Here is a 114,707-nt window from a genome sequence, read left to right as displayed (position 1 = left end):
GGCCGGATCAACGCGGCCGAGGCGCTGCTCGGTACGGCGCTGTCGGTCAAGCCGATCCTGCACATGCCCGACGGTGGCATCGTGCTGCGGGACAAGGTGCGTACCGCCAGTCGAGGGGTGGCGCGGCTGGTCGATCTCGCTGTCGAGGCGGCCGGCGACGCGCAGGTGGAGATCGCCGTACACCATCTCGCCGCACCGCAACGCGCGGAGCACCTGCTCGCGGCGCTGGCGGCCCGGCTCGGCGATCGGCTGCACGACACGTACGTCACCGAGGCCGGTGCGGCGGTGGCCGCCCATGCCGGTCCCGGCCTCGCCTGCGTCGTGATCCACCGCCGGCCCGAGGCGTGAGGACAACGGATTTCGGACGTGGGGGTGACGGGTGTCCTGTGTGGTGACCGGGGGCGGACGGGGGATCGGGCGGGCGATCGTGGCGCAGTTGCTCGCCGCTGGTGAGGCCGTCGTGGTGATCGAGCGGGACGCGGACGCGGTGTCCTGGGCGCCGGGGCATCCGCACGCGGACCGGTTGGTGTCGGTGGTCGGTGACGCGGCCGACGAGGCGGTCGCCGCCCACGCCGCCGACCGGGCGGAACGGCACCAGCCGCTCACCGGCTGGGTGAACAACGCCGCGGTGTTCCAGGACGCCTCCGTGCACGACACCCCGGCGGGCGAGGTGGTCGATCTGATCACGCGCAACCTACGCCCCGCCGTGGTCGGGGCGGCCACCGCCGTACGCCGCTTCCTTGCCGCCGGAACCGCCGGCGCCATCGTGAACATCTCGTCCCACCAGGCGAGCCGTCCGGTGCCCGGTTGCCTGCCGTACGCCACCGCGAAGGCCGCCGTCGAGGGGCTGACCCGGGCGCTCGCCGTGGAGTACGGCCGGCACGGCATCCGGACCAACGCGGTCGCGCTCGGCTCGGTGACGACCGAGCGGCACGAGGCGTTCCTGGCCAGCCAGGCGCCCGGCGAGGTGCGGCGGATCGAGGCGGAGCTGGCCCGGCTGCACCCGCTGGGCCGGATCGGTCGGCCGCAGGACGTGGCGGAGGCGGTGGCGTACCTGCTGTCGCCGGCGGCCGGCTTCGTCAACGGGGTGACTCTGCCGGTCGACGGCGGGCGCTCCGTACTCGGCCTCGACCCGGAATCGGCCTAGCACATCAGGGCATGATCAGGGCGTTTTCCACAGGACGCCGGGCTGTCCACAGCGGAGCCCGCGGAACCCGCGGGAGTCGTCCTCGTCGTCCTAGCCTCGCGCGGTGTCCAACGACGAGGAAACCGCGGTACGGGAGCGGCTGTGGCGACTGATGCCCGACGCGGCCGAGCGGGGCACGGACCCCGCGCCGATGGCGGTGCCCGGCGTACCGCTGGTCGAGCCCGGCTCCGAGGTCTGGGGCAGGTTCCCGGCGCCGATACGTGGCCTCGACCCGGTGCCCCCGGTCGCACCGGTGCCGGCAACCTCGCTGGATTGGCCGACCGTGCCCCTGCCCGTCCACCCCGTCGATGCCGGCCGGGAACCACCCGCGCCGATCGCGGCCGGGCCGACCGCAGCCGGGTCCACCTCGGCGGCGTCGATCCGGATGGCCGGGCCGGAGCCGGCCGATCCTGGGCCGCAGCCCGAGCCGGAGCGTGCCGCAGACGAGACCGGGTCGGTGTCCCGGTTGCCGGGGCCGGGGGCCTTCGACCCGGGTCGGCGGGGTGTCCGGGCACTGGCGGTCGTCGCGGTCCTGGTGGTGCTCGGTGCCGCCGGCTGGACGTGGCGGTCCCGGCCGCAGGTCGAGCCGGTCGCCGCCGTGACCGGTGCGCCGACGCCGGATCCGTCGGGCGCCACGGGAGACGACCCAGCCGACGCGCCGACCGGTGAGCTGGTCGTCGCCGTGGCGGGCAAGGTCCGCCGTCCGGGGTTGGTGCGACTGCCGGCCGGTGCGCGCGTCGCCGACGCCATCGAGGCGGCCGGCGGGGCGTTGCCCGGCGTGGACGTGGCACTGCTCAACCTGGCCCGCAAGGTCACCGACGGTGAGTTGGTCCTGGTCGGCATGGCGGCAGCCGCCTCGGGGGCGGTGCCGGGCGGGGGCCCGGCGGCGGGTGCCGACCCCGGCGCGGGCGGCCGGGTCAACCTCAACACGGCGAGCCAGAGCCAGCTCGAAACGCTGCCCGGGGTGGGGCCGGTGCTGGCCCGACGCATCATCGAACACCGCGACGAGCGTGGCGGCTTCCGGTCCGTGAGCGACCTGCGCCAGGTCAACGGCATCGGCGACGCCCGGTACGAGCAGCTCAAAGACCTGGTGACGGTGTGACGGCGGACGCCACAGCCTCGTCCCGGCCCACCCCGACACCGGGCGGGCACCTCGCCATCGCCGGACTGGGCGGTGGGGAGGTGCCCGACCTTCGGCTGGCCGGGCTGGCCGTGGCGGCCTGGCTCACCGCGTTGGCCGGGTTGCACCTCGACGTCCGGCGGACGCTGCTGGTGGCCGCCGTCGCGGCCGGCCTGGCCGTGCTGGCGGCACTGCACCTGCTCGGGGTCGTCGGCCGTCCCGGCAGGGCCGCACGCCGCCTCGGCTGGATCGTGGTGGCGGTGCTGATCGGGGTGGTCTGTGGCGGTGCCGCGACCTCGTCCCGGCTGGCCGTACGCGACGCCGAGCCGCTACGCGCGTTGGTCGAGGAGCGGGCCCAGGTCACCGCCGAGTTGGTCGTTCGGGACGACCCTCGGCCGGTACGCGGCGGCATCGTGGGACGCCCGCCCACCCTGCTGGTACGGGCCAAGCTGGTGACCGTCACCGGCCCGGCGGGGCAGCGGGTCACCGCACCGGCCCGTGTGTTGGTGCTCGCCGACGACCCGGCCTGGCAGGGGCTGCTGCCCGGGCAACGGCTCACCGCCGAGGGCCGGCTGACCGCACCGCGTGGCGGCGACCTCACCGGTGCCGTGCTCCTCGCCGCCGGCCCGCCCGACCGGCACGGAGGGCCCTCGGCTCTGCAACAGGCCGCCGGCCGGCTCCGTGCGGGCCTGCAACAGGCCTGTGCACCCCTGCCCGACGAGCCGGGTGGCCTGCTGCCCGGGTTGGTGGTCGGCGACACCAGCCAACTGCCGGACGCGGTGGAGGAGGACTTCCGCGCGACAGGGATGACGCACCTCAACGCGGTGTCCGGGTCCAACGTCGCGATCATCGTCGGGGCGGTGCTCCTGGTGGCCCGCTGGGCGCGGGCCGGTCCGGCCCTGGCCGCCGTCCTCTGCGGGCTGGCGTTGGTGGGCTTCGTCATCCTGGTCCGGCCCTCGCCGAGCGTGGTCCGGGCGGCCACCATGGGCGCGATCGGGCTCGCCGCCCTGGCCGCCGGCCGACCCCGAGCGGCGGTGCCGGCGCTGGCCGCCGCCGTGGCGGTGCTGGTACTGGTCGACCCTGACCTGGCTGGCGACGCCGGCTTCGCGCTGTCGGTGCTGGCCACCGGTGGCCTCCTGCTGCTCGCCCCGAGCTGGCGGGACGGGTTGCGGCGGCGGGGCGTACCACCGGGCGCGGCCGAGGCACTGGCGGTGCCGGCCGCCGCGCAGTTGGCCTGCTCGCCGGTGATCGCCGGGCTGTCGGGCACCATCAGTTTGGTCGCGGTGCCGGCCAACCTCCTCGTGGTGCCGGCGATCGCTCCGGCCACCGTGCTCGGTGTGGTGGCCGCCATGGTGTCACCGATCTGGCCGTTCGGTGCCGAGGTCGCCGCTTGGCTGGCGCACTGGCCGGCGTGGTGGCTGGTGTTGGTCGCCCGGTACGGCGCCGACGTGCCGCTGGGCAACCTGCCCTGGCCGGGCGGGGTGACCGGGGCGCTGCTGCTGGCGGGACTGACCGTGGCGCTGTTGGTCGCCGCCCGGCGGCCCGTGGTGCGTCGGCTGGTCGCGGTGTGCACCGTCGCGGTGATGCTCGGCACGGTGCCGGTGCGGGTGATCGCGCCGGGATGGCCGCCGAAGGGCTGGGTGATCGCGGCCTGCGCGGTCGGGCAGGGCGACACCGTGGTGTTGCCGGTCGCGCCCGGGCGGGCGGTCGTGGTCGACGCCGGCCCGGATCCGGCGGCGGTGGACGCCTGCCTACGCCGGCTCGACGTCCGGCGGGTACCGCTGCTCGTGATCAGCCACTTCCACGTGGACCACACCGGCGGTGTGGCGGGAGTGTTCCGAGGACGGCGGGTGGACCTGGTGGTGACCCCGCAGTGGCCGGAGCCGGCGCTCGGGCGGGAGCAGGTGCACGCTACCGCCACGGTCAACGGAACCGGGCTGGTGGCCGCCCCGGCGGGGTGGCGGTATCAGGCCGGCGCGGTCGACCTTGTCGTACTCGGACCTCCCTACCCGATGCGGGGGACCCGGTCGGACCCGAACAACAACTCGTTGGTGCTGCTGGCCACGGTGGCCGGGGTGCGGATCATGCTCACCGGTGACGCCGAAACCGAGGAGCAGCAGGCGCTACGGGAACATCTGCCGCCGCACCGGCTGCGGGCCGACGTGCTGAAGGTCGCCCACCACGGCAGCGCGTACCAGGATCCGGCCTTTCTGGACGCGATCCGCCCGGCGGTCGCGCTGGTGCCGGTGGGTGCGGGCAACACCTACGGGCATCCGAACGACGCGCTGCTGGCCCGTTTGGCCCGAGGCGGTGCGCGGGTGCTGCGTACCGACCTCGACGGGGACGTGGCGGTGGTGCGCGGTCCGGCCGGGCTGGCGGTGGTGTCCGGCGGCGTCGACCTGAGCCGGACGAATCCGTGAATCCAGGGGCGAAGCCGGCTCACCGTCGGCCGGGCAGAGCCGCAAATCGACACCGATTCATGGAGATAGGCGGCTAATTGGACATATGTCTGGATTTGCGCTGTGTGCGGGGTCCGCCCGTGCAGTGCGGTCGACCAGACTGGACCGGGCCGGCGAGCGTGCGAATATGGGCGGCGTGACCGCCGCCAGTGCCGCTCCTATTGTGCTCGTCCTCGGCGACGAGGAGCTGCTCGCCACGCGTGCGGTGGCCGAAACCATCGCCACCGCCCGGGCCGCCGAGCCGGACGTGGACGTACGCGAGTACCAGGCGGGCCAGCTCACCGTCGGCGAGATCGACGAGATGCTCAGCCCGTCGCTGTTCGGTGGCCGCCGGGTGCTCGTGCTGCGGTCCGGTCAGGACGCCCGCAAGGACCTGGTCGGTGCCCTGCTGGCGTACGCCAAGAACCCCGACCCGGACGTGCAACTCATCGTGCAGCACCTCGGCGCGGCCAAGGGCAAGGCGTTCGCCGACGGGCTGAAGGCGGCGGGCGCCCAGATCCTGCCGGCCGCCAAGCTGAAGGGACACCGTGACCGGGCGGCCTTCGTCCGTGACGAGTTCCGCCGGGCCGGTGGACGGTGCACCGACGACGCCGCCGAGGCGCTGATCGCCGCGGTCGGTAACGACCTGCGGGAACTCGCCGCCGCCTGCGCCCAGCTGATCGCCGACACCGACGGTCGGATCGGCGCCGACACGGTCGCCCGCTACTACCGGGGTCGAGTGGAGGTGAGCGGCTTCACCGTGGCCGACGCCACGATGGTCGGCGACCTGCCGGCTGCGCTGGAGGCGCTGCGCTGGGCGCTGCACGTGGGGGTGGACCCGGTGCCGATCGCCGACGCGCTCGCCGACGGGATCCGTACCGTCGCCCGGGTCGCCTCCGCTGGTAGGGGCAGCCCTTACCAGTTGGCGAGCAGCCTGGGCATGCCGCCGTGGAAGGTCGAACGGGCCCAGCGGCAGGCGCGCGGCTGGACGCCCGACGGGCTGGTCCAGGCGATGCAGGCGGCGGCCGAGTGCAACGCGGCGGTCAAGGGCGGATCGGACGATCGGGCGTACGCGCTGGAGAAAGCTGTCTTCTCGGTGGCCGCCGCGCGGCGGGGCGGCGCCAGGTGAGCGGAGCCCCCCGTGGCTCATGGGCCACCATCCCGGCCGACGAAGAGCGGTACCGTCCGCTCTACGCCCGAGTGCTCGGGCTGCGCTTCGTCAATCCGGGTGGGGTGCTCTGCTTCGTGTTCTTCGAGGGGGCGATCGCGCTGGCGGCCCTGCTCGTCCTCGCCGAGTTGGTCAAATGGTGGGCGGTACTGGTGCTTCCGGTGGCGGTGGCCGTCATGGTCAAGCTCAACGACCTGGTGGCCGCGTCGGTGGTCCGCTCGGCGGCAGCCGTACCGGATCAGGAGCGCGACCGGTTCCGGCGGCAGATGGAGCCGGTCGTCGGGCGGGCCCGGGTCGACTGGCTGCCGCACACCGTGCCCGGCGTGGTGGTCCGTGCGGGACCGGCGGACGACGAGCCCACCGACGACGCCCCGCGTGGTCCGGACCGCACCCGCGATGCGGCCAGCACCCGAGTAGCCGGGGCCGCCGCGGCCGACCGGGATGTGGGCAGCGCCGGGCGGGTGGCCCGCCGGGCGGGCGTCGCCGGGCGGGCCGGACGTCGTGCGGGCAGCGCCGGGGCGGTCCACCGTAGTGGCGGCACGGATGAGCCGGCCGGTGGAGGCGCGGGTACCGCCGAACCCGGTTCGTGATCAGGTCGCGGCGGGACCCAGATCGACCGAGCCGCGCCACCCTGTCGGGCTGGTGGACGTGCCACCCGGCCGGTCTTCGGTGGCCGGTGGACATGCGGAAGCCCCGGAGCGATGCCCCGGGGCTTCCGTCGAGATCGACTCAGGCGGCGAGCGACGCGACGCGCTTGGCGATCGCCGACTTGCGGTTCGCGGCCTGGTTGGAGTGGATGACGCCCTTGCTGGCCGCCTTGTCCAGCTTGCGGGAGGCGTCCTGCATGAGGGCGGCGGCCTTCTCGACATCGCCAGCCTCAGCGGCCTCGTGGAACTTGCGGATGGCGGTCTTCAGCGACGACTTGACCGACTTGTTACGCAGCCGGCGCTTCTCGTTCTGCCGGTTGCGCTTGATCTGGGACTTGATGTTCGCCACGCGACAGCCTCGTCTTGATAGCTCGGGTTGGTCAGCTTGTGCGCGCGACGAGCATGCGTCATCGCTGCGCGAAGGGCCAGGTTACCAGGTCGGTCCGGACGGGCCAAAACGGCACCCGGTGACCCTCGGGCCACCAGCGAATCCACCGGCTCCCCGCCGAACGCCGGGTTCCTCATGATCGCCCGTCCGGCGCGGTCCATCCCTGGCGGCGGGCCAGCCAGCTCAGGGCCTGCTCGCCGGTCCACCGCTGGTGTGCCGGTAGCTGGGTCGAGGCGGTCGGCGGTACCGACGCGGCAGCGGTGAGGTGGTACCCGGCCAGGGCGGCCAGCGTCACGTCCACCGCGTCGGCAGGCGCGTCGGCGGCGACCGGATGGGCGGCGAACCGGGCGTCCACGTCCAGTCCGCTGGCGTACCCGGTGATCAGGAGGCCGACCAGGTCGAACCAGGCAGGTCCGTGACACAGCCAGGTCCAGTCGCAGAACCAGGCCCGCCGGGCGGGGTCGATCAGAACGTTGTCCACCCGCAGGTCACCGTGGGTCAGGCCGGTCGCCCCGGCGGCGTACCGGGGCAGGCGCGACTCCAGGGCGACCAACTCGGTCAGGCGGCCCGCCGCCGGGGCGGGCAGTGGCGGCAGCGGCTCCCGGCCGGCGGCCACCTCACCCCACCAGAGGATGTCGTCGCGGGCCAGGTCGGCGAGGTGGGGTAGCCCGAGATCGGCGAGTTCGGCGGGCGGGTCGGAGAGCGCGGCGGCGACGTCGGCGTAGCCGGCGAGGGTGGCGTCCAACTCCGCCGGGTGCCACGGCAGCCGGGGTGTGTGCCCGTCGACCGGATCCAGGCAGAGCGCGTACCAGCCGGCCTCCCAGAGGGTCCAGCGCAGCCCTGGCACCGGCAGCCCGGCGGGTAGCCGGGCGAGGATCGCGGCCTCCCGGGCGTACCAGTTGACCAGGTGTGGCTGCTCGGCGCGGGCCGCAGCCTTGACGAACGCGTCGCCGCCGTCGGCGGTGCGCAGCACTGCGGCGAAGCCCCGGGTGAAGCCGGCGGTGGCCACGCGGGCCTCGACCACCGGGGCACCGAGACGCGCCGACAACGCGGCCCGGACCGCCGCCGGCAGGGCGTCCCACCCGGGCCGCTGGGCGGTGGCGTGGTACGGCACGGGCGGCGGGGACAGGTTGCTCACCAGACCATGCTGCCCGGACGGCGGCGACACCGTGCCAAACAGCCCGGTGGCCGGGCGGCGCGCGATCAGCCTGGCGGCCGGCGACGCCCGCGCCGTGCTTGCTGGTGGTCGGGTGGTGGCGCCCGCGCCGTGCTTGCCTGGTGGTCGGGTGGTGACGCTCGCGCGCCGTGCGTTGCACTCGGCGAGGTCTGCCAGACTGCCAGGCCATGAGGACCGACGACTTCTGGCAGTTGATCGACCGCGCCCGGTCCGGCGGGGGAGAGCCCGACGCCATCGCCGCCCGGGCCGTCGCGTTGCTCGCCGCCCGCGACCCGGAGGAGATCGTCGGGTACGCCCGCCACCAGCAGCGCGTCCTCACCGCCTCCTACCGGGTCGACCTGTGGGGCGCGGCGTACCTGATCAACGGCGGTGCCTCCGACGACGGCTTCGAATACTTCCGGGGCTGGCTGATTACCCAGGGCCGGGAGGTCTTCGCCGGGGCGGTGGCCGATCCGGACTCGCTGGCCGACCTGCCCCGGGTCCGGGCCGCCTCGCTCAGCGGCGAGGAGTTCGAGTGCGAGGACATGCTCGCCGTGCCGTGGGACGCGTACCGCAAGGCGACCGCGTCCGATCTGCCGGCTGAGCGCGAGGCGGCGCGGACGCCGGACCTGAACGACTTCTGGGACTTCGACGACCCCGACGAGGCCCGCCGCCGGTTGCCCCGGCTCGCCGCCCTCTTCGTCGAGCCGCCGCAGGAGTGACGGACGCCCGGCCGACGCTCGCCGGGGACGTGGGAGCATAGAGTCAGGCCGGCATGTGTCGGCCTGCTCACGTCAGCCGATCAGAACGGACCGCTGTGCCACCGACGCTCGATTCCGGCGCGAACGCTCCTGGTGCCACCGACCCGGCGCGGATCAGGAACTTCTGCATCATCGCCCACATCGACCACGGGAAGTCGACCCTGGCCGACCGGATGTTGCAGCTCACCGGTGTGGTCGACCCTCGGCAGATGCGCGCCCAGTACCTCGACCGGATGGACATCGAGCGCGAGCGCGGCATCACCATCAAGAGCCAGGCGGTGCGGATGCCGTGGACCATCCGCGATGGTGAGCGCGCCGGTGAGCAGGCCGTGCTCAACATGATCGACACCCCGGGGCACGTCGACTTCACCTACGAGGTGTCGCGTTCCCTGGCCGCCTGCGAAGGCGCCGTCCTGCTGGTCGACGCCGCCCAGGGCATCGAGGCGCAGACGCTCGCCAACCTGTATCTGGCGCTCGAGAACGACCTGCACATCATCCCGGTGCTCAACAAGATCGACCTGCCGGCCGCCCAGCCGGAGAAGTACGCCGAGGAGTTGGCCCACCTGATCGGCGGCGACCCGGCCGACTGCATAAAGGTCTCCGGCAAGACCGGTGAGGGCGTGCCGTACCTGCTCGACGAGATCGTCCGGCAGTTCGTCCCCCCGGTCGGTGACGCCGAGGCCCCGGCCCGCGCGATGATCTTCGACTCGGTGTACGACGTCTACCGGGGCGTGGTCACCTACGTCCGGGTGATCGACGGACGGATCAGCGCCCGGGACCGGATCAAGATGATGTCCACCGGTGCCGTCCACGAGCTGCTGGAGATCGGCGTCATCTCGCCGGAGATGGTGAAGTCCGAAGCGCTCGGGGTCGGCGAGGTCGGCTACCTGATCACCGGCGTGAAGGACGTGCGCCAGTCCCGGGTCGGTGACACGGTCACCATCAACGGCCGGCCGGCGGCCGAGCCGCTCGGCGGCTACAAGGATCCGAAGCCGATGGTCTACTCGGGGCTCTACCCGATCGACGGGTCGGACTACCCGGCGTTGCGGGACGCGCTGGACAAGCTCAAGCTCAACGACGCCGCGCTCACCTACGAGCCGGAGACCTCCGGCGCGCTCGGCTTCGGGTTCCGCTGCGGCTTCCTCGGTCTGCTGCACCTGGAGATCATCGGGGAGCGGTTGGAGCGGGAGTTCAACCTGGACCTGATCTCGACCGCGCCGAACGTGGTCTACCGGGCCATCCAGGAGGACGGCCAGGAGATCGTGGTGACCAACCCCAGCGAGTACCCCACCGGCAAGATCGCCGAGGTGTACGAGCCGACGGTGCGGGCCAGCGTGCTGACCCCGAACGACTACGTCGGTGCGGTGATGGAGCTCTGCCAGGGCCGCCGGGGCAACCTGCTCGGCATGGAGTACCTCTCCGCCGACCGGGTGGAGCTGCGGTACACGCTGCCGCTGGCCGAGATCATCTTCGACTTCTTCGACCAGCTCAAGAGCCGTACCAAGGGCTACGCCTCGCTGGACTACGAGCCCACCGACGAGCAGGCGTCCGACCTGGTGAAGGTCGACATCCTGCTGCACGGTGAGCCGGTGGACGCGTTCAGCGCCATCGTGCACAAGGACAAGGCGTACGCCTACGGCACGACCATCGCGGCGAAGCTGCGCAACCTGATCCCGCGCCAGCAGTTCGAGGTGCCGATCCAGGCCGCCATCGGCAGCCGGGTGATCGCCCGGGAGACCATCCGGGCGATCCGCAAGGACGTCCTCGCCAAGTGCTACGGCGGTGACATCAGCCGTAAGCGCAAGCTGCTGGAGAAGCAGAAGGAAGGCAAGAAGCGGATGAAGATGGTGGGCCGGGTGGAGGTGCCACAGGAGGCCTTCATCGCCGCACTCTCCTCCGATTCCGGCGACGGTAAGTCCGCCGGGAAGAAGTGACCGCCCGACCCTCGACGGTCGGCGTACGCGGTGGTGAGGAAGGCCAATCCATAAGGCATCGACGGTCGGCAGGACCGTCGATGCCTTATCGACTCTCCGGGCCGCTCCGGCCGGTTTGGAAATTCGGCGTACCGGGAACCTGATCCGTACGACGGGACTGCCGCCGAATGACATCCTCGGGTTTAAGGAGTGCGACCATGGAGTTCACCGTCTGGGGCATCATCACCGCGCTGATCGTTGGTCTGATCATCGGCGCGTTGGGCCGGCTGGTGGTGCCGGGCCGGCAAGACATGCCGATCTGGTTGCACATGCTCATCGGCGTCGGCGCGGCGTTGCTCGGTACCGTGCTCGCCCGGGCCGCGGGCATCGCCACGGTGACCGCTGGTGTGGACTGGGCCGAGCTGGCCGTGCAGGTGGCGCTGGCCGCGATCGCGGTGGCGCTGGTCGCCGGCGTCGGTAGTCGCCGACGCGGCATCACCCACCGCTAGGTTCGGTCTCGCGGATCTTGTTGGTCGGGTACGGCGGGTAGGCCGATCGAAGTTCGACGAGTCGAGCAAGGCGTGGAAGTGCGCACCCGGCATGTCGTACCTGGCCTCCTGGTCGCGCCAGTGCCCGTGAGGTTGAAGCCGCGTTCGACCTGGCCGCGTTGCTCGTCCACGGCGCGGTCCAACATCCCTGGCCGGCCTCCTGAACCTAGAGCGACCGGCAATAGGCCGACACGTCCTGATAGCCAGCCCGCCACCCAGGGCGGGGAAGATCTTGGTACGAATCTGCCCCTTGAGGGGCGCACTCGTACCAAGATCTCGGATGCCTTGGCGGGGCAGCGAGCCTGCCAGATGGTTGCCTGGGGTCAGTGACGGGCCCCTGGGCATGTGCCGCGTCCGCCTCCGGCCGCTCGACCTCCCGCTGCGTCACCACCACCAATTGCCGGCCGCTCCTAGCCGCGGATCTTGGTACGGAACGGCCCCCATGGGGGCCGTTCCGTACCAAGATCGCGAGACAGAACCTAAACGACACCCGCCTCACGGGCGCCCGGCCGACGGCCGGGCGCCCGTCGGCGTTTCCGGCGCCTGAGTGGACGGTCGGCTGGGCGCCGCCGACGGTCGGCACCGCGTCCGTGGTCTTCACGCCCGCCTGCGGCGTGTGGGGACGGCCTGCGGCGTGGGGAACGGGTTGCGGCGTGTGGGGACGGCCTGGGGCGTTGGGGAACGGGCTGCGGCGTGCGGGAAACGGCCTGCGGCGTGGGGGAACGGATTGGGGCGTGCGGGGACGGGTTGCGGCGTGTGGGGACGGCCTGCGGAGTGCGGGGACGGGCTGCGGCGTGTGGGAAGACGGCCTGCGGCGTGGGGGATCGGTCTGCTGGCGGCTCGGGATGCGGCAAACGGCGCGGCCTGGTTCGGACCCGGAGATCTGGTGTGCGGCGGGGTGTAAAGGAGGAAAAGATCGGTTTGAGATCTTCGTGGGTCGGGCATTAGGCGGGCACGACAGAAAGCCACGAACGTGGATCGTCTTTGTGAAGGAGCGCGACCATGGAGTTCACCGTCTGGGGCATCATCACCGCGCTGATCGTTGGTCTGATCATCGGCGCGCTGGGTCGCCTGGTGGTGCCGGGCCGTCAGCCCATGCCGATCTGGTTGCACATGCTCATCGGTGTCGGGGCGGCACTGCTCGGCACCGTTATCGCCCGCGCCTCCGGCTTCGCCGAGACCGCCGGAATCGACTGGCGGGAGCTGATGCTCCAGGTCCTGCTGGCCGCCGTCGCGGTCGCCCTGGTTTCCGGTGTCGGCCGCAGTCGTCGCGGGGTAACCCACCGGTAGAACTGATTCTCGAAAAGGCGCCCGACGACGAGGTCGGGCGCCTTTCGATGTCTGCCCCCGGTTGCGCCACCGCCGCAGGCCGGCTCCCGGGCCCCGCCTGCGGCACCGTCCGTCCTGTTCCCTGGCCGTCTGGCCGTCTGGCCGGCCAGTCCGTGCGGGGTCCGGCGACGGATACGGGACCTGCGGCTTGATCGACACCGGTCCGGCGGTATGGCGCGTTCCAGCGAGACGGATTACCCCCGTTCCGCCGGAACGGTGCCGATCACCCGGCAGCCGGCCAGTCAGCCGCCCGGCCAGTCAGCCGCCCGGCCAGTCAGCCGCCCGGCCAGCCAGCCGGGCGGCCAGCCAGCCGGGCGGCCGGCCAGCCAGCCAGCCGGCCAGCCAGCCGGGCGGCCAGCCGGGCGGCCAGCCAGCCGGGCGGCCAGCCAGCCGGGCGGCCACGCGGCCGGTGCCATACGGGGCAGCCCGGCTAGGCGGACAGGCGCAGTCGCAGGCCCAGCCTGACAGGCAGGCCAGGCGCGGTAACGGAGCCAGCTTGGACAGACGGCCTGTGTCCGCGTGCCCTTGATCGACACCGTTCCGGCGGAATGGCGCGATCCAAGCCGGTGGATTACCCCCGTTCCGCCCGCCCTCTGTCGTAAAGGAAACCTTCGTACTAGGGTGCGACGCAGAAGGTTAGTGCCGCGCGGCGGGAGGAGAGCGGCGTGAACAGGTGGAGGCGACTGGCTCCGGTCACCGCCGTCGTGGCCACGACCGCGATGATGCTGGCCGGCTGTGGCGGCTCCGGCGAGGACGCGGCCGACCCGAGCCGACTCACGGTCTGGATGATGGGCGAGGGTAGCGAGGCGCAAACCGCGTTCCTCGATGCCGTGGAGGCCGAGTTCCGGGTCAAGCACCCCGACACCGACGTGGTCGTGCAGTACGTCCCCTGGCTCGAAGCGCCCACGAAGTTCCAGGCGGCGCTCGCCGGCGGCGAAGGACCGGACGTCACCGAGTTGGGCAACACCGAAACCCAGGGCTGGGCGGCACAGGAAGCCCTGGCGGACATCACCGACCGGATGAACGGCTGGGCCGACGGTAAGGACATCCTGCCCGACCTGGTGCGTAACGCACAGCTCGACGGCCGCCAGTACGGCGTCCCGTGGTACGCCGATGTGCGGGGCATCTACTACCGCACCGACTGGTTCGCCGAGGCCGGCGTACAACCGCCGAAGAACTGGGACGAGCTGGTCTCGGTGGCCAAGGCGGTGCAGGCCAGCAAGCCCGGGACGTACGGCATCGCCGTACCCGGCAACTCCGAACTGCCCTTCTACTCCTTCCTCTGGGGCGCCGGAGCGGAGGTGGCCACCCGGGAGGCGGATGCCTGGAGGTCGGGCCTCACCTCACCGCAGGCGCGGCAGGCCGTCAGGTTCTGGACCGACCTGGTGACCGTGCACAAGGTCGCTCCGCCCGCCGCGGCCGGCTGGAACGAGATCGACGCGCGTACCCAGTTCGCCACCGGCAAGGCGGCGATGGCCTTCGCCGGCAGTTGGCAGCAGGGCGCGATCGCCAAGGACAACCCGGAGATCGAGAAGGTCTGGGGAACCTTCCCCATCCCCGGCCCCGACGGCCAACCCGCGCCCGCCTTCGCCGGCGGCTCCGATGTCGCGATCTGGCGGGACAGCCGGCGCCAGGATCTCGCCTGGGACTACCTGACCGTGCTGCTGCGCAAGCAGAACGCCCAGGAGTTCGCCGGCAGCCTCGGCTTCTTTCCGGTCTACTCTGACCTGGTCAGCGGCGACGCGTACGCCAATGACAAGATCATGGCGGCGTTCGCCACCACCATGCGCAACACCCGGCTCACGCCGCTCACTCCGAAGTGGGTGGAGGTCAGCCGGACCAAGACGGTGACCCAGGCGATGAACAGCTCGGTCATGAAGGGTCAGAAGACGGTCGAACAGGCGACCGCCGACGCGGCCGCGGAGATGGAAAGCATCCTCAACGCCAAGTGACCGCGCTGACCGAGGGACCTCAGGCGGGCGTTGCGCAGCAGACCCTCGCGCGACGGCGGCGCCGGGCGGACCGCCTGCCGTACCTGCTGCTCCTTCCCTGCCTGGTGACCATCGGGGTGCTGCTGCTCTGGCCGCTGGGCCAGGTGGTGGTGATGTCCTTCCACCGTCTGGACAACGTCCGTCAGCTGCGCGGTGACCGGGAGTGGCCGTGGGTCGGGCTGGACAACTACGCCCAGATCCTCGGCGATCCCTTCTTCTGGACGGTGCTGCGCAACACGGTGCTCTTCGCCGTGGCCAACGTGGCGCTGACGATGATCCTGGGCACCCTGGTCGGGCTGCTGCTCGACCGGCTCGGTCGCCGGATGGCGGCGTTCGTGGCCAGTTGCGTGATGCTCGCCTGGGCCACGCCCGCGCTCACCGGCACCATCGTCTGGAAATGGATCTTCGACGACACCAGCGGGCTGGTCACCTGGGCGTTCAACGCCCTGCCCGACGGGCTCTCGGTGGCGTTGTTCGGGCGCAGCGACTGGACCGGCTACGGGTGGTTCAACTCGCCGCTGCTGTTCTTCGCCATCCTCACCCTGGTGGTGGTCTGGCACTCGTTCCCGTTCGTGGCGGTCAGCGTGCTGGCCGGGCTCAAGAGCGTGCCGAGTGAACTGCACGAGGCGGCCCGGGTCGACGGCGCCGGTCCGTGGCGGGTGTTCTGGCGGGTCACCGTCCCGCTGCTGCGGCCGGTCTTCGGCATCCTCGTCGTACTCTCGACCATCTGGGATTTCAAGGTCTTCACCCAGTACTACGCGCTCGCCGGTGGCACCCAGGACCGGCCCACCTTCATGCTCTCCGTCTACGCGTACGCCGAGGCGTTCTCACCCCCGCCGAAGTACGGCCTCGGCGCGGCGATAGCGGTGGTCCTCACCCTGATCCTGCTGGTCGTCACCGGGATGTACGTGCGCCTGGTGCTGCGGCAGGAGGGGGAGGCGTGAGCGTCGGTCGGGCGCCGATCCGGGGTGGTGCCGGTCGGGCGCCGACCCGGGCTGGTGGTCGAGGGCGCCGGCAGGCCCGGCGGCTCGCGCTCAACGGCGCCGGCCTGCTGGTGGCGCTCTTCGCGGCCTTCCCCGTCTACTGGATGATCACCACCTCGCTGAAGCCGAGCGGGGAGATCTTCGCCAGTACCCCGCGCCCGCTGCCGGCCGAGCCGACGTTGGCGCACTACCGGCAGATCCTCACCGGAAACCTGATCCCGGGCGTGACCTTCGCCGACTTCTTCCTCAACAGCGTGCTGGTGGCGGTGACCACGGTGCTGCTCAGCGGGCTGGTGGCGCTGCTGGCGGCCACCGCCGTGGCCCGGTTCCGCTTCAAACTCCGGACCAGCTTCCTGATCATGCTGCTGGTGGTCCAGATGATCCCGTTGGAGGCGCTGGTCATCCCGCTGTTCCTGATGATCCAGCGGCTTGGCCTCTACAACACCCTGCCCAGCCTGATCCTCACGTACCTGGGTTTCTCGCTGCCGTTCGCGATCTGGATGCTGCGCGGCTTCGTCGCGGCGGTGCCCAGGGAGTTGGAGGAGGCCGCCGCCATCGACGGTGCCAGTCGGGCGCAGATCTTCCGCCGGATCCTGTTCCCGCTGGTGGCGCCGGGGCTCGTGGCGACCAGCATCTTCTCCTTCATCATCGCCTGGAACGAGCTGATCTTCGCGCTGACCTTCATCAACCGCCAGGACCGCTACACCCTGCCGGTGGCGATGACCTTCTTCTTCGGGCGGGACGACACCGCGTGGGGGCCGGTGATGGCGGCGTCCACCCTGTTCACCCTGCCGGTGATCGTCTTCTTCCTGCTGGTGCAGCGCCGGATGGTCGCCGGCCTTGTCGCGGGTGCGGTGAAGGGCTGAGCGTGCCCCGGCCGGTGGGTGTTAAAAAGGGCCCCCTGTACCGCGCTAGGCGTTAACAGGGGGCCCTTCCTTACCGGATCAGCGGAGCCAGGGGATGTTGCGGTTGAGCTGGCCGCGCTCCTTGAGCTCCTTGCGCAGCGGGATCTCGTCGTCGATGTAGCCGTCCCAGTTGATGCCCCAGTAGTTCGCGGTGTGGGTGCCCTCACCGCAGAGCTGGCGCTGCACCGGCGTGCGGTTGGCCCACCACTCGCCGTCGGGGTCGATGTGCAGCTCGTCCAGCGGGCGGATCCACCGGTAGGTGTAGCCGACGAAGAGCATCTTGCGGGTGATCGTCGACAGGTTCGTCGACCGCGAGTGCCACTGGCGGCGGTCGAAGATGAACGCGTCGCCCGGGTTGGCGGTGATCTCGACGGTGCCCTCCGGGTCCGGGTTGTGCACCGTGGTGTCCTCGGGCCGAGGCAGCGAGTTCCACAGGTGGCTGCCCGGGATCACCTTGGTCGCGCCACGGCCGTTCTCCGACAGGTCGGAGAGCACGTAGGCGACCTTCAGCGAGAACATCGGCCGGGGCAGGTTCGGGTCCATCGTCTCCGGGTCGGAGTTCTGCCGGTACCCGTCCTGGTGCCAACCCCAGTACGGCTTCTCCGGCTCCAGGGCCGGCGGGGTGACGTCCAGGTGGTTGTGGTGGCTGTAGATGCTCCACCCGGCCAGACCCCACATGTAGGGGAAGGCGATCGGGTGGGTGAGCAGCTCGCCGAAAAGCTCGTCGCGCTCAAGGAAGCCCAGCAGGTGCAGGGTGCCGTCCTTGGTGGTGTTGCCCTTCGCCTTCTCCTCGTCGTACACCCGGTCGACCGCGGCTTCGAGGGCGGCCCGGTGGTCCTCGGTCAGGACGTTGCGCAGCAGGAGAAAGCCCTGCTCATGGAACTCCTTGCGGTCGACGTCGCTGATCGGTTCGTAGCCGGTCCGGTCGCCGTAGTCGAATGCCACGTCGTACCCCTCCCCAAGAGGTGAAACCATTTCTGGCACAGGCCGCCGATCGTAACGCGCCTTCACATCGACCGGAGTGCGACCCGGATCGATCCCGCCGGATCCGGCGACGGAGGGCATCGATGCGACTACTGGTAGTCACTCAGCGTGGAGATGCTGGGGTGTTTATGGCCGAATGCCGGTTTTTGCGGTCACTGCGGGTAAGGAGATCGGGGTCCGTTATGCGTCCGCGAAGACCTCGGCGACGACCTCGGCAGGTTGCCCCGAACCGTTGCCGACCCGGCTCCACGAGCCGCCCCGGTTGGTCCACTCCAGGTCGCCGAAGCGCACCCGCTTGACCCCGTGGTCGTTGGCGTGCGCGACCAGCCAGTGCGCGTACCGCCAGCCCTCACGCTGGTTGGCCGCCGCGACCGTGAGCCCGGTCAGGCTCGCCGTGGTCGCCGAGGCGGTCAGCCCCCAGTCGAGGTTGAGCCCCTGGGTCAGCGCGGTGGCGGCGGCCTCGCCGCGCATCGCCGGGTCGCCGCCGAAGGTGCAGACCACCGCGCCGGTGGCATGGCCGAGCAGCGCCCGGGTGAGCACCTCCGACTCGTCGGCCCACTTCTCGTACGCCTCGGGGAACGCCGACCGCTGCACCTTCTGCGCCGCGTCGGTGACCCGCATGTCCTGCCAGCCGCGCACCTTCTTCAACGCGGCGTAGAACCTGTCGGCCGCGTACCGGGGGTCACGGATCTCCTCGGGGGTGCCCCAGCCCTGGCTCGGCCGTTGCTGGAACAGGCCGACCGAGTCCCGGTCGCCGCCGGCCAGGTTGCGCAGCCCGGATTCCTGGTACGCGGTGGCCAGCGCCACCACCACCGCCCGGTCCGGCAGCTCGTGCTGGATGCCGATGGCCGCGATGGTCGCCGCGTTGGCCATCTGGTGCGCGTCCAGGGTCACCTTCCCGTCGGCCTGCACCGTGCAGGTCCGGCTGGCCAGCGGCAGCCGCAGCCGCTCGCCCACCTGCCGCATGCCGAGCACGATGCCGATCAGAGCGACCAGCACGATGACCACGAAACCCGCCACGACTGCCCGAGTCCGCACCCACACCTCCCGTACGACGTCCGCCGAAAGCGTACGTCCCTCATCGGCCGGTCCGGGTCGTCCGACCGGTTCCACCCAGTGCGCGTGCTCCGCGCCGGGACGGAGGTTTCCCCGTCCCGGCCGGTCCTCACCTGTCGAGTTCGGCCACCCACCTCGGCGGACGCTTCTCGCGGAACGCGGTTACCCCCTCGACCCCGTCGGATGACAGGAAGTACCGGGTGGAGAGGGTGGCCAGCTCCGTCAGCTCGTCGACCAGGTCGGCGGCGGGCGGGCGGCCCAGCAGTTGCTTCGCGCCGGCCAGCGCCGACGGGGCAGCACGGACCAGCGAGTCGAGGTAGCCCCGCACCGCGGCGTCCAGCTCGTCGGCCGGCACCGCGGCGGTGACCAACCCGATCTCCGCGGCCCGCCGGCCGTCGAAGGTGTCACCGGTCAGGTACAGCTCGGCCGCCGCCCGGGGATGCAGCCGGGGCAGCACGGTCGCCGAGATCACCGCCGGGATCACCCCGATGCGTACCTCGGTGAAGGCGAACGTGGCCTCGCTGGCGCAGATCGCCAGGTCGGCCGCCGCGATCAGGCCCAGCCCGCCGGCCCGCGCCGGGCCGGCCACCCGGGCCAGCACCGGCTTCGGGCACTGCCAGACCGCCGCGAGCACGTCACCCAGCATCCCGGCGGGCACCGTCCCGCTGGCGTACGCCGCCGCCGTCTCCTTCAGGTCCGCCCCGGAACAGAAGACCGGGCCGGTGTGGTCCAGCACGATCACCCGGACCGTGTCGTCGGCGACCGCGGCGTCCAGCCCGGCCAGCAGCTCGGTCATCAACGGGGTGGAGAGCGCATTGCGGTTGTGCGGGCTGTCCAGGGTGAGGGTGGTCACCCCACGGGCCGTGGTGACCCGCACCAGCGCGTCGGGAGAGGTCATGTACGGGCACACTAGTGGCCATGCCCGGCGTCCTTCCAGCAGGCGAACCCGTCCCGACCGACGGGGCGCTGCCCGCATCCGCCCGCGCCACCGTCGGTGACCGTGGCTTCGGGGTGTACGTGCACGTGCCCTTCTGCGCCAGCCGCTGCGGCTACTGCGACTTCAACACGTACACCGCCGACGAGTTGGGCGGCGGCGCCAGCCGGGACGGCTACGCCGACACCGTGCTGGCCGAGTTGGCGCTCGCCGCGCGGGTGCTGGGCGACCACCCGCCCCGCCGGGTGGAGACCGTCTTCGTCGGCGGTGGCACGCCCACCCTGCTGCCCGCCGACGACCTGGCCCGGATTCTCGACGCCATCGACCGGACCTGGGGGCTGGCAACCGACGTCGAGGTGACCACCGAGGCGAACCCGGAGTCGGTCACCCCCGCCTCGTTGAAGGAACTTCGGGCGGCCGGCTACACCCGGATCTCGCTGGGCATGCAGTCGGCGGCACCGGGGGTGCTCGCCGTGCTCGACCGCCGGCACCGCGCCGGCCGGGCCACCGACGCCGCGCTGGAGGCCCGCGACGCCGGGTTCGACCACGTCAACCTTGACCTGATCTACGGTACGCCGGGGGAGCGGGCCGAGGACTTCGCCGCCTCGCTGGACCAGGTGGTGGCCGCCGGGGTGGACCACGTCAGCGCGTACGCCCTGATCGTCGAGGACGGCACCCGGCTGGCCGCCCGGATGCGTCGGGGTGAGCTGCCGTACCCCGACGACGACGTGGCCGCGGACCGGTACCTGGCCGCCGAGGCGACCCTCGACGCGGCCGGATTCTCCTGGTACGAGGTGTCCAACTGGGCCCGTACGCCGGCCGCCCGCTGCCGACACAACCTGCTCTACTGGACCGGCGGCGACTGGTGGGGCCTCGGTCCGGGGGCGCACAGCCACGTCGGCGGGGTCCGCTGGTGGAACGTCAAGCACCCCACCGCGTACGCCCAACGCCTGGCCGCCGGACGGTCGCCCGGCCTGGCCCGCGAGGTGCTCAGCACCGACGAGGCCCGGATGGAGGAGGTCATGCTCCGGCTGCGGCTCGCCGCCGGCCTGCCGCTGGACGTGCTCGACGATGCCGGCCGCACGGCGGCGGCGCGGGCGGTGACCGACGGCCTGCTGGCCGCCCCCGCCCACGCGGCCGGCCGCGCGGTGTTGACCCTGCGCGGCCGGCTGCTCGCCGACGCCGTGGTGCGTGACCTGCTGCCCTGATCAGCTCTTCACGAAGGAGTAGCTCATCGGGTAGCGGTAGAGGGTGCCGTCGTTGGCCTTGACCCCGCCGATGATGCCGAAGATCACCGGTACGACCCAGACCAGCATCGGGACGAAGAAGAGAATGCCGCAGGTGATCGCGGTGAGCACCCAGCTCAGCAGCCCGACGATCGCCCAGGTCAACTGGAAGTTGAGGGCCGCGACGGCGTGCGCCCGGACGACCGGGGACTGCTGCCCACGGGTCATGTTCGCGATCAGCGGCGCGACCCAGCCGAGCAGGCCGCCACCGACGAACACGCCGAGCGGGCCGCCGAAGTGGGCGATCAGCGCCCACGTCTTGTCCTCGTTGGTGCCGTAGCCGCCGCCCGGCGCGCCGTAGCCGCCGGTCGGGTAGCCGACACCGGGTGGCGGGTAGCCGCCGGGCGGCGGGTAACCGGCCGGTGGCGGCTGGTCGCCGGAGGGCGGCGGATAGCCGCCGGGCGGGGGATAGCCGGCCTGGCCAGGTGACCCGGACAGTGGAGTCGTGGGGTCGTCGCCGGGCTCTGGGGGACGAGGTGGTTCAGTCATGGAGGTCACGGTAGGTGCCATCGGCAATGGCGCACCATAGCGACACCGGCAGGTGTCAACCCTCCGATCGGCCCTCGGACACCTCCGGGGTCTTGATCATCGCGCTGCCGGGGGCCCCGACGTAGACTGGCACTCGCTACAGTCGAGTGCCAGAGCGATCCGCTGGCGGCCGTGGCGCCTGGGACTGACCTGCGACAGGAGGTGGGAGATGGGTCTCGACGACCGCAAGCTCGCCGTACTGCGGGCAATTGTCGAGGACTATGTCGCCACCCAGGAACCGGTCGGCAGCAAGGCGCTGGTTGAGCGGCACCAGCTCGGCGTGTCGCCGGCCACCGTCCGCAACGACATGGCGGTGCTGGAGGAGGAGGGCTACATCCGGCAGCCGCACACCAGCGCCGGTCGGGTGCCCACCGATCGTGGCTACCGACTCTTCGTCGACCGGCTCAGCCGGGTCAAGCCGCTCAGCCCCGCCGAACGCCGGGCGATCGAGCGCTTTCTGGCCGGCGCGGTCGACCTCGACGACGTGGTGCACCGCACCGTCCGGCTGCTGGCGCAGCTGACCCGGCAGGTCGCCGTGGTGCAGTACCCGAGCCTGGCCCGGTCCCGCGTACGGCACCTGGAACTGGTGCCGATCTCGACCACCCGGCTGATGCTGGTCGTGATCGCCGACACCGGCCGGGTCGAGCAGCGGCTGGTCGAACTGCCCGCCCCGGTCCACGCCGACGACGTGATAGACCTGCGCCGGACGGTCAACGAGAAGCTCGTCGGCATCCAACTCTCCGAGACCCCGCCGCTGGTGCAGGCCCTCATCGACGAGTGTGCGACGCACCTGCGCGGGGCGATGACGACGCTGTCCACCGTGCTGCTGGAGACGCTCGTCGAGCGGCACGAGGAGCGGATCGCGCTGGCCGGCACCGCCAACCTCGCCCGTGGCGGTCTGCTGGACTTCCAGGGCTCCCTACGACCGATTCTCGAAGCGCTCGAGGAGGAGGTCGTCCTGCTCAAACTCATCGGCGAGGTTGAGCCGAGCACGCTGAGGGTGCGCATCGGCGACGAGAACGAAATCGACAACCTGCGGGCGGCCTCCGTGGTCAGCACCGGGTACGGCCCGGGCGCGGTCATCGTCGGGGGGATGGGCGTGCTGGGGCCGACCCGGATGGACTACCCCGGGACCATCGCCACGGTGAGGGCCGTGGCACGCTACGTGGGCGAGCTGCTGGCCCAGAACTGACCAGTCAGGGCCGACGGCAGGCTGCCGCCGCCGACCGGCGTAACGCGAGACGAACACGAGGACACGGAACGCAGTGGCCAGGGACTACTACGGCATTCTCGGTGTGAGCCGGGGAGCCTCCGACGACGAGATCAAGCGCGCTTACCGCAAGCTGGCGCGGCAATTCCACCCGGATGTCAATCCGGACCCGGAGGCACAGGAGAAGTTCAAGGACATCAACGCCGCGTACGAGGTCCTGTCGGACGATCGGAAACGGCAGATCGTCGACCTCGGCGGCGACCCGCTCGCCCCGGGGGGCGGCGGTGCCGGCGGCCCGGGTGGGCCCGGCGGCGCCGGTCCGTTCGTCGGCTTCCAGGACATCATGGACGCGTTCTTCGGTGGCGCCACCGGCGCCGGCCGGGGACCGCGACCGCGTACCCGGCCCGGGGCCGACGCGATCCTGCGGCTCGAACTCGACCTCCAGGAGACCGCCTTCGGGGTCGAGGCGCCGATCACGGTGGACACCGCCGTGCTCTGCACCACCTGCTCCGGGGCGGGCACCGCCGCCGGCACCCACCTGGCCACCTGCGAGGCGTGCGGTGGCCGGGGCGAGGTGCAGTCGGTGCAGCGCACCTTCCTCGGCCAGGTGGTCTCCGCCCGGCCGTGCACGGTCTGCCAGGGCTACGGCACCACCATCCCGCATCCCTGCCCGACCTGTGCCGGTGACGGCCGCGTGCGGACCCGCCGGTCGCTGACCGTGAAGATCCCCGCCGGGGTGGAGGACGGCATGCGGATCCGGCTCGCCCAGCAGGGTGAGGTCGGTCCGGGCGGTGGCACCGCCGGCGACCTCTACGTGGAGATCCACGAGCGTCCCCACGACGTCTTCTCCCGCAAGGGCGACGACCTGCACTGCCGGGTCACCGTGCCGATGACCGCCGCCGCGCTCGGCACCCGGCTGACCATCAAGACGCTCGACAGCGACGAGCCGGTCGACGTCAAGCCCGGCACCCAGCCGGGCAGCACGTTGCGGCTGCGCGCCCGGGGCGTACCCCACCTGCGCGGCACCGGTCGCGGTGACCTCTACGTCCACCTCGACGTGCGTACGCCGACCAAGCTCGACGCCGACCAGGAGCGGATGCTCCGCGACTTCGCCAAGACGCGCGGCGAGGAGGTGGCCGAACTCACCAAGCAGGGCGGCTTCTTCTCTCGGATGCGCGACGCCTTCAACGGCCACGGCTGAGCCGGTCCACGCCGAGGCCGCCGGAGATGTCCGCCCCGCTGTTCCTGGTCGAGTCGCTGCCCACCGCCGACTCGATGGTGCTCGACGGCCCTGAGGGGCACCACGCCGCCACCGTGCAACGGCTGCGGGTGGGCGAGGAACTGCTGCTCGGTGACGGCCGGGGCGGCACGGCCACCGCGGTCGTCACCGCCGTCGGCCGGGGCACCCTCGACATCGAGGTCACCAGCCGGGGGTACGTCGACGCGCCAAGTCCCCGGCTGGTGGTGGTCCAGGGCATCGCCAAGGGCGACCGGGGTGAGCTGGCCGTACAGGCGATGACCGAGGTCGGGGTGGACGAGATCGTCCCCTGGGCCGCCGGCCGCTCGGTGGTGCAGTGGCGCGGTGACCGGGGCGTCCGTGCCCGGGGCAAGTGGGTGGCCACCGCCCGGGAGGCGGCGAAGCAGGCCCGCCGGGCGTGGCTGCCGGTGGTGGCGGGCGCGCCGGACGAGGCCACCCAGTCGGTGGCCCGACGAATCGCCGGGGCCGCCGCCGGGTACGTCCTGCACGAGGAGGCGACCGACCGGCTGACCACCGTCGAGTTGCCCGACCACGGTGAGATCGTGCTGGTGGTCGGCCCCGAAGGCGGCATCACCCCGGCCGAGCTGTCAGCCTTTGAGTCCGCCGGCGCCCACCCGGTCCGCCTCGGCCCTTCGGTGCTGCGTACCTCCACCGCCGGCGTTGCCGCCCTGGCCGTCCTGGCGACCCGCCTCCTGCACTGGTAGACCCCCCCCCGCCGGGGCTGCGCGCCCCGGGTGCTGCTGCCCGCCCAGGGTGACTGTCACGCTCCCTTTGCTCTGCTTCACCGGACGCAACGGTTTCGGCAGCTCGCTGTTGCGTGGGTTGAAGCAGAGCAAAGCGAGCGCAGGAGGCGGCCGGGGTGGGGAGGAGGAGGCCGCCGGGTGTCGGGGAGGCGCGGTTCGCCAATCGGTGTGCGCTGCCGTCAGGTGCGGAGGTAGGAGGCGCCGTTGAGGTCGACAATGGTGCCGGAAGCCCACTCCGCCTCGGGGCTGGCCAACCAGTGCACGGCCGCCGCGATCTCCTCGGGCCGGGCCACCCGGTCGAACGGGCTCTGCGCCCGGATCGCGTCACCGCGTGGGGCCTTGAGGTGCTCGTTGGTCATGTCCGTCTCGACGAAGCCGGGCGCGACCGTGGCCACCGCGATGCCGTACGGCGCCAGGGCCACCGCCAGCGACTGGGCCATCGCGTTGAGACCGGCCTTGCTGGCGCCGTACGCCGGATTGGCCGGCTCGCCACGGAACGCGCCGCGCGAGGAGACGTTGACGATCCGCCCGCCTCGCGTACGCATGTGCTGGGCGGCGCACCAGGCGGCGTTGGCCGCGCCGAACAGGTTCGTGTCGCAGACCTCGCGCCAGCGTTGCCGCCACTGCTCGTAGCTGCTGTCGAAGACGGGGTGCGGCGGGTCGGCCGGCCCGAACACGCCGGCGTTGTTGACCAGCACGTCGAGTCCGCCGAGCCGGTCGGCGGCCTCGTCCACCATCGTCCGTACCGCGTCGGGGTCAGCGAGGTCGGCGCGGACCACCAGATGGCCCGTGTTCGGCAGTTCGGCCCGCAGCTGCTCGGCCAGCTGGTCGGAGCTGCGGTGGTGGATGGCCACCCGGTCGCCGGAGGCGGCGAAAGCCTGGACCACCGCCCGCCCGATGCCCCGTGATCCGCCTGTGACCAGCACCGCCCGTCCCGCCATGCGGGACATCCTGCCGCACCCGTCTCGCGGTGTTAACAAGGGGCCCTTCCTATACCTGAGACGTTAATAAGGTGCCCTTCCTTACACTGCCCCGGTGAGTACTCCTGACTGTTTGTTCTGCCGGATCGTTGCCGGGGAGATCCCGGCCACGGTGGTCCGCGAGACCCCCACCACGCTCGCCTTCCGCGACATCGATCCGAAGGCGCCGGTGCACGTGCTGGTCGTTACGAAGGAGCACTACGCCGACGTGGCCACCCTCGGCCAGGGCGACCCGGCGTTGGCCGGTGAGCTGCTGGCCACCGCCGCCGCGGTGGCCGGGGACGAGGGGCTGCTCGGTGACGGGTTCCGGCTGATGTTCAACACCGGTGGCTACGGCGGCCAGGAGGTGTTCCACGTGCACGCGCACCTGCTGGGCGGTGCCCCGCTCGGCCCGATGCTGGCCCGGAGCATGGCGTGAGTTCGGCCGCCGGCCGTACCGCAGCCGCCGGTCGTCTGGAACGGCTGGTGCGGCAGGTCCAGGCGCAGGCCCGGGTGCCGGCCGTCTCGGCTGCCGTGCACCGGGCCGACCGGACGCTGTGGACGTGCACGGTCGGCGGCACCGGCAACGACACCGCCCTGGACGAGCAGACCCGGTTCCGGATCGGCTCGGTGACCAAGACGTTCACCGCCGTACTGGTCATGCAGTGCCGCGACGACGGCCTGCTCGACCTCGACGATCCGCTGGACCGGCACCTCGACCTGCCGGCGCACGGCGAGCTGACCGTACGCCGGCTGCTGTCGCACACCGCCGGCCTGCAACGCGAGCCGTACGGCGACGTCTGGGACACGCTGCGGGTGCCGGACGCCGACCGGCTGGTCGCGGAGCTGACCCGGGCCGAGCGGGTGCTGCCACCCGGCCGGCGGTTCCACTACTCCAACCTCGGCATGGCGTTGCTCGGCCGGCTGGTCGGGCAGGTGCGCGGCGGCACCTGGGCCGAGGTGCTGACCGAGAAGGTGTTGACCCCGCTCGGGCTGACCGACACCACGGTCTCCCCGGGTCGTCGGGCGGCCACTGGCTACCTCGTCGACGCGTACTCCGACGAGGCGCATCCGGAGCCGCCGACCGACTTCGGTGCCGTCGGTCCCGCCGCGCAACTGTGGAGCACCGCCGCCGACATGGCCCGCTGGGCGGCCTTCCTGGCCGATCCGGCGGCGCTGGACGCGACCGGCCGGGTGCTCACCCCGGCCACCCTCGAGGAGATGCGCTGGCCGCTGACGGTCACCGACGAGACCGTGTGGAATGCCGGTTTCGGCCTTGGCCTGATCCTGGTGCCGCAGGGTGAGCGGGTGGTGCACGTCGGGCACGACGGCGCGATGCCCGGCTTCCTCGCCGGGGTGTACGGCCGCCGTGGAGGCGAGGGCACGCCGGCCGCGTTCGGCGCCGCCGTGCTGGGCTCCTCGGGCACCTCGGCCGAGGTGCTGGAGCTGCCGCACCGGCTGCTCGCCGCCGCCGCCGAGCACGACCCGGCCGAGGTCACCCCGTGGCGACCCGGCGAGCCGGCTCCCGCGCACCTGCGTGGGCTGCTCGGCCCCTGGTGGGGCGAGGGCTCCGAGTACGTGTTCAGCTGGCGGGACGCGACCCTGCGGGCCCGGGGTGTGGACGATCCGCCGGGCAAGCCGCCGGCGGTCTTCGCGCCGCTGCCGGACCGGCCGGACGTGTTCCGTACGGTCGCCGGGCGGGAGGTCGGCGAGTTGCTCCGGCTGACCCGCGACAGCGCGGGCACGGTGGTCCGGATGCACTGGGCGACCTACCGGTTCACCCGACGGCAGGAGACCTTCGACGGGTACGACTTCCGGGCCTGAATCGATCCCGGCTCTCCGGCATCGTTCATCCGTTTTGTCCACTGTTGCGCGCCTGTGGCGCCCACGGAATTGGGCAGCGTGTCCGTGCCGTCGACCCGATACGATGGGGGTAACGTCAGCACGCCGTGGCGCCAGGCCCGGCACCGAGATCGAGAGCAGGTGGCGCAGGGCCCCTCGGCCCGACCTATGACCGGCACCCCACCTCCCACCCCGCCCCGGGTGCAGACCAGGATCACGGTCCCCGACTCGAAGATCATGGTCAACCTGCTCGGCGCGGGTGACGAGATCCTGCGACTGGTCGAGCGCTCGGTCAACAGTGACGTGCACGTGCGGGGCAACGAGATCACCATCACCGGTGCGCCCGCCGACAACGCCCTCGCCGAGCGGATCTTCAGCGAACTGCTCGAACTCATCGAGAAAGGCGAGACCCTGACCACAGACGCCGTCCGGCGTACCGTCGGCATGCTCGAGCAGGGTGGCGCGGAGCGGCCCGCCGAGGTGCTCACCCTCAACATCCTCTCCCGGCGCGGGCGCACCATCCGGCCCAAGACGCTCGGGCAGAAGCGTTACGTCGACGCGATCGACGCGAACACCATCGTCTTCGGCATCGGCCCGGCCGGTACCGGCAAGACCTACCTCGCCATGGCCAAGGCGGTCCAGGCGTTGCAGGCCAAGCAGATCAACCGGATCATCCTGACCCGGCCGGCGGTCGAGGCGGGGGAGCGGCTCGGCTTCCTGCCCGGCACGCTCAACGAGAAGATCGACCCCTACCTGCGCCCGCTCTACGACGCGCTGCACGACATGCTGGACCCGGAGACGATCCCGAAGCTGATGGCGGCGGGCACGATCGAGGTCGCCCCGCTGGCGTACATGCGGGGCCGAGCGCAGCCGTACGACGCCCGGGTCCTCACGCCGGAGGGCTTCAAGCGGTTCGGCTCGCTTCAGGTCGGCGACCTCGTCATCGGTTCGGACGGCACGCCGACCCCGGTGATCGGCATCTACCCGCAGGGGCGCAAGCAGGTCTATCGGGTCACCACGCAGGACGGGGCGTCCACGCTGTGCTGCGGTGAACACCTCTGGACCGTGGCGACAGCGGAGGACAAGCGGCGCGGACGTCAGCGCACGCTCGAAACGCAGGAGATGATCGGCCAGGAATGGCGAGGCCATACCCGCCGCTACGAGTTGCCGGTCGTGGCGCCCGTGCAGATGGAGCCGAGGGAGGTTCCGCTCGACCCGTACGCGCTCGGTCTGCTGCTCGGTGACGGTTCCATCTCGTCGCGATCGACGCCAGGATTCAGCACGGCGGATCCGGAACTCGCGTGCGGGATCCAGGAGGCGCTCGGCGACAGCGAACTCGTCCGCAAGAGCGAGTACGACTACGTGCTGCGGCACGTCAACGGGCGCCGGGGCGGGGTGATCGTCGCCAACCCGGTGACGGTTGCGCTCCGCGAGTTGGGTCTGGCCGGGACCAAGTCGGGCACCATGTTCGTGCCGGATGTCTACCTGCGCAACAGTGTCGACGTCCGGCTGGCCGTTCTGCAGGGGCTACTGGACACCGACGGCGGCCCGGTGGTACGGGCCGGACGGAGCTGTCGTGTGCAGTACTCCACCACGTCCGCCCGACTGCGCGACGATGTCATCTATCTGGTCCAGTCGCTGGGCGGGGTGGCCACCTGGCGCGGGCGCGCGGCGCAGGGGCGTACGCCCGGTCGGGCGAAGGGCCGCCCGGTCGACTACCGGGCCGACGCCTTCGTCGTGGAGATCCGCCTGCCCGAGGGCGTCGCGCCGTTCCGCCTGTCCCGCAAGCGCCAGCGGTACGAGGAGTGCGGCGGCGGCCGGCCGATGCGGTTCATCGACTCGATCATTCCCGCCGGGGTGCAGGAGACGATGTGTATCCAGGTGGCGGCGGCGGACTCGCTGTATGTCACCGACCACTTCCTGGTGACGCACAACACGTTGAACGACGCGTTCATCATTCTGGACGAGGCGCAGAACACCACGCCCGAGCAGATGAAGATGTTCCTCACCCGGCTCGGCTTCGGCTCCAAGATCGTGGTCACCGGCGACGTCACCCAGGTGGACCTGCCCGGCGGGACGACCAGCGGTCTGCGTATCGTCCGGGAGATCCTGGCCGGCGTCGAGGACGTGCACTTCGCGCAGCTGTCCAGCGCCGACGTGGTACGCCACCGGCTGGTCGGTGAGATCGTCGACGCGTACGCCCGCTGGGACGCCGAGCGGGAGAATCAGCAGGCGCAGGGCGTGCACGCGGTGCCGGGGCGTAGTGCCCAGGGCAACCGCGCCGGCCGGCGCCGCTAAACCTAGGGAAGAAAGTTGTCCATCGAGATCGCCAACGAGTCGGGTGTCGTCGTCGACACCGACGCTGTGCTCGCCGTCGCCCGGCACGCACTCGACGAGATGGGAGTCAACCCCCTCGCCGAGCTGTCCGTGCTGCTGGTCGACGTCGACTACATGACCGAGCTGAACCACCGCTGGATGGGGGGCGACGGTCCGACCGACGTGCTCGCGTTCCCCATGGACGAGGGCAGCATCGACCACGGGCCGGGCGAGAACGCCGCCGCCGGCGGCGAGCCGGCCCTGCTCGGTGACATCGTGCTCTGTCCGGAGGTGGCGGCGAAGCAGGCGGCCACCGCAGGTCACAGCGCCGCCGACGAGCTGCATCTGCTCACCGTGCACGGCGTGCTGCACCTGCTCGGCTACGACCACGCGGAGCCGGAGGAGGAGCGGGAGATGTTCGAGCTCCAGGCCAGATTGCTGGCGAGCTGGCGGTCGACCCGCACCCGGTGATGGACACTTCGCTGGCCGCGGCCGCCACCGGCCTACCCGACCTGCAACTCGTCGTCTTCGCCGCCGGGCTGGTGGTGCTCGGCGGACTCATCGCGATGACCGAGGCCGCCCTGGCCGCGGTCTCCCCGGCCCGGGCCGCCGAACTCGCCCGCGAGGGTGCCCGGGGCGCCGCCACTCTTCAGGTGGTCGCCGCTGACGTGGTGCGCCACCTCAACCTGCTGTTGCTCCTGCGCCTGCTCGCCGAGCTGACCGCCACCACGCTGGTGGCACTGGTCGCGGTGGACACCTTCGGGGCGGGCTGGCGTGCGGCGCTGGTCACCGCCGGGGCGATGACCGTGGTCAGCTTCGTCGTGGTCGGCGTGGGTCCGCGTACCCTCGGCCGGCAGCACGCGTACGCCGTGGCTCGGGGCGCCGCGCCGCTGGTCCGCTGGCTCGGCCGGGTGCTCAACCCGCTGGCCTCGCTGCTGATCCTGATCGGCAACGCGGTCACCCCGGGCCGTGGCTTCCGGGAAGGGCCCTTCGCCACCCAGGTCGAGCTGCGTGAGCTGGTCGACCTGGCCGAGCAGCGGGGTGTGGTCGAGCACGGCGAGCGGCAGATGATCCATTCGGTGTTCGCCCTCGGTGACACCATCGCCCGTGAGGTGATGGTGCCGCGTACCGAGATGGTGTGGATCGAGTCGCGCAAGACGCTCGGGCAGGCGCTGGCGCTCTTCCTGCGCTCGGGCTTCTCCCGCATCCCGGTGATCGGCGAGAGCGTCGACGACGTGCTCGGTGTGCTCTATCTCAAGGATCTCGTCCGGCACACCCAGGGTGGTGCTGCCGAGGACCGCCAACTCCCGGTGGCCGAGCTGATGCGGCCGGCGACCTTCGTGCCGGAGTCCAAGCCCGTCGACGATCTGCTGTCGGAGATGCAGGCCGCCCGCAACCACCTGGTGATCGTCGTGGACGAGTACGGCGGCACCGGCGGGTTGGTCACCATCGAGGACATCCTGGAGGAGATCGTCGGGGAGATCACCGACGAGTACGACGTCGAGCGCCCGCCGATCGAGCAGTTGCCCGACGGTGCGGTGCGGGTCACCGCCCGGTTGCCGGTGGAGGATCTCGGCGAGTTGTTCGACACCGAGCTGCCGCACGACGAGGTGGAGACCGTGGGCGGCCTGCTCGCCCAGTGCCTCGGCCGGGTCCCGATCCCGGGCGCGGAGGTCGAGGTGGCCGGGCTCCGGCTGCTCGCCGAGGGCACCACCGGCCGGCGCAACCGGATCGACACGGTGCTGGTGCGCCGGGTCGAGCCGACCGACAGCAAGGACAGCCCGGGCGGTGGGCCGACCGCCTCCCGGGGCGACACCGATCGATCAGAGGAGAGGCAGCCCGCCGATGCCTGAGTCACCCGCCGTACCGGCCGCCGTCCCCACCGGCTCCGAGCTCAGCGCCGAGGACGGCAAGCTGGTCATCCTCGCCCGGGGGGCCCGGGGTCGGGTGGGCGCCGTGGAAGGCGCCGCGGTGCGGGACCAGGACGGTCGTACGTATGCGGCGGCCAGCGTGTCGCTGCCCTCGCTGACGATCACCGCGCTCCAGTTGGCGGTCGCCTCGGCGGCGGCAGCCGGCGCCACCCGGTTGGAGGCCGCCGTGGTGGTCACCGAGGCGTCCACTCTCGATGGTGCGGGTCACGCGGCCGTGCGCGACCTGTCCGCCGACGCGCCGGTGCACGTGGCCGCGCCGGACGGCACGCTGCTCGGCACGGTGACCGAATGAGCGCCGAGCCGACGTCGCGTCCCTACCGGGCGGGCTTCACCTGTTTCGTGGGCCGACCCAATGCCGGCAAGTCGACGCTGACCAACGCGATCGTCGGGCAGAAGATCGCCATCACCTCGAACAAGCCGCAGACCACCCGGCACGTCATCCGCGCGGTGCTGCACCGGCCGGACTCGCAGCTGGTGCTGGTGGACACGCCGGGTCTGCACCGGCCGCGAACGCTGCTCGGCGAGCGGCTCAACGACCTGGTCCGGCAGACCTGGAGCGAGGTCGACGTGATCGGCCTGTGCATCCCCGCCGACGAGCCGATCGGCCGTGGCGACCGGTTCATCACCGGTGAGCTGGCCGAGCTGAAGGCGACCGTGCTGGCGGTGGTCACCAAGACCGACCTGGTCGACCGTAAGCGGCTGGCCGAGCAGTTGCTGGCCGTCAGCGAGCTGGGCGAGTTCGCCGAGGTGGTGCCGGTCAGCGCGGTCGCCGGGCACCAGGTGGACACGCTGGTCGAGGTGATGACGCGGTATCTGCCCGAGTCTCCGCAGCTGTATCCGGACGACATGCTCACCGACGATCCGGAGCAGGTGCTGGTCGCGGAGCTGATCCGGGAGGCCGCCCTGGAGGGCGTACGGGACGAGTTGCCGCACTCCATCGCGGTGGTGGTGGAGGAGATGATCCCCGAGGGTCAGCTCATGAGGATCTACGCCGACGTGTACGTGGAGCGGCCCAGCCAGAAGGCGATCGTCATCGGGCATCGCGGCAGCCGGCTCAAGGGGGTGGGCACCGCCGCCCGGCGGCAGATCGAGGAACTGTTGGGCACCCGCGTCTACCTCGATCTACACGTCCGGGTGGCCAAGGACTGGCAGCGCGACCCGAAGCAACTGCGCAAGCTCGGCTTCTAGCCCGCACCGGCCGGGCGAGGACCCGGTGGATCGGAACTTCCGGCGCTACGCCGGCTGATCCGTACCGGTCAGGCATATGGGAAGTTTCACTATCGCGGTGGGTTGCTGGCCGTTTCGCCCGCCGGCCCCGGAGGGTAGGAAGACGTACCTATGCCCCCGGATATAGATGCAGGCTGATGCGAAACCGATACCTGGACCTGCTGCGCTTCCTGGCCATCGTGCGAGTCGTCGTCTACCACGTCACCGGTTGGGCGTCGCTGACCTTGCTGTTCCCGGCGATGTCGGTGATGTTCGCCCTCGCCGGGTCGCTGATGGCGGCCTCACTGCACCGGTCCGGCCCGACGGCGGTCGGCCGCCGGCTCCGCCGGCTGCTGCCGTCGCTGTGGGTGGTGGCCGCGGTCTTCGTGCCGGCGATGCTGCTCACCGGGTTGCCGCTGACGCCGAAGGTGCTGCTCTGGCTCTTCCCGGTGTCCGACCCACCGGCGAACTACTGGGGTGCGCTGGCGCTGAGCCCGATCTGGTACCTGCGTGACTACCTCTGGTTCGTGCTCGCCTCCCCGATCGCGCTCTGGCTGTTCCGGCGCTACCCGCTGCCCACCCTGGTCGCCCCGTACTGCCTGCTGCTGGCGATCGAGTTCGGCGTCTACCCGAACGCGCCGGGTGTGCTGCGTGAGTTCGGGCTCTACTTCGGTGCCTGGCTGCTGGGCTTCGCCCACCAGGCGGGGATGCTGCGGCGCCTGGCCAACCGGGTGCTGGTGCCGACCGTGCTCGTCCTCGCGGCGGCCGGCGGCGCCTGGATCCTGGCGCACCCGGGTCCGCGTGGGTACGACCTGAACGACAACCCACTCGGCAACGCCCTCTGGTCGGCCGCGTTCATCCTGGTGGCGCTGGGACGGGCCCCGTCGAGCGCGGAGTGGGTCGACCGCAGCGAGGTGTTCGGCCGGGTGGTGACGGTGCTGAACCGCCGGGCGTTGACCGTCTACCTGTGGCACATGGCGTTCGTGGTGGCGCTCACCCCGCTGGTCGACGTGGTCGGCTGGTCGCACCAGGACCCGGTGGGCCTGGCGATCCGGGTGGCGCTGGTCTTCCTGCTGGTGGGTGTGGTCACCGCGCTGGTCGGCTGGGTCGAGGACGTCGCGGCGCAGCGCCCGCCCGAGTTGATCCCCGGTGGGCGTCGCCCGCCGGTGCCGGCCACCCGCTGGCATGCGGAGTCCCGCCGGGGTGCGGACCCTGATCGGGCCGCCGCCGCCCCGGCGACCGAGCCACCCGGCGACGGCGTACCGGCTCAGCGTGGCCGGGGTGGGGACGTCACCACGGGATGACGGTGATGTCCCCGCTGCCCGTCCGCACGTCGAGCACCAGGGCGGCGGACGGGTCGTTCGGCACGCTCAGGTCGACGCCGCCGGAACCGGCCTGGGACCGCACCTGGTAGGCGCCGTCCGGCACCCGCAGTTCGACGTTGCCGCTCGACGCGTGTGCCCGGGCCGAGGCGGGGCGCTCCAACTCGACGGTGACGTTGCCGGACGTGGCCTGCGCGTCCACCTCGCCGCCGAGCCGAGTGGCGCTGATGTTCCCCGAGCCGGCCCGGAGCACCACGGGGGAGGCCACGTCGTACACCTCGATCTCGCCCGAGCCGGTCTCCACCCGCACCGTGCCGGCGGCGCCGGCCACCCGGACGTCGCCCGAGCCGACCCGCACCTCGACCTGACCCACCCGGGTCAGGTCGACGTTGCCCGAGCGGGTCTCGCCCTGCACCCGGACCCCCTCGCCGGTGGTGACCTCGTACGAGACGCTGCACCGATGCCCGCACGAGGTGTCCAGCACCAGTTCGGTGCCCTTGATCTCGTAGGTGACCCCTGGCTGGTCACCCTGGTAACGCACCACCCGCTTGATGCGGACCCGGTCCGGGCCACCCTCGGCGCGGACCACCACGTCGCCGGCGCCGGGCAGCAGCCGGATGGCGGTGATCCGGACCTCCTCGGTGGTGTCGAAGTCGAGCCGCCGGAACGAAAGGTTGTCACACCCGGCCAGGACGATCAGGGCAGCCGCAGCGGCGAGCGCCGTGCTGGCCCGGCGAGCATTGGCACGCCGGGCGACAGCGGCGAGCCGGGTGGCGGGAGTGGTCCGGTGCGAAGCCATGCCGAGCACGCTACGACCGGTGCCGGGGGACGCACATCCGGGTTCGCCGGCACCGCTACCCGGAGCGGACCCTGAAATCCGACCCGGGGTGCCGGTGGCCGCCCGACCGGGAGGGACAATGGCGCGATGGCCGGATACCGCCGACAGCTCTACCGCGACGACGCGGTGGTGCTGCGTGTGCAGAAGCTCGGCGAGTCCGACCGGATCATCACCCTGCTCACCCGGCGACACGGCCGGCTGCGCGCGGTCGCCCGGGGGGTACGCCGGATCACCTCCAAGTTCGGTGCCCGGCTGGAGCCGTTCGGCCACGTCGACCTGCAACTGGCTGGCGACCCCAAGGGGGAACTGGGCAGTTCGCTGCACAGCGTCAGCCAGGTCGAGGGGATCGACCTGTACGGCAAGCGGTTCCTCGGCGACTACCCCCGCTACACCGCGGCCAGCGCGATCGCCGAGACCGCCGAACGGCTCACCCCGGTGGAGCGGGAGCCGTCGCTGCGACTGTTCCAGCTCACCCTGGGCGCGCTGCGGGCCCTCGCCGACGGTGAGCACGCCACCACCCTGGTGCTCGACGCGTACCTGCTGCGGGGGATGGCCCTGGCCGGCTGGGCGCCGGCGTTGACCGACTGCGCGGTCTGCGGCACCCCCGGTCGGCACCGGGCGTTCTCCGTACCGGCCGGCGGGGCGGTCTGCCCGGACTGCCGGCCACCCGGCGCCGCCCACCCGGCACCGGCCACCATCGACCTGATGTCCGCGCTGGTCGGCGGAGACTGGCGGGTCGCCGACGCCACCGACACCGGGGTACGCCGGGAGTGCAGCGGACTGGTCGCGGCGCACCTGCAATGGCATCTGGAGCGCACGCTACGCTCGCTGCCGCTGGTCGACCGGGGCGCTTCGGCGCCCGGCGCGGTCCCGCCAGCCGGCGGCACGCCCGGCGCGGTCCGGTCACCCGGCGGTGGCGCGGTGCCGCCGACCGGCGGTGGTCTGACCGGTACGGTCCCGCCGTCACGCGGCGCGGCCGGCGAGGGCTGACGCCGAACCGGCGTCGCAGGACGTGAGCAGGGAGAGCCGAGTGATCCGATCCACCAGGGCCGGCCGGGAGCCGGTGCCGCCGACTCCGCACCCGTCGGGTGCCCGGCCGCCAGCGCTGCCGCCGGCGGCGGTGCCCCAGCACGTCGCCGTGGTCATGGACGGCAACGGCCGGTGGGCCAAGGATCGCGGGCTGCCCCGCACCAAGGGGCACGAGGCGGGCGAGTTCTCCCTCTTCGACACCGTCGAGGGCGCCATCGAGCTGGGCATCCCCTACCTGTCCGCGTACGCCTTCTCCACCGAGAACTGGCGGCGGTCGCCCGACGAGGTCCGGTTCCTGATGGGCTTCAACCGGGACGTCATCCGCCGCCGCCGGGACCAGCTCGTCGACCTCGGGGTACGGGTGGTGTGGTCGGGTCGGGCCGGGCGGCTGTGGAAGAGCGTCATCTCGGAGTTGCAGACCGCCGAGGAGATGTCCCGGGGCAATTCGACGCTGACCCTCCAGTTCTGCGTCAACTACGGCGGGCAGGCGGAGATCGCCGATGCCGCCGCCGCGATCGCCCGGGACGTGGCCGCCGGCCGGCTCGACCCGTCGAAGGTCACCGAGAAGACCATCGGCCGTTACCTGTACCACCCCGAGGTGCCCGAGGTGGACCTGTTCCTGCGGCCCTCCGGCGAGCAGCGCACCTCGAACTTCCTGCTCTGGCAGAGTGCGTACGCCGAACTGGTCTTCCTGGACACGCTCTGGCCCGATTTCGACCGCCGGCACCTGTGGTACGCCTGCGAGCTGTACGCCCAGCGGGACCGCCGCTTCGGTGGCGCGTTGCCCAACCCGGTGGCGCCGACCACCTGACGCTTAGCGTCCGGCCGGGCTGGGTATCACCCTCCGCAGCAGCCACTGACGGAGGTGAACCCACATGATGCGCAAGCGCGTTGCCCAGTGGGCGGTGATGGCCGTGGCGGTTCCGTTGGCGGCAGCCGGTGCCCGCCGGCTCAGCCACTCGCTGGAGTCCCGGCGCGGCCCGTCCCGGGCCAGTCGGATGCTCACCCAGGGAGCCGACCTGCTCCGCCCCCAGAAGGCCCGGCGTCGCCGCTTCTTCTGACCCACCTGATGCGCCCTGCCTCCGCGAACGCGGAGGCAGGGCGCATCATCACATCGCCGGGCGCGCTGGCCGTCGTACCGGGCTGAGCCGGTGGATCAGGCCTCGACCTCGGCCCGGTCGGGGGTGGCCCAGAGGGTGTGGAACGAACCGTCGCGGTCGGTGCGACGGTAGGTGTGCGCACCGAAGTTGTCGCGTAGACCCTGGATGAGGGCGGCGGGCAGACGCTCGGCGCGCAGCGCGTCGAAGTACGCCAGGGACGAGGCGAAGGCGGGCGCCGGAACGCCGGCCCGGGCCGCCTCGGCCACCACCCGCCGCCAGCTCGGCACGCCGTCGCGCACGGTGTCGGCGAACCACGGCGCCACCAGCAGGGTGGGCAGTTCCGGCTGCTCGTCGTACGCCTGCTTGATCCGGTCCAGGAAGCGGGCCCGGATGATGCAGCCGCCCCGCCAGATGGTCGCCGTGCCGCCCAGGTCGATGTTCCAGTCGTACTCGGCGCTGCCGGCGCGGATCTGGTCGAAGCCCTGGGCGTACGCCACGATCTTCGAGGCCAGCAGCGCCCGGCGTACGTCCTCGATGAACGTCTCGCGGTCGTTGACCTGCCACTTCTCCCCGGAGTCCGGGAACGCCCGCACCGCGGCCTCGCGCTGCCCGACGTGCCCGGACAGCGACCGGGCGAAGGTCGCCTCGGCGATGCCGGTGATCGGGATGCCCAGGTCGAGCGCGATCTGGACGGTCCACCGGCCGGTGCCCTTCTGCTCGGCCCGGTCCTGCACGATGTCGACGAACGCCTCGCCGCTGGCGGCGTCGGTGTGCGCCAGCACGTCGGCGGTGATCTCGATCAGGAACGACTCCAGCTCGCCGGTGTTCCACTCCCGGAAGATCTCCGCCAGCTCCGACGGGGTCGCGCCCAGCCCGGCCCGCAGCAGGTCGTACGCCTCGGCGATGAGCTGCATGTCGGCGTACTCGATGCCGTTGTGGACCATCTTGACGAAGTGCCCGGCGCCGTCCGGCCCGACGTGCCGGCAGCACGGCTCACCGTCGACCTGCGCGGCGATCTTCTCGAAGATCGGCCCGAGCTTGCGGTACGACTCGGCCGAGCCACCCGGCATGATGCTCGGCCCCCACAGTGCACCCTCCTCACCACCGGAGACGCCGGTGCCGACGAAGTGCAGGCCCTTGGCGCGCAGTGCCTCCTCCCGACGGCGGGTGTCGGCGAAGTGCGCGTTGCCGCAGTCGATGATGATGTCGCCGGCTTCCAGCAGCGGCACCAACTCGTCGATCACCGCATCGGTGGGACCGCCCGCCTTGACCATGATGATCACCGCGCGGGGGCGTTCCAGCGCGGCGACGAAGTCCGCCAGGGACTCCGTCGGGACGAAGGTGCCCTCGTCGCCGTGCTCCGCCACCAGCGACCGGGTCCGCTCCGGCGATCGATTGTGCAACGCCACGGTGAACCCGTTACGGGCCAGGTTGCGGGCCAGATTCCGGCCCATCACCGCCAGTCCGGTCACACCGATCTGCGCCGTAGCCCCATCCGCCATCCTCGTCGCCACCTTCCGCATCTGCCTGTAGTGCTGCGACGGTATCGCGGTCCGGTTCAGCCGTGCGCCGTCCCCCCACGGCTGGTCATCAGGTGGTCGCACAGCGCTCGCCGACGGTGGCGCCTGTCGCCGGCTTGTCACGGGCGCACCTGTCGCCGGTCCGTCCCGGCGCACCTGTTGCCGGCTTGTCGCGGGTGCACCTGTCGCCGGCTTGTCCTGGGCGCACCTGTTGCCGGCTTGTCGCGGGTGCACCCTGTCGCCGGCGCGTCCTGGGCGCAGCGTCGCTGGTCTGCCGCAGCCGCGCCGGGGGGTGCCGTCGCCGGCCCGTCGTAATTGGGGTGCGCGACTCCCGCGGGCGGGCTAGCGTGCGGGCATGCGCTACTGACACCCGCTCCGCCGAGCCGGTCCGCCGCCCCCGTTGCCGCGGACCAGTCGCTACCGGGTGTCCGCGCGTCCTCCTCGTCGCCGTTGCCGCGACGTCCTCCGTGGCCGCTCCGGAGCGACCTTCCGCTGATCCCGCCGACCGCCGCCGTGGCGGTCACGACCGACGGCGGTGGCGTGGCGTACGCGCCGACACCGCCGAGCGAGGAGGCTCCCATGCCTGCCAGCCGTAAACCGAAGAAATCACGCCGTGCCGACCGGGTGCCGGAGCTGACGCCGGCCGACTTCGACGCCTTGGCCGACCGGGCCACACCGCCGATCGGACTCGCCGCTCCGGCGCGACCGCTCATCGGACTCACGCCTGCCGCGTCGCCGGCGGGGCCGGGGCTCACCGCCCCGCCGGAACCGGTCCCGCCGCTCGACGCGACGCCGCTCGACGCGACGCCGCTCGACGCGACGCCGCTCGACGCGGTGCCGGGCGAACCGTCCGGGTCGGACCGCGTCGACCGGGAACCGCCGAGCGCAGCGCTCGCGCCGACCGCCGGTCCGACGGCCTCCGGCCGGGGCAAGGGGTTCAGCTCCGGCCGAACACCGCGTGCCGGAGCGGCCCGGCAGTACGCCTTCCGGCGGAGGTGAGCGGTCGGTCCACGCGCAGTGGGTACATCTGTTGTCGTTCCAGCGACAACAGATGTACCCACCACGTCACGCGGCTCAGCCGATCAGCGGGCGGAAGGTGCCGAGCGCGACGCTGACGCCCAAGGCGGCGACGGCCAGCGCCGTCGCGGCGACGACCAGCAGCCAGTCGGCCGCACCGAAGTGCTGCCGGCGGGCGACGGTACGCGGTACCCCGGCGTCGAAGCCGCGCGCGTCCATCGCGACCGCCAGCCGGGTGCCCCGGCGGATCGCGCCGACCAGCAGCGTGAACGCGGTGGACACGAAGAGCCGTAGCTTCGCCACCGGGTTGCGTCCCGCCTCCACGCCGCGTGCCCGGCGGGCCATGACGATCGTCTGCCATTCCTGCCCGAGCAGCGGCAGCAGCCGGAACGCCGCCAGCGCGCCGATCGCGAACCGGGCCGGTGCGCGGGCGTTCTGCACCAGCGCGTCGGCCAGGTCGGTCGGATCGGTGGTGGCGAAGACGATCACGCCGGGCAGCGCCACCGCGAACAGGCGCAGCACCAGCCCGAGGGCGGTGAGCAGCACCGTCGAGGTGACCACGACCGGTCCGGCGTCGAGCAGCACCCGGCCCGACCGGTCCGCGGCGAAGAGCACCAGGGTGACCAGGACGCCACCGGCGGCGGCCAGCAACGGCCAGGCCCTCCGGAACAGCACCCGGTAGCGCACGCCGAACAGCGGCAGGACCGCCAACTCGATCGCGATCGCGATCGCCGGTGCGACCGGGTCCAGCGTCGCCAGCAGCGGGACCGCGAACAGCAGCGCCGCCGCCAGCTTGGCCACCGGATTGCGCCGGGCCAGCGGCGCGTCCGGCCGCGCGACCGGTTCGAGGTCGATCATCGGTATCCCGCCGGAGGAAACGCCGGTGGCGGCAGGGTCTCCGGGGACCCTGCGGCCTCGGGCTGTGCGGCCGAGGGCCAGGCGTCGGTGGGCTGCCCGGCGGTGGACCCTGCGGCCGGAGTCGTCGACGGCGGGGGTTCGGGGGCCGGGTGGCGCGTCAGCGTCAGGGTCTGGTCGGCCAGCGCGGCGACGAACTCGGCGTCGTGGGTGACCGCCACCAAGGCGTGGCCGGCGTCGCGCAGCTCCGCGAAGAGGTCCACCAGTTCCCGCCAGGTGCGCCGGTCCTGGCCGAAGGTGGGCTCGTCGCAGATCAGTAGCCGGGGCGCGGTGGCCAGGGCGGTCGCCACGCTCAGCCGCCGCGCCTCGCCACCGGAGAGGGTGTACGGGTTCGCCCCGGCCAGCCGGTCCAACCGCAGCCGGTGCAGCAGCTCGTCGACCCGCCGGCGGACCGCCGGCTCGGTGGCACCGGTACGCCGGGGGCCGAGCGCCAGCTCGTCGTAGACCGTGCCGGTGACGAACTGGTGCTCCGGATCCTGGAACACCGAGCCGATCCGGCGGGCCAGCGCGGGTGCCCGCCACCGGTGCGGTGGTGTGCGGGCGTCGGCCCCGGCCAGGTCGGCGCTTGCCACCAGTCGCCCGGTGCCCGGCTTGAGCAGGCCGCCGAGCAGCACGGCGAGGGTGGACTTGCCGGCGCCGTTGGGGCCGAGCACGGCCAGTGCCGCACCGGCGCGTACCGCGAGGTCGGTGGCGGCCAGCCGGGGCGGTTGGCCGAGCCGGTCGGCGGTGAGCAACACCTCGCCGGGTCCGGTGGTGGCCCGGCGGGGCGGGATCTGGCGACCGGGCACCCAGACGCCGTCGGCGGCGAGGGCGTCGCCGTGGGCGGCGAAGACGGCCTCCGGCGGGCCGTCGACGCGGACGCCGCCACCGGCGTCGAGCACCACCACCCGGTCGACCAGCGCCAGGGCGTCGGCCACCCGGTGCTCGACCAGGATCAGGGTGGTGTCGCCGTCGACCGCGCGGGAGATGGCGGCGCGGACCAGGTCGGCCCCGGCCGGGTCGAGGTTGGCGGTGGGCTCGTCGAGCAGCAGCAGGTCGGGGCGGAGGGCGAGCACTCCGGCCAGGGCGAGCCGCTGCTGTTCGCCGCCGGAGAGCGCCGCGGTGGGGCGGTCCCGGTGGTACGGGAAGCCGACCCGGTGCAGTGCCTCGTCCACCCGGGGCCAGATCTGTGCGGCGGGTACGCCCCGGTTCTCCAGCCCGAACGCCACGTCGTCGCCGCTGCGGGCCATGACGAGCTGCGACTGCGGATCCTGGAAGACGATGCCGACCCGCTCGCGGGTCTCGGCCGGTGGCCGGCCGTCGATCTCGATGGTGCCCTCCTGCTCACCGGAGTCCTCCGGCAGCAGCCCGGCCAACGCGGCGAGCAGGGTGCTCTTGCCGGCGCCGGAGGGCCCGAGCAGCAGCACCCGCTCGCCGCGTCGTACCCGCAGGTCCACGCCGCGTACCGCCCAGGCGCGTCGCCCGGCGTGGCGCCAGCCGAAGCCGCGCAGCCGCACCTCGCCCACCTGCCACCCCCGCTTCTCGTCCCCACATCTGTCCGTGGTGGCCCGGTGGAGCCGGCCGGACCGGCTCCACCGGGCGATCTCAGACCAGGTTCCGCTCGCGGCCGGCGGGGAAGCGGTCCAGTACGCCGGTGCCGGCGAGCGCCTTGGTGAGCGCGTGGGCGCCGGCACCGGCGACCACGGTGGCACTGAGCACGGTCAGCAGCGCGTACGGGATGCGGTAGGTGCCCAGCTCGTACGCGGCGTTCCAGGCGAAGAAGTCGAACAACGCGGCGCCGAGGCCGGTCAGCGCACCGGCGAGCAGCGCGGTGGGCAGCCGGAACGAGCGGTACCGGAAGGCGGCGAAGGCCAGTTCCGCGCCGAGGCCCTGGATCAGGCCCTGCACGATGGTGATGCCGCCCCACTCGGAGCCCAGCAGCGCGGAGACGGTCGCCGCGACCGCCTCGCAGAACAGCGCGGCACCCGGCTTGCGGATGATCAACCCGCCGAGCACCGCCGGCACCAGCCAGACGCCGTACATGACGGCCTGGCTGGCCGGGAAGAAGGCGAAGGCCGGGTCGACCGCCCGCCAGAGCAGGCCCCAGGCCCAGAAGATGACGCCGAAGCCGACGGCGATCACCGCGGCCACGACGATGTCGACGGTGCGCCACCGGGTGGTGGTCGGTTGACTCATGATTGCTCCCAGTCCAGATTCGAACCAGGTAAGACGCACGCCCCGTCCGGCGACGCCGGACATTGGCGGGCTGGAGGTGGACCGAACTCCCTGCGCTGGCATTACCCAGATCAGGTACGGAGGGTCTGCGGGCGAACCCGCACTCTCAGCGCTGTGCGCTCCCCTGTCGGAGGTGAAGTTGTCTCGCCGACGCTAACACCTTTGAAGATCAGCGGACAGTGTGATCTTCGCAGGTCACGGGTGATCCTCGCGTTTCGCCCGGTGTCGCACCGTCGACTCGCCCACCACAGTGACATTCATGGACGTCAGCTGACCCGGGCGGTAATCTCGGCCCGCCGATCCGCACGGGCCCGAAAGGCGATAGGTGACCGCAGACCCTGATCGGGCCATGCCGACCGATGAGCCTGAGGATCGATCCGCCGGGGCGGTGGGCCTGGCCACCCCGGCTGCCCCCACGTCCCGGCCCGCCGGCGACCCCGCCCGCACGCCGCAGCCGGCCGGCGACCCGGGATCCCGGCGGTGGCTCGGCGACCGGATCGGGTCGGTGGAGGTCCTGGCCGGGCTGCTGATCCTCCTGGTCGTCTTTCGGGACCCGCTGGCCGGGGCGCTGGACGACCCGCGCCTACAGACCTGGACCACCGTGTTCGTCTCGATCATGGTGCAGGCGGTCCCGTTCCTGGTCTTCGGGGTGCTGCTCTCGGCCGTGATCGCGGTCTTCGTACCCCGGTCGTTCTGGGCCCGGGCGCTGCCCCGGCATCCGGCCCTGGCGGTGCCGGCGGCGAGCGCGGCCGGGGTGGTGCTGCCGGGCTGCGAGTGCGGTGCGGTGCCGATCGCGGGTTCGCTGATCCGCCGTGGTGTCACGCCGGCCGCCGCGCTGGCCTTCCTGCTCGCCGCACCGGCGGTCAACCCGATCGTGCTGACCGCCACCGCCGTCGCCTTTCCCAACAACCCCGAGATGGTGCTCGCCCGTGGCGTCGCCAGCCTGGTGGTGGCCATGGTGATGGGCTGGCTGTGGCTGCGGCTCGGGCGTACCGAGTGGATCAGGATGCCGCGCCGGCCGGAACTGGACGATCCGTCCAAGGGGCGAGCCTTCTGGGGGGCCGTCCGGCACGACGTGACCCACGCCGGTGGCTTCCTGGTGCTCGGCGCGATGGCCGCGGCCAGCATCAACGTGCTGGTGCCGGAGCGGTGGTTGCAGACCCTCGCCGACAACGCCTGGCTGTCGATCCTGGCGTTGGCGCTGCTCGCCGTCCTGCTGTCGCTCTGCTCGGAGGCGGACGCCTTCGTCGCCGCCTCGCTGTCGCAGTTCTCGCTCACGTCCCGACTGGTTTTCCTGGTGGTGGGGCCGATGGTCGACCTCAAGCTGATCTCGATGCAGGCCGGCGTCTTCGGTCGCCGGTTCGCGTTCCGGTTCGCCCCGACCACGTTCGTGGTGGCCCTGCTGGTCGCCGTCGGCGTCGGGGCGGTGCTGCTGTGAACCGGCAGGCGCAGGCCGTGGTCCTGCTGCTGCTCGGCGGCGCGGTGCTGCGGGCCAGCGTCACCGACCTCTACCTGCGCTACGTCAAGGAAGGGCTGCGGCCGTTCCTGATCGCCGCCGGGTTGCTGCTGGTGGTCGCCGCCATCATGACCCTCTGGTACGAGTTGCGCCCACCCGCTCCCCGTGCGCTCGCCCCGACCGGCGAGCCCGCCACCGACCACGACGGGCACGGTCACCATGAACCGCGGGTCGGCTGGCTGCTCATCCTGCCGGTACTCGGCCTGCTGCTGGTCGCCCCACCGGCCCTCGGGTCGTACGCGGCCAGTCAGGCCGGCACCGCGCTGAACGCCCCGCAGCAGTCGGACTATCCGCCGCTGCCCGACGGAGACCCCGCGCCGGTCAGCGTCCTCGACTACGCGGCGCGGGCGCTGTTCGACCGGGGCGCCTCGATCGGCGATCGGCGGGTGCTGCTGACCGGCTTCCTCGCCACCGGCGAGGACGGTCAACCGATCCTGGCCCGGATGGTGCTGTCCTGTTGCGCGGCCGACGGACGGCCGGTGAAGCTCGGGCTCACCGGCGACGTGCCGGCTGGCCTGCCGAACGACAGTTGGGTGGAGGTGGTCGGCAGGTACAGCGACCGGATCGGCCGTGATCCGGTCAACGACGCCGAGATTCCCTACCTTCAGGTCGAGTCGTGGCGGCAGGTGCCCACCCCCAAGCGCCAGTACGAGTGACAGCCCGTCTCGGTAGGCTGCCGTGCATGCGCATCGACGCCCGAGGTCTACGGTTCGACGTCATCGCCGGTGGCCCGGAGCAGGGTGAGCCGGTGCTGCTGCTGCACGGCTTCCCGCAGCACGCGGGGGAGTGGGACGACGTCACACCGACCCTGCACGTGGCGGGCCTGCGCACCTACGCGGTGAACCAGCGTGGCTACTCGCCCGGGGCGCGGCCGGCGGCGGTCGAGGCGTACCGGTTGACGGAGTTGGTCGCCGACGCGGTCGCCGTACTGGACGCCCTCGGGGTCGACTCCGCCCACGTGGTGGGGCACGACTGGGGCGCGATCGTCGGGTGGGCGCTCGCCGCCGGTCACCCGGAACGGGTCCGTACCCTGACCGCCGTCTCCGTGCCGCATCCGGCCGCCATGGGGTACGCGCTCGCCGAGGACCCGCAGCAGAAGGCGCGCTCGGCGTACATGATGCTGTTCCGCCGGCCCGGGGTGGCCGAGAAGACGCTGCTGGCCCTGCGCGCCAGCGGGCTGCGCCGGATGCTGCGCGGGGTCGGCGACGCCGCGCGGACGGCCGCGTACGTCGAGCCGATGCGCGAGCCCGGCGCCCTGACCGCGGCGCTGAACTGGTATCGGGCGATGTCCCGCCGGGATCTGGCCGCGATCGGCCCGGTGACCGTGCCGACCAGCTTCGTCTGGAGCGACCGGGACGTGGCGATCGGACGCACCGCCGCCGAGGCGTGTGCCGCGCAGGTGCGTGGGGAGTACCAGTTCGTCGAGTTGGCCGGGGTCAGTCACTGGATTCCGGACCAGGTGCCGACGCGGCTGGCCGAGGCGATCCTGGCGCGGGTACGGTCCGCCGCCTGAGCGCGGCGGGCGAGCCCGGCGGGCGAGTCGGCAGTGCCGGCGGATGGCGAGGAAGCGGAGTGAACATGACGCTGAGTGCCGAGGAATACCTGGCCACGGTGACCGCGACGATGACCCGGGTGGCGCAGAGCCAGCGGGACCAGGTGGCCCGCGCCGCCGACCTGATCGCCGAGGCGATCAGGGCCGACGGGGTGGTGCACGCCTTCGGCACCGGTCATTCCGAGGCGCTGGCGATGGAGATCGCCGGCCGGGCCGGCGGGCTGGTGCCGACCAACCGGATCGCCCTGCGTGATCTGGTGCTGCATGGCGGGGCGCCCGCTGACGTGCTGGGGCCGAAGCTGGAACGGGACCCGTCGGTGGCCCATCGTCTCTACGAACTCGCCCCGGTCGCCCCGGCCGACGTCTTCGTGCTCGCCTCGAACTCTGGGGTGAACGGGGCGATGGTGGAGTTCGCCTCGCTGGTGCGCGAGCGGGGCCACCGGCTGGTGGCGATCACCTCGGCGGAACACTCGGCCCGGATGGAGTCCCGCCATCCGTCGGGCCGCAAGCTCGCCGACTTCGCCGACGTGGTGCTGGACAACGGCGCCCCGTACGGCGACGCGACCCTGCCGCTGCCCGGCGGTGGCGCGGTCGGCGCGGTCTCCTCGATCACCGCCGCGTTGCTGGCCCAGCAGATCGTGGTGGAGGTGGTGGCCCGGCTGCTGGCGGCCGGCGGGCACCCGCCGGTCTATCTGTCGGCCAACATCGCCGGTGGCGACGCGCACAACGACGCGCTGGAGGCCAGGTACGCGGGGCGGATCCGCCGGGGCTCCTGAGGGCCGGTGGCACGCTGGGGCGGCTTGTCCGGGCTGGCCCGCTGAACCGGTTTCGGATCGACGGCTGTGGGGCATCAGCGTTGCCGCCCGTCGGGAATCGTGCCGGCGGCGCCCGTTCTCCGGGAGGCTCGCGGTGTCGAAGGAAACCGAGAAGCAGCGGTGGCAGCGTAACTTCGCCGACCTGCTACAGGAGTTGCGGGTCGCGCAGACCGGCGTACAGATCCTCTTCGCCTTCCTGCTGACCCTGCCGTTCAGCAATGGCTTCGGCAGCACCACCCCGTTCCAACGCGACGTCTACATCGTCGCGCTGATCGCGGCGGCCGCCGCCACCGCAATGATCATTTCGCCGGTGGCGTTCCACCGGGCGCTGTTCCGCCAGGGACGCAAGCCGGAACTGGTGCGGTTCGCCCACCGGATGGCCTCCGGCGGCCTCGCCTTCATGCTGATCTCGATGGTCAGCGCGGTGCTGCTGATCACCGACTTCGTGCTCGCCCGGCCGATCGCCTTCCTGCTCAGCGCGGTGACCGGCCTCTGGTTCCTCACCTTCTGGCTGGTCCTGCCGTTCTCGCGGCGCAACTGGGGCGAGGACGACATCGACGACGACGAGGACCCCAGCGGGCTCGCCAACGACTGAGCGCAGGCGCCCTCACCTCTCGGTTCGTTGTGCGGCCATCCGGCTCGAAGGTCGCAGGCCGAGGCGGCGCAGTTCCAGTGCCGCCAGAGCTTCCATGGTGGAATCATCGCCGCGACGCCAGGCCGCCGCGACGTCCGGATGGACGCGGGCCAGCTTGCCGAGCGGCTGGGTGGCCAGCGCCCGCAACGCGAGCAGGTCCCGTCCGGCCGGGGCGACAGCCAGTTTCGCCGCCGCGCCGGCCCGACGCATCCAGCGCACCCGCAGCGGCAGCCAACCGAAGACCACCAGGGCGAGCGGGACGAACAGCACGGCCACGGTGAGCACCAGGGCGAGCTGATCCACCACTTCCTGCTGGTCCTGTCCCGCCTCGGCCAGGGAACGGGCGGCGCCGGCGGCCCGCTCGAACGGGCCGGTCAGCTCGTCGCCGACCAGTGGCACCCGGCCGACCTTGCCGCCGGCCTCGGCCAGGTTGTCGGCCAGCCCGCCGCCGGCCCCTTCCAGCTTCTGTCCGGGTACGGCAAGCTTCTGCACCAGGTCGTGCAGCCACATGGCGGCGCGGATCGTCGCGTACACCCAGGCGATGACGAGCAGGTCGGTGAGGAACTGGCGGAGCGCGGTCGGAAAACGATCAGCGTAGATCTTCACGCCGCACAGCGTCCCACGACCCGTTCCGCCTGGCATCCCGGCGTGAGCCGTGGCCCACGGTCAACGGCCGACGGCACTCGTCACCCTGCGCGACGATCCCGACCCGGTACTGGTTACCGGGATCCATGCTTTGCTCTGCTTCAACCTACGCAACGGTGTCTGAGCTGCGGCGGAGTGGGGAAGGCGGTGGTCAGGTGTGGCAGTTCCCGTCGCGGACCGTGACCGTTGCGTGGGTTGAAGCAGAGCAAAGGGGCCGGTGGGAAGGGGGCGGGTCCAACTCGGCACGACCAGCGCCGCTGAGGGCGCGGGTGGGTAGGGGGCGGGCGGAAGAGGTTGCCGCTGGTGCGATCCGACCGGTCGGCGGTTCAGTGGGGGCGGCAGTCCGGGCAGGTGCCGAAGATTTCCAGGGTGTGGCTGACGTCGGTGAAGCCGTGCTGGGCGGCCACCCGGTCGGCCCAGCTCTCCACCGTCGGGCCGGCGACCTCCACGGTCCGGCCGCAGGCGCGGCAGACCAGGTGGTGGTGGTGCCCCTCGCTGCACCTGCGGTAGAGGTGTTCGCCGCCGGGCGGGCGCATCACGTCGATCTCGCCCGCGTCGGCCAGGCCCTGCAAGGTGCGGTACACCGTGGTCAGGCCGACCCGCTCGCCGCGCTCGCGCAGCATCGCGTGCAGGTCCTGCGCGCTGTGGAAGCCCTCCATCTCGGCCAGCAGCGCGCTCACCGCCGAACGTTGGCGGGTGTTGCGGACGGCCGTGCTACCCGCACTCATGCCGGCACCCCGTCTCGCCGCGCGCCGCCGTGTGCCAGCACCGCGCCGCCGTACGCCACCACCGCGCCGCCGTACGCCACCACCGCGCCGCCGTGTGCCAGCACCGCGCCGATTCGCTCGCTCATGATCCCTCCCCGGCGTGGCTGACCGCGTCGGCCACGATGTGCGCGACATGCTCGTCGACCAGGGCGTACGCGATCTCCCGGCCGCGCCGGGACCCGCGTACCACGCCGGCGCCGCGCAGCACCCGTAGATGCTGGGACACCAGCGGCTGGGCGACGCCGAGCTTGTCGACCAACTCGTGTACACAGCGTTCGCCGCCAGCCAGTTCACTGACGATGGCCAGCCGGATCGGCGCGGAGAGGGCACGCAGAAGCTCGCTGGCACCCTCGTACGCGTCATAGCCTGATCCGCTGGTCACCCTGCAACGGTAACCAATTTCCACAGCGGGCGCGTGATCAGGATCCGCCGAGCACCACCTCGTGCGGTTCGGGCGCGGGTGCCGGCGCGGGCCGCGTCCGGCGGATCCGGCGCCAGCCGGCCACGAGCAGGGTGACCGCGACGAACGAGCCGATCGCGAGCACCACCACGGAGGCGCCGGGTGCGGTGTCGGCGACCGCCGCCATCCAGATGCCGGCGCCGGCCGCGAACAGTCCGAGCGCCATCGCCGCCGCCATGGTGGCGCGGAAGCCCCGGGTGACCTGCTGGGCGGTGGCCACCGGCACGACCATCAACGCGCTGATCAGCAGTACGCCGACCGCCCGCATGGCGATCGTCACGGTGACCGCGGTGGTGACCGCAAGCAGCAGGTTGAGGGCACGAACCGGCAGGCCGGAGACCCGGGCGTACTCCTCGTCGTGGCAGACCGCGAAGAGTGCGGGCCGCAGCCCGATCATCGCGATCAGCACCGCCGCCCCGAGCACCGCGATGGTGATCAGGTCTTCCCGGTGGGTCGTGGTGAGCGCCCCGAACAGGTACGCGTTGAGGTTCGCGCTGGTGCTGTCGGAGAGGCCCACCAGGACCACGCCGCCGGCGATGCCGCCGTAGAAGAGCAGGGCCAGCGCCAGGTCGCCGGAGGTACGGCCGCGCTCGCGGATCAGCTCGATGGCGACCGCCCCGACGACGGCCGCGATCACCGCCATGATCACTGGCGAGGTGCCGAAGAGCAGGCCGGCGCCGACGCCGGTCAGCGCCACGTGCCCGATGCCGTCGCCGATCAGCGCGAGCCGCCGCTGCACCAGGTAGATGCCGAGCGCCGGCGCGGCCAGGCCGATGATCAGCGCGCTGAGCAGGGCGTGCTGCATGTACTCGTACTGGAAGAGACTCACCTTGTGCTCCACAGCCCGGCGGGCTCCTCGGGACCGTGCGGGTGCACGTGGTCGTGGTCCGGCGCCGCGTGGTGCCCGGCCGGGTCCGGCACCGCGCCGTCGTGCGCGATGACCCCCTGGTGTACGACGACCGCGCGGCTGATCAGCGGCCGTAGCGGACCCAGTTCGTGGGCGACGAGCAGTACGGTGCCGCCACCGTCGGCGAAGGCACGCAGTGCCCCGGCGAACGCCTCCTGGCTGGCGGCGTCCACCCCGGCCGTCGGCTCGTCCAGCACCAGCAGTTCGGGCTGGCCGGCCAGCGCGCGGGCGATCAGGGTGCGCTGCTGCTGCCCGCCGGAGAGGGTGGCCACCGGGTCGTTGGCCCGGTCGGCCAGGCCGACGGCGTGCAACGCCTCGGCGACGGCGGCCCGGTCGGCGCGCCCCGGCGGGCGCAGCACGCCCCGGCGGGCCAGCCGCCCGGAGGCGACCACCTCGGCCACCGTCGCCGGTACGCCGCTGCCCGCACCGAGGCGCTGCGGGACGTACCCGATGCGGTGCCACTGGCGGAACCGGCGCGCCGGCTGGCCGAAGAGGGTGACGGTGCCGGCGGTGAGCGGGACCAGGCCGAGCACGGCGCGGATCAGCGTCGACTTGCCGGAGCCGTTGGCGCCGAGGAGCGCGACCACCTCGCCGGTGGTCACGGTCAGCGAGACGTCACGCAGCACGGGGCGGCCGTCGTAGCCGACCACCCCGTGCGTGACGGTGATGACGTCAGGTGTCACGAGCAGCTCAACGCCGTCCGCAGGGTCTGCAGGTTGGTACGCATCACCGAAAGGTAGTCCCCACCGTTGTCGGCGGACAGTCCCTCGAGTGGATCGAGCACGGCGGTCTGTGCGCCCACCTCCCGGGCGATCGTCTCGGCGACCTTCGGGCTCACCAGGGTCTCGAAGAAGATCGTGGTGGCGCCGTGCTCGCGCGCCTCCTCGGTGACCGTGGCCAGCCGCTGGGGCGACGGCTCGTCCTCCGGGGAGAGGCCGGTGATGCCGATCTGTTCCAGCTGGTAGCGCTGCGCCAGGTAACCGAACGCGGTGTGGCTGACCACGATCTCCCGGCGCTGGCAGGTCTTCAGCCCTTCGGTGAACTCGGTGTCGAGCCGCTCCAGCTCGGCCCGGAGCGCGGCGGCCCGCTGCGGGTACTCGCTGGCGCGGTCCGGGTCGGCGGCGGCGAGCCGCTCGGCCAGCTTGTCGCCGATGGTGGCCAGTCGGGTCGGGTCGAGCCAGACGTGCGGATCCTTCGCGCCGTCCGACTCCTCCTCGGCGTGGTCGTCCTCGGCACCGTGGTCGTGGTCGTGGCCACCGGCGGTGGCGTCCAGCAGCGGCTGCACGGCGGCCACGTCGAAGGCCCGGTCACCGCCGTTCTGCTCGATCGCCGCGTCCACGGCGGGCTGGAATCCGTGCAGGTAGACGATCAGCTCCGCGTCGACGATCTGGCCGACCTGGCGTGGGTTCAGCTCCAGGTCGTGTGGCTCGGCACCCGGCCGGGCCAGGTTGGTCACCGCCACGGCGTCCCCGCCGATCCGCTCGGCCAGGAACTGCAGGGGGTAGAAGCCGGCCACCACGTCGACCCGCTCCGGGTCGTTGCCGGCGGCGTCGTCGGTGGCGCAGCCGGCGGCGCCGGCCAGGGCGAGCATCGCGGCCGTGGCGGTGGCCAGGGCGCGTGGGGCGGTGCGGAAGGTCATGTCACCGACTCTCCGCGACAACGACAATGATTGTCAAAAACGCATGGTTGCATGTCCGGGCGGGGCTGTCACAGCAGCTTCACCAGGCCGGCGGTGACCAGCAGGGTCAACGCCAGCAGCCGGATCGCCCGGGTCGGTGGCGTCTGCACCGGCCAGGTCGTCACCAACAGGGCGGCCACCGCCCCGGCGAGCAGCAGGGTGAGCAGCCCGCCCAGCACCCCCGGGGTGAAGAACGCGACCAGCACCAGGAGCAGGGTGACCAGGAACACCGTCGTCGGGTTGGCCCGGGCCAGCCGCCCGACGATCCCGCGCTGCGTACGCTGCATTCCACAAACTCTACGAGGAGGAGTGCCCGGTGCTCGTGACCAACCGGTTCGTGGTCGACGACGACGGCGCGCAGGACTTCGCCGCCCGGGCGCACGCCGCCCTGGCGGCGCTCGCTGCCCGCCCCGGTTACCTGCGCGGACAGCTGGTCCGGGCGCTGGACGACCCACGGCACTGGTGCCTGGTCACCGAGTGGGAGTCGGTCGGCACCTACCGGCGGGCGCTCGGCGGCTTCGATGTCAAGGTGACCGCGATACCGCTGCTCGCGGAGAGCATCGACGAGCCGTCCGCGTACGAGGCGTTGGCCAGTGCCGCGCCCGGTGGGGACGTGGTGGTGGTCGCCAGCGATCGGGCTGCGGGTCCTTACCGCTGAGCCGTCGGGCACTACGCTGGCCCCTATGACCGATCCTGGACCGGCAGCCCCACCGCCCCACCCCTCGCTGCCCGGCCAACAGGGACCTCAGCCGCCCGGCGAACCCGGTGTCGTGCCGCCGCCCGGTGGGATCGAGCCAGGTGTGCCGGTACCGCCGACCGGGCCCGGCGTCGCGCCGCCGTTCGCGGCCCCGCCGACCGAAGGGGGCCGATCCCGGCTCTGGCTCGGTCTCGGCGCCGGGGCGTTGGCGCTGCTGATCTGCTGTGGTGGTGGCGGCACCGCCGTGGTCGGCCTGCTGGTCAGCGGGGTGCAGGCGATCGACGAGCAGGGCCGTACGGTCTCCGGTGACTACTACCGGGCGCTGGCCGACGGCGAGTACGGCCAGGCGTACGACCAGCTCTGCGACGACGCCAAGCGGCGCGAGTCCCGGCAGGAGTTCGAACGCCGGGCCGCCGCCGAGCCGCAGATCGTCTCCTACCGGGTCGGCGACGTGGACACCAACACGTTGACCGTGCCGGTGGACGTCACCTTCGCCGGCGGTGGCCAGGAGCGACAGCAGGTCGTGCTGGCCCAGGATCAGCAGACCGGTGGCATGGAGGTCTGCGGAGTCAACTGACCGGCCGCAGGTAATGTGCTGGGTTCGGGACGACACCAGTCGTACCGTTGTGCCGAACTGTTCCGGCCATCCCACCGCGTCCCCGCCGACCGCCAGTCGGCGTAGGAGGAAACATGCCAGCCGACCGTATCGACGCCATCGTCAGCCTCGCCAAGCGCCGAGGCTTCGTCTTTCCCTCCAGCGAGATCTACGGAGGCACCCGATCGGCGTGGGACTACGGCCCGCTCGGCGTGGAACTCAAGGAGAACGTCCGCCGGCAGTGGTGGAAGACCATGGTCCAGCAGCGTGACGACGTGGTCGGGCTGGACTCCGCGGTGATCCTGGCCCGGGACGTCTGGGCCGCCTCCGGCCACCTGGACGCCTTCGTCGACCCGCTGACCGAGTGCCAGTCCTGCCACAAGCGGTTCCGCGCCGACCACCTGGAAGAGGCGTACGAGGAGAAGCACGGCCGCCCGCTCACCTCACTGGCCGAGCTGAACTGCCCGAACTGCGGCAACAAGGGCACCTTCACCGAGCCGAAGATGTTCAACGGCCTGATGAAGACCTACCTCGGCCCGGTGGAGAGCGACGAGGGTCTGCACTACCTGCGCCCGGAGACCGCTCAGGGCATCTTCGTCAACTACAACAACGTGGCCAACGCGGCGCGCAAGAAGCCGCCGTTCGGCATCGCCCAGACCGGCAAGTCGTTCCGCAACGAGATCACCCCGGGCAACTTCATCTTCCGCACCCGCGAGTTCGAGCAGATGGAGATGGAGTTCTTCGTCGAGCCCGGCACCGACGAGCAGTGGCACGAGTACTGGCTCTCCGAGCGCTGGAACTGGTACGTCGACCTCGGCCTCTCCGCCGACAACATGCGCTTCTACGAGCACCCCAAGGAGAAGCTCTCGCACTACTCGAAGCGCACCGTCGACATCGAGTACCGGTTCCAGTTCGGCGGCTCCGAGTTCGCCGAGTTGGAGGGGATCGCCAACCGCACCGACTTCGACCTCGCCACGCACAGCAAGCACTCCGGGGTCGACCTGTCGTACTTCGACCAGACCAAGAGCGAGCGCTGGATCCCGTACGTGATCGAGCCCGCCGCCGGCCTGACCCGGGCGGTGCTGGCGTTCCTGCTCGAGGCGTACGACGTGGACCAGGCGCCGAACGCCAAGGGCAAGATGGAGGAGCGCACCGTGATGCGCTTCGACCCGCGACTGGCCCCGGTCAAGGTGGCGGTGCTGCCGCTGTCGCGCAACGAGGCGCTCTCGCCCAAGGCCAAGGACCTCGCCGCGCAGTTGCGCAAGCGCTGGGTGGTCGAGTTCGACGACTCGCAGGCCATCGGCCGCCGGTACCGCCGCCAGGACGAGATCGGCACCCCGTTCTGCGTCACCGTCGACTTCGACACCCTGGACGACAACGCCGTGACCATCCGCAACCGGGACACCATGGCCCAGGAGCGGATCGCCCTGGACCAGGTCGAGCGCTACCTGATCGACCACCTCCCCGGCTGCTGAGGTGTAAGGAAGGGCCCCTTCTTAACGCCTGGCGTAGAGGAGGGGCCCCTTTTTAACACCAAGGGCCCGCAGGCGACCAAGGCGCGCTCACACCCGGGGCGGTGCGAGCCGCACCCGGGCGGTGGCACCGAAGCCACGTCGGGATTCGTACGCCTCCGCCACGATCCGGCGTACCCGGCGCGGCTCGCGCCGGATCTGCGCCGGCGTGAAGTGCAGCACCAGGATGCCGTACCGGCTCAGCTCGTTGTGCCGGTCGAGCGTGCGCGTCCAGTCCCCGGGGCGGAAGTGGTACTCCTGCGAGTCGACCTCCAGCGCCACCGCCGCGTCGGCCAGATAGCCGTCGGGAGTCGGCAGCGCCGCGCCGTCCGCCCCGACCAGCCGAGGGTTCCAGTGGATCTCGGCCAGCACGTCGCTGTCGGCCAGACACTCCCGCAGCTCCGCCTCGGGCGCGGACCGGGTGCCCGCCGCCACCTCGGCGAACGCCCTGCGGATCAGCGCCGTCCGGCTGCGCCGGGCCCGCCTGATCTCCTCGTCGAGAGACGTCAGATCGGCGTACCCCCGTTGCACCGCCTCGGCGACGATCGCGCGCACCGGGCGGAGCTGCCGTAGGTCGCGCGCGGCGTCGACCACGGCTCGCGCCGGTGAACACACCGGGTAGAGCGGCGTGGCGCGGGCCCGACCGTCCAGGGCGAGAGCCCGCGAGATCACCGCGTAACCCGCGGACCTGCGTCGCGCGTGATGCGGCACGATCAGCTGTACGTCGTCGGTACGCGGGCTCTGCCGGAAGCCGTACCAGGTCAGTGCGGCGAGTCCGGTGAGCTGTGCCTGGTCACCGGCGTAGAGCGCCGCCGAGATCCGCCGTTGCTCATCGGTCAAAACGCCGGTGACCAGGGCGTACGTCGCGGGCAGGACCCGCTGCCACAGGGCGCGCCGAGTCTGCCGGTACAGGTACATGTCGTCGAAGCCGCTGGCCAGCAGCTGGGTACGACTGACGATCTGCTGTTGCCGTTCGGCCAACTCGGAAAACTCGGGTGGATGGGTACGCATGCCGCGCAGCATCACCGCCGTGGCTGGCGCCTGTCCCACCCGCCCAGCGCGTCTGTGGATGACCGCGCCCGCTGTGGACGACGCCCCAACGTCGGCGTGGGTGTGTTATGCGTCGCGTTAACAAGGGGCCCTTCCTATGCAGGAGACGTTAGGAGGGGGCCCTTCCTTACACTTGGGCGGTGCCGACGACCGCTTCCGTACTGCGCCCGCTGAGTATCGGGCGGCATCAGGTGTGGCCGCCGGTGGTCCTCGCCCCGATGGCCGGCATCACCAACGTCGGGTTCCGGCAGCTCTGTCGGGAGCAGGGTGGTGGCATCTACGTCTGCGAGATGATCACCACGGTCGCGCTGGTCGAGCGGAACCCGAAGACGCTGCGGATGATCGCGTTCGGGGCGGACGAGAGCCCGCGCAGCCTCCAGCTCTACGGCACCGACCCGGAGACCACCGCCGCCGCCGTGCGGATCGTGGTCGAGAAGAACCTCGCCGACCATATCGACCTCAACTTCGGCTGCCCGGTCCCGAAGGTCACCCGCCGTGGCGGCGGCGCGGCGCTGCCGTGGCGGCGCCGGCTCTTCGCCCGCCTGGTGAAGGCCGCGGTGGACGCCGCGTCACCCGCCGGGGTGCCGGTCACGGTCAAGATGCGCAAGGGCATCGACGACGACCACCTGACGTACGTCGAAGCCGGGCTCGCCGCGCAGGAGGCCGGCGTGGCCACGGTCGCCCTGCACGGGCGTACGGCCGCGCAGCGTTATTCGGGCACCGCCGACTGGGACGCCATCGCCACCCTCAAGCAGGCGCTCGACGTGCCGGTACTCGGCAACGGCGACATCTGGGAGGCCGACGACGCGCTGCGGATGGTGGCGCACACCGGCGTCGACGGGGTGGTGATCGGGCGCGGCTGCCTGGGCCGGCCGTGGCTCTTCGCCGACCTGGAGGCCGCGTTCGACGGCCGCGCCGAGCGGCGACTGCCCAGCCTCGGCGAGGTGGCGACGACCATGCGCCGGCACGCCGAACTGCTGGTCGACCAGTTCAGCGTCGGGGCGCGCAACCCGGCCCGGGGTGAGCGGGACGGCTGCACCGACTTCCGCAAGCACGTCGCCTGGTACCTCAAGGGCTTCCCCGTCGGCAGCGAGTTGCGCCGCGCCCTGGCCATGATCGACAGCCTGGCCCAGCTCGACGACCTGCTCGGCAAGCTGGACCCGACCGTGCTGTTCCCGGTCGAGACGCTCGGCCAGCCGCGTGGTCGGACCAACTCCCCGGGCAAGGTCTTCCTGCCCGACGGCTGGCTGGCCAGCCGCGACGACGACACCGTCCCCGAGGGCGCCGAACTGGACGACTCCGGCGGCTGACCCACCGCCCCGCCACCCGCCCCCCGCGCGTGCCGTCGGGCCCGCCCCCCTTCCGCGTCGATCTTGCACTTCTGGTCGGGGCGAAGGCTGTCTTTTCGGGCATTCCGGCGACCGAAAGTGCAAGATCGACGGGGCAGGGTGGGGGGCGAGGTGGGGTGGGTTGGGTTGGGGGACGAAGAAGGGCCGACCCCGGGGTGGGGGTCGGCCCTTGTTGGTGGTGTGGGTTAGCTGGTGGCGGTGTAGCCGCGGGTGGCGATCCAGTTGGCGAGGTTGGTGGTGGTGATCCAGTAGGAGGCGGTGTCGGGGTTGGCGGAGTCGGCGATTTTGACGGTGTTGCCGTTGTCGCGGTAGCCGACGACGCTGATGTAGTGGCCGCCTTCGAAGCTGTGGGTGGTGCCGTTGGTGTCGGTGGTGGTGCCGGCGATGTTGGCGACGACTGCGCGGCCGTTGTCGATGGTGGTGGTGATGTCGTCGCGGAGTTTGTCGGTCTGCTTGGGGTCGGCCTTGGGTGTGGAGATCTCTACCGACTTGTAGACGTTTTGGCCGGTTTCCTTGTTGAGGATGGGGGTGATGTCGTTGATGGAGTTGGTGCCGGCTTCGGTGGTGCCCATTTCCTTGGCCATGGCGTCCATGTCGATGTTCTTGCCTTGGACGGAGAGGGCGTTGCGGGCGGCGGCGGGGCCGCAGTAGTAGAAGTTGGGCTGGGCTTCGTAGCGGACGTCGAGTTGCCGTTCGTCGTTGGGCTTGCGGTCGGCCACGGCGGCGGTCTGCACGCCAGGTGCGGCGTGGGCGGCGATGGCGGGGCCGGCGATGCCTCCGGCGGTGGCGGCAGCGGCGGCGATGGTGAGGGCGGTCTTACGCAGCATGGTGGTACGCATGATGAGTTCACGCCTTCCGTTCGGGGGTGTGCGCGGCAATCTGCGGGGGATCGCGTGGCCGCGCAAAGGAAAGAACTGAGGTGGGCCGTAGGCCCTCTGCTCGGGCAGCGCGGGCCAAGGGGCCGCTCACGATGTCCGGGCCAGGTGTAACGCCGGATGGGGCTCGGTCATTCCGGCCCGGTCCTGGGCGGTGCCCGTCGAGGGCTCCCGGTTACCCGATGTACAACGCCCCGGGTGGGGGGACCATTCCGTCGCCGCGGTGACCCGGACCACGCGACAAACCGCCGTACACCGGAGCATATCGCCGAAACCTCACGTTACGGTACATGCCGGTCACAGCCGCGCGTCGGGCGGTCAAGCCTGGGCGGATCCGGTCGCGCTGTGGTCCGGCGGCGCGGGCCGGGGCGCGGGGAGGCTCGGCGGCGTCGACCAGGGCACCTCGGGGGCGTGGTGGAAGGCGATGCCGGCCGCCGTCCACCGGGGCCCGTGCCCGGCCAGCCGGCGCCGGAAGCTGTCCCAGTCGTGCGTGGACCGTGGTGACCAGCCCAACTCGGCGATGGCGGGCAGCCGGGGGAGCAGCATGAACTCGATCTCGGCCAGTGTGGTCACCGATTCGGTCCACAAGGGTGCCTCGACGCCGAGCACCGCGTCGGTCGGTACGCCGGTCAGGTGCGTCGCCGGGTCCCAGTCGTACGCGCGGCGTACGTCGATCAGGCCGGCCCAGTCGTGCCCGATCGGGGTGTCCGGGGCGTACTTCATGTCCAGGTAGGCGTGGTTGCCGGGGGAGAGGATCACGCTGGCGCCCCGGCGTACCGCGTCGGCGGTCACCGGGTCGTCGCCGGAGGTGCCCCACCATTGCAGGACCCGGCCGTCGGTGTGGGCGGCGGGGGCGATCTGGTGCCAGCCGACCACCGTCTTGCCGAGTCCGGCGACGATCCGTTGTGTTCGCTCGACGAAGCGGGCGTACACGTCGGCCGGCACCTTGAACGCCTCGTCGCCGCCGATGTGCAGCCACTGGCCGCCAGTCAGCGCGGCGAGTTCGCCGAGCACGTCGGCGACGAAGTCGTACGTGCGCTCGCTGGCCGGGTCGACGTAGCTGAAACCGACCTCGGTGCCGGTGTACGGCGGCGGCGCGGTCCGGTCCGGTGCCAGCTCGGGATAGGCGACCAGCGCGGCGTTGGTGTGGCCGGGCAGGTCGATCTCGGGGACGACGGTGACGTGTCGGGCGGCGGCGTACGCCACGATCCGTCGGTAGTCGGCTCGGGTGTAGTACCCGCCGGGACCGCCGCCGACCTCGCTGGCCGCGCCGACGGTGGCCAGCCGGGGCCAGGAGTCGATGGCGATCCGCCAGCCCTGGTCGTCGGTGAGGTGCAGGTGCAGCCGGTTGAGTTTGTACCGGGCCAGGTGGTCGATCACCCGCAGTACGTCGGCGACGGTGAAGAAGTGCCGGGCCACGTCGAGCATCGCGCCCCGGTGCGGGTACCGGGGCCGGTCGAGGATCGACCCACCGGGTAGCGCCCAGCGTGCACCGACCGGTGTGGCGCTCTCGATGCTCGGCGGGAACAACTGCCGCAGCGTCTGCACTCCGTGCCAGAGCCCGGCGGCGGTGCGGGCGCCGATGCGTACCCCGTCGGCCGAGACGTCCAGCCGGTAGCCCTCGGCGCCGAGGTCGGCGTCGTCGGTCAGGTGCAGGGCGATGCCGCCGGTCGGCGTGGGCCCGGCGGTGTCGGTCACCGGAAGGGGATACCCGGTGGCCGGACGGAGCAGCGCGGCGAGTTGTTCGCCGACGGCCAGCGCATCCGGGTCGGCGCTGACCCGGATCACCGCGTCGGTGGGCAGCAGGTAGTCCGCGCCGGGGTCCGGCTCGACCCGCTCCGGCGCGGGCACCACGTCGGCCAGCCGGACCGGTGCCGGCGGCGCGAGCCAGGCGGCGGCCTCCCGCTCCGCCGCCCCCGCCAGTTCTCCGGCGGTACGCCCGGCTGCCGCCACCCGCGCCCACCCGGCGACCGCAGCCCCGTCCTCAGCCCGCGCGCCGGTCCCGGCTTCCGTACCGCTCGCAGCCCGCGCGATGCCGTCGGCCGGGACGTCGGTCTCGGCAGGCGTGGGCGCGACGCCGGGGCCGGCCGGGGGGTGGCCGGTGTGGGCCGGCTCGAGCGGCTCCGGTGCGGTGCGGGGCGGCGAGGACACGTTGGCTCCGGGGGGTGTATTCGCGGCGGTTGTGGCAAAGGTGCGAGGCGTGGTGACAGTGCGTGTCGTCAAGAGTACGGGGAGGTCGGCCATTGCGTAAACGTGCTTATGGAAGCGTTCCCAGAAACCACGACGAACGCGGATAGTCGTGATTGCTGTGCCTATTGTCACCGAATGGTCCCGGGCCCCGCGTTGTTCGCTTAACCTTCGCCCACCGATCGACATAGCTCCCCGGATTGCCAGTGGGTGGTTTCGGGGTACCTAAAAACTGAACCTTCGTTAAGTGTCACTCCGGGCGCGTGGGAGGCTTTGGTGGCAGCGCAGGGAACGGTCGAGCACAAGTACGTCTACGACTTCGCCGAGGGCAACAAGGATCTCAAGGACCTGCTCGGCGGCAAGGGTGCCAACCTGGCCGAGATGACCAACCTCGGTCTGCCGGTTCCGCCCGGCTTCACGATCACCACCGAGGCGTGCAAGGCGTACCTCGCCAGCGGGGAGGAGCCCGCCGGGCTGGCCGACCAGATCGCCGCGCATCTGGCCGCGCTCGAACAGGGGATGGGCCGGCGCCTCGGCGACCCGGACGACCCGCTGCTGGTCTCGGTGCGTTCCGGGGCGAAGTTCTCCATGCCGGGGATGATGGAGACCGTTCTCAACGTGGGTCTCAACGACCGCAGTGTGGTGGGGCTGGCCGCGCAGGCCAGCGGCAACCAGAGGTTCGCCTGGGACTCCTACCGGCGACTGATCCAGATGTTCGGCAAGACCGTCTGCGAGGTGCCGGGCGAGGAGTTCGAGCACGCGCTCGACGAGGCCAAACGGGCCAGGGGCACCACCAACGACCTCGACCTGGACGCGGACGACCTGCGCGGACTGGTCGACACGTACAAGAAGATCTTCAGCAAGCACACCGGGCGGGAGTTCCCGCAGGACCCGCGCGAGCAGCTCGACCTGGCCATCCGGGCGGTCTTCGAGTCGTGGAACGCCGAGCGGGCGGTCATCTACCGCCGGCAGGAACGGATCCCGGCCGACCTCGGTACGGCGGTCAACGTGGTGGCGATGGTCTTCGGCAACCTCGGTCCGGACTCCGGCACCGGCGTCGCCTTCACCCGCGACCCGGCCAGCGGTGCCCAGGGCATCTACGGCGACTACCTGGCCAACGCGCAGGGCGAGGACGTGGTCGCCGGCATCCGCAACACCGTGCCGTTGCAGGAGCTGGAGCGGATCGACAAACCTGCCTACGACGAACTGCTCGACTACATGGCCCGGCTGGAGCGGCACTACAAGGATCTGTGCGACATCGAGTTCACCATCGAACGCGGCAAGCTGTGGATGTTGCAGACCCGGGTCGGCAAACGGACCGCCGCCGCCGCGTTCGTCATCGCCGGCCAACTCGTCGACGAAGGGCTGATCGACCTCGACGAGGCGCTGCACCGGGTCAACGGCGCGCAACTGGCCCAGCTGATGTTCCCGCGATTCCAGCTCGACCACGGGTTCGAGCCGGTCGCCACCGGCATCGGCGCCTCGCCGGGCGCGGCGGTCGGCAAGGTGGTCTTCACCTCGGCCCGCGCCGTCGAACTGGCCGGTCAGGGCGAGGACGTCATCCTGGTCCGCCGGGAGACCAACCCGGACGACCTGAACGGCATGATCTCGGCCCGGGGCATCCTCACCTCGCGTGGCGGCAAGACCAGCCACGCCGCCGTGGTGGCCCGGGGAATGGGCAAGACCTGCGTCTCCGGCGCCGACGAGCTGGACATCGACATCCCGAGGCGGCGCTTCACCGTGGCCGGGCAGACGGTCACCGAGGGCGACGTGGTCTCCATCGACGGCACCACCGGAAAGGTCTACCTGGGCGAGGTGCCGGCCACGCCGTCGGAGGTGGTGCAGTACTTCGAGGGCGAGCTCGACCCGGCCAGCATCGACGACGCGCTGGTCAAGGCCGTACACCGGATCATGTCGCACGCCGACGCCACGCGGCGGCTGGCGGTACGCACCAACGCCGACACCGCCGCGGACGCGGCCCGGGCGCGGCGCTTCGGCGCCGAGGGCATCGGGCTGTGCCGTACCGAGCACATGTTCCTCGGCGACCGACGCGAGCTGGTCGAGCGGTTGATCCTGGCCCGCGACGCCAAGGAGCGGGAGGAATCGCTCGCCGCGCTGCTGCCGTTGCAGCGGGCGGACTTCGTGGAGATCTTCCGGGCGATGGACGGGCAGCCGGTCACCGTCCGGCTGATCGACCCGCCGCTGCACGAGTTCCTGCCCCCGTTGGAGCAGCTCGCGGTCGACGTGGCGGTGGCCCAGGAACGCGGCGAGGACGTGGCCAAGGAAGAGGCGCTGCTCGCCGCCGTACGCCGGATGCACGAGGAGAACCCGATGCTGGGGCTGCGCGGCGTACGCCTCGGCCTGGTCATCCCCGGCCTGTTCGCGATGCAGGTCCGGGCGATCACCGAGGCGGCCGTGGAGTGCGTACGCCAGGGCGTGCGCTCCTGCCCGGAGATCATGGTCCCGCTGGTCGGCGCGGTGCAGGAACTGGAGACGGTACGGTCCGAGGCCGAGAAGATCATCGCGGAGGTGGTCGGCGGCAGCGACGTCGAGGTGCTGATCGGCACGATGATCGAGGTGCCCCGGGCGGCGTTGACCGCCGGGCAGATCGCCGAGGCGGCCGAGTTCTTCTCCTTCGGCACCAACGACCTGACCCAGATGGGCTGGGGTTTCTCCCGCGACGACGTGGAGGGCGCCTTCTTCTGGCGCTACCTGGAGTTGGGCATCTTCGGCATCTCGCCGTTCGAGTCGATCGACGCCGACGGGATCGGCCGGCTGGTGCGGATCGCGGCCGAGGAGGGCCGGGCGGCCCGCCCCGGTCTCAAGCTCGGCGTGTGCGGCGAGCACGGTGGCGACCCGGACTCGGTGCACTTCTTCCACGCCGTCGGACTGGACTACGTCTCCTGCTCGCCGTTCCGGGTGCCGGTGGCCCGGCTGGAGGCGGGCCGGGCGGCGGTGGTCACGGCGGGCTCGGACAGCCGCTGAACGGTACGGCGCTGCGCGTCGGGTCGGCGGACAACGTCGTCCACCGGCCCGACCCAGGCCGACGGCCGTACCTGACCTCCGGTGGTGGTCGGCTCAGATCGGTGGCCGGCGCCAGGTGATGTGCGGGTCCCGGCGGGGACGCTGGTTCGGCAGGGTGGCCATCGGGGTGCGTACGGCCAGCGGGGCGTGCGGGTCGGGCTGGTGCGGCGCCGGCACCCCTCGACGGCAGGCGGCCAGCGCCGGGCCGGCCCGGTGCACCACCCCCCGCGCCTCCTCGCGCAGCGCGGCCAGGTCGGCTCCGGGGGCGGCGACCAGGGTCAACAGGGCGTCCTGGCCGGCCGGGTAGGTGACCACGCAGCCCGCCGCGGTGTGCACCACGGATTCGTGGAACGAACCCTGCCGGACCATCGCCGCCATCCGGTTGCCGACGCCGAAGCTGGCGGCGGCCAGGGCCGCCAGATGGGTCGCGTCCGTCGGGGGCAGGTCACTGGAGATCAGCAGGCCGTCCGTGCCGGCGAGAACCGTGCCGGTGACCTCGGGTCGGCGTTGGCGCAGCCCCTGCAATTCGGTGCCCATCATCGTTTCCGCGTTCACGAGCGTGTCTCTCCCACCGGTCGTGTCTCCGCCTCAACAGGTGACGTTCCGCGATGGCGACGCTACCGGTGGGACATCCCTTCGCGCGATCCCGTGACCGTCGGCAATCGGACCACAACTCTCGTCTGATCGGAGGATGTGGACCCGCCGGCCGCTGGTCGTCGGCGCGCCGACCGGCTCGTGCCGGCGTAACCTGAGCTCGCCCGATGACCGTCGTCGCGAAGGGGTGGCCGGATGAGTGTGCGTACCGGGCTGTCAGGTCTCGCCGGTGAGCGGCCGGTGGTGTCGGCATGACCAGTGTCTGGGTGAGCCTGACCATCGATGCTCGTGATCCGGCCCGGCTGGCCCGCTGGTGGGCCGAGGCGCTCGGCTACCAGGTGGTCACCGAGCAGCCGGACGAGGTGGAGATCCGGCCGTCCGCCGACCGGCTGCCCGGCATCGTCTTCGTGCCGGTGAACGGTGCCAAGGAGGGCAAGAACCGGCTGCATCTCGACCTGCGCCCGGCCGACCGGGAGGCCGAGGTGGAACGCCTGGTCGACATGGGCGCCCGGCACGTCGACGTGGGCCAGGACGGCAGCGACTGGACGGTGCTCGCCGACCCGGAGGGCAACGAGTTCTGCGTACTCCGGCCGGGTGGGGCATGACCGTCCGGCGGCCGATCCCGACCCCGATCGGGACGCCGGGCCGGCGCCGGGGACCGGCCGGGAGCCTGAGCGCGGGACCGGCCCGGACGTCGTGAGTGGAGACGCGGCGCGCCGGGTGACCGAGCCGGCCAAGGACGCGGGGCACGGCCGGTCGCCGTACGAGCGGGACCGGGCCCGGGTGCTGCACTCGGCGGCGTTCCGCCGGCTCGCCGCGAAGACCCAGGTGCACACGGCCGGCACGGACGACTTCCTGCGTACCCGGCTGACCCACTCGCTGGAGGTGGCCCAGATCGCCCGGGAGATGGGCGCCCGGCTGGGCTGCGACCCGGACGTGGTGGACACCGCCGGGCTGGCGCACGACCTGGGACACCCGCCGTTCGGGCACAACGGCGAGGCCGCGTTGGACGCGGTCGCCGCCGCCTGTGGCGGCTTCGAGGGCAACGCGCAGACGTTGCGGGTGCTGACCCGCCTGGAGGCCAAGGTGTACGCCGCCGACGGCAGCTCCGTCGGGTTGAACCTCACCCGCGCCTGCCTCGACGCGGTCGCCAAGTACCCGTGGCCGCGCCGACCGGGCCGGCGCAAGTTCGGGGTGTACGCCGACGACCTGCCCGTCTTCGACTGGCTGCGGGAGGGGGCGCCGGCCGGGGAGCGGCGCTGCCTGGAGGCGCAGGTGATGGACTGGGCCGACGACGTGGCCTACTCGGTGCACGACGTGGAGGACGGCATCCACGGCGGATACCTGACGCTGGAGTTGCTGCTCGCCGACGCCGACGAGCGGGCCGCGCTCTGCGCCGACGTGGCCGCCATCTACTCCACCGAGTCGCCCGACTATCTGGGCCAGGTGCTGGTGGAACTGCTCGCCGATCCGGTGCTCGCGCCGCTGGCCGGCTACGACGGCAGCCATCGTGCCCAGGCCGCGCTCAAGGCCACGACCAGTGTGCTGACCGGTCGCTTCGTGTCGACCGCCGTCGCCGCGACCACGGCCCGGTTCGGCACCGGTCCGCACCGTCGCTACGCCGCCGACCTCGTCGTACCCCGGCCGTTGCGGGCCCGGTGCGCCCTGCTCAAGGGCATCGCCCTGCGGTACGTCATGCGCCGCCCCGACGCGCAGGGGCGCTATCGGCGGCAGCGGGAGATCCTCACCGACCTGGTGCGGGTGCTGACCGAACGGGCCCCGGACCCGCTGGATCCGGTGTTCGCCCCGCTGTGGCGGGCCGCCCCGGACGACGCCGGCCGGCTTCGGGTGGTGGTCGACCAGGTGGCCTCGCTCACCGATCCGGCCGCCCTCGCCTGGCACTCCCGCCTGCTCGGCTGAGACCGGCCGGCCGGGGCTGGGCGGGTGAGGTTAGCCTAACCAGATGACCGAGCGCCCGAAGACTGTCACCGCCGCCCGTGTGCTGGGCACCGAGCGGCCCACCGCGCACGTGGTCCGGCTGGTGCTCGGTGGGCCGGAGCTGGTCGGCCTTCCGGTCGGTGAGTTCACCGACCACTACATCAAGATCGTCTTTCCGGTGCCGGGAGTCGACTACCCGCGCCCGATGGATCTCGGCGCGATCCGCCGGGACCTGCCGCGCGAGCAGTGGCCCCGGCTGCGGGCGTACACCGTGCGGGCCTGGGATCCCACCGCCGGGCAGATGACCGTCGACGTGGTGCACCACGGTGACGAAGGGCTGGCCGGCCCCTGGGCCGCCGCCCTGCGGCCCGGAGACGAGGTGCTGTTCACCGGGCCCGGTGGGGCGTACGCGCCGAGCCCGGACGCGGACTGGCACCTGCTGGTCGGCGACGAGAGCGCGCTGCCGGCGATCGCCGCGTCCCTGGCCCGGCTGCCGCTGGACGCGCCCGCGCACGTCTTCGTCGAGGTCGACGGCCCGGCCGACGAGCAGCCGCTGCCCAGCCCCGGCGCGGTACGCCTGACCTGGCTGCACCGGGGCGAACGCCCGGTCGGTGCGGCTCTGGTGGCCGCCGTCCGCGAACTGGAGTTCCCGCCCGGCACCGTGCACGCCTTCGTGCACGGCGAGGCCGGCTTCGTCCGCCAACTGCGTCGGCTGCTGCGGGTCGAGCGCGGCGTGTCGCGCGAGTGGCTGTCCATCTCCGGCTACTGGCGGCTCGGCCTGGACGACGAGGGCTGGCGGGCCACCAAACCCGACTGGAACCGCCAGGTGGAAGCAGACGAGACCGCCACCCCGGTCGCCCGCTGACCCGGCGCCGGCTCAGAGGTACGCGACGCCGGTGAGCCGCGCCGCCTGCGCCCACATCCGCCGCCCGTTGCCCGGATCGCGGGCCGGTGCGCTCGCCCGCACCTCCGTGACCGGCCCCCGCACCTCCAGCACGCCGCGTGGCCCGAAGAACTGACCACCCCGTACGCCGGTCGCGGTCGCGGCGTACAGCTGTGGCCGGGCACCCGCCTCGACCCGGCTGACCGACAGTGAGGTGAGCCGGCTCAGGGCCCGCATGAACCGGTTCTGGTCGGCCATCGCCCGGGGGGTGAGATTGGTACGGGTCATTCCGGGGTGGGCGAGCACGCTGATCACCGGCGACCCGCTGGCGCGCAGGCGGCGGTCCAGCTCCAGGCCGAGGATGGTGCCGACGAGTTTCGAGATCGCGTACGCCCGGGACCCCTGGTAGGAGCGCACGGACATCAGGTCGTCCAGGTCGAGATTGCGCCACCGGTGCACGATCGACGACAGGGTGACCACGCGGGGCTCCTTTCCCACGGCCAGCCGGTCGAGCAGGAGGCCGGTCAGCGCGTACGGCCCGAGGGCGTTCGTCCCCATCTGCTGGTCGAACCCGTCCACGGTCAACGGGGGCCGCTTGCCGGTCAGGGCCACTCCGGCGTTGTTGACCAACAGGTCGACGTCGCCGGGAAGATCCGCCGCGAAGGCGTGGATCGACGCCAACGACGCCAGGTCCACCTTCCGCACCTCGACCTCGGCCCCCGGCACCGCGCGCCGGATCGCCCCGGCCGCCTCCTCGCCCGCCGCGACGTTACGTACCGCGAGCACCACCGCGGCCCCGTGCCGGGCCAACTCCAGCGCGGTGACCCGACCCACGCCCGAATTCGCCCCGGTCACCACCGCCCGCCGGCCGTGCTGGTCGGGAATCTGTTCTTCGGTCCAGTTCTGCATGTCGCGAAGGCTAGGAGCCCGCGCCGACGGCCGGAGAGACCTGACCAACCTGGGACCACGGGACCTACCCTGCGGCCGGACCGGCGCGGCACACTGGCCGGGTGACCACCACGGCGTACACCCGCGAGCTGGCGGACTTCCTGCGTAACCGCCGCTCCCGGCTGCGCCCGGAGGAGATCGGCCTGGCGCCCGGCCCACGCCGCCGGGTCGCCGGTCTGCGTCGTGAGGAGTTGGCCCTGCTCGCCGGCGTGAGCACCGACTACTACCAGCGCCTGGAACAGGGCCGCGACGTTCGCCCCTCCGACGACGTGCTGACCGGCATCGCCCGCGCCCTCGCCCTGAACGCGGAGGAGACCCGCCACCTGCGCGCCCTCGCCCGTCGCGCGCAGCGGCCACCGAAGCCGCGCCGCCGCACCCGGGAGACGGTCCCGGAGAGCACCGGCCGGCTGCTGCACAGCCTGCACACCCCGGCCGTGGTGGTCAGCCGCCACCTGGACCTGCTCGCCTGGAACAGCATGGCTGCCGCGCTCTATCCGGGCATCGGCCACCGCAACGCCCTGATCGAGATGTTCACCCACGCGGAGACGTACGGCCGGTGCACCGGCTGGCGGGAGACGGTGCTGGACTATCTGGGTTTCCTGCGCGCCGCGGTCGCCGCCGACCCGGAGCACCCGCGCGCCCAGGAGATCGTCGGCACGCTCAGCATCCGCAGCGAGGAGTTCCGCCGGCTCTGGGCCCGCCACGACGTACGCGAGTCGGTCCACGGCAGCAAGGTCTTCACCCATCCGCAGGTCGGCGAGCTGCGCCTGGACTGGGACGCCTATACGCCGCCGGGGCGTACCGGGCCGATCCTGATCGCCTACACCGCCGCACCCGGCAGCGCCGCCGCCGAGCGACTGGCACTGCTCGCCACGTACGCGGCGTAGCTGAGCCGGGCTCGTGGTTAACAAGGGGCCCTTCCTCTACCGCAGGCGTTAAGAGGGTGCCCTTCCTTACCCCCGCACCCGGGCCGAGCGCGCGGCAGGGCAGGATGTAGCCGGAGGGGGTGGCGGCATGGCGGGGCGGATCCGGGACGAGGACATCGCGCTGGTCCGGGAGCGTACGTCCATCACCGAGGTCATCTCCGACACCGTGACGCTCAAGTCGGCCGGCGCCGGCAACCTCAAGGGGCTGTGCCCCTTCCACGACGAGAAGAGCCCGTCGTTCAACGTCTCGCCGGCCCGCAACGTCTGGTACTGCTTCGGCTGCGGTGCCGGCGGCGACGCCATCAAGTTCCTGATGGACGCCGAGCATCTCAGCTTCGTCGAGGCGGTGGAGCGGCTCGCCGCCCGGGTCGGGTTGCAGCTGCGCTACCTGGAGGACGACCGGCCCGCCCCGCGCGGCAACCGGCCCCAGCAGGGGCAGCGGCAGCGACTGGTCGCCGCGCACGCCGCCGCGGTGGAGTTCTACACCGCCCAGCTGACCACGGCGGGCGCGCGTACCGCCCGGGAGTTCCTGGCCGAGCGCGGTTTCGACCGGGCCGCAGCCGAACGGTACGGCTGCGGGTTCGCCCCGGAAGGCTGGGACCCGCTCACCCGGCACCTGCGCCAACACGGGTTCAGCCACGACGAGCTGGTCACCGCCGGGCTGTCCCGCCCGGCCCGCTCGGGCAGTCTGATCGACCGGTTCCGGCGTCGGCTGCTCTGGCCGATCCGCGACCTGACCGGCGACGTGATCGGCTTCGGTGCCCGCAAACTCTTCGCCGACGACGACGGCCCGAAGTACCTCAACACCCCCGAGACGCCGATCTACAAGAAGTCGCACGTGCTCTACGGCATCGACCAGGCCAAACGGGAGATCGCCAAGCAGGGCCGGGTGGTGGTGGTCGAGGGCTACACCGACGTGATGGCCTGCCACCTGGCCGGGGTGCCGACCGCCGTGGCGACCTGCGGCACCGCGTTCGGCGGCGACCACATCGGCGTACTGCGCCGGCTGCTGCTGGACACCGACGCCGTCGCGGGCGAGATCATCTTCACCTTCGACGGGGACGCCGCCGGGCAGAAGGCCGCGCTGCGCGCCTTCGAGGACGACCAGCGCTTCGTCGGGCGTACCTTCATCGCGGTCAGCCCCGACAACATGGATCCCTGCGACCTGCGGCTGGCAAAGGGTGACCTGGCCGTCCGCGACCTGGTCGCGCGCCGCGAACCGCTCGTCGACTTCGCGCTGCGGCACGTGATCAGCCGCTACGACCTGGACACCGTCGACGGGCGGGTCGAGGCGATGCGCCGGGCCGCGCCGCTGGTGGCCAAGCTCAAGGACCAGGAAAAACGCCCGGAGTACGTCCGCAAGCTCGCCGGTGACCTCGGCATGGAGATCGAGCCGGTGCAGCGGGCGGTGCTGGCCGCCGCCTCCGGACGACCGGTGGACGGGCCGGCGCGTCCCGCCCGGACCGTACCGAGCGTGGACAGTCCCCAGTCGATGGTCGAGCGGGAAGCGCTCAAACTGGCCCTACAGGAGCCGGTGCTGGCCGGGCCGATGTTCGACGCGGTCGAGGCGTCCGACTACCGGCACCCGGTGCACGTGGTGGTCCGGACGGCGATCGCGGCGGTCGGCGGTGTCGGGGCGGCGACCGGCGGTGCGGTGTGGGTGGAGGCGGTCCGCGACGCCTGCGAAGACCTGGCGGCCCAGGCCCTGGTCGGCGAGCTGGCGGTGGAGCCACTGCGGATCGACGGGGAGCCCGACCCACGGTACGTCTCGATCACCATGGCCCAGCTGCAATGGGGTTCGGTCACCGCGCGGATTCGGGAACTCAAGTCACGGATCCAGCGGATCAACCCGGTCAACAACAAGGACGACTACTTCGCCACCTTCGGTGAGCTGCTCTCGCTGGAGCAGCACGCCCGGGCCCTGCGCGAGCAGGCGGCGGGAGGACTGTGATGCTCAAATTGTTCCGCCGTCGCCCGAAACTGCCGCCCGCCGCCCGTCCGCCGCTGGAGCGCGACGAACGGGTGCTGGCCTGGGCTGCCGTCGGTAACGGCGAGGGCGACGGGGTGGTGGTCGCCAGCAACCTCGGGCTCTGGCTGCCCGGTCGCGGTCACCGGATCGGCTGGCACGACATCGTCAAGGCGGTCTGGTCCGGCCGGGAACTCACCGTCACCCCCGGCGAACAGGTCGCCGAGCGGGACGGCTACCTGGTGGTCGCCGACCGCCCGGCGGAACGCTATCTGCTGCTCGACCCGGGTGAACTGCCCCACCAGGTACGCACCCGGGTCACCAAGTCCGTGGCGTACACCCAGCATCACGCCCTGCCCGGCGGCGCCGGCCGGATCGTCGGCCGCCGGGTGCCCGGCGTCGACGGTCTGACCTGGATGGTCCACTACGACCCCGGCACCCCCGTGGACGACGAGTCGGTGGTCGCCGAAACCGGCCGCCTGGTCGACGCGGCCCGCATCGCCACCACACCCGCAGGTCTCTGACCCCGCTCAGCGGGATCGCGCCCAGGTCAGGAAACGATCGGCCAGCCGCTCCGGCGAAAGCTGGCCGTCGAGGTCGCCGGCCGCGTCGTACATCAGCCCGCCGAGGTAGACCAGCAGGCCGGTCCGGTTCGTGCGGTACTCGCCGAGCAACGCCAACCGGGCCGGCGAGCACGGCCAGGCCGCCCCGCACACCCGACACCGCCAGGACGGCCGCGCCGCGACGTGCGGCCGGTAGCGGGCCATCAGCGCCGCCGCCCCTCCTCGTGCCCCCACGGCGCCGGCAGATGGCGGCCAGCGTCTCCCGGTCCGGCCCGGCGGATTCGCGGATCCTCCTCGTTGTTGCGTGTCGATGGCCGGTGGTGGTCAGCGTCTCCGGGTCCGGACCGGCGGATTCGTGGATCTTCCTCGTTGTTACGTGTCGCCGGCCGGTGGTGGTCAGCGTCTCCGGGTCCGGCCCGGCGGACTCTCGGAACCTGCTCGTTCCTGGGCGGCGCCGGCCGGTGGCGGCCCCCGTTCGCCCGCCACTCCTGCGCGCGGGTGAGCCACCCTGGACGCCCCGGCCCGTTGATCGGAAAGATCTCCGTCGGCGCGGTCGCCCACGCCGGTCGACCGTTCGGGTTGTCGCCCTCCGCCGAGGGCAGGCGTGTCGGCTGCTGGCCGAAGCTCTGGCCCGGCTCGATCGGGTGCGCCGAGGGCTCGTTGGAATGCCGACACGACGAGGTCGCGCATGCCGGCCGCTCGCTCGGGGTCTGCCCTGGTGGGGTGGCGTATGCCGGGCGCTGGGTCGGGGTTTGCCACGGTGGGGTGGCGTATGCCGGGCGCTGGCTCGGGGTCTGCCGCGGTGGGGTGGCGTATGCCGGGCGCTGGCTCGGGGTCTGCCGCGGTGGGGTCGCGCATTCCGGCCGCTCGCCCGGGGTCTGCCCTGGTGGAGTCGCGCATGCCGGGCGCTGGGTCGGGGTCTGCCCTGGTGGGTTCGCGCATGCCGGGCGCTGGCTCGGGGTCTGCCACGGTGGCAGTGGCTGGGCGTAGCGGGTACGCCGGGGGAGCGGCATGGGCGTGGCCGGGGGTCGACACTGCCAGAACCTGAGTCGCATGGAGCCTCCGTCGAGGTGAGAGGGGCGCCGGCTGCTCGTCGGGTGCCGGCGCCCCGGCCTGGTTCCGCCCGCCGTCCGATCCCGTGAGCGGTTCCGCTGCGTGACAGTCTGGTGAGGACGCGACTACGGTGGGAGGCTCGGCGCGGTGACGGTGAGCGCGTCCAGGCCGAACCCTCAGCGGTACGAAAATGTACGGAGGCTGTCCGTGGAACGCTCGTCCATGCTGGAGCACTTCGCGGAGGAACTGCGGCTGGCCCGGACCGCCGCCGACATGTCCCAGAACGCGCTCGCCGAAGCGCTCAGCTACTCGCCCGCCCTGGTGGCGAAGGTGGAGACCGGTGCGCGGCGACCCAGCCTGGACTTCGCCCGCCGCTGTGACACGGTGTTCGGCGCAGCCGGCCGTTACGAACGCATCCAGCGCCGAATCAGCCGCGAAACCGTGGTTCCCTGGTTCCGCGACTGGGTTGGCGTGGAGCAGGAAGCAACGGCGTTGCGTTCATTCGAGCCGCTCTGCGTGCCGGGACTGTTGCAGACGGAGGCATATGCCCGCGCGCTGCTGTCCGGTGGCGGGTTGTTCGCCTCGGATGAAATCGAGCAGCAGGTGACGAACCGGCTGGACCGTCAGGCAGCATTGATCCGTGACCGGCCGCCTCTGCTGAGCGTGGTCATCGATGAACATGTGCTGCGTCGCCGGATCGGCGGGCCGGAGGTGATGCGCGAGCAACTGCTCCAACTGGTGAAGCTCGGCAAGACGTTGCCGCGAGTCCGGATCCAGGTCGTGCCGCTGACCGCAGGTTCATACGCGGGGCTTAGCGGTCCCTTCGTGCTAGCTACCTCAGCCGCTGGTGATGACGTCATCTACCTGGAGGGACAGCGTCATGGCCAGGTGATTGATCGCCCCGAGTACGTGCAACAGATGGTCGAGGTTTGGGAGTCGATCCGGGGTGAGGCACTATCGCAGCAGCAATCCCTTGACCTGATAGCGGAAGTGGCGGAGACATGGAATTGAACGGCGCCCGGTGGCGCAAGAGCACCCGGAGCGGCCCCGACGGTGGCAACTGTGTGGAGGTTGCCGACAATCTGTCCGGTGTGGTGGGCGTACGTGATTCGAAGGACCCGGGCGGTCCCACGTTGGTGTTCTCCCCGACGTCCTGGCAGGCGTTCGTCACCCAAGTTGTCGTGGGTCGGTGAGTCGAGCAGATCTTGGTACGAACTGGCCCTCGTAGGGGCGCTTTCGTTCCAAGATCGCTGGACTGCTGGCGCTCGGCGGCGGGGGCGGGGCGGCGGGGCGGGTGGTGGACGGTAGTGGGTGGTGGACGGTAGTGGGTGGTGGACGGTGGTAGGTGAGGTGGAGGCGCGGAGGCGCGGAGACGCGGAGATCGGTGGATCTTGGTGAGGGGTGGCCCCTGGAGGGGCGTTTTCGTACCTAGGTCGCTGGGCTGGTGGTGCTCGGCTGCGGGGGCGGGTTGCGGCGGGGCGGGTGGTGGATGGTGGTAGGTGAGGCGAAGACGTGGAGCTGGGTGGATCTTGGTGAGGGGTGGCCCCTGGAGGGGCGTTTTCGTACCTAGGTCGCTGGGCTGGTGGTGCTCGGCTGCCGGGCGGGTTGCGGCGGGGCGGGTGGTGGATGGTGGTAGGTGAGGTGAAGACGTGGAGCTGGGTGGATCTTGGTGTGGGGCGGCCCTTGGAGGGGCGTTTTCGTACCTAGGTCGCTGGGCTGTTGGTGCTCGGCTGCGGGGGCGGGTTGCGGCGGGGCGTGGGGTGGACGGGTGGTGGGTGGGGTGGAGACGTGGGGTGGGTGGATCTTGGTGTGGGGCGGCCCTTGGAGGGGCGCTTTGGTACCAAGATCTTGGGGTTAGGGGCGCCAGCCGGCTGCTAGTAGGGCGGCGCGGAGTTGGGCGATGACGTCGGTGGGGTGGTGGCGGATGGCCCAGGCGGGAAAGCGGAGCACGCGGTCGCCGTTCTGCCACAGGTCGTTCTGCCGGCGCATGTCCGCCCAGGCGGTGGCCGGGTCGAGGTGCTGGCTGCCGTCGATCTCCACGTGCACCTGCCATTCTTCGAACAGGGCGTCCAGATAGCGGCGTCTGCCGGTGGCGTCGCGGCGAACGGCCTGCCGGGTCGGTTCGGGCAGCCCGGCGTGGCGGACCAGGCGGAGAAAGTCGAGTTCGGGCAGGGAATGGGAACCGCCGGCCGCGTCGGCGGCGGTCTGGCCGATCAGGCTGCGCCGCCGGGCCCGGGGGAGACGGTCGAGTACCTGCCGCACGTCGTCACCAGCGACGAGGCGCTGCTGAAAGCCGGCCGCGATTATCGATCGAGCCTGCTGGTCGCTCGGCGCCCACTGCGCCGCGTCCACCAGTGACCGGGCCGGCATCGTGCGGCGTGGCTGACCCACGGCGAGAATGTCCGACTCCGGCAGCAGAGTGGTGCGGTGCACCCGGATCCCCGGCGGCAGGGACCGTGCCCGGCAACTGGCCGGCAGCAGGATGTGTACGAGTCCGTCGTCGTACCTGCGCAAACCCCAGGCGCGGGCCGCGCTCAGCCCACCGAGCATCGCCGCCGGCCCGGCGGACAGGACGCCGATCCACGGCAGTTGCGCGGGCGCGATCGGGCCGTTGTGCGTGACGTAGACGGCGCGGTGCACCCGCCGCCAGCGACCTGAGCTGACGCGGTGGCGGATCGCCTTGGGTGACAGATGCTGGCGGGCCTGGTCGAGGCTGAGCACATGTTCCTGGTGGAACAACAACCAGGTCAGCTCGTCCGCGTCATCCCCCGGCAACTCCCGCCCGAACCGCCCCCCGCCCCCCTCCCACGCCGCCCCGCGCCCTGGCCATGCTTCCCCGCGCCTTGGCTGCTCCGCTCCGGGTCCTGCCCGCCCCGGCCCGATCGCCCCGCGCTCTGCTCGTTCCGCACCATGCCTCCGCATGCCGCTACCCTGCCCACCTCATGCTGCATCGCGCTGTCCCTGTGGATAGCCGCGAGATCTTGGTACGGAAGCGCCCTCAGAGGGGCACTTTCGTACCAAGATCGGCTCGACATCGGGGTCAGGTGCCTTGGTAGTAGCGGGCGGCGCCGGGGTGTAGGGGGATGGGGTCGGTGGTTTGGGCGGATTCGCGGTCGTAGTTGCGGGCCTCGGGGTGGGCCACGGCGAGGTCGGCTTGGTAGGTGAAGAGCAGGCGGGTCAGGTCGTACGCCAACTGCTCGGGCATGTCCGCGCTGACCAGGATCACGTTGGCCACCGTGATTGTGGGTGTGCCGGTCGGCGTGTCGTAGGTGTCGGCGGGTAGTTCGGCGGTGGTGTAGACCGAGCCGTGTGCGGCGCTGAGCGGCTCGATCAGGTCGGCGATCGGCAGCAGGGCGAACCGGTCCGGTGCGCCGCTGAGCAGGTCGGCGATGCCGGGGGTGGGTAGACCGCCGGAGAAGAACATGGCGTCGAGGGTGCCGGCGCGCATCCGGGCCACGGTTTCCGGCAGGGACAGGCGGGCTCGGCGGACATCCTTGTCCGGGTCGAGGCCGGCGGCGGTGAGCAGGCGTCCGGCGATGACGTCGGTGCCGGACTTCGGTGAACCGGTGGAGACCCGTTTGCCGCGTAGCGCCGCCAGATCGGTGATCAGCGCGTCGGCCCGCACGATGACGTGGGTGTAGTTGCTGTAGACCCGGGCCAGGGCGCGTACCGGTTGGGCTTGGCCGGCGAAGGCGCCCCGACCGGCGGTGGCGTCGGCGGCGGTGTCGGCCAGGCTGAAGGCGATCTCCATGTCGCCGTCGACCAGCCGGGTGATGTTCTCCCCGGAGGCCCCGGTCGGCTCGGCGCGGGCCTCGTAGCCGGGCAGGTGGCGGCTGATGACGTCGGCGTACCCGCCGCCCAACTGGTAGTAGACGCCGGTGGTGTTGCCGGTGGCCAGGAAGATCCGCCCGTCGTGCCACGGTGCTGGTTCCGGTGCGGGCTCGGCGCCGCAGCCGGCCGACAGTACGACCACCAGCAGTGCCGCCAGCGGCAGCCGCCGGTTCATGCGCGTACCGCCGGTTCGAGTGCCTCGGCGACCCGCTGGACCAGCGTGGCCGTCTCGTAGCCGATCTGGCCGAGGTCACAGCCGGAGGTGGCCAGCACTCCGAGCAGGGCGCGGTCCCCGACCGCCATGACCAGCAGTACCCCGCCGTCCATGTCGACGATCTGCTGGCGTACCCGGCCGGCGGACATCAGCCGGGCGGCGCCGACGGTCAGGCTGGCCAGGCCGCTGATCACGGCGGAGAGCTGGTCGGCCTGGTCGGTCGAGAGGTGGGGTGAGGCGGCCAGCCGCAGCCCGTCTCCGGAGACGGCGAGGGCGTGCGACACGTCTGGAACGTGCTCGGCGAAGTTGGTCAGAAGCCAGTCGAGTCCGGGGCTGACGGTGGGCATCATTCGGGCCTCCCGGTGGGTTTCGTCTGCTGGTTACGTCGCATCGCGTAGGCCACTCCGGCGGACAGCGCGGACAGCCGGGCGCGTACCACCTCCGGGTCGAGCAGGTCGCCGGTGGTCTGCTGTGGGGGTACGTGGTGCAGCTCGGCCTGCAAGCCGCTACCCCGGATGCGCCGGGGCAGCCCCGCCCGGGTCGCCGCCGTCGACCCCCCGTCGGCCTGCCAGGCCGGCTGGCCGTTGGTCGCCGCAGCGCCGCCGGGCTGCGAGGGCTGGCCGTTGACCGACCCGGGCTGCCAGGTCGGTTGACCGTTGGCCGGTGTCGGCGCTGACCACGACGGCTCGCCTGACCACGACGGCTCGCCCGGCCAGTTCGTGGCGGCGGTGGCGCCGACGACCGGCAGCGCCATCGTCGGGGCCCGATGCGCGCTGAGCTGAGCCGGTACGCCGGTGTCCGCCGTGGACCGGAAGGAGGGAGCCCTGAACCAGGCGTTGGCCGGTACGGGGGCCGAGCGGGCGCCGGAAACCGGGCGCCCGGTGGCCTCCTCGACCCGGGAGAGCAGCGTCTCCGGTACGTCCACATGCGCCACCGTGCCGGTGCCGGTGCTGTGCAGCCGTACCCGGATGCCGTGCCGGGCGGCGAGGTGGGCCACCACGTGCAGGCCCATGCTGCCGGCCGCAGCGCTGGACAGCATGGCCGGTGCGCCCAGCCGTTCGTTGATTTCGGCGAGCCGGCTCGCGCCGATGCCGATGCCCTGATCGTGTACGCGCAGGACGAGCCCGTCGACGGTACGCCGGCCGTCCACGTGCACCGGCGACTGTGGCGGCGAGTACGAGGTGGCGTTCTCCAACAACTCGGCCAGCAGGTGCACCAGGTTGCCCACGGCCGAGCCGTGCACCGCGACGGCGGGCACGTCGATCTCGATCCGGGCGTACTCCTCGATCTCGGAGGCGGCGCCGCGTACCACGTCGGCCAGCAGGTGTGGTCCCTCGTGCGAGCGGCCCGGTTCACCACCGGCGAGGACGAGCAGGTTCTCCCCGTTGCGGCGCATCCGGGCGGCGAGGTGGTCGAGGGCGAAGAGTCGGGCCAGCGCGTCGGGATCGGTCTCCTCCTGCTCGAACTCGTCGAGCAGACGCAACTGCCGGGTGATCAGCGTACGGATCCGGCGGGCCAACGCCTCGACCATCCGGGTCACGTCCATCCGCAGCTCGGCCTGCTCGCCGGCCAGTCGCAGGGCGGCCCGGTTGACGGTGTCGAACGCCTCGGCCACCTGGGCGATCTCGTCGCGGCCACCACTGATACCGGCGGTGAGCTGGGACGCCGGGCTCTCGGCCCGGCCACTGTCGCCGGCCGAGATCGCGGTGATCCGCTCCGGCAGTTCCCGGTGCGCCATGGTGAGCGCGGCGACCCGTAGCCGGCGCAGCCGGCGGCTGGTGCGTACCGCCAGCAGCGCGGCGGCGGCCAGTGCGGCCAGCGCCAGCGCACCGGCCGACCCGCCGGTGACCAGGGCGCGTTGCCACGCCTCGGTGGCCAGTTCGACGGCGCGGCGGTCGAGTTCGTCGGAGAGTTCCCGGCCCAGCAGGTTGAACCGGCGGATCACGCCACTCTGCGCGACGTACCAGGCGTCGCCGTCGGTGGCGAGCGCGGCCGGCTCGGTTTCGGCGTTCAACGCGCTGTCGCGCATCCGCCGGGCGGTGGACACGTCGCTGCCGGCGAGCAGACGGGTGTACCTGGCGGCGGCCCGCTCCCCGGCGATCCGGGAGAATTCCGCCTGCCGCTGTTCCTGCGCGCCGCGCAGCCGACCGAGCCGGACGAGTTCACCCCGGGCCAGTTCACCTCGGACGAACACCGTCCGCAGCAGGTCACGTTCCACCGAGGCCAGGTGTTCCTGGGCGGCCACGGCGGCCACCTCGCGGGCCCGGTTGGCCAGTTCGGGGTCGCGTAGCTGACCGGGAAGCGCGTCGGCGACGGCGAGCAGCGACTCCGCCAGAGCCAGGTAGACCCCGTCGGCGGAGTCCGCGCCCAACGCGGCGACCCGGGCCTCGTCGAGCTGGTCGAGCTGCTCGGTCACGCCGTCGAGGGGCCGGCCGAGGTCGGGAGCCGCCCGCCGGGCGTCCTGACTGGCCACCCGGTAGCGCTCGGCGGCCGCGTCCACCCGGTACCGCTGGGCGTCGACCAGCTGTCGACCGGAGGTGCCGCCCCGCTGGCGCAGCGCGGCCGTCTCGGCGAGTTCCCGCTCCAACTCGTGCACCAGGGACACGGTGGCGGTGGCGGTGCCGGCCAGGACCCGGGCGCGCTGGGCGTCGGTGGAGGAGGTCAGGGCGGTACCGGTCTGGATCGCGCCCAGCACGACCAGCCCGGTGGTGGCGACCAGGATCGGGGCGAGCAGTTGGGTACGCACCGACCGCAGCCGGCCGGTGTGACCGGACGGACGGTTGTGCCGGCGTACGCGGGCCAGGGTGGGCAGCGGCACGGGGGTCTCCCGAGTTCGGGGTGGTCGGGTCGGGCGGTGCGGGCCCGACCCGACCACCGTCGGTCAGCTCGCGCCGAGGTCCTGCAACGCCTTGGCGGCGCCACGGTGCAAACCGACCGGGTCGGTCCTGCGGGCGCTGTCCAGTGCGATGCCCTTGGCGGCGGGGTTCGCCTGGGCCAGCGCGTCCTTCTTCTCGAACACGGTCCGAGTGATCGCGCAGGCCACGTTGGCGTCGAGGTCCTTGCGGACCAGCAGCACGTTCGGGACCACGATGGTCGGGGTGTCCGTCGCCGTGGTGTAGACGTCCTTGCCGATCACGCCGGCCTGGTACGCCGGATTGAGTTCACTCAGCTTGGGCAGCAGCGGGGTGATGTCGATGAACTTCACCTTGTCGCCGGCCGTGGTGAACAGGTCGGTGACCCCGCCGGTGGGCAGGCCGCCGGACCAGAAGAAGCCGTCCACGTTGCCGTCCTTGATGCCCTCGACGGTCTTGGTGAGGTCCAGCCGTTGGGCCTGGATGTCGGCGGCCGGGTCGAGGCCGGCGGCCTCCAGCAGGCGGTTGGCGATGACCTCGGTGCCGGACTTGGGGGAGCCGGTGGAGATCTTCTTGCCCTTCATGTCGGCCACCGAGTTGATGCCGGCGTCGGCCCGGACGACCACCTGGGTGTAGTTGTCGTAGATCCGGGCCAGCGCCTCGACCGGCTGCGGTGCGGTGAAGCTGCCCTTGCCCTGTACCGCGTTGACGGCGGTGTCGAACAGCGAGAACGCCACGTCGTACTGGCCGCCGACGAGTTGTTCGATGTTCTGCACCGAGGCGCCGGTCTCGGCCGCCGTGCCGGTCAGCCGGCCGCCGGTGCTGTCCGCGAGTTGGCCGGCCAGCGCGTTGCCGACCACGTAGTACACGCCGGTGGCGTTGCCGGTGGCGATGCCCACCCGGGTGTTCTCGGCCACCTCGCAGGTGACGGCGCTCGCGGTGTCGTCCGTGGCGGCGGTGCCCTGACGGCCTCCGCAGCCAGCGGCACCGGCCGCGACGAGGGCGAGTGCGCCCACCCCCGCCGCGAACCGCACGTTGATCCGTCTCACACTGTCTCCTTCCTCAGGTCATGCCGGTGATCCGGCTCGCGTCCCGCCGGAGGGACCGGCGGATCCGCGTCGTACGAACACACCCACCGCCATGGCGCCGGCCAGCACGGCGCCGATCGCGACGGGCACGGGTTGCAGCCAGAGCAGGCTCAGCCCGGCGAGGGCGCCGAGCACGCGTTCCGGTACGCCGGCCGGGCCGACGCCGGGCAGCCAGCCGCCCGCCGCGACGGCCAGCACCGCGACGCTGAGCGCGGTGATCGTGGTGGCGACGACGATCCGTTGCGGGCCGCCGATGCCGAGCAGGCCGAGCCCGGTCGGAGTGATCACGAAGGCGAGCGGGATCAGGTAGGCCGGCAGCGCGTACCGCAGGGTGTGCCACATGGTCGGCACCACCTGGCCGCCGGTCACCGCGGCGGCGGCGACCGCGGCCAACGCGGTCGGCGGCGACACCTCGGACAGCACCGCGAAGTAGAAGACGAACATCGCCGCGGCCGGGGCGCTGACGCCGAGGTCGAGCAGGGCCGGTCCGATGATCACCCAGCCGATCACGAAGGAGGCGGTGACCGGGATGGCCAGGCCCAGCAGGCTGAGGGCGACGGCGGCGAGCAGCGCGGTGAGGGCGAGCACGACGGCCGGCTCGGAGCTGACCGCACCGGCCGCCTTGATCAGCAGCGCCGCGGCCTGCGGGCCGAGCCCGGTCTTGGTGGTGGTGGCGGTGATGATGCCGGCCGCCGCGCAGACCACGGTGACCGCGAGGACGCCGCGTACACCGCCGGACAGCGCGGTGAGCAGCCGGGCCGGGGTGAGCCGGTTACGCCGGTCCAGGAAGGACAGTGCGACGGCGAGCCCGGTGGCCAGCACCACGGCCCGGGTGGCCGACAGGCCGACGGCGAGCAGGCCGACGATGGCGAACAGCGAGGCGAAGTGGTACCCGGAGCGGGCCAGCAGCCGCCACGGCGAGCCGCCGGCCAGGGCTGCGGGCCGTACTCCGGAGCGGCGTGCGTCGATCTCCACCGAGAGCACGATGCCGAGGTAGTAGAGCACCGTCGGCACCATCGCCCAGCCGAGTACCCGCAGGTAGGACACGCCGAGGTATTCGGCGATGATGAACGCCGCCGCGCCGAGGGTCGGTGGGGACAGGATCGCACCGACACCGGCGGCGGCGAGCATCCCACCGGCCCGTTCCGCCGGGTAGCCGGCGCGCCGCAGGATCGGCCAGGTGACGGCGCCGATGCTGACGGTCGTCGCCGCCCCGGAGCCGGAGACGGTACCGAGCAGGAAGCCGGACGCGACGGCGGTACGGCCGGCGGCGGTGCGGGAGCGCCGGAACGCCGAGGCGGACAGGTCCACGAAGAAGCGACCCGCGCCGGAGAGGTCGAGCACCGCCCCGTAGATGGTGAACAGCACGATGTACGTGGCCGCCACGTCCAGCGGGGTGCCGTAGAAGCCGCTGTCGGAGTTGTAGAAGGCGTCGATCAGCTGCCCGAAGTCCAGGCCGGCGTGGGCCACCGCCCAGGTCTGCGGCAGCAGCCCGCCGTAGTAGCCGTAGCCGAGGAAGATCAGGCACACCGCCGGCAGGATCCACCCGGTGGTACGCCGGCACGCCTCCAGCAGCAGGAGCAGCAGGACGGTACCCATCGCGATGTCCAGGCCGACGAGCAGGCCCTGCCGGTCCAGGAAGGCGTCGTAACCACCGCCCGCGTTGCCCAGGCTCACCGGCAGCACCGGGTACAGGCATCCGGCCAGCGCGGCGGCGGCCAGCGCCCAGTCACCGGGGCTGGGCCCGGACCGCCCGCCGCCCGTTGCCGGCCGGTCCGTACCGCCGGCCGTTGCCGGCTGGGCCGCATCGCCGGTCGTCGCCGGCTGGGCCGCATCGCCAGTTCCGCCGGGGCGTCGTAGCCGGCGCGGTAAGCGCAGCTCGGCCGGATAGGCGAGGAAGACCAATGGGAGTACGCCGGCCAGGAAGTAGATCAGGTAGTACTTGCTGCCCTGGGCGAGCGGCCGGAAGACCTGCCAGAGCGCGAGTAGGGCGATGGCCAGTGTCACGGCGGTCAGGACGAGGGCGACCGGGCCGGACAGCCGCCGGCCGGGCTTCTCGTCCTCGAACCGGGCGGCCAGCTCCTGCGGATCCACCGGGGCGCCGGGTGGTGCACCGGGTTGCCGGGGCGGGGCGGTGGCGGTCACGCCCGTGCCCGGCTCGGTCTCCGGGTCGGCCTCCGCGACGCGAACGGAGGCGCGGTTCGACTCGGGTCCGGAATCATCGGTGAATCGGATTGCCGACACGAAGGGGGACGATACGCGAATGGTTCCTGCGTTGGGAACATTGTCGATCATCGTTTCCCTGGGTGACTTTCGATTTGTATTAATCACCTGACCGGGCTGCTATTCCGGAATCCGTTTCGCAATCGGTCTGTCTGTGCTGCGTGGTGTCGACGGGCGTGCCGCGTCGGTCGGCGGATCGCTGTCCGTTTTCTGGCATTTGCGGGTTCATTGCCGCCAGATCCACCGGCGTTAAAAGTTGTTCAATCGATCACTCTCCGTATATCTGGTCGCGGGGAGTGGTGGGCTGGCCGGGCACGGAATTGCGCGGACAGCCGTCGATGGGAAACGCCGAAGGCTCATTTCCCATCGCGGCGGCCCGGGGTGTGCCTCCCCGCGTCCCGCGCCCTTCCCCGTCGACCGCTCACCGACGCCGGGCCGACGCGGGGGTTACTCGACGCCGGTGGCCGGGCATGTCGTGGGCGGCGACAAACGAGTCGAGGGAGGGGCGATGGCCTCCGAGAATTCTTCCCGCCCGCACGGGCGTGGCCCGGGGCGGCCGGCCGGTCCCGCGTACGACGAGCAGGTCCAGCCGGGCCGCGACGAGCCGGACCGGCCGACGCACCTGCCGAGGGGGGAATGGCTGGCGGCGCTGCGCCGGACGGTACGGGAGTTCGGCGCCGACCGGCTGACCGACTGGGCGGCGGCACTCACCTACTACGCCGTGCTCTCCATCTTCCCCGGCCTGCTGGTGCTGGTCTCGGTGCTCGGTCTGCTCGGCCCGGCGGCGACCCAGGGGGTCCGGGACACCGTCGACCAGGTGGTGCCGGAGCCGAACATCCGTCAGATCATCGATGCCGCCATCGACCAGGCGCAGCACAACGGCGGGCTGGCCGGGTTCGCCGCGATCGTCGGTCTGCTGGCGGCCTTCTGGTCGGCCTCGGGCTACGTGGCGGCCTTCATGCGCGCCGCCAACGTGATCTACGACGTGCCGGAGGGGCGGCCGATCTGGAAGACCCTGCCGACCCGGGTCGCGGTGACCGCGGTGATCGGTGTGCTGCTGCTGGCCAGTGCGGTGATCGTGGTCTTCACCGGCCGCTTCGCCGAGCACGTCGGTTCGGCGCTGGGCATCGGCCGGACCGTGGTGACGGTCTGGGACGTCGCCAAGTGGCCGGTGCTGCTGGTGCTGGTCAGCCTGATGTTCGCCATCCTGTACTGGGCGTCGCCGAACGCGCGGCAGGGCGGCTTCCGCTGGGTGAGTCCGGGCGGCGTGCTGGCCGTGCTGCTCTGGCTGCTGGTCTCCGGGGCGTTCGCGCTCTACGTCGCGAACTTCGGCTCGTACAACAAGACCTACGGCGCGCTCGCCGGAGTGATCATCTTCCTGGTCTGGCTCTGGCTGAGCAACGTCGCGATCCTGCTCGGCGCGGAGTACGACGCCGAACTGGCGCGCAGCCGGGCGGTCGTCGCCGGGCTGCGTCCGGCCGACAAGGAGCCGTACGTCGAGCTGCGTGATGATCGCAAACTGCGCACGGAGGATGACTCTCCGAAGCGATCCTGACCTGCGCAAGCGCGATGAGTCGATACCGTCGGTAGCTTTTGCTAGATCCAGCAAAAGTTGGCACCGATTCGCTCTAAGGTCTGGACACCGTGCACCGAAGGCTCCTACTGTGTCGGGCACCACACGTCGATATTTCGTCGAGGTGAACGAGTCCGGTGGAGAGGTGAGCCGTGCACACCGCCGACCCCCTGCACGTCCGGTTGTTGCGGTTGCTCCGTGACGAGGGAGCGCTGTCGCGCGCCGAGCTCGCCGACCGACTGCAGATGCCCCGTCCCCGGCTCCTCACCGAGCTGGAACGGCTGGTCGCCCTCGGCTTCGTCGCGGAGGCCGGCAAGGCCGCCTCCCGGGGCGGTCGGCGCTCCACCCTGGTCGAACTCAGCCCGCACCTGCGGTTCGCCGCCGTGGACCTGGGGGCCAGCTCCATCGACGTCGAGGTGGTCAACGGCCGCCTCGAACCGGTCGCCGCGTACGCCGAGCCGGCCGACATCCGGTCTGGGCCCAAGGCGACCCTGCAACGGGTCAACGAGCTGCTGCACAAGGCCAAGGTGGACGGCGCCTACGACCGCCTCGACGCGGTCGGCATCGGGGTACCCGGCCCGGTCAGCTTCCGCGACGGCGTGCCGGTGTCCCCGCCGATCATGCCCGGCTGGGACCGCTTCCCCGTCCGCGAACTGCTCACCCGCGAGCACGGCTGCCCGGCCGTGGTCGACAACGACGTCAACATCATGGCGATCGGCGAGCGGCACGGCGGGGTGGCCCACTCGGTCGACGACTTCCTCTTCGTCAAGATCGGCACCGGCATCGGCTGCGGCATCTACCTCAGCGGCGAGGTCTACCGGGGCACCGACGGTTGCGCCGGGGACATCGGCCACATCCAGGTCGACCCACACGGCCCGGTCTGCTCGTGCGGCAACGCCGGCTGCCTGGAGGCGTTGTTCAGCGGCGCCGCACTGGCCAAGGACGCCACCGTCGCGGCGCGTACCGGCGCCTCGCCCGCGCTGGCCGAACGGCTGACCGCCAACGGCCTGGTCACCGCCCTGGACGTCGCCGCCGGGGCGGTGGAGGGCGACGTGACCTGTATCCAGCTGATCCGCGAGGGCGGCCGGCGGGTGGGCAGCGTCCTCGCCGGACTGGTCAGCTTCACCAACCCGTCGATGATCGTGATCGGCGGCGGTCTCGCGCAGCTCGGGCACGTGCTGCTCGCCGAGATCCGCAGCGTGGTCTACCGCCGCTCGCTGCCGCTGGCCACCGGCAACCTCCCGGTCGTGCTCTCCGAGCTGGGCCCGCGAGCCGGCGTCGCCGGTGCCGCCGTGCTCGCCAGCGACCTGGCGTTCGGGGAGGCGACGTGAGCGGGCGTCAGTCAACGAATCGTCAACGCGTGCAGTGGAGTGGAGGGCCGGCATGAGCGAAACCGGACGTCCCCTGGTCGAGGCACCTTCCGACGCCGTCGCCGGTGAAGTGGTGCTGCGGCTGTCCGACGTGGTGAAGACCTTCCCCGGCGTACGCGCCCTGGACGGCGTGCAGCTGGAGGTACGCGCGGGCGAGGTGCACTGCCTGCTCGGGCAGAACGGTGCCGGCAAGTCCACCCTGATCAAGGTGCTCGCCGGGGTGCACCGGCCCGACTCGGGCCTGGTCGAGTGGCGTGGCGAGCCGGTCGCCTTCGCCAACCCGCAGGCCGCCATGCGCGCCGGCATCGCCACCATCTACCAGGAACTCGACCTGGTCGAGGACCTCTCGGTGGCCGAGAACGCCTTCCTCGGCCACGAGCCGCGCAGCTTCGGCTTCATCCGCCGGGGGCACATCGCCGGCCGTACCCGGCAGATCCTCGGCCGGCTCGGGCACGCCGAGATCCCGCCCGGGCGGATGGTCCGGGCCCTGCCGGCGGCCGGCAAGCAGGTGGTCAGCATGGCCCGGGCGCTCTCCCACGAGGCCCGACTGATCATCATGGACGAACCGAGCGCGGTGCTCGCCCACGACGAGGTCGAGAACCTCTTCCGGATCATCCGCGAGCTGACCGCACAGGGCATCGCGGTCATCTACATCTCGCACCGGCTGGAGGAGATCCGCGAGATCGGCGACCGGGTGACGGTCCTCAAGGACGGCCGCACGACGGCGGCGAACCTGCCGGCCCGCGAGACCCCGACCCGTGACCTGGTCTCCCGGATGACCGGCCGCACCATCGAGTACGTCTTCCCGGAGCGTCCCACCGAGACCACCGTCGGCGAGGAACTGCTCGCCGTCGACGGGCTGACCCGGTCCGGCGAGTTCGCCGACGTCTCGCTCACCGTCGCGGCCGGCGAGATCGTGGGCATCGCCGGGTTGGTCGGCTCCGGTCGCTCCGAGGTGCTGGAGACCATCTACGGCGCCCGCCGCGCCGAGGCCGGCACCGTCCGGATGGCCGGTCGGTCGTTGCGTCCCGGCAGTGTCGGTGCGGCGGTGCGGGCCGGCATGGGCATGGCCCCGGAGGAGCGCAAGAGCCAGGCGCTGCTACTCGGTGAGCCGATCTACCGCAACGTCACGCTGGCCACGTTCGCCCGCTACGCCCGACTCGGCTTCACCGACGTCGGCAAGGAACGGGCTGAGGCGGACCGGATCGCCGAGAGCCTGGAGATGCGCCCGCGCGACGTGAGTCGGCCGGTACGCACGCTCTCCGGCGGCAACCAGCAGAAGGTGGTGGTCGGGCGTTGGCTGCTCGGCGGCACCCGGTTGCTGCTGCTGGACGAACCCACCCGGGGCGTGGACGTGGGCGCCCGGGCCGAGCTGTACCAGGTGATCCGGGAACTCGCCGCGCAGGGCGTCGGGGTGCTGCTGGTCTCCAGCGAGGTGCCCGAGGTGCTCGGCCTGGCGGACCGGGTGCTGGTGATGCGGGAGGGTCGGGTCGTGCGTACCGCCCCCGCCGACGAACTCGACGAATCCACCGTCCTCGACCTCGTGATGGCGGGGTCCCTGATGGAAGGCGCAGCGGCATGAGCGAGCGTGAGCGAGCGAATCATGGATACAGCGCGAAGGTGCCTCATGGCGGTGCGCAGCGAAGCGGAGCAGCGGCATGAGCGACAGTCCGTCCACGACGAAGCTGCCGGCGCAGTCGCCGCCGGTGGACCCGGCCGAGACCGAGGCGGCCGGGCACCGGGCGGCGCCCGCCCCGGCGGGCCGGCTCTCCTGGTGGCACGGTGACGGCGGTGAGGGTGCCCGGCGCAACCTCGCCCTGATCGGGGTGCTGCTGATCCTCTTCGTGATCGGTGCGGCGACCCGCTCCGACCTCTACTCGAACCCGGACTGGGTCTGGGCGAACATGCTCAGCATCCTCAAGCTGGCTTCGGTGGTCGGGGTGGTCACCGTCGGGATGACCTTCGTCATCATCGGCGGTGGCATCGACCTCTCGGTGGGCGCGATCGTCGCGCTGGCCGGGGTCTGGTGCACCACGGTCGCCACGCAGAGCTTCGGTGCCGCCGGCATGATCTTCACCGCGATCGTCGTCGGCGTGGCGGTGGGCCTGGTCAACGGCACGCTCATCGCGTACGGACGACTGGTGCCCTTCATCGCCACGCTGGCGATGTTGGTGGCGGCCCGGGGACTGGCCGCCGAGATCTCGCAGAAGCAGACCCAGATCTCGCAGAACAACACCATCAACGGCATCGCCAGCAACGACCTGTTCGGCATCCCGCTGCTGGTCTACATCCTGGCCGCGGTGGTACTGGCCGGCTGGGTGCTGCTCAACCGCACCACCTTCGGCCGGCGTACGGTCGCCGTCGGCGGTAACCCGGAGGCCGCCCGGCTGGCCGGCATCAACGTCAAGCGGCACACCCTGATGCTCTACGCGCTCTCCGGCCTCTGCTGCGGCATCGCCGCGATCATGCTCACCGCCCAGGCCACCTCGGCCCAGGCGGCGATGGCAAACCTCTACGAGCTGGACGCGATCGCCGCCGTGATCATCGGTGGCACGCTGCTCAGCGGCGGGCGGGGCACCATCATCGGCTCCCTGCTCGGTGTGATCATCTTCGCCACCATCACCAACCTCTTCGCCATCAACGGCCTCTCCACCGAGGCACAGAACATGGTCAAGGGCGGCATCATCGTCGCCGCCGTCCTGATCCAGCAGGTCCAGTTCGGCAGTCTCTCCCAGTTCTTCCGCCGCAACCGGCTGACCACCAGCTGAACACCGTTTCCACCAGGCCACCCGCGCGTTTCGACGGTGGCCGGGGCTCGCACACCCAAAATCCCTCTCCACCACTGATAACCAGGAGGTCGTCATGACCCAGCACAGTCGCCGCCGGCTGCTCTTCGGCGGGGCGGCCATCGGCACCGGCGTACTGCTCGCCGCCTGCACCAGCAACGAGCAGCAGACACCGACCGAGGCACAGACCAAGGCGGCCGACGGTGGCGGCAACGCCGAGCCGGGCAAGCAGGTGACCGTCGGCTTCTCCGCGCCGGCCGCCGACCACGGCTGGATCGCCGCGATCACGAACAACGCCCGGGCGCAGGCCGCCGCGTACTCCGACGTGGAGTTCAAGACGGTCGAGGCGGGTGCGGACGCGGCGGCCCAGCGGGCGGCGCTGTCCACGCTGATCTCGCAGAAGCCCGACGTCATCGTGCTGCTGCCGCACGACGGCAAGGAACTCAACTCGTTCGGCCTGGAGGCGATGCAGGCCGGCATCCCGGTGGTCAACCTGGACCGCGCCTTCCCGGACGCCAAGGCGTACCGGTTGCAGATCAAGGGCGACAACTACGGCATGGGCGTCTCCGCCGCCACCTTCATCGTCGAGCAGCTCAAGGCCAAGGGCGTGAGCAACCCGGTGATCGCCGAGATCGCCGGCATGGACGAGCTGGAGCTGACCCAGGAGCGGACGAAGGGGTTCAACGACACCCTCGCCCAGCACGGCTTCCGGGTGGCCAACCGGCGGGCGGCCCGGTTCACCGTCGACTCCGGACAGCAGGAGACGAGCCAGCTGCTGCAGGCGCTGCCGAAGATCGACGCGATCTGGAACCACGACGACGACCAGGGCATCGGCGTGCTGGCCGCGATCAGCCAGGCCAACCGCAACGAGTTCTTCATGGTCGGCGGCGCCGGCTCGAAGAAGGCGATGGAGGACATCCAGGCGGACAACACGGTGCTCAAGGCCACCGTGACCTACAGCCCGTCGATGGCCTCCTCGGCGATCTCGCTGGCTCGCCTGATCGGCCAGGGTCGGGGCATGTCCGACCTGGTCGAGCTCCAGGTGCCCAAGGAGATCATCCTCGCCTCCGAAACGATCACCAAGGAGAACGCGAGCGACTACCTCAAGCTCGGGTTCTGACACAACCGGGGGGAGACCCACCTTGTCCACGACAGACAAAGAACTGCGGGTCGGCATGGTCGGCTACGCGTTCATGGGCGCCGCGCACTCACAGGCGTGGCGCACCGTGAACCGGGTGTACGACCTGCCGGCGCGGGCCCGGATGGTGCTCGTCTGCGGCCGGGATTCCGGAAAGGTGGCCGAGGCCGCCGACCGGCTCGGCTGGGAGGAGCACACCACGGACTGGCGGGAGCTGGTGGCTCGGCCAGACATCGACGTGGTCGACATCTGCACACCGGGTGACAGCCATGCCGAGATCGCGCTGGCCGCGCTGGCCGCCGGCAAGCACGTACTGTGCGAGAAGCCGCTGGCCAACACGGTCGCCGAGGCTCGGGAGATGGCCGCCGCGGCGGCCACCGCCCAGGCCGGCGGGGCGCGGTCGATGTGCGGCTTCAACTATCGGCGGGTGCCCGCGGTGGCGCTGATGCGCCAGCTGGTCGCCGCCGGGCGGCTCGGCGAGATCCGGCACGTGCGGGCCAGCTACCTGCAGGACTGGATCGTGGACCCGCAGTTCCCGCTGGTCTGGCGGCTGCGCAAGGAGGTGTCTGGCTCCGGCGCGTTGGGTGACATCGGCGCGCACATCATCGATCTGACCCAGTACGTCACCGGCCAGCAGATCACCGGAGTCAGTGCGGTGACCGAGACGTTCGTCAAGGAACGGCCGTTGCCGAGCGAGTCGAGCGGGCTGGCGGCGCAGGCCGACGGGGGCAGCGCCGCCACCGGACCGGTCACCGTCGACGACGCGGCGGTCTTCGTGGCCCGCCTGGGCGGCGGGGCACTGGCCACGTACGAGGCGACCCGGTTCGCCACCGGCCGCAAGAACGCCCTCCGTGTGGAGATCAACGGGTCGCTGGGCACCGTCGCCTTCGACCTGGAGCGGCTCAACGAGCTGGAGTACTACGACGCGACGCGACCCGTCGCCGAGCAGGGCTTCAGCCGGATTCTGGTGACCGAGAGCGAGCACCCGTACCTGTCGGCCTGGTGGCCGCCGGGCCACATCATCGGGTACGAGCACTCCTTCACCCACCAGATGCGCGACTTCATCGAGGCGGTGGCGACCGGGGTCGACCCGAGCCCGTCCTTCGCCGAGGCGTTGCAGGTGCAACTGGTGCTGGACGCGGTGGTCCGGTCGGCCGAACTGGGGTCCTCGTGGACCGACGTGGAGCCGGCGCTGGCGACGGTCGCCGCCTGAGCCACCTCCGGTACCGACCGGCGAGGGCCGGCCGCGGTTGCGCCCCGCGGCCGGATACGGGTCGGCACCGGAGGTCGTGCCCACGGGCCGCCCGGCCCGGTGGCACGAGCAATGCGGTTCCTCCGGTGCGACCGGACCGGGATTCCCCGGCCGCACCGGAGGACCGCCGCCCGGCGATCCGTCGCCACCTGCGCCCCGGGATCCGCCCGGGGCGACATGACCACAGACGTCTGAGGCGTCGTCCGGCCGGACGCGTCGCCATGCGACCGGCCGGATGCGGGGGAGGCAGGGGCGAGACGCCGACCGCCCCTGCCTGCCAGCCCCGTCCGTCCGTACCGCTCCGGATCGCCGGTCCGGCGGTGACGCCGCCGACGTCACCGCCGGCCGGTGAAATCGCACCGGAGTGGACGGCGGACGGGGCGCAACACCCCAAAACAGTATCTTTCAGAACGATCTTCTGATATCCATGTAGTTCTATGCAGGCCGGTTTTCCCCGACCGGGAAGGAGTGCCATGCGTACGGGTGTCTGGCTGGTGGGAGCACGCGGCTCGGTCGCGACCACCAGCATCGTCGGGGCGCTCGCCCTGCGGGCCGGGCTGACCGGGTCGACCGGGTGCGTCACCGAGCTGCCCGCGGTGCGCGGCCCCGCCCTGCCGGCCTTCGCCGACCTCGTCTTCGGCGGGCACGACGTGGTCGCCACCCCGCTGGCCAAGCGCGCGGAGGCACTCGCCGCCGCCGGCGTACTGCCCGCTCGGCTGGTCGCCGCGCTGCCCGAGGAACTGGTCGCGGTCGAGCAGGAGCTGCGTCCCGCGCCGACCGGTGGCAGCCAGGCCGACCGGGCCGCCACGATGGTCCGTGACCTCACCGAGTTCCAGGCCCGGCACCGGCTGGCCCGGGTCGTCGTGGTCAACGTCGCGGCCACCGAACCGGCCCCCGACCCGCACCCCGCGCACGCCGACCCGGCCGCGCTGCACGCCGCCCTCACCGGCCCCGACGAGGTGCTGCCGCCCAGCTCGCTGTACGCGTACGCGGCGGTGACGGCGGGCTGCTCGTACGTCGACTTCACCCCGTCGACCGGGCTGCGGCTGCCGGCGTTGACCGCGCTGGCCGCCCACCACCGGGTGCCGTACGCCGGACACGACGGCAAGACCGGGGAAACCCTGCTCAAGTCGGTGCTGGCGCCGATGTTCGCGATGCGGAACCTGCACGTGCGCTCCTGGTCCGGCACCAACCTGCTCGGCGGGGGCGACGGCGCCACGCTGGCCGATCCGGCGGCCAACGCCGCCAAGGTGCGCAGCAAGCAGCGGGTGCTCGGCGAGACGCTCGGCTACCTGCCGCAGGGCGACACCCGGATCGACTACGTCGAGGATCTCGGCGACTTCAAGACCGCCTGGGATCTGATCACCTTCGCCGGCTTCCTGGGCACCGGGATGCGGCTGGAGTTCACCTGGCACGGCTGTGACTCGGCGCTGGCCGCCCCGCTGGTGCTCGACCTGGCCCGGCTCACCGCCGCCGCGCACGCCGCCGGCCGGTCCGGGCCGCTGACCGAACTCGCGTTCTTCTTCAAGGACCCGCTCGGCAGCGGCACCCACTCGCTGGCCGACCAGTGGACCCGGCTCTGCGAGTTCGCCCACCTGCTGCACCGCGGAGGCACCGATGACCCGCGTGGCTGACCTGGCCGAACTCGTCCGGGCGCCGGCCGCGCTCTCGGTGCCGGGCGACGTGGTGGCCGGCGCCGCCGCGGCGGGGGCCCTCGGCCCGCGTACGCCCGCCCTGGCCGCCGCGTCGGTCCTGCTCTACTGGGGCGGCATGGCCGCCAACGACTGGGCCGACCGGGAGTTGGACGCGGTCGAGCGCCCGGAGCGGCCGATCCCCAGCGGACGGGTCAGCCCCGGCCTCGCGGTCGGCCTCGCCGCCGGCCTCACCGTCGCGGGCGTCGGTCTCGCCGCCGTCGCCGGGGGCCGCCGGGCCGCCGCCGTCGCGGTGCCGCTGGCCGCCGCCGTCTGGGGGTACGACCTCGTCGCCAAGAACACCGCCGCCGGTCCACCCGTGATGGCCGCCTGCCGAGGGCTGGACGTGCTGCTCGGCGCCGCCGGTGGCCGCCGCCCGGCGCGAGCGTTGCCAGCCGCGCTGACCGTCGCCGCGCACACCTGGACGGTCACCGCCCTGTCCCGGCGCGAGGTCGACGGCGCCGACTCGGTGCTGCCGCTGCGTACCCTCGCCGGCACCGCCCTGGTCGCGGCGAGCGCCGCGATACCCGCCAGACCCGGCCGAGCACACCCCGCGACGGGCCGTGGCCCGGCCGGGGGCGGCTCCGGCGCGGTGCCTTCCGCCGGTGGCACCGGCCGTGCCGGTCGCCGTGCCGTCGGTACGGTCGCGGCGGCGCTGCCGGCCGTGCTCGCCGGCTGGTACGCCACCCGTTACGGCGGCGCGCAGGCCCGGGTGGTGGCCCGACCCACCGCCGACCGGGTCCGCGCGGCGGTCGGTGCCGGCATCACCGGCCTGCCCGCGTTGCAGGGCGCGCTGACCGCGCGGGCCGGTGCCGGCCTGCTCGGGCTGGCGGTGGCGGCTGCCGCGCCGCTGGGCCGGCGGTTGGCCCGGAAGGTCTCCCCGACATGACCGCCGCTGCGACTCCCGCGCCGGGCGTTGGCGGTCTGCGCTTCGGTTACGGCACCAACGGCTTCGCCAACCACCGTCTCGACGACGCGCTCGCGGTCATCGCCGACCTCGGCTACACCGGCGTCGCGCTCACCCTGGACCACGACCACCTCGACCCGTTCGCGCCGGAACTGGCCCGGCGGGTCGACGCCGTGGCCCGCCGGCTGGCGGCGCTCGACCTCGCGGTGGTGGTCGAGACCGGGGCCCGGTTCCTGCTCGACCCGTGGCACAAGCACGCCCCGACGCTGCTGCACGACGACGCCGCACTGCGGGTGGAGTTCCTCCGCCGTGCCGTGGCGATCGGCGCCGACCTCGGCGCCGAGGCGGTCTCCTGCTGGGCCGGGGTCCGGCCGGCGACCGTGCCGCCGGCCGTGGCCTGGGACCGCCTGGTGGCCGGCTGCGCCATCCTGGTCGAGGCGGCCGACTCCGCCGACGTACGGCTGGGCTTCGAACCCGAGCCGGGCATGCTGGTCGAGGACATCGCCGGCTGGCAACGGCTGTACGCGGCCCTGGGCCGACCGCCGGCCCTGGGCATCACCCTCGACATCGGACACTGTCGTTGCCTGGAGCCGTGGCCGGTGCCGCAGTGCGTCCGTGAAGTCGGCGCGCACCTGGTCAACGTGCAGATCGACGACATGCGGCGCGGGGTGCACGAACATCTGGAGTTCGGCGCGGGCGAGATCGACTTTCCGCCGGTGCTGGCCGCGCTGCGCGAGGTCGACTACCGAGGGCTGGTCGCGGTCGAGTTGCCCCGCCACTCGCATGCCGCCCCGACCGTAGCGGCCCGATCACTGGACTTCCTTCGCGCTGCCGAGGTCGGGGCCGCGGTGACAACGGGTGGCAGAGAGAAGGGGTGAGGACGGCGATGACACCGAACGAGCTGCGGGCGGCCCTGCGGGGCGTACCCGATCCGGAATGGCTGACGGCGGCCGTGCGCGGTGTCGCGGCGCAGCCGTCGGCGATCACGCGGTTCTTCCCGGCGGCCGGCCGGCGCTGCGGCCGGGCCGAGCTACCCGACCTGCCCGGCTGGACCGCCGACGAGGCGGCCCGCGCGCTGCTGCTGGCCAACCTGCCGGCCGAGCACGCCGCGCAGGCCGAGGCGCTCTACCGCACCGGCGACGCCGCCGAGAAGCGGGCCGTGCTCAAGGCGTTGCCGCTGCTGCCGATCGGTGCGGCCGCGGTGCCGCTGCTGCACGATGCGCTGCGTACCAACGACACCCGGCTGGTCGCCGCCGCCCTCGGCCCGTACGCCGGGCACCTCGACGCGCCGACCTGGCGGCAGGCCGTGCTCAAGTGCGTCTTCACCGGCGTGCCGCTGGCCGTGGTGGCGGACCTCGACGCCCGCGCCGACCGGGAACTGGCGGAGATGCTGGCCGCGCTCGCCGCCGAACGGCAGGCCGCCGGCCGGAGCATGCCCGACGACGCCACCGCGCTGCTGGACCGGCTGGCCGCCAGCAGTCAACCGCACCACAGGGAGGCGTGATGCGCATCTTCGACCCGCACATCCACATGACGTCCCGCACCACCGACGACTACGAGCGGATGGCCGCCGCGGGCGTGCAGGCGGTGGTGGAGCCGGCGTTCTGGCTGGGCCAGCCGCGCACCAGCGTCGGATCGTTCACCGACTACTTCGACTCGCTGGTCGGCTGGGAGCCGTTCCGGGCCGGACAGTTCGGGGTCCGCCACCACGCCACGGTCGCGCTCAACCCGAAGGAGGCCAACGACCCGCGCTGTCGGCCGGTGCTCGACGTGCTGCCGCGTTACCTGGAGAAGGACGGCGTGGTGGCGGTCGGCGAGATCGGGTACGACTCGATGACGCCGGAGGAGGACGCCGCCTTCGCCGCCCAGCTCGCCCTGGCCGTGGCGCACGACCTGCCGGCGTTGGTGCACACCCCGCACCGGGACAAGGCCCGGGGCGTGGAGCGCAGCCTCGCCGTGGTCGCCGAGTCCGGCATCGAGCCGGGACGGGTGGTGCTCGACCACCTCAACGAGGTGACCGTGAAGCTGGTCCGGGACACCGGCTGCTGGCTCGGCTTCTCCATCTACCCGGACACCAAGATGTCCCCGCCCCGGATGGTCGAGCTGCTCAGGACGTACGGCACCGAGCGGATGCTGGTGAACTCGGCCGCCGACTGGGGCCGATCGGACCCGCTGCTGACCCGGGCCACCGGGGAGGCGATGCTGCTCGCCGGGTTCACCGACGACGAGGTCGACCAGGTGCTCTGGCGTAACCCGGTCGAGTTCTACGGGCAGTCGGGCCGGCTCGACCTGAGCGACGACGACGCGTCGGAGCCGACCTTCGCCGGCAACTCGATCCTGCGCGGCGGCGGCTGATGCGACTACGGCACGCCGGCGGGCGCACCGTCCACCTCGGCTACTGCACCAACGTGCACCCCGCCGAGGACCTCGCCGGCATCCTCGCCCAACTCGACCGCTACGCGCTGCCGGTCCGCGCGGCACTCGGCGCCGACCTGCTCGGCCTGGGCCTGTGGCTGGCCGCACCGGTCGCCGCCGAACTGGCCGCCGACCCGCACGCCCGCCGCCGGTTGCGCACCGAGCTGACCGTACGCGGCCTGGAGGTGGTCACGCTCAACGGCTTCCCGTACGCCGCCTTCCAGGCGCCGGTGGTCAAGGGCGCGGTCTACCAGCCGGACTGGACCACGGCGTCGCGGCTGGACTACACCCTGGACCTGGCCCGGGTGCTGGCCGACCTGCTGCCCGAGGACGCCGCCCGTGGCTCGATCTCCACCCTGCCGCTGGCCTGGCGGGCACCCTGGGACCGGGCCCAGGCCGACGCCGCCCGCCACCGTCTCGACCAACTCGCCGCCGGACTGGCCACCGTCGAACGGGACACCGGGCGGGTGGTCCGGGTCGGCTTCGAACCGGAGCCCGGCTGCGTGGTGGAGAGCAGCGCGCAGGCGGTGGCGGCGCTGTCCGGCGTGGACACCGAGCGGCTCGGCGTCTGCCTGGACCTGGCCCATCTCGCCTGTGCCTGGGAGGAGCCGGCCGCCGCCCTCGACCGGCTGGCCGCAGCCGGCCTGCCGGTGGTGAAGGTGCAGGTGTCCGCCGCGCTGGAGGCGACCGACCCGGCCGGTGAGGCCGCCGCGCTGCGTCGCTGGGTCGAGCCGCGTTTCCTGCACCAGACCCGTACCGCCGGCTGCGCCGCCGCCACCCACGACCCGGCGGATCCGCGGTGGGCCGCCGACGACCTGGACCTCGCCCTCGACGCCGGGCTGCCCGGCCCGTGGCGGGTGCACTATCACGTGCCACTGCACGCCCCGCCCGAGCCGCCGCTGGGCTCGACCCTGCCGGTGCTGCGCGCCGCGTTGGCCGCGCTCTTCAGCGGCGCCGACGCCGGCTGCGACCACCTCGACGTCGAGACGTACACCTGGGGGGTGCTGCCGGCGGCGCGGCGTCCGGGCACCGACGCGGAGCTGGCCACCGGGATCGCCGCCGAGCTGGCCTTCGCCCTTGACGAACTGGTCACCCTCGGGCTGACCCCGACCGAAACGGCGGTGATCCCGTGAGCGCGAGGAGTGAGCCGGTGTTGCGAGCCCCGCAGTCGCGAGCAAAGGCGGAACTAGCATGACCCGAAAACTGCTGGTGCTGGACGTGGTGGGACTGACCCCACGGCTGCTGGGGCACATGCCCCGGCTGAGGGCGGTGGCCGACACCGGTTTCCGGGCCGAGTTGGGTACGGTGCTGCCGGCGGTGACCTGTTCGGTGCAGTCGACCTTCCTCACCGGTGCCCTCCCCGCCGAGCACGGCATCGTGGGCAACGGCTGGTACTTCCGCGACCTCGGTGAGGTGCTGCTCTGGCGGCAGCACAACGCGCTGGTCGGCGGGGAGAAGCTGTGGCAGGCGGCCCGGCGGGTCCGACCGGACTACACGGTGGCCAACGTCTGCTGGTGGTACGCGATGGGCGCGGACGTCGACTGGACGGTCACCCCACGCCCGGTCTACTACGCCGACGGCCGCAAGGAGCCGGACTGCTACACCGACCCGCCGCAGCTGCACGACGCGCTCACCGCGCGGCTGGGCACCTTTCCGCTGTTCACCTACTGGGGGCCGGGCGCGGGCCTGCCGTCGTCGAGCTGGATCTGCCGGGCCGCCGAGCAGATCCTCGCCGAGCAGTCGCCGGATCTGACCCTGGTCTACGTGCCGCACCTGGACTACGACCTGCAACGCTTCGGCGCCTCCTCGCCCCGGGCCGCCGCCGCGGCGGCCGAGCTGGACGGGGCGCTCGCCCCGCTGCTGGACGCCGCACGGGCCCGGGACACGACGGTGGTGGTGCTCTCCGAGTACGGCATCACCGACGTCTCCCGGCCGGTGGACGTCAACCGGCTGCTGCGCGCCGAGGGGCTGTTGCGGGTGCACACCCAGGCCGGCATGGAGTACCTCGACCCGTGGACCTCGCGGGCGTTCGCGGTCGCCGACCATCAGGTCGCCCACGTCTACGTACGCGACCCGGCGGACATCCCGGCGGTGGCGAAGCTCTGCGCCGGGCTGCCCGGGGTGGCCGAGGTGCTCGACGCCGACGGCAAGGCGGCGCACGGGCTGGACCATCCGCGCGCCGGTGAGCTGGTGCTGGTGGCCGAGCCGGACGCCTGGTTCACGTACTACTACTGGCTCGACGACGCCCGGGCGCCGGACTTCGCCCGGCTGGTCGAGATCCACCGCAAACCCGGCTACGATCCGGCGGAACTGCTGTTCGACCCGGCCGCCCCGGGTGCGGCGAAGCGGCGGGCCGCCGTCGCGCTGGCCCGCAAGAAGCTGGGGATGCGGTACCTGATGAGCGTGGTCGGGTTGGACGCCGGGGCACGGGCGGTCCGGGGCTCGCACGGGCGGCTGCCCGCCGACCCGGCCGACGGGCCGGTGCTGCTCTGCTCCGACCCTTCGCTGGCACGGGACCGGATAGCGGCCACGGAGGTGAAGGGGCTGCTGCTGGAGCTGGCCGGGTTGGCGGCGTCGTGACCGTTACGGTTGCGCCCACCGACGCGGGGGAACTCCGCTCCCGGTTCGACGCCGAGCTGACCGCCTTCCTCGACCGGCAGGACCCGGACTGGCCGGACGGCGCCCCGCGCGGCGTCTTCACCACGCTGCACCGGTTCGTGCTGGCCGGTGGCAAGCGGCTGCGACCGCTGTTCTGCTACTGGGGCTGGCGGGCGGCCGGCGGCCCGGACAGCACCCCGATCGTGGTCGCCGCCGCCGCGTTGGAGCTGTTCCACGCCTTCGCGCTGATCCACGACGACATCCTCGACGGCAGCGACCGCCGCCGGGGTGAGCCGTCGGTGCACCGGATCTTCGCCGACCTGCACACCCGGTCCTCGTGGCGGGGCGACCCGGAGGCGTACGGGCGCAACACCGCCCTGCTCTGCGGCGATCTCTGCGCCGCCTGGTCGGATCAGATGTTCCACGAGTGCGGGCTGGACGCCGAGGCGGTGCACCGGGGATACGCGGTCTTCTCGCTGATGCGTACCGAGGTGATCGCGGGGGAGTACCTCGACCTGGTCTCCGGTGTCGGTGGCGGCTCGGTGGCCAGCGCGCTCACCGTGATCCGGATGAAGGCGGCCCGCTACACGGTCACCCGGCCGTTGCAGATCGGCGCCACCCTGGTCGGGGCGCCGCCGGGACTGGTCGACGCGCTGGCCGACTTCGGCGATCCGCTGGGGGACGCCTTCCAGCTGCGCGACGACGTGCTCGGGGTCTTCGGCGACCCGGCGGTGACCGGCAAGTCCATCCTGGACGACCTGCGTGAGGGTAAGCCGACGGTGATGATGGCCCTGGCCCGCGATGCCGCCGACCGGGCCCAGAGTGCCCGGTTGCGGGAGCTGTTCGGCAATCCCGACCTGGACGCGGAGGGCGCCGCCGAGCTGCGAAAGATCATCGAGCAGACCGGTGCGCGTACCAAGATCGAGCAGATGATCCAGGTCCGGGCCGACGCCGCGTTGGCCGCCCTGGCGCGGACCGTGGTGACGCCGGAGAGTCGGGCCGCGCTGACCGCGTTGGCCGCCCAGGCGATCGATCGGCGGCGGTGAGCTGCGGAAGGACCGCACCCGACCGCACCAACTTCTGATCAGATCTACGAAAGTCCATGCATCTTCGTCGGAAGGTATGGACACATCGATGAATGCCATTTAGTGTCGTGCCTAGTACCGGATTGTTTCGTCGAGGTGAACCGGCGGCGCGGGAACCCTCCGACTGAACTCTTCTCCACCCACCGCGCGACCCACGCACCCGGCCAGCGGCCGTGCGGACAGGTGGGGAAGGGCTCACTGGTGACCGCCGAGCATGTGGCCCGCCGGCCATCGGCGGTCACGGCCGACCGGGCACCGCATCCGGCGGCCGACGGCATCCCCCGCTACGGCACTCGGCGCGACGGCGCGCGCCCGCCCTGGCTGTACTCGTCAGGAAGGGACAGCACTGGAATGTCCACAATGGACAGCACCCGCCACCCCGCACGGTGGTTCTCCACCGGCTCGGCGCTGCTCCTGGTCGCCACGGTCGGCATCGTCGCCATCGGCGCCGGCCCGACCGCACTCGGCGGCCCGACCCCGGCGCAGGCCCACCCCATCGTCGCCACCGACTTCCAACAGGTCACCCTCGCCAAGGGGGTCGCCGAGGTCGGCGAGCCGATGACCCTCGCGGTGCTGCCGGACCGCTCGGTCCTGCACACCGCCCGCAACGGCACGCTGCGCCGCACCGACGCGGCCGGCACCACCTCGGTGATCGGCACGATCCCGGTCTACACCCACGACGAGGAAGGGTTGCAGGGCGTCGGCGTCGACCCCAACTTCACCAGCAACCGGCACGTCTTCCTCTACTACGCGCCGCCGCTGTCCACCCCGGCCGGCGACGCCCCGGCCACCGCCAACGACTTCTCCGCCTGGCAGGGCGTCAACCGGCTCTCCCGGTTCACCCTGAACGCCGACTTCACCGTCAACCAGGCCAGCAAGGTCGACATCCTCGACGTCCCGGCCGACCGGGGCATGTGCTGTCACGTCGGCGGCGACATCGACTTCGACGCCGCCGGCAACCTCTACCTCTCCACCGGCGACGACACCAACCCCTTCGACTCCGGCGGATACGCCCCGATCGACGAACGGACCAACCGCAACCCGGCGTACGACGCGCAGCGCAGCGCGGCCAACACCAACGACCTGCGCGGCAAGATCCTGCGCATCAAGGTGAACGCGAACGGGACGTACTCGATCCCGGCCGGCAACATGTTCGCCCCCGGCACGGCGCGCACCCGCCCCGAGATCTACGCGATGGGCCTGCGCAACCCGTTCCGGATGAGCGTCGACAAGGCCACCGGCATCGTCTACGTCGGCGACTACGGACCGGACGCCGGCTCCACCAGCGCCCGTGGCCCCTCGGGGCAGGTCGAGTTCAACCGGATCACCGGGCCGGGCTTCTACGGCTGGCCGTACTGCACCGGCACCAACACCACCGCCGAGACGTACGCCGAGTGGAACTTCGCCACCGCCACCGCCGGGCCGAAGTACAACTGCACCGGCGGCGCCACCAACAACTCGTTCCGCAACACCGGCCTGACCACCCTGCCGGCGGCCAAGCCCTCCTGGATCCGGTACGCCGGAGACGCCGGCAGCCCGCCGGAGTTCGGTGGCGGCTCCGAGTCGCCGATGGGCGGCCCGGTCTACCGCTACAACGCCGCGTCGACGTCGACCACCAAGTGGCCGCAGAGCTTCGACGGGCAGTTCTTCGCCGGTGAGTTCGGTCGGGGCTGGATCAAGCCGATCCACGTCAACGCCGACGGCTCGGTGGGCGCCATCGACGCCTCCTTCCCGTGGAACGGCAAGCAGGTCATGGACATGGCCTTCGGCCCGGACGGCGCGCTGTACGTGCTCGACTACGGCACCGGCTACTTCAACGGCGACGCCAACTCCGCCCTCTACCGGTACGACTACGTCGCCGGCGGCAACCGCGCACCGACGGCGGTGGCCTCGGCGAACCGGACCTCGGGCGTCGCCCCGTTGACGGTGAACTTCTCCTCGGCCGGGTCGTCGGACCCGGAGGGTGGGGCGCTGACGTACTCATGGGCGTTCGGTGACGGGACCACGTCGACGGCGGCGAACCCGACCAAGACGTACACCGCCAACGGCAACTACACCGCCACGCTGACCGTACGCGACCCGCAGGGCGCGACCGGCACGGCGAGCGTACGGATCGGGGTCGGCAACACCGCGCCGACGGTCACCATCAACAGCCCCGGCAACGGCCAGCTGTTCAGCTTCGGCGACACCGTGCCGTTCAGCATCACCGTCACCGATCCGGAGGACGGCACCATCGACTGCACCAAGGTCAAGATGACCTACGTGCTGGGTCACGACAGCCACGGTCACCAGATCACCTCGCAGAACGGCTGCACCGGCTCGATCACCATCCCGGTCGACGGTGAGCACGACTACGCGGCGAACATCTTCGGCATCTTCGACGCCGAGTACACCGACGCGGGCGGGCTGACCACCCACACCCAGCACACCCTCCAGCCGCGCAGCCGGCAGGCCGAGCACTACAAGACCTCGGCCGGCATCGCCATCTTCGACAAGACCACGGCGGAGGGCGGCAAGACGGTCGGCAACATCAACAACGGCGACTGGATCGCCTTCGAGCCGTACCGGCTGGGCAACGTGACCTCGTTCAGCGCCCGGGTCTCCTCGGCCGGCTCCGGCGGCACCCTCCAGGTGCGGGCCGGCTCGGCCACCGGCACCGTGCTCGGCTCGGCCGCCGTCCCGGTCACCGGCTCCTGGGACACCTTCACCACCGTCACCGGCGCCATCAGCAGCCCGCCGACCGGCACCACCACGCTGTACCTAACCTTCGCCGGCACGGGCACGGGCGCGCTCTACGACCTGGACTCGTTCGCCTTCACCACCGGCAGCGGCGGAACCGGCCCGATCACCGGGTTGGCGGGTAAGTGTCTGGATGTGCGTAACGCGGCGACGGCGGATGGTACGCAGATTCAGATCTATACGTGTAATGGTAGTGCGGCGCAGACGTGGTCGGTGACGCCGAATTCGACGGTCCGGGCGTTGGGTAAGTGTCTGGATGTGAATGCGGGTGCGTCGGCGGATGGTACGAAGATCCAGTTGTGGACGTGTAATGGTTCGGGTGCGCAGAACTGGTCGGCGCAGTCGAACGGGACGTTGCGTAATCCGTTGACGGGTAAGTGTCTGGATGTGTCGAACAATAGTTCGGCTGATGGCCAGGCGGTGCACCTGTGGACCTGTCACACCGGCGCCAACCAGCGCTGGATCCTTCCGTAGGTAAGGAGGGCCCCCTGTTAACGCCTCGCGTGGTACAGGGGGCCCCTCCTAACACGACGATCGTTTGGGAGAGCGACATGCGCAGACTCCTCCGACCCGTGCTCGGCGTGGCCACCGCCGCCCTCGCCGTCCTCGCCTGCACCACCCCGGCCAGTCCGGCCAGCGCCGCCGACACCCCGTACGACGTGCTGGTCTTCTCCAAGACGGCCGGGTTCCGGCACGACTCCATCGCCGTCGGCACCCAGACCATCCGGGACCTGGGCGCGGCGAACAACTTCACCGTCACCGCCACCGAGGACGCCGCCGCCTTCACCTCCGGCAACCTCGCCCAGTACGAGGCGGTGGTCTTCCTCAACACCACCGGCGACGTGCTCAACGCCACCCAGCAGACCGCCTTCGAGTCGTACGTCAACTCCGGTGGCGGGTTCGTCGGCGTGCACGCCGCCGCCGACACCGAGTACGGCTGGTCCTACTACGGCAACCTGGTCGGCGCGTACTTCCGCTCCCACCCGGCCATCCAGCAGGCCACCGTACGGGTGGAGAACCGGGCCCACGCGGCCACCGCCCACCTGCCGCAGAACTGGGTACGCACCGACGAGTGGTACGACTTCCAGGCCAACCCCCGCGCCAACGTACGGGTGCTGGCCAATCTGAACGAGGCGACGTACTCGGGCGGTGTGATGGGCGCCGACCACCCGATCGCCTGGTGCAAGACCGTCAACGGAGGGCGGTCCTTCTACACCGGCGGCGGCCACACCCAGGCGTCGTACGCCGAACCGGCCTTCCGGGCGCACCTGCTCGGCGGCATCCGGTACGCGGCCGGCCGCACCAAGGCCGACTGCCGCCCGGAGACCGGCTACACCACGCTCTACAACGGCTCGACCACCGGCTGGTCCCAGGCCGGGCCGGGCAGCTTCACCAACTCCGACGCCACGCTGAGCTCGGTCGGCGGGATGGGCCTGTTCTGGTACAGCGCGAAGCAGTTCACCAACTACTCGCTCAAGCTGGACTGGCGGCTCGCCGGGGACGACAACTCGGGTGTGTTCATCGGCTTCCCGCCGTCGAGCGACCCGAACTCGGCGGTGAACAACGGCTACGAGGTGCAGATCGACCCCACCGACACGGCCGACCGGACCACCGGCGCGGTCTACGGCTTCAAGTCCGCCGACATCGCTGCCCGGGACGCCGCACTGAACCCGCCGGGGGAGTGGAACACCTACGAACTGCTGGTCGAGGGGGAACGCCTCCAGGTCTTCCTCAACGGCGTGAAGATCAACGACTTCACCAACACCGACCCGGTCCGCTCGCTGCCCGGCCACATCGGCATCCAGAACCACGGTACGGGCGACGACGTCTCGTTCCGCAACATCCGGATCAAGGAACTGGGTGGCACGAACCCGCCGCCGACTGGAACCGGTCGGATCACCGGCCTGGCGGGTAAGTGTCTGGATGTGCGTAACGCGGCGACGGCGGATGGTACGCAGATTCAGATCTATACGTGTAATGGTAGTGCGGCGCAGACGTGGTCGGTGACGCCGAATTCGACGGTCCGGGCGTTGGGTAAGTGTCTGGATGTGAATGCGGGTGCGTCGGCGGATGGTACGAAGATCCAGTTGTGGACGTGTAATGGTTCGGGTGCGCAGAACTGGTCGGCGCAGTCGAACGGGACGTTGCGTAATCCGTTGACGGGTAAGTGTCTGGATGTGTCGAACAATAGTTCGGCTGATGGCCAGGCGGTGCACCTGTGGACCTGTCACACCGGCGCCAACCAGCGCTGGATCCTTCCGTAGGTAAGGAAGGGCCCCCTGTTAACGCCTCGCGTGGTACAGGGGGCCCTTCTTAACACCGGCAGCCGCCCGATCACACCGTCGCCGTCGGGCCTTTTGCGCCGCGCGCCGCCGGCCTAGAGTGAAGGCGGCGACCGCGAGGTGGCCGGTGAGTCGACGGGAGGCGCAACCCGTCGGCCCCAGGCGCGACCGCGCCCACCGGCACACGTCGAGGCCGTCCGCATCCGGTCATCCCTCGCCCCGGTCACGCAGGTACGGAATCCCCATCACGACAGGGGAAAAGGACAGATGGCGCGACCGATCACGCTGTTCACCGGCCAATGGGCCGACCTTCCGTTCGACGAGGTGTGCCGGCTCGCCGCCGAGTGGGGCTACGACGGCCTGGAGATCGCCTGCTGGGGCGACCACTTCGAGGTCGACAAGGCCCTGGCCGACGACTCGTACGTCGACCGCAAGCGGGAGACGCTCGCCAAGCACAACCTCCAGGTCTTCACGATCTCCAACCACCTGGTCGGCCAGGCGGTCTGCGACCACCCCATCGACGAGCGGCACCAGGGCATCCTGCCGGCCCGGATCTGGGGCGACGGCGAACCCGAAGGGGTACGCCAGCGGGCCGCCGAGGAGATCAAGGACACCGCCCGCGCGGCGGCCAAGCTCGGCGTCAACACCGTCGTCGGCTTCACCGGCTCGTCGATCTGGCACACCCTGGCGATGTTCCCGCCGGTACCGCCGTCGATGATCGAACGCGGCTACCAGGACTTCGCCGACCGGTGGAACCCGATCCTCGACGTCTTCGACGAGGTGGGGGTGCGGTTCGCCCACGAGGTCCACCCGAGCGAGATCGCGTACGACTACTACACCACCAAGCGGACCCTGGAGGCGATCGGGCACCGGCCGGCGTTCGGCTTGAACTGGGACCCGTCGCACTTCGTCTGGCAGGAACTGGACCCGGTGAACTTCATCTTCGACTTCGCCGACCGGATCTACCACGTCGACTGCAAGGACGCCAAGGTGCGTACCGGCGACGGCCGGCGCGGCCGGCTCGCCTCCCACCTGCCCTGGGCCGACCTGCGGCGCGGCTGGGACTTCGTCTCGACCGGCCACGGCGACGTGCCGTGGGAGGACTCCTTCCGGGCGCTCAACGCGATCGGCTACGACGGGCCGATCTCGATCGAGTGGGAGGACGCCGGGATGGATCGCCTGGTCGGTGCCCCGGAGGCGCTCCAGTTCGTCCGCCGGCTCGCCTTCGACGCCCCCGCCGCCGCGTTCGACGCGGCGTTCAGCAGCAAGGACTGACGGAGCCTTCGCCGAGGCCCGGCTACCATGCCGGGTCTCGGGGGAGCACGGGGCTGGCCGCCGGCGCGACCATCGGGACCTCGCGCCGGCGCCGTCAGCCGGAGGTGAAGACGTGCTCGCTGGCCAGCCGCGCCGCGCCCACCAGAGCGGCCCGGTCGGCCAGGTCGGAGAGGACCACCGGCATGGTGCCGGTGGCCAGCGGAGCCGACCGGCGGTAGACCACGCCACGGATCTCGGAGAGCAGGATGTGCCCGAGGCCGTCCGGCGCACCGCCGATCACCACGATGCCCGGATTGAAGAAACTGACCAGGCCGACGAGGACCCGACCGACCCGCCGGGCCGCGTCGCGGACCAGCGTCTGGGCGGCCGGATCACCGGCGGTCGCCGCCGTGGCGATGTCCGCGACGGTGAGCGTGCCCGTCTCGGCCAGCCGGCTCGCCAGCGGCTCGGAACGGCCCGCGCGAGCAGCCGCCAGCGCCGCCCTGGCCAGCCCGGCGTCACCGCAGTACGCCTCCAGGCAGCCGGATTCACCGCACCCGCAGACCGGCCCGTCCTCGCCGAGAGGCAGGTGGGCGATGTCACCCGCGCTGCTCGTCGCACCCCGGTAGAGCGAGCCACTGAGCACCAGGCCACAGCCGATCGCCGTGCCGAGCTTCAGGTAGAGGAAGTCGTCGAAGGTCCGACCGATGCCGGCGTGCTGCTCGCCGAGGGCGAGTACGTTCGCGTCGTTGTCGACGAGCGCCGGGCAACCCAGCTCGGCGGCGAACGCGTCCCGGACCGGGAAACTCTGCCAGCCGGGCAGCACGGCCGGCGCGACCGAGGTGCCGCCGTCGACCGGCCCGGGCAGGGCGATGCCGACCCCGGTGAGTTCGGCGACGCCGAGTTCGGCGCGAAGCTTGTCGACCAGCTCGACGGCGCGGGCGATCACCGGTTCCGGCCCGCCGCGGGCGTCCGCCGGTTCGGCGGCCTCGGCCAACACGTTGAGCTCACCGTCGGTCAACGCCACGCTGATCCGGTCGGTGGCCACGACGACGCTGGCGAACCGTACCCCGCCCGCGAGGCGCAACAACGACGACCGGCGCCCGCCACGGGAGGCGGCCGGCCCGGCGGTCTCGACCAGCCCGCGCGCGACGAGCCGGTCCAACTCGCTGGTGAGCGTCGAGCGGGACAGCCCCAGGATGTCACCCAACTCGACCCGGGAGCGGGGACCATCGTCGCGCAACAGCCGGACCAGCCGTGCCTGCTGCGGATTCTCTGGTCGGACGAGTGTCATCACCATCACCTCCCGGGCAAAGTTTTCCATGTGGGTGTTTCAAGCCTGTGGCGAGCCGGGGGCCGCATCCGTCGCCGGATGCGGCCCCCGGGTTGGGAGAAGGTCAACGCGGTCGGTGCCGGCGCGGCGTCGCCGCCGCGCCAACCCCGTCCACCGTCTCCCACATGTCGGGTCCGTCAGCCCCGCAGACCCGACATGTGCTGGTAGCTCACCTCGGCGAACCGCAGTGAACGGCCGGGGTCGGCGACGCCGCCCGGCGCGGTGTCCTGCTCCCACATCGGGTTGTGGTAACCCTTCGCGCCCATGTTGGCGAAGAAGTTGCCGTAGTCGATGTCGCCCTCGCCCAGCGGCGTCATCTCGTAGCCGTTGGTGAGGGCCGGGTTGCGCCGGCCGTCCTTGGCGTGGAACAGCGGGAACCGCATGGTCCGCGCCGCCACCGTGGCCAGCGGGTCGAAGATGTCGGTCTGCGGCTGCCCGTCCGGGTCGGTGTAGGTGTGCCACCGGTGCTGGGCCACGTGCGCCCAGTAGATGTCCATCTCGAACCAGACGTACTTCGGGTCGGTGATGCCGAAGAAGTACTCCAGCTTCCGGACGCCGGAGGACCGGGTCGGCCGGCCCAGACCGTCCAGCGGCCCGCTGTCGAGCAGGAAGTTGTACGCCGCGTCGTGGTTGTGCGTGTACAGCTTCAGCCCGCGGGCGGCGGCCATCTCACCGAAGAAGTTCCACCGGTCCGCGGCGATGTCCCAGTCCGCCTTGTAGTTGCTGTTGGTCGGGTCGCTGCCGGTGCCGATGTGCTTCATGCCGAGGATCTCGGCGGTGTCCAGCGTCCGCTCGAAGGCGGCGATGGTGTCCGGCGTGACGGTGCCGGGAATCGAGGCGTGTGCGCCGTTGGCGCGCAGCCCGTTGTCGTCCAGAACCTTGCGGATCTCCTCGGGCGTGATCTGCCGGCCCAGGATCGCCGTGGACTGGTTGTAGCCGGCGAACTCGACCTCGCGGTAGCCGATCTCGGCGATCCGGGCGAGCACCCGCTCGAAGCCGTACGGCACCCCGCTGGTGTCCGGGGCGGCGGAGATCCGGTCCCGGACGCTGTAGAGGATGATGCCGCGCTTGGGCTTCGGCACGAGCAGGCCGTTGCCGTTGGCGGCGGCGACCGAGCCGACGCCGGTGGCGCCGACGGCCGCCGCGCCGGCGACGCCGGCGAAGGCGCCGAGTATCCGGCGACGACTCATTCCGTGCTGACTGTCGCTCATGTTCCTGACTGCCTTTCTGGGTGGTGGGGTGGGCCGGGGCCGCCCAGGCGGCCCCGGCCCGGTGGTGGCTACGGGGTGAGGCCGATGCCCTGGCCGTTGAACTGGACCCAGTTGAGGTTGCCGAACCCGCTGGCCGGGCCGCCCGCAACGGTGGTGAACACCAGGTAGAGCCGGAAGGTGTCACCGGGGTCGGTGATCGGCACGCTGGTGCTGGTGAAGGCGTTGTTGCCGGTGGTCGCGTTGACCGTGGCGGTGGTCAGCAGCGGGCCGGTCGGCGAGTCCCGGCGGAACTCGACGTTGAACCGCGGCTGCCCGGCCGTGGCCGCACTACCACCGGAGGTACGCAGGGTGACCGAATTGATGTTCCGCAGGTTCACCGTGCCGTTGATCGCGATCCAGTCACCGGGGTCGAGGCTGCCCCGCTGCTGTCCGCCGCCGATGTCGGCGCTGTTGCCGACGGTGGTTCCGGACTGGTCCCGGGCGAACTCCACCTGTTGCAACTTGTCCTGGATCACCTGCTGACCGATGGTGGTCAGGGCAGGTTGGCCGTTGGCGCCGTTGTCGGTGTACGAGGCGCTGATCACGCCGTAGATGTAGCCGCCGTGGCCGGCGTCGTCGGGATCCGTGGGCAGTACGCCGGAGCAGCCGAAGGCGTTCGCCCCGCCGTGCCCATGGTCGTCGTGACCGAGCACGAAGGTCACCTCGACCCGGCTGCAGTCGATCGGGCCATCCTCGGGGTCGGTGACCGTCACCGACCAGGGGATGTCGTCACCCCAGCTGAAGAAGCCGCCCTCCAGCGGTACGTTCACCCGTACCGTCGGCGCGGTGTTGCCGACCGTGATGGTGGTGTTCGCCGTCGCGGTCTTGCCGCTGGAGTCGGTGACCGTCAGCCGTGCGGTGTAGACGCCGTTCGTCGTGTACGTGAACGTGGGGTTCGGGTCGACGGAGTCGATGACACCGTCGCCGTTGAAGTCCCAGGCGAAGGAGATCGAGTCCGCCGGGTCCGGGTCGTGCGAGCCCTCGCTGGAGAAGGCCACGGTCAGCGGAGCGCGCCCGTTGGTCGGGGTCGCGTTCAGCACGGCCGTCGGCGCCCGCAGGCCCTTGACGTAGCTGAACTTCACCATCGCCGCGTCGGGGTTGATGTTGAAGAACCCGTCCCCGTACGTCAGCAGGTAAAAGTTGCCGTCGGGGCCCCACATCATGTCCATGGGGTTGTCGCAGAGGAACGGCCTGGCCGGTGTGACCGGGCCACCACCGCAGTTCAACAGGTCATTGATCTTCAGGATCTCGCCCTGCGAGTCGAGCCGGATCTCCCGAAGGTAGTCCCGGGTGAACTCGCCGAAGAAGATCGCGCCGTCGTAGTACGCGGGGAACTTCGTCTCCGACCTCAGCTCCGGGTCGTAGTCGTACTTCGCCGCGCCGTGCGGTCCGACGCCACCGGTACCCAGTTCTGGGAAGAGCGCCGGACAAGCCTGGGTCGGGGTGGACAGGTAGGACTCCGGACACGGGGTCGGAGCGTTGAACGAGTACCAGAGTTCGGACTTCTCCACCGGCGGCAGGTCGACCAGACCGGTGTTGTGCCGCGAGGTGTTCTTCGGCGCCGCGCAGTCGAACGGCGCGACCGGCGAGATGGGGGTGGTGGTCCAGTTCATCTCGTAGTACGGCAGGTCAGGCTGCACGCACATCGGCCAACCGTAGTTCGCCGGCTTGTCGACCACCATCATCCGGCCGGTTCCCGCCGGCCCCCGCCCGACGCCCGCGTCACGGGAGTCCGGGGAGTAGTCGGTGATGTAGGCGACGTCGTTCTTGTCGAGGGTGATCCGGAACGGGTTCCGCAGGCCCATCGCGTAGATCTCCGGCCGGGTCTTGTCCGCCGGATGATCCGCCGAGGGGAACAGGTTCCCCTCGGGGATGGTGTAGCTGCCGTCCGGCTGGACGCTGATCCGCAGGATCTTGCCCCGCAGGTCGTTGGTGTTGGCGGAGGTACGCCGGGCGTCCGCGAACGGTGCCTGGTAGACGCCGCTGGCGCTCACCGAGTCGTTGTGCGGGGAGAAGCCGCCGGCACCGCCGGCGCTGGCCGGGGTGTCGTCCCCGGTGACCAGCCAGAGGTTGTTCTCCGAGTCGAAGGCGATGTCACCGGCCACGTGGCAGCAGGCGCCCCGGTCCACCGGCACCTGCATGATCTTCTGCTCGGTGGCCAGGTCGAGCGAGGGATTCTCGCCGTCGACGAACTTGAAGCGGGAGAGCTGGAAGTAGCCGTCCCACACGTCCCAGGCGTTCGGGTCGGTGCTGGTGGTCGGCGCGGCACCGGTGGGGGTGTCCAGCAGGGGCGCGTAGAACAGGTAGACCCACTTGTTGGTGGCGAAGTCCTTGTCGATCGCCGGGCCGTACATCCCGTCCTCGCTGTGGGTGTAGACCGGGATCTGGGCCAGGATGGTGGTCTGGTTGCCGTCCGGCTCGTGCAGCCGGACGCCGCCGCGCCGGTCGGTCTGGAGGACCCGCCCGTCGGGCAGCACGTCGAAGCCGATCGGCTCGTTGACGTTGGGCTGCGCGCCGATCACCGTCATCTGGTAGTTGGCCAGTACCGTCGCGCCGCAGTCGCCGTCGGTGACACCGGCCGCCCACTGGATCGCGCCACCCAGGTGAGCGCGCAGGTCGGTGCCGCGGAAGCTCTCCGGGGTGGCACCGAGTCCGGTGTAGAACGAGCGACCGCCCTGGTAGTCCTTGCACCAGGTGATCGGGTGGTCGAAGCCCATGTTGCCGCCGCTGTACGTCTTCTCGTCCACGGTCGCCAGGACGTGGGAGAAGCCCCGGACGTTGGCCGCGAAGTTGTACCAGCGATCGGTGGTGGTCCACCGCTCGGGCAGCGTGGCCGAGGCGGGGTGTACCCGGTCGGCCACGGTCACCCGGGCCGCACTGGCCGGCGTCGCCGCGCCGACGGCACGGGTGCCGAGGACCTCGTCGAGGAAGCTCCAGCCCGGTTCCGCCTCGATCGCCGAGTGCACGCCGACGAAGCCGCCGCCGGCGCGGTAGTACTGCTCGAACGCGGCTCGCTGGGCGTTGTTGAGCACCTCGCCGGCCGTGTTCAGGAACACCACGGTGCGGAACTGCTTCAGGTGCGGCTCGCGGAACTTGCGGGCGTCGTCGGTGACGTCCACGGTGAACCGTCGGTCCTTGCCGAGCTGCCGGATGGCCTCGACACCGGCGGCGGTGGCGGGGTGCGAGCCGCCGGCCGACCGGGTGAAGACGAGAACCTTGTACTGGATGCCGTTGCTGTGCGCCGCCGGTTCGCCCGCTACCGGAGCGGCCTGCGCTGGCGGGGTCTGTTGGGTGCCGGTCGCGACAAGTGTCGCGCCGACGAGGGTGAGGAGACTCAGATAGGTAAGGGCCCTGCGGCCCAACGGTCTGCGCATCGAACCTCGCTCTGATCGGTCAGGTCCGCCCCGACGCCCGCGCGGCGCCGAGGTGGTCGGGGGTGTACCAAACGAGCCTGGCCAGGTCTAACGAGGACGATATTTGTGACCGACATCAAAGAGAAGGGGTTGACGGCAGAAGTTTCAGCGATCCATGCGGGACTTTTGCTCAATACCGGCGAAAGTCACCCCGGAGGGGTCGGCTGCCTTCCCTGACGTGCGCAGACAGCAGCCGGGCCCGACCGCCAGGTTGGCGATCGGGCCCGGCTGGACGTGGCTACAGGCTGGTGCCGTTGGTGCCCGAGCCGGACGGCTTGCTGCGGGGGGTGCTCGACGTCGAGCTCGTGGTCGACCCCGACGAACTGGAGCCGGACTTCGCGCCCGCCGTGGCCGGCGTGCCGGCGAAGGCGTCGTCGGCAGGGGTCAGGCCCTGCTTGCCGTTCTGGTTCAGCTTCTCGCCCAGCTTGGAGTGGCCGAGCTTGTCCTTGCCCTCGTGGTAGAGCCGGCTCGCCTGGGCCTGTGCGACCCCAGCCGCCTCCTGGACGGTCGGGTGGTCGAGCACCTTGCGGCCCCGGACCACCAGTTCCTCGTACTTCTCCCGGCCGGCACGGGCGCCCAGGACGAACCCTGCAGCCAGCCCGCCAAGGAACATGATCTTTCCGCGCATGGCGGCTCCTCTCGTACCTGACGCGCCGTCGACCCGCCCTCGAACGCCGGGGGCGGGGCCGACCAGTTCGCGCCTGCGTCCTGTCGTCGGCAGCTAACTACCCATCCTGCTCTTTGCTCATGCCTCCTTGTGCCGCGATGGCGATTTGTCCTGGGCAATCCCGTCGCCTCGCCCACCGCTCGCGAGGGTAACCCCCTGGACCAAGACCCCCCGGAATCCTGTACTCTTGTGCCCGGCGCGCGGCGCGGAGAGATCCGCACCGAGCGGCAACGCAGTCCCCCGTAGCTCAATTGGCAGAGCAGCCGGCTGTTAACCGGCAGGTTTTTGGTTCGAGTCCAAACGGGGGAGCCTCCGCTCCAGCACGAGATGCCCACCGCCCTGCCGGTGGGCATCTGCCGTTACTGGCCCTCGGCACGTGCGGCCCCTGAAGGCTGGTCGACGGGCAGAGCAAGGCTGGTCGACGGGCAGGGCTCCGCGCCGCCGAGCGAGGCCGTCCGTGACGCAGCCGCCCCACCAATCCGGGCAGTCGGCGGGCTCACCCTGCTGCTTCTGCCCGGAAAACCGGATGTGGGGTGTGGATCGGAGTCGGCTGCGTGCTCGCTGTTATCCTCGCGTTGCCCATCGTGCTGCCGGCACGGGGGCGACGCCGGTGAGAAGCGGCTACCGGTGCTGGCCGGTGATCGACCGGGCGGGATAAGATCCGGCCCGTGCCGGGGCGGTAGCTCAGCCGGTTAGAGCAGGGGACTCATAATCCCTCGGTCGCGGGTTCGAGTCCCGCCCGCCCCACCACAGATTTGGAAGTCAGTCTCAACGTGAGCTTCGAGCCCCGCCACGCGGCGGCCTGAGTCGATCACGGCGCTGCGCGTCGCACGTTTGAGTACGCGCTACTCAGGACGTGCCTGCGACGGTTCCTTAGGTTCGCCCTCATGATGTCCTCTCGATCCGTCCTCTACTCCGGTACGTGGTTCCGGCGCACACTGACGACCCTGACCTTCGGTGCCCTTCTGCTCCCAACGATCCTCGCCTCGTCGGCCGGCGCCGACGACGGTCGACGCAGCGATAAACTCTCCGACCTGCGGCTGTGCGACCTGTCCGCCTGCTATCTGGCGTTGGGGGTCGTGGACTCCGACGGCGACGGTGTGGCCGACGCCGACGAGATCGTCTCCGGCTACGACCCGCTCGACCCGGCCAGCACCCCGCCGCTGTCCCTTGTCCTGGACGCGACCCTCGCCGGGAAGCTGCCGACCTACGAACTCGGGTACGGCACGTGGGCCGTGTTCCCGGAGGAGTTCGTCAAGGGCCTCGAAAAGAAGTGGTACGACCTCCAGGGCCGGCCCGGGGGCGTCGGATCGAGCCTTCCGTCGCAGGTCTTCGGGATTCCCACCCGCAGGGGCAGCCTCGCCCTCGCCGGGATCGACGACGGTCTGCTCAAGGGCCTCGGCATCGAAGCGCCCTGGAAGACCGGCTTGACCTTCGGCCTGACCCTCGACAGCGCCGGTAAGAAGATGGGAATCGACCTGGGCCGATTCAACGGCAGCTGGTACGGCGCGTACGACGGCGTGACCGGGTGGTGGGCAGCCAGCCACGGCGGCGAGAAGAACTCGAGCACCGACAAGGACACGAGAGTCACGGAGTACGGCGACGGGTCCTCGTCGAGAACCTGGGACGGTACGCCGGGGTGCGACGGACTGTGCACGTCGAGCAGCCGGACCGAGTACTACGACAAGGATCTGAACACGGCGGGGTCGTCGACCGACGAGGCGTACTACGACCTGAACGGCAGGTACCACACCGACCGGACGCAGCGCGACCAGAACGGGAACGTCGTCAAGGAGACGCACACCACCCACGAGAGGAACAAGGAGGGCGGCACGACGATCACGAAGGACACCACCGAGTACGAGCGCGACGAGAACGGCAAGGTCACCGGGACGAAGAAGACCCACACCGAGCGGACGGTCGACAAGGACGGCAACGAGACCTCGTCGACCACCACGACGCAGAAGTGCGACGCCAAGGGTGAGAACTGCCACGACGGAATGACCACCGGCGAGGAGGTCACCGGCCTGGTCCTGCCCGGCACGGCCTGGCTCTCGCACCAGGAGGCGTCCGCCGCGCTCGCCAAGGTGCTCACGATGAAGGGCGCGACGGTCACCCCGGTCCAGGACGCCCCCACCGTGATCGGCGTCCTGACCGACGACGACGTCAACGCGGCCCTGCACCGCCGGGACCTGATCTCCCTGTTCTCGGGCGACGACATCGCCACCCACGTCGGGGCGATGGTCCTCGGGGGCGGCTGGAACAAAGCCAAGCCGGAGACCCGTCCCGACCTGCCCAGCCCGCTCGACGGGGCGACCGGCAGCGGGGGTCCCGGCGGAGGCTGCTCATCCGGCCCCGGTACCTGCTGAGACCGCTGTCCGACGGCGGTGCGGTTGTCGCCGCAGACGTCCGCCGTGCCGCCGTCGGAGAGCTACCGGTTTCCGATCCCGTACCGGGCAAGGTCACCCCTGGAGGTGATGCCGAGCTTCGCATAGGCACGGGACAGGTGGTTCTCCACCGTCCGCACCGACAGGACCAGCCGCTCGGCGATCTCGGCGTTCGTCGCCCCGCCCGTGGCAAGCTCGGCGACGAGGCGCTCGCGGGAGGTCAGCGGGTCGGTGGGCACGGGTGACCGGCCCAGCAGGGGAGTGGGCGGGTCACCCACCCCGTGCGCAAGCTCGTCGGCCCGTCTTCGGGCGGCAGCCGCGGCCCGACCGGAGACGCACCGGGACGCCGCCGCTGCGGCCTCTGCCGCGTACAGGGGCGAACCGACGGCCTCGAAGGCCGTCGCGGCCGCCAGCAGGGTCTCGGGGCAGGCGCGCTCCAGCCCGGTGGCCAGGGCCAGGCGCGCCGCGCCGACCGGGGATCCGAC

General features: G+C 71.8%; 101 protein-coding genes, 2 tRNA genes, 3 pseudogenes and 1 riboswitch (2 of these 107 cut by a window edge). Of the genes and pseudogenes, 69 read left to right on the top strand and 37 right to left on the bottom strand.

Going from position 1 to position 114,707, the window contains the following annotated elements; genetic code table 11:
* From E0H26_RS15870 to E0H26_RS30615, 6 genes and pseudogenes are all read left to right on the top strand, one after another.
* Window positions 1-348 carry the 3' end of a DegV family protein gene (locus E0H26_RS15870; RefSeq protein ID WP_131304412.1) on the top strand. 507 nt of this gene lie to the left of the window's left edge, so 348 of the gene's 855 nt are visible here — the last part of the coding sequence; its start codon lies off the left edge, out of view; the stop codon is at window positions 346-348.
* 43 nt (window positions 349-391) lie between these two features.
* A complete protein-coding gene (locus E0H26_RS15865; RefSeq protein ID WP_240742202.1) occupies window positions 392-1,147 on the top strand; it encodes an SDR family NAD(P)-dependent oxidoreductase in 756 nt (251 codons plus the stop codon).
* Window positions 1,148-1,250: 103 nt separating this feature from the next.
* Window positions 1,251-2,288, top strand: a complete 1,038-nt coding sequence (locus E0H26_RS15860; RefSeq protein WP_420812849.1) for a helix-hairpin-helix domain-containing protein — start codon at window positions 1,251-1,253, stop codon at window positions 2,286-2,288.
* A gap of 80 nt (window positions 2,289-2,368) precedes the next feature.
* The gene (locus E0H26_RS15855) at window positions 2,369-4,726 is read left to right on the top strand and encodes a ComEC/Rec2 family competence protein (RefSeq protein WP_131304456.1); all 2,358 of its coding nucleotides are present in this window, start codon (window positions 2,369-2,371) and stop codon (window positions 4,724-4,726) included.
* A gap of 166 nt (window positions 4,727-4,892) precedes the next feature.
* Complete coding sequence (gene holA / locus E0H26_RS15850; RefSeq protein ID WP_131304410.1) at window positions 4,893-5,873, top strand: DNA polymerase III subunit delta; 981 nt, start codon at window positions 4,893-4,895, stop codon at window positions 5,871-5,873.
* Window positions 5,870-6,256: pseudogene (locus E0H26_RS30615) on the top strand (hypothetical protein); the annotation flags it as partial. The gene holA and the pseudogene E0H26_RS30615, both read left to right, overlap by 4 nt.
* A gap of 385 nt (window positions 6,257-6,641) precedes the next feature.
* Here E0H26_RS30615 and rpsT read toward each other — a convergent pair.
* A complete protein-coding gene (gene rpsT / locus E0H26_RS15840) occupies window positions 6,642-6,908 on the bottom strand; it encodes a 30S ribosomal protein S20 (protein ID WP_131304409.1) in 267 nt (88 codons plus the stop codon).
* Window positions 6,909-7,080: 172 nt separating this feature from the next.
* Window positions 7,081-8,085 (bottom strand): phosphotransferase family protein, encoded by a 1,005-nt coding sequence (locus tag E0H26_RS15835; protein WP_240742201.1) that lies wholly within the window; start codon window positions 8,083-8,085, stop codon window positions 7,081-7,083.
* A gap of 206 nt (window positions 8,086-8,291) precedes the next feature.
* On the opposite strand from E0H26_RS15835, the gene E0H26_RS15830 reads away from it, so the two are divergent.
* The 7 genes from E0H26_RS15830 (at window position 8,292) to E0H26_RS15800 (ending at window position 16,494) form a co-directional block, all read left to right on the top strand.
* A complete protein-coding gene (locus E0H26_RS15830) occupies window positions 8,292-8,825 on the top strand; it encodes a DUF4240 domain-containing protein (protein WP_131304408.1) in 534 nt (177 codons plus the stop codon).
* A 95-nt stretch (window positions 8,826-8,920) separates the two neighbouring features.
* Window positions 8,921-10,798 (top strand): translation elongation factor 4, encoded by a 1,878-nt coding sequence (lepA, locus tag E0H26_RS15825; RefSeq protein WP_131304407.1) that lies wholly within the window; start codon window positions 8,921-8,923, stop codon window positions 10,796-10,798.
* Between the two features lie 197 nt (window positions 10,799-10,995).
* Window positions 10,996-11,286: a GlsB/YeaQ/YmgE family stress response membrane protein gene (locus E0H26_RS15820; RefSeq protein ID WP_131304406.1), complete on the top strand. Its 291-nt coding sequence runs from the start codon at window positions 10,996-10,998 to the stop codon at window positions 11,284-11,286.
* 1,041 nt (window positions 11,287-12,327) lie between these two features.
* Entirely contained in the window at window positions 12,328-12,615 is a 288-nt protein-coding gene (locus E0H26_RS15815) for a GlsB/YeaQ/YmgE family stress response membrane protein (protein WP_117229511.1), read from the top strand.
* 704 nt (window positions 12,616-13,319) lie between these two features.
* Entirely contained in the window at window positions 13,320-14,606 is a 1,287-nt protein-coding gene (locus E0H26_RS15810) for a sugar ABC transporter substrate-binding protein (RefSeq protein WP_131304405.1), read from the top strand.
* On the top strand, window positions 14,603-15,589 hold the full coding sequence (locus E0H26_RS15805) for a carbohydrate ABC transporter permease (protein WP_131304404.1): 987 nt from the start codon (window positions 14,603-14,605) through the stop codon (window positions 15,587-15,589). Before E0H26_RS15810 ends, E0H26_RS15805 begins: the two co-directional genes overlap by 4 nt.
* 17 nt (window positions 15,590-15,606) lie before the next feature.
* Window positions 15,607-16,494: a carbohydrate ABC transporter permease gene (locus E0H26_RS15800; RefSeq protein WP_131304454.1), complete on the top strand. Its 888-nt coding sequence runs from the start codon at window positions 15,607-15,609 to the stop codon at window positions 16,492-16,494.
* Between the two features lie 78 nt (window positions 16,495-16,572).
* Here E0H26_RS15800 and E0H26_RS15795 read toward each other — a convergent pair whose 3' ends face one another.
* The 3 genes from E0H26_RS15795 to E0H26_RS15785 form a co-directional block, all read right to left on the bottom strand.
* Window positions 16,573-17,478, bottom strand: coding sequence for a phytanoyl-CoA dioxygenase family protein (locus E0H26_RS15795; protein ID WP_240742200.1), 906 nt, complete (start codon window positions 17,476-17,478; stop codon window positions 16,573-16,575).
* 219 nt (window positions 17,479-17,697) lie between these two features.
* The gene (locus tag E0H26_RS15790; protein WP_206025148.1) at window positions 17,698-18,561 is read right to left on the bottom strand and encodes a hypothetical protein; all 864 of its coding nucleotides are present in this window, start codon (window positions 18,559-18,561) and stop codon (window positions 17,698-17,700) included.
* 121 nt (window positions 18,562-18,682) lie between these two features.
* Window positions 18,683-19,471, bottom strand: coding sequence for an enoyl-CoA hydratase-related protein (locus E0H26_RS15785; RefSeq protein WP_131304401.1), 789 nt, complete (start codon window positions 19,469-19,471; stop codon window positions 18,683-18,685).
* Window positions 19,472-19,491: 20 nt separating this feature from the next.
* Between E0H26_RS15785 and hemW the strand changes: the two genes are divergently transcribed.
* Entirely contained in the window at window positions 19,492-20,715 is a 1,224-nt protein-coding gene (gene hemW / locus E0H26_RS15780) for a radical SAM family heme chaperone HemW (RefSeq protein WP_131304400.1), read from the top strand.
* Here the strand turns inward: hemW and E0H26_RS15775 are convergent, their stop codons facing one another.
* Entirely contained in the window at window positions 20,716-21,282 is a 567-nt protein-coding gene (locus E0H26_RS15775) for a DUF4870 domain-containing protein (RefSeq protein WP_131304399.1), read from the bottom strand. It abuts the gene before it with no gap.
* Between the two features lie 208 nt (window positions 21,283-21,490).
* On the opposite strand from E0H26_RS15775, the gene hrcA reads away from it, so the two are divergent.
* The 3 genes from hrcA (at window position 21,491) to E0H26_RS15760 (ending at window position 24,493) form a co-directional block, all read left to right on the top strand.
* The gene (gene hrcA / locus E0H26_RS15770) at window positions 21,491-22,513 is read left to right on the top strand and encodes a heat-inducible transcriptional repressor HrcA (RefSeq protein ID WP_131304398.1); all 1,023 of its coding nucleotides are present in this window, start codon (window positions 21,491-21,493) and stop codon (window positions 22,511-22,513) included.
* A 73-nt stretch (window positions 22,514-22,586) separates the two neighbouring features.
* Window positions 22,587-23,732 carry a molecular chaperone DnaJ gene (dnaJ, locus tag E0H26_RS15765; RefSeq protein ID WP_131304397.1) on the top strand — a complete coding sequence of 382 codons (1,146 nt, stop codon included), beginning with the start codon at window positions 22,587-22,589 and terminating at the stop codon, window positions 23,730-23,732.
* 26 nt (window positions 23,733-23,758) lie between these two features.
* Complete coding sequence (locus tag E0H26_RS15760) at window positions 23,759-24,493, top strand: 16S rRNA (uracil(1498)-N(3))-methyltransferase (protein ID WP_131304396.1); 735 nt, start codon at window positions 23,759-23,761, stop codon at window positions 24,491-24,493.
* A 218-nt stretch (window positions 24,494-24,711) separates the two neighbouring features.
* Here E0H26_RS15760 and E0H26_RS15755 read toward each other — a convergent pair whose 3' ends face one another.
* On the bottom strand, window positions 24,712-25,473 hold the full coding sequence (locus E0H26_RS15755; protein WP_131304395.1) for an SDR family NAD(P)-dependent oxidoreductase: 762 nt from the start codon (window positions 25,471-25,473) through the stop codon (window positions 24,712-24,714).
* Between the two features lie 94 nt (window positions 25,474-25,567).
* Between E0H26_RS15755 and E0H26_RS15750 the strand changes: the two genes are divergently transcribed.
* The 10 genes and pseudogenes from E0H26_RS15750 to E0H26_RS15715 all read left to right on the top strand — a co-directional run bounded on the left by E0H26_RS15750 (window position 25,568) and on the right by E0H26_RS15715 (window position 34,090).
* Window positions 25,568-25,930, top strand: coding sequence for a histidine triad nucleotide-binding protein (locus E0H26_RS15750; RefSeq protein WP_131304394.1), 363 nt, complete (start codon window positions 25,568-25,570; stop codon window positions 25,928-25,930).
* A complete protein-coding gene (locus E0H26_RS15745; protein ID WP_131304393.1) occupies window positions 25,927-27,315 on the top strand; it encodes a serine hydrolase domain-containing protein in 1,389 nt (462 codons plus the stop codon). Before E0H26_RS15750 ends, E0H26_RS15745 begins: the two co-directional genes overlap by 4 nt.
* A 186-nt stretch (window positions 27,316-27,501) precedes the next feature.
* Window positions 27,502-28,243, top strand: a pseudogene (locus E0H26_RS29970) (PhoH family protein); the annotation flags it as partial.
* Window positions 28,244-28,455: 212 nt separating this feature from the next.
* A pseudogene (locus E0H26_RS30425) lies at window positions 28,456-28,989 on the top strand (LAGLIDADG family homing endonuclease); the annotation flags it as partial.
* 168 nt (window positions 28,990-29,157) lie between these two features.
* Entirely contained in the window at window positions 29,158-29,631 is a 474-nt protein-coding gene (locus E0H26_RS29960; RefSeq protein ID WP_338106215.1) for a PhoH family protein, read from the top strand.
* Between the two features lie 15 nt (window positions 29,632-29,646).
* On the top strand, window positions 29,647-30,120 hold the full coding sequence (ybeY, locus tag E0H26_RS15735; RefSeq protein ID WP_131304391.1) for an rRNA maturation RNase YbeY: 474 nt from the start codon (window positions 29,647-29,649) through the stop codon (window positions 30,118-30,120).
* Window positions 30,096-31,502: a hemolysin family protein gene (locus E0H26_RS15730; protein WP_206025158.1), complete on the top strand. Its 1,407-nt coding sequence runs from the start codon at window positions 30,096-30,098 to the stop codon at window positions 31,500-31,502. The genes ybeY and E0H26_RS15730 overlap by 25 nt, the downstream gene beginning before the upstream one ends.
* Window positions 31,495-31,872, top strand: a complete 378-nt coding sequence (locus tag E0H26_RS15725) for a cytidine deaminase (RefSeq protein ID WP_131304389.1) — start codon at window positions 31,495-31,497, stop codon at window positions 31,870-31,872. Before E0H26_RS15730 ends, E0H26_RS15725 begins: the two co-directional genes overlap by 8 nt.
* Complete coding sequence (era, locus tag E0H26_RS15720; RefSeq protein WP_131304388.1) at window positions 31,869-32,768, top strand: GTPase Era; 900 nt, start codon at window positions 31,869-31,871, stop codon at window positions 32,766-32,768. Before E0H26_RS15725 ends, era begins: the two co-directional genes overlap by 4 nt.
* A 176-nt stretch (window positions 32,769-32,944) precedes the next feature.
* Window positions 32,945-34,090 carry an acyltransferase family protein gene (locus tag E0H26_RS15715; protein ID WP_131304387.1) on the top strand — a complete coding sequence of 382 codons (1,146 nt, stop codon included), beginning with the start codon at window positions 32,945-32,947 and terminating at the stop codon, window positions 34,088-34,090.
* On the opposite strand, the gene E0H26_RS15710 is transcribed toward E0H26_RS15715, so the two are convergent.
* Entirely contained in the window at window positions 34,077-34,907 is an 831-nt protein-coding gene (locus tag E0H26_RS15710) for a DUF4097 family beta strand repeat-containing protein (protein ID WP_131304386.1), read from the bottom strand. The two genes, E0H26_RS15715 and E0H26_RS15710, sit on opposite strands and share 14 nt — an antisense overlap.
* A 126-nt stretch (window positions 34,908-35,033) precedes the next feature.
* Here E0H26_RS15710 and recO point away from each other — a divergent pair, with 126 nt between their 5' ends.
* The 3 genes from recO (at window position 35,034) to E0H26_RS15695 (ending at window position 37,036) form a co-directional block, all read left to right on the top strand.
* Window positions 35,034-35,936 carry a DNA repair protein RecO gene (gene recO / locus E0H26_RS15705; protein ID WP_240742199.1) on the top strand — a complete coding sequence of 301 codons (903 nt, stop codon included), beginning with the start codon at window positions 35,034-35,036 and terminating at the stop codon, window positions 35,934-35,936.
* A gap of 73 nt (window positions 35,937-36,009) precedes the next feature.
* Complete coding sequence (locus E0H26_RS15700; protein ID WP_206025156.1) at window positions 36,010-36,786, top strand: isoprenyl transferase; 777 nt, start codon at window positions 36,010-36,012, stop codon at window positions 36,784-36,786.
* Window positions 36,787-36,850: 64 nt separating this feature from the next.
* Entirely contained in the window at window positions 36,851-37,036 is a 186-nt protein-coding gene (locus E0H26_RS15695) for a hypothetical protein (RefSeq protein WP_131304384.1), read from the top strand.
* Window positions 37,037-37,131: 95 nt separating this feature from the next.
* Here E0H26_RS15695 and gndA read toward each other — a convergent pair whose 3' ends face one another.
* Window positions 37,132-38,577 (bottom strand): NADP-dependent phosphogluconate dehydrogenase, encoded by a 1,446-nt coding sequence (gene gndA, locus E0H26_RS15690; RefSeq protein WP_131304383.1) that lies wholly within the window; start codon window positions 38,575-38,577, stop codon window positions 37,132-37,134.
* A 597-nt stretch (window positions 38,578-39,174) separates the two neighbouring features.
* On the opposite strand from gndA, the gene E0H26_RS15685 reads away from it, so the two are divergent.
* Window positions 39,175-39,594, top strand: a complete 420-nt coding sequence (locus E0H26_RS15685) for a hypothetical protein (protein WP_131304382.1) — start codon at window positions 39,175-39,177, stop codon at window positions 39,592-39,594.
* Window positions 39,595-39,669: 75 nt separating this feature from the next.
* Here the strand turns inward: E0H26_RS15685 and E0H26_RS15680 are convergent, their stop codons facing one another.
* The 3 genes from E0H26_RS15680 to E0H26_RS15670 form a co-directional block, all read right to left on the bottom strand.
* On the bottom strand, window positions 39,670-40,470 hold the full coding sequence (locus tag E0H26_RS15680) for an energy-coupling factor transporter transmembrane component T family protein (protein ID WP_131304381.1): 801 nt from the start codon (window positions 40,468-40,470) through the stop codon (window positions 39,670-39,672).
* Complete coding sequence (locus E0H26_RS15675; RefSeq protein ID WP_240742198.1) at window positions 40,467-42,032, bottom strand: ABC transporter ATP-binding protein; 1,566 nt, start codon at window positions 42,030-42,032, stop codon at window positions 40,467-40,469. Before E0H26_RS15675 ends, E0H26_RS15680 begins: the two co-directional genes overlap by 4 nt.
* A 79-nt stretch (window positions 42,033-42,111) precedes the next feature.
* Entirely contained in the window at window positions 42,112-42,702 is a 591-nt protein-coding gene (locus tag E0H26_RS15670) for an ECF transporter S component (RefSeq protein ID WP_131304380.1), read from the bottom strand.
* 69 nt (window positions 42,703-42,771) lie between these two features.
* Window positions 42,772-42,877, bottom strand: a riboswitch (TPP riboswitch).
* A 213-nt stretch (window positions 42,878-43,090) separates the two neighbouring features.
* Here E0H26_RS15670 and E0H26_RS15665 point away from each other — a divergent pair.
* From E0H26_RS15665 to E0H26_RS15645, 5 genes are all read left to right on the top strand, one after another.
* Window positions 43,091-44,179: a permease gene (locus tag E0H26_RS15665; protein WP_240742197.1), complete on the top strand. Its 1,089-nt coding sequence runs from the start codon at window positions 43,091-43,093 to the stop codon at window positions 44,177-44,179.
* Entirely contained in the window at window positions 44,176-44,913 is a 738-nt protein-coding gene (locus E0H26_RS15660) for a TIGR03943 family putative permease subunit (RefSeq protein WP_131304378.1), read from the top strand. Before E0H26_RS15665 ends, E0H26_RS15660 begins: the two co-directional genes overlap by 4 nt.
* A 26-nt stretch (window positions 44,914-44,939) precedes the next feature.
* Entirely contained in the window at window positions 44,940-45,770 is an 831-nt protein-coding gene (locus E0H26_RS15655; protein ID WP_131304377.1) for an alpha/beta fold hydrolase, read from the top strand.
* Between the two features lie 65 nt (window positions 45,771-45,835).
* Window positions 45,836-46,585 carry a sugar isomerase domain-containing protein gene (locus tag E0H26_RS15650; RefSeq protein WP_131304376.1) on the top strand — a complete coding sequence of 250 codons (750 nt, stop codon included), beginning with the start codon at window positions 45,836-45,838 and terminating at the stop codon, window positions 46,583-46,585.
* Window positions 46,586-46,718: 133 nt separating this feature from the next.
* The gene (locus E0H26_RS15645; protein WP_131304375.1) at window positions 46,719-47,219 is read left to right on the top strand and encodes a DUF6328 family protein; all 501 of its coding nucleotides are present in this window, start codon (window positions 46,719-46,721) and stop codon (window positions 47,217-47,219) included.
* Window positions 47,220-47,231: 12 nt separating this feature from the next.
* Here E0H26_RS15645 and E0H26_RS15640 read toward each other — a convergent pair whose 3' ends face one another.
* The 8 genes from E0H26_RS15640 to E0H26_RS15610 form a co-directional block, all read right to left on the bottom strand.
* A complete protein-coding gene (locus E0H26_RS15640) occupies window positions 47,232-47,864 on the bottom strand; it encodes a hypothetical protein (RefSeq protein WP_131304374.1) in 633 nt (210 codons plus the stop codon).
* A 365-nt stretch (window positions 47,865-48,229) separates the two neighbouring features.
* A complete protein-coding gene (locus tag E0H26_RS15635; protein WP_131304373.1) occupies window positions 48,230-48,631 on the bottom strand; it encodes a Fur family transcriptional regulator in 402 nt (133 codons plus the stop codon).
* Window positions 48,628-48,756 (bottom strand): hypothetical protein, encoded by a 129-nt coding sequence (locus tag E0H26_RS30325; RefSeq protein ID WP_276320398.1) that lies wholly within the window; start codon window positions 48,754-48,756, stop codon window positions 48,628-48,630. The genes E0H26_RS15635 and E0H26_RS30325 overlap by 4 nt, the downstream gene beginning before the upstream one ends.
* The gene (locus tag E0H26_RS15630; protein WP_131304372.1) at window positions 48,753-49,052 is read right to left on the bottom strand and encodes an ArsR/SmtB family transcription factor; all 300 of its coding nucleotides are present in this window, start codon (window positions 49,050-49,052) and stop codon (window positions 48,753-48,755) included. The genes E0H26_RS30325 and E0H26_RS15630 overlap by 4 nt, the downstream gene beginning before the upstream one ends.
* Window positions 49,053-49,089: 37 nt before the next feature.
* Window positions 49,090-49,959 carry a metal ABC transporter permease gene (locus tag E0H26_RS15625; RefSeq protein WP_131304371.1) on the bottom strand — a complete coding sequence of 290 codons (870 nt, stop codon included), beginning with the start codon at window positions 49,957-49,959 and terminating at the stop codon, window positions 49,090-49,092.
* Entirely contained in the window at window positions 49,956-50,720 is a 765-nt protein-coding gene (locus E0H26_RS15620; RefSeq protein WP_131304370.1) for a metal ABC transporter ATP-binding protein, read from the bottom strand. Before E0H26_RS15620 ends, E0H26_RS15625 begins: the two co-directional genes overlap by 4 nt.
* On the bottom strand, window positions 50,717-51,676 hold the full coding sequence (locus tag E0H26_RS15615; RefSeq protein ID WP_131304369.1) for a metal ABC transporter solute-binding protein, Zn/Mn family: 960 nt from the start codon (window positions 51,674-51,676) through the stop codon (window positions 50,717-50,719). The genes E0H26_RS15620 and E0H26_RS15615 overlap by 4 nt, the downstream gene beginning before the upstream one ends.
* 68 nt (window positions 51,677-51,744) lie before the next feature.
* Window positions 51,745-52,002, bottom strand: a complete 258-nt coding sequence (locus tag E0H26_RS15610) for a hypothetical protein (RefSeq protein ID WP_131304368.1) — start codon at window positions 52,000-52,002, stop codon at window positions 51,745-51,747.
* A 29-nt stretch (window positions 52,003-52,031) separates the two neighbouring features.
* Between E0H26_RS15610 and E0H26_RS15605 the strand changes: the two genes are divergently transcribed.
* The 3 genes from E0H26_RS15605 (at window position 52,032) to E0H26_RS15595 (ending at window position 54,482) form a co-directional block, all read left to right on the top strand.
* The gene (locus E0H26_RS15605) at window positions 52,032-52,373 is read left to right on the top strand and encodes an antibiotic biosynthesis monooxygenase family protein (RefSeq protein WP_131304367.1); all 342 of its coding nucleotides are present in this window, start codon (window positions 52,032-52,034) and stop codon (window positions 52,371-52,373) included.
* 142 nt (window positions 52,374-52,515) lie between these two features.
* Window positions 52,516-52,989, top strand: a complete 474-nt coding sequence (locus E0H26_RS15600) for an Rv0361 family membrane protein (protein ID WP_131304453.1) — start codon at window positions 52,516-52,518, stop codon at window positions 52,987-52,989.
* A gap of 113 nt (window positions 52,990-53,102) precedes the next feature.
* Window positions 53,103-54,482 (top strand): glycine--tRNA ligase, encoded by a 1,380-nt coding sequence (locus tag E0H26_RS15595; protein ID WP_131304366.1) that lies wholly within the window; start codon window positions 53,103-53,105, stop codon window positions 54,480-54,482.
* 87 nt (window positions 54,483-54,569) lie between these two features.
* Here E0H26_RS15595 and E0H26_RS15590 read toward each other — a convergent pair whose 3' ends face one another.
* Entirely contained in the window at window positions 54,570-55,568 is a 999-nt protein-coding gene (locus E0H26_RS15590) for a hypothetical protein (protein ID WP_240742196.1), read from the bottom strand.
* Window positions 55,569-55,708: 140 nt separating this feature from the next.
* On the opposite strand from E0H26_RS15590, the gene dusB reads away from it, so the two are divergent.
* The gene (gene dusB, locus E0H26_RS15585; RefSeq protein ID WP_131304365.1) at window positions 55,709-56,878 is read left to right on the top strand and encodes a tRNA dihydrouridine synthase DusB; all 1,170 of its coding nucleotides are present in this window, start codon (window positions 55,709-55,711) and stop codon (window positions 56,876-56,878) included.
* 224 nt (window positions 56,879-57,102) lie between these two features.
* On the opposite strand, the gene E0H26_RS15580 is transcribed toward dusB, so the two are convergent.
* Window positions 57,103-57,756, bottom strand: coding sequence for a C39 family peptidase (locus tag E0H26_RS15580; RefSeq protein ID WP_131304364.1), 654 nt, complete (start codon window positions 57,754-57,756; stop codon window positions 57,103-57,105).
* 354 nt (window positions 57,757-58,110) lie between these two features.
* Window positions 58,111-59,745, bottom strand: coding sequence for a beta-N-acetylhexosaminidase (locus E0H26_RS15575; protein WP_240742206.1), 1,635 nt, complete (start codon window positions 59,743-59,745; stop codon window positions 58,111-58,113).
* A gap of 510 nt (window positions 59,746-60,255) precedes the next feature.
* Between E0H26_RS15575 and ppdK the strand changes: the two genes are divergently transcribed.
* Complete coding sequence (ppdK, locus tag E0H26_RS15570; RefSeq protein ID WP_131304363.1) at window positions 60,256-62,964, top strand: pyruvate, phosphate dikinase; 2,709 nt, start codon at window positions 60,256-60,258, stop codon at window positions 62,962-62,964.
* Between the two features lie 93 nt (window positions 62,965-63,057).
* On the opposite strand, the gene E0H26_RS15565 is transcribed toward ppdK, so the two are convergent.
* Entirely contained in the window at window positions 63,058-63,558 is a 501-nt protein-coding gene (locus E0H26_RS15565; RefSeq protein ID WP_131304362.1) for a roadblock/LC7 domain-containing protein, read from the bottom strand.
* A 290-nt stretch (window positions 63,559-63,848) separates the two neighbouring features.
* Between E0H26_RS15565 and E0H26_RS15560 the strand changes: the two genes are divergently transcribed.
* From E0H26_RS15560 to E0H26_RS15550, 3 genes are all read left to right on the top strand, one after another.
* Window positions 63,849-64,202, top strand: a complete 354-nt coding sequence (locus E0H26_RS15560; RefSeq protein ID WP_131304361.1) for a VOC family protein — start codon at window positions 63,849-63,851, stop codon at window positions 64,200-64,202.
* 91 nt (window positions 64,203-64,293) lie between these two features.
* The gene (locus E0H26_RS15555; RefSeq protein WP_131304360.1) at window positions 64,294-65,517 is read left to right on the top strand and encodes a deoxyguanosinetriphosphate triphosphohydrolase; all 1,224 of its coding nucleotides are present in this window, start codon (window positions 64,294-64,296) and stop codon (window positions 65,515-65,517) included.
* Window positions 65,518-65,560: 43 nt separating this feature from the next.
* On the top strand, window positions 65,561-66,400 hold the full coding sequence (locus tag E0H26_RS15550) for a siderophore-interacting protein (protein ID WP_131304359.1): 840 nt from the start codon (window positions 65,561-65,563) through the stop codon (window positions 66,398-66,400).
* A 12-nt stretch (window positions 66,401-66,412) separates the two neighbouring features.
* Here the strand turns inward: E0H26_RS15550 and E0H26_RS15545 are convergent, their stop codons facing one another.
* The gene (locus E0H26_RS15545) at window positions 66,413-67,327 is read right to left on the bottom strand and encodes an oxidoreductase (RefSeq protein ID WP_131304358.1); all 915 of its coding nucleotides are present in this window, start codon (window positions 67,325-67,327) and stop codon (window positions 66,413-66,415) included.
* Window positions 67,328-67,428: 101 nt separating this feature from the next.
* Between E0H26_RS15545 and E0H26_RS15540 the strand changes: the two genes are divergently transcribed.
* The 3 genes from E0H26_RS15540 (at window position 67,429) to E0H26_RS15530 (ending at window position 70,782) form a co-directional block, all read left to right on the top strand.
* A complete protein-coding gene (locus E0H26_RS15540) occupies window positions 67,429-68,253 on the top strand; it encodes a helix-turn-helix domain-containing protein (RefSeq protein ID WP_131304357.1) in 825 nt (274 codons plus the stop codon).
* A 127-nt stretch (window positions 68,254-68,380) separates the two neighbouring features.
* On the top strand, window positions 68,381-70,243 hold the full coding sequence (dnaG, locus tag E0H26_RS15535) for a DNA primase (RefSeq protein ID WP_131304356.1): 1,863 nt from the start codon (window positions 68,381-68,383) through the stop codon (window positions 70,241-70,243).
* The gene (locus tag E0H26_RS15530) at window positions 70,243-70,782 is read left to right on the top strand and encodes a hypothetical protein (protein ID WP_131304355.1); all 540 of its coding nucleotides are present in this window, start codon (window positions 70,243-70,245) and stop codon (window positions 70,780-70,782) included. Before dnaG ends, E0H26_RS15530 begins: the two co-directional genes overlap by 1 nt.
* A 6-nt stretch (window positions 70,783-70,788) precedes the next feature.
* On the opposite strand, the gene E0H26_RS15525 is transcribed toward E0H26_RS15530, so the two are convergent.
* Window positions 70,789-71,055 (bottom strand): flavin reductase, encoded by a 267-nt coding sequence (locus E0H26_RS15525; protein WP_338106212.1) that lies wholly within the window; start codon window positions 71,053-71,055, stop codon window positions 70,789-70,791.
* A 1,026-nt stretch (window positions 71,056-72,081) separates the two neighbouring features.
* Between E0H26_RS15525 and E0H26_RS15520 the strand changes: the two genes are divergently transcribed.
* Window positions 72,082-72,885 (top strand): helix-turn-helix domain-containing protein, encoded by an 804-nt coding sequence (locus tag E0H26_RS15520; RefSeq protein WP_165521886.1) that lies wholly within the window; start codon window positions 72,082-72,084, stop codon window positions 72,883-72,885.
* Window positions 72,876-73,067, top strand: a complete 192-nt coding sequence (locus E0H26_RS15515; protein ID WP_131304354.1) for a DUF397 domain-containing protein — start codon at window positions 72,876-72,878, stop codon at window positions 73,065-73,067. Before E0H26_RS15520 ends, E0H26_RS15515 begins: the two co-directional genes overlap by 10 nt.
* Before the next feature lie 661 nt (window positions 73,068-73,728).
* Here the strand turns inward: E0H26_RS15515 and E0H26_RS15510 are convergent.
* The 6 genes from E0H26_RS15510 to E0H26_RS15485 form a co-directional block, all read right to left on the bottom strand.
* Window positions 73,729-74,649 carry a DUF559 domain-containing protein gene (locus E0H26_RS15510; protein WP_165521885.1) on the bottom strand — a complete coding sequence of 307 codons (921 nt, stop codon included), beginning with the start codon at window positions 74,647-74,649 and terminating at the stop codon, window positions 73,729-73,731.
* Window positions 74,650-74,914: 265 nt separating this feature from the next.
* On the bottom strand, window positions 74,915-75,880 hold the full coding sequence (locus E0H26_RS15505; RefSeq protein WP_131304353.1) for a TAXI family TRAP transporter solute-binding subunit: 966 nt from the start codon (window positions 75,878-75,880) through the stop codon (window positions 74,915-74,917).
* Entirely contained in the window at window positions 75,877-76,269 is a 393-nt protein-coding gene (locus E0H26_RS15500; protein ID WP_131304352.1) for a roadblock/LC7 domain-containing protein, read from the bottom strand. The genes E0H26_RS15505 and E0H26_RS15500 overlap by 4 nt, the downstream gene beginning before the upstream one ends.
* Complete coding sequence (locus tag E0H26_RS15495; protein ID WP_131304351.1) at window positions 76,266-78,737, bottom strand: sensor histidine kinase; 2,472 nt, start codon at window positions 78,735-78,737, stop codon at window positions 76,266-76,268. Before E0H26_RS15495 ends, E0H26_RS15500 begins: the two co-directional genes overlap by 4 nt.
* Before the next feature lie 63 nt (window positions 78,738-78,800).
* Window positions 78,801-79,820, bottom strand: a complete 1,020-nt coding sequence (locus tag E0H26_RS15490; protein WP_131304350.1) for a TAXI family TRAP transporter solute-binding subunit — start codon at window positions 79,818-79,820, stop codon at window positions 78,801-78,803.
* A gap of 18 nt (window positions 79,821-79,838) precedes the next feature.
* Window positions 79,839-82,103 carry a TRAP transporter permease gene (locus tag E0H26_RS15485; protein WP_240742194.1) on the bottom strand — a complete coding sequence of 755 codons (2,265 nt, stop codon included), beginning with the start codon at window positions 82,101-82,103 and terminating at the stop codon, window positions 79,839-79,841.
* Window positions 82,104-82,590: 487 nt separating this feature from the next.
* On the opposite strand from E0H26_RS15485, the gene E0H26_RS15480 reads away from it, so the two are divergent.
* From E0H26_RS15480 to E0H26_RS15400, 17 genes are all read left to right on the top strand, one after another.
* Window positions 82,591-83,637 carry a YihY/virulence factor BrkB family protein gene (locus E0H26_RS15480; protein WP_131304349.1) on the top strand — a complete coding sequence of 349 codons (1,047 nt, stop codon included), beginning with the start codon at window positions 82,591-82,593 and terminating at the stop codon, window positions 83,635-83,637.
* Between the two features lie 170 nt (window positions 83,638-83,807).
* On the top strand, window positions 83,808-84,986 hold the full coding sequence (locus E0H26_RS15475; protein WP_131304348.1) for an ROK family transcriptional regulator: 1,179 nt from the start codon (window positions 83,808-83,810) through the stop codon (window positions 84,984-84,986).
* Window positions 84,987-85,038: 52 nt separating this feature from the next.
* Window positions 85,039-86,607, top strand: a complete 1,569-nt coding sequence (locus E0H26_RS15470) for a sugar ABC transporter ATP-binding protein (RefSeq protein ID WP_131304347.1) — start codon at window positions 85,039-85,041, stop codon at window positions 86,605-86,607.
* 76 nt (window positions 86,608-86,683) lie between these two features.
* Window positions 86,684-87,793: an ABC transporter permease gene (locus E0H26_RS15465; protein ID WP_131304346.1), complete on the top strand. Its 1,110-nt coding sequence runs from the start codon at window positions 86,684-86,686 to the stop codon at window positions 87,791-87,793.
* A 94-nt stretch (window positions 87,794-87,887) separates the two neighbouring features.
* Window positions 87,888-88,931 (top strand): substrate-binding domain-containing protein, encoded by a 1,044-nt coding sequence (locus tag E0H26_RS15460; RefSeq protein WP_131304345.1) that lies wholly within the window; start codon window positions 87,888-87,890, stop codon window positions 88,929-88,931.
* Between the two features lie 55 nt (window positions 88,932-88,986).
* Window positions 88,987-90,162 carry a Gfo/Idh/MocA family protein gene (locus E0H26_RS15455; RefSeq protein ID WP_420812852.1) on the top strand — a complete coding sequence of 392 codons (1,176 nt, stop codon included), beginning with the start codon at window positions 88,987-88,989 and terminating at the stop codon, window positions 90,160-90,162.
* A gap of 512 nt (window positions 90,163-90,674) precedes the next feature.
* Complete coding sequence (locus E0H26_RS15450; protein WP_131304343.1) at window positions 90,675-91,835, top strand: inositol-3-phosphate synthase; 1,161 nt, start codon at window positions 90,675-90,677, stop codon at window positions 91,833-91,835.
* A complete protein-coding gene (locus tag E0H26_RS15445; RefSeq protein WP_131304342.1) occupies window positions 91,819-92,781 on the top strand; it encodes an SCO3242 family prenyltransferase in 963 nt (320 codons plus the stop codon). Before E0H26_RS15450 ends, E0H26_RS15445 begins: the two co-directional genes overlap by 17 nt.
* The gene (locus tag E0H26_RS15440; protein ID WP_131304341.1) at window positions 92,778-93,677 is read left to right on the top strand and encodes a sugar phosphate isomerase/epimerase family protein; all 900 of its coding nucleotides are present in this window, start codon (window positions 92,778-92,780) and stop codon (window positions 93,675-93,677) included. Before E0H26_RS15445 ends, E0H26_RS15440 begins: the two co-directional genes overlap by 4 nt.
* Window positions 93,678-93,685: 8 nt before the next feature.
* Window positions 93,686-94,303, top strand: coding sequence for an EboA domain-containing protein (locus E0H26_RS15435; RefSeq protein WP_131304340.1), 618 nt, complete (start codon window positions 93,686-93,688; stop codon window positions 94,301-94,303).
* On the top strand, window positions 94,303-95,154 hold the full coding sequence (locus tag E0H26_RS15430; RefSeq protein WP_131304339.1) for a TatD family hydrolase: 852 nt from the start codon (window positions 94,303-94,305) through the stop codon (window positions 95,152-95,154). Before E0H26_RS15435 ends, E0H26_RS15430 begins: the two co-directional genes overlap by 1 nt.
* Entirely contained in the window at window positions 95,154-96,347 is a 1,194-nt protein-coding gene (eboE, locus tag E0H26_RS15425) for a metabolite traffic protein EboE (RefSeq protein ID WP_131304338.1), read from the top strand. The genes E0H26_RS15430 and eboE overlap by 1 nt, the downstream gene beginning before the upstream one ends.
* A 58-nt stretch (window positions 96,348-96,405) precedes the next feature.
* A complete protein-coding gene (locus E0H26_RS15420) occupies window positions 96,406-97,794 on the top strand; it encodes an alkaline phosphatase family protein (RefSeq protein ID WP_131304337.1) in 1,389 nt (462 codons plus the stop codon).
* Window positions 97,791-98,858, top strand: a complete 1,068-nt coding sequence (locus E0H26_RS15415; protein WP_131304336.1) for a polyprenyl synthetase family protein — start codon at window positions 97,791-97,793, stop codon at window positions 98,856-98,858. The genes E0H26_RS15420 and E0H26_RS15415 overlap by 4 nt, the downstream gene beginning before the upstream one ends.
* A 399-nt stretch (window positions 98,859-99,257) precedes the next feature.
* The gene (locus E0H26_RS15410) at window positions 99,258-102,110 is read left to right on the top strand and encodes a carbohydrate-binding protein (RefSeq protein WP_131304335.1); all 2,853 of its coding nucleotides are present in this window, start codon (window positions 99,258-99,260) and stop codon (window positions 102,108-102,110) included.
* Between the two features lie 77 nt (window positions 102,111-102,187).
* Window positions 102,188-103,900 carry a ThuA domain-containing protein gene (locus E0H26_RS15405; protein ID WP_131304334.1) on the top strand — a complete coding sequence of 571 codons (1,713 nt, stop codon included), beginning with the start codon at window positions 102,188-102,190 and terminating at the stop codon, window positions 103,898-103,900.
* 285 nt (window positions 103,901-104,185) lie between these two features.
* Entirely contained in the window at window positions 104,186-105,193 is a 1,008-nt protein-coding gene (locus E0H26_RS15400) for a sugar phosphate isomerase/epimerase family protein (RefSeq protein WP_131304333.1), read from the top strand.
* Window positions 105,194-105,287: 94 nt separating this feature from the next.
* Here the strand turns inward: E0H26_RS15400 and E0H26_RS15395 are convergent, their stop codons facing one another.
* From E0H26_RS15395 to E0H26_RS15380, 4 genes are all read right to left on the bottom strand, one after another.
* Window positions 105,288-106,466: an ROK family transcriptional regulator gene (locus E0H26_RS15395; protein WP_131304332.1), complete on the bottom strand. Its 1,179-nt coding sequence runs from the start codon at window positions 106,464-106,466 to the stop codon at window positions 105,288-105,290.
* Window positions 106,467-106,642: 176 nt separating this feature from the next.
* Window positions 106,643-107,716 carry a sugar phosphate isomerase/epimerase family protein gene (locus tag E0H26_RS15390; protein WP_240742193.1) on the bottom strand — a complete coding sequence of 358 codons (1,074 nt, stop codon included), beginning with the start codon at window positions 107,714-107,716 and terminating at the stop codon, window positions 106,643-106,645.
* Window positions 107,717-107,784: 68 nt separating this feature from the next.
* Window positions 107,785-111,129: a ThuA domain-containing protein gene (locus tag E0H26_RS15385; protein WP_131304331.1), complete on the bottom strand. Its 3,345-nt coding sequence runs from the start codon at window positions 111,127-111,129 to the stop codon at window positions 107,785-107,787.
* A gap of 277 nt (window positions 111,130-111,406) precedes the next feature.
* Complete coding sequence (locus E0H26_RS15380; protein WP_131304330.1) at window positions 111,407-111,796, bottom strand: hypothetical protein; 390 nt, start codon at window positions 111,794-111,796, stop codon at window positions 111,407-111,409.
* Between the two features lie 275 nt (window positions 111,797-112,071).
* On the opposite strand from E0H26_RS15380, the gene E0H26_RS15375 reads away from it, so the two are divergent.
* From E0H26_RS15375 to E0H26_RS15365, 3 genes are all read left to right on the top strand, one after another.
* A tRNA-Asn gene (locus tag E0H26_RS15375) sits at window positions 112,072-112,144 on the top strand.
* Window positions 112,145-112,508: 364 nt separating this feature from the next.
* Window positions 112,509-112,585 (top strand) — tRNA-Ile (locus E0H26_RS15370).
* A 137-nt stretch (window positions 112,586-112,722) separates the two neighbouring features.
* A complete protein-coding gene (locus E0H26_RS15365) occupies window positions 112,723-114,204 on the top strand; it encodes a hypothetical protein (RefSeq protein ID WP_131304329.1) in 1,482 nt (493 codons plus the stop codon).
* Between the two features lie 62 nt (window positions 114,205-114,266).
* On the opposite strand, the gene E0H26_RS15360 is transcribed toward E0H26_RS15365, so the two are convergent.
* Window positions 114,267-114,707, bottom strand: partial view of a helix-turn-helix transcriptional regulator gene (locus tag E0H26_RS15360; protein WP_131304328.1) — the 3' portion only. It continues 2,136 nt past the right edge of the window; 441 of the gene's 2,577 nt are visible here — the last part of the coding sequence; its start codon lies off the right edge, out of view; the stop codon is at window positions 114,267-114,269.

This window comes from Micromonospora zingiberis (genome assembly GCF_004331455.1).
In the GTDB taxonomy this organism is placed as follows: Bacteria; Actinomycetota; Actinomycetes; order Mycobacteriales; family Micromonosporaceae; genus Micromonospora; species Micromonospora zingiberis.
The sequence above is the reverse complement of the archived record's forward strand: the minus strand, read 5'-3'. Positions and strand labels throughout refer to the sequence as shown.

Coding starts and splice junctions, on each gene's coding strand:
- holA (WP_131304410.1), top strand. CDS start 4,893: ATGGGCGGCGTGACCGCCGCCAGTGCCGCTCCTATTGTGCTCGTCCTC.
- E0H26_RS15830 (WP_131304408.1), top strand. CDS start 8,292: ATGAGGACCGACGACTTCTGGCAGTTGATCGACCGCGCCCGGTCCGGC.
- E0H26_RS15820 (WP_131304406.1), top strand. CDS start 10,996: ATGGAGTTCACCGTCTGGGGCATCATCACCGCGCTGATCGTTGGTCTG.
- E0H26_RS15815 (WP_117229511.1), top strand. CDS start 12,328: ATGGAGTTCACCGTCTGGGGCATCATCACCGCGCTGATCGTTGGTCTG.
- E0H26_RS15785 (WP_131304401.1), bottom strand. CDS start 19,471: ATGACCTCTCCCGACGCGCTGGTGCGGGTCACCACGGCCCGTGGGGTG.
- hemW (WP_131304400.1), top strand. CDS start 19,492: ATGCCCGGCGTCCTTCCAGCAGGCGAACCCGTCCCGACCGACGGGGCG.
- E0H26_RS15775 (WP_131304399.1), bottom strand. CDS start 21,282: ATGACTGAACCACCTCGTCCCCCAGAGCCCGGCGACGACCCCACGACT.
- hrcA (WP_131304398.1), top strand. CDS start 21,491: ATGGGTCTCGACGACCGCAAGCTCGCCGTACTGCGGGCAATTGTCGAG.
- E0H26_RS15760 (WP_131304396.1), top strand. CDS start 23,759: ATGTCCGCCCCGCTGTTCCTGGTCGAGTCGCTGCCCACCGCCGACTCG.
- E0H26_RS15755 (WP_131304395.1), bottom strand. CDS start 25,473: ATGGCGGGACGGGCGGTGCTGGTCACAGGCGGATCACGGGGCATCGGG.
- E0H26_RS29960 (WP_338106215.1), top strand. CDS start 29,158: ATGCGGTTCATCGACTCGATCATTCCCGCCGGGGTGCAGGAGACGATG.
- E0H26_RS15725 (WP_131304389.1), top strand. CDS start 31,495: ATGCCTGAGTCACCCGCCGTACCGGCCGCCGTCCCCACCGGCTCCGAG.
- era (WP_131304388.1), top strand. CDS start 31,869: ATGAGCGCCGAGCCGACGTCGCGTCCCTACCGGGCGGGCTTCACCTGT.
- E0H26_RS15715 (WP_131304387.1), top strand. CDS start 32,945: ATGCGAAACCGATACCTGGACCTGCTGCGCTTCCTGGCCATCGTGCGA.
- E0H26_RS15710 (WP_131304386.1), bottom strand. CDS start 34,907: ATGGCTTCGCACCGGACCACTCCCGCCACCCGGCTCGCCGCTGTCGCC.
- recO (WP_240742199.1), top strand. CDS start 35,034: ATGGCCGGATACCGCCGACAGCTCTACCGCGACGACGCGGTGGTGCTG.
- E0H26_RS15695 (WP_131304384.1), top strand. CDS start 36,851: ATGATGCGCAAGCGCGTTGCCCAGTGGGCGGTGATGGCCGTGGCGGTT.
- gndA (WP_131304383.1), bottom strand. CDS start 38,577: ATGGCGGATGGGGCTACGGCGCAGATCGGTGTGACCGGACTGGCGGTG.
- E0H26_RS15685 (WP_131304382.1), top strand. CDS start 39,175: ATGCCTGCCAGCCGTAAACCGAAGAAATCACGCCGTGCCGACCGGGTG.
- E0H26_RS15680 (WP_131304381.1), bottom strand. CDS start 40,470: ATGATCGACCTCGAACCGGTCGCGCGGCCGGACGCGCCGCTGGCCCGG.
- E0H26_RS15670 (WP_131304380.1), bottom strand. CDS start 42,702: ATGAGTCAACCGACCACCACCCGGTGGCGCACCGTCGACATCGTCGTG.
- E0H26_RS15665 (WP_240742197.1), top strand. CDS start 43,091: ATGCCGACCGATGAGCCTGAGGATCGATCCGCCGGGGCGGTGGGCCTG.
- E0H26_RS15655 (WP_131304377.1), top strand. CDS start 44,940: ATGCGCATCGACGCCCGAGGTCTACGGTTCGACGTCATCGCCGGTGGC.
- E0H26_RS15650 (WP_131304376.1), top strand. CDS start 45,836: ATGACGCTGAGTGCCGAGGAATACCTGGCCACGGTGACCGCGACGATG.
- E0H26_RS15635 (WP_131304373.1), bottom strand. CDS start 48,631: ATGAGTGCGGGTAGCACGGCCGTCCGCAACACCCGCCAACGTTCGGCG.
- E0H26_RS30325 (WP_276320398.1), bottom strand. CDS start 48,756: ATGAGCGAGCGAATCGGCGCGGTGCTGGCACACGGCGGCGCGGTGGTG.
- E0H26_RS15615 (WP_131304369.1), bottom strand. CDS start 51,676: ATGACCTTCCGCACCGCCCCACGCGCCCTGGCCACCGCCACGGCCGCG.
- E0H26_RS15610 (WP_131304368.1), bottom strand. CDS start 52,002: ATGCAGCGTACGCAGCGCGGGATCGTCGGGCGGCTGGCCCGGGCCAAC.
- E0H26_RS15595 (WP_131304366.1), top strand. CDS start 53,103: ATGCCAGCCGACCGTATCGACGCCATCGTCAGCCTCGCCAAGCGCCGA.
- E0H26_RS15580 (WP_131304364.1), bottom strand. CDS start 57,756: ATGCGTACCACCATGCTGCGTAAGACCGCCCTCACCATCGCCGCCGCT.
- E0H26_RS15560 (WP_131304361.1), top strand. CDS start 63,849: ATGACCAGTGTCTGGGTGAGCCTGACCATCGATGCTCGTGATCCGGCC.
- E0H26_RS15550 (WP_131304359.1), top strand. CDS start 65,561: ATGACCGAGCGCCCGAAGACTGTCACCGCCGCCCGTGTGCTGGGCACC.
- E0H26_RS15545 (WP_131304358.1), bottom strand. CDS start 67,327: ATGCAGAACTGGACCGAAGAACAGATTCCCGACCAGCACGGCCGGCGG.
- dnaG (WP_131304356.1), top strand. CDS start 68,381: ATGGCGGGGCGGATCCGGGACGAGGACATCGCGCTGGTCCGGGAGCGT.
- E0H26_RS15530 (WP_131304355.1), top strand. CDS start 70,243: ATGCTCAAATTGTTCCGCCGTCGCCCGAAACTGCCGCCCGCCGCCCGT.
- E0H26_RS15515 (WP_131304354.1), top strand. CDS start 72,876: ATGGAATTGAACGGCGCCCGGTGGCGCAAGAGCACCCGGAGCGGCCCC.
- E0H26_RS15505 (WP_131304353.1), bottom strand. CDS start 75,880: ATGAACCGGCGGCTGCCGCTGGCGGCACTGCTGGTGGTCGTACTGTCG.
- E0H26_RS15500 (WP_131304352.1), bottom strand. CDS start 76,269: ATGATGCCCACCGTCAGCCCCGGACTCGACTGGCTTCTGACCAACTTC.
- E0H26_RS15480 (WP_131304349.1), top strand. CDS start 82,591: ATGGCCTCCGAGAATTCTTCCCGCCCGCACGGGCGTGGCCCGGGGCGG.
- E0H26_RS15470 (WP_131304347.1), top strand. CDS start 85,039: ATGAGCGAAACCGGACGTCCCCTGGTCGAGGCACCTTCCGACGCCGTC.
- E0H26_RS15465 (WP_131304346.1), top strand. CDS start 86,684: ATGAGCGACAGTCCGTCCACGACGAAGCTGCCGGCGCAGTCGCCGCCG.
- E0H26_RS15460 (WP_131304345.1), top strand. CDS start 87,888: ATGACCCAGCACAGTCGCCGCCGGCTGCTCTTCGGCGGGGCGGCCATC.
- E0H26_RS15455 (WP_420812852.1), top strand. CDS start 88,987: ATGGTCGGCTACGCGTTCATGGGCGCCGCGCACTCACAGGCGTGGCGC.
- E0H26_RS15450 (WP_131304343.1), top strand. CDS start 90,675: ATGCGTACGGGTGTCTGGCTGGTGGGAGCACGCGGCTCGGTCGCGACC.
- E0H26_RS15445 (WP_131304342.1), top strand. CDS start 91,819: ATGACCCGCGTGGCTGACCTGGCCGAACTCGTCCGGGCGCCGGCCGCG.
- E0H26_RS15440 (WP_131304341.1), top strand. CDS start 92,778: ATGACCGCCGCTGCGACTCCCGCGCCGGGCGTTGGCGGTCTGCGCTTC.
- E0H26_RS15435 (WP_131304340.1), top strand. CDS start 93,686: ATGACACCGAACGAGCTGCGGGCGGCCCTGCGGGGCGTACCCGATCCG.
- E0H26_RS15430 (WP_131304339.1), top strand. CDS start 94,303: ATGCGCATCTTCGACCCGCACATCCACATGACGTCCCGCACCACCGAC.
- eboE (WP_131304338.1), top strand. CDS start 95,154: ATGCGACTACGGCACGCCGGCGGGCGCACCGTCCACCTCGGCTACTGC.
- E0H26_RS15420 (WP_131304337.1), top strand. CDS start 96,406: ATGACCCGAAAACTGCTGGTGCTGGACGTGGTGGGACTGACCCCACGG.
- E0H26_RS15410 (WP_131304335.1), top strand. CDS start 99,258: ATGGACAGCACCCGCCACCCCGCACGGTGGTTCTCCACCGGCTCGGCG.
- E0H26_RS15405 (WP_131304334.1), top strand. CDS start 102,188: ATGCGCAGACTCCTCCGACCCGTGCTCGGCGTGGCCACCGCCGCCCTC.
- E0H26_RS15400 (WP_131304333.1), top strand. CDS start 104,186: ATGGCGCGACCGATCACGCTGTTCACCGGCCAATGGGCCGACCTTCCG.
- E0H26_RS15395 (WP_131304332.1), bottom strand. CDS start 106,466: ATGACACTCGTCCGACCAGAGAATCCGCAGCAGGCACGGCTGGTCCGG.
- E0H26_RS15390 (WP_240742193.1), bottom strand. CDS start 107,716: ATGAGCGACAGTCAGCACGGAATGAGTCGTCGCCGGATACTCGGCGCC.
- E0H26_RS15385 (WP_131304331.1), bottom strand. CDS start 111,129: ATGCGCAGACCGTTGGGCCGCAGGGCCCTTACCTATCTGAGTCTCCTC.
- E0H26_RS15380 (WP_131304330.1), bottom strand. CDS start 111,796: ATGCGCGGAAAGATCATGTTCCTTGGCGGGCTGGCTGCAGGGTTCGTC.
- E0H26_RS15365 (WP_131304329.1), top strand. CDS start 112,723: ATGATGTCCTCTCGATCCGTCCTCTACTCCGGTACGTGGTTCCGGCGC.